This window comes from Geomonas ferrireducens (assembly GCF_004917065.1).
GTDB classification, from domain to species: Bacteria; Desulfobacterota; Desulfuromonadia; order Geobacterales; family Geobacteraceae; genus Geomonas; species Geomonas ferrireducens.
This window is the reverse complement of sequence record NZ_SSYA01000001.1, coordinates 1-113,541: the sequence shown is the minus strand read 5'-3', so window position 1 is coordinate 113,541 and position 113,541 is coordinate 1. Positions and strand designations below refer to the sequence as shown.

108 protein-coding genes and 1 tRNA gene (1 of these 109 only partly in view) are annotated in these 113,541 nt (G+C 61.5%); 78 read left to right on the top strand and 31 right to left on the bottom strand.

The window, feature by feature from the left end:
• The 15 genes from E8L22_RS00545 to E8L22_RS00475 all read left to right on the top strand — a co-directional run.
• Nucleotides 1-1,253: the 3' portion of a methyl-accepting chemotaxis protein gene (locus tag E8L22_RS00545; RefSeq protein ID WP_136523355.1), read on the top strand. It extends 952 nt beyond the left edge of the window; the window shows 1,253 of its 2,205 coding nt (coding positions 953-2,205); its start codon lies off the left edge, out of view; the stop codon is at nt 1,251-1,253.
• A gap of 170 nt (nt 1,254-1,423) precedes the next feature.
• Nucleotides 1,424-2,230 carry a tryptophan synthase subunit alpha gene (trpA, locus tag E8L22_RS00540; protein ID WP_136523354.1) on the top strand — a complete coding sequence of 269 codons (807 nt, stop codon included), beginning with the start codon at nt 1,424-1,426 and terminating at the stop codon, nt 2,228-2,230.
• A 131-nt stretch (nt 2,231-2,361) separates the two neighbouring features.
• Nucleotides 2,362-3,210 (top strand): acetyl-CoA carboxylase, carboxyltransferase subunit beta, encoded by an 849-nt coding sequence (accD, locus tag E8L22_RS00535; protein WP_136523353.1) that lies wholly within the window; start codon nt 2,362-2,364, stop codon nt 3,208-3,210.
• Nucleotides 3,211-3,323: 113 nt separating this feature from the next.
• Entirely contained in the window at nt 3,324-3,950 is a 627-nt protein-coding gene (locus E8L22_RS00530) for a LysE family translocator (protein WP_136523352.1), read from the top strand.
• Nucleotides 3,951-4,014: 64 nt separating this feature from the next.
• Nucleotides 4,015-5,289 (top strand): bifunctional folylpolyglutamate synthase/dihydrofolate synthase, encoded by a 1,275-nt coding sequence (locus E8L22_RS00525; protein WP_136523351.1) that lies wholly within the window; start codon nt 4,015-4,017, stop codon nt 5,287-5,289.
• A gap of 50 nt (nt 5,290-5,339) precedes the next feature.
• Entirely contained in the window at nt 5,340-7,394 is a 2,055-nt protein-coding gene (locus tag E8L22_RS00520; RefSeq protein WP_136523350.1) for an LPS-assembly protein LptD, read from the top strand.
• Nucleotides 7,395-7,528: 134 nt separating this feature from the next.
• Entirely contained in the window at nt 7,529-8,596 is a 1,068-nt protein-coding gene (gene rfbB, locus E8L22_RS00515) for a dTDP-glucose 4,6-dehydratase (RefSeq protein ID WP_136523349.1), read from the top strand.
• 261 nt (nt 8,597-8,857) lie between these two features.
• On the top strand, nt 8,858-9,691 hold the full coding sequence (gene rfbD, locus E8L22_RS00510; protein WP_136523348.1) for a dTDP-4-dehydrorhamnose reductase: 834 nt from the start codon (nt 8,858-8,860) through the stop codon (nt 9,689-9,691).
• A 29-nt stretch (nt 9,692-9,720) separates the two neighbouring features.
• Nucleotides 9,721-10,113 (top strand): cupin domain-containing protein, encoded by a 393-nt coding sequence (locus E8L22_RS00505; RefSeq protein WP_246044477.1) that lies wholly within the window; start codon nt 9,721-9,723, stop codon nt 10,111-10,113.
• Nucleotides 10,114-11,262, top strand: coding sequence for a Na+/H+ antiporter NhaA (locus tag E8L22_RS00500; protein ID WP_136523346.1), 1,149 nt, complete (start codon nt 10,114-10,116; stop codon nt 11,260-11,262).
• Nucleotides 11,263-11,285: 23 nt separating this feature from the next.
• Nucleotides 11,286-12,359: a mannose-1-phosphate guanylyltransferase gene (locus tag E8L22_RS00495; protein WP_136523345.1), complete on the top strand. Its 1,074-nt coding sequence runs from the start codon at nt 11,286-11,288 to the stop codon at nt 12,357-12,359.
• 178 nt (nt 12,360-12,537) lie between these two features.
• The gene (locus E8L22_RS00490; RefSeq protein ID WP_136523344.1) at nt 12,538-14,274 is read left to right on the top strand and encodes an aldehyde ferredoxin oxidoreductase family protein; all 1,737 of its coding nucleotides are present in this window, start codon (nt 12,538-12,540) and stop codon (nt 14,272-14,274) included.
• 19 nt (nt 14,275-14,293) lie between these two features.
• On the top strand, nt 14,294-15,463 hold the full coding sequence (locus E8L22_RS00485) for a class II aldolase/adducin family protein (protein WP_136523343.1): 1,170 nt from the start codon (nt 14,294-14,296) through the stop codon (nt 15,461-15,463).
• Nucleotides 15,464-15,660: 197 nt separating this feature from the next.
• Nucleotides 15,661-17,229, top strand: coding sequence for a murein biosynthesis integral membrane protein MurJ (gene murJ / locus E8L22_RS00480; RefSeq protein WP_136523342.1), 1,569 nt, complete (start codon nt 15,661-15,663; stop codon nt 17,227-17,229).
• Nucleotides 17,230-17,364: 135 nt separating this feature from the next.
• Nucleotides 17,365-17,916 (top strand): methylated-DNA--[protein]-cysteine S-methyltransferase, encoded by a 552-nt coding sequence (locus E8L22_RS00475; protein ID WP_136523341.1) that lies wholly within the window; start codon nt 17,365-17,367, stop codon nt 17,914-17,916.
• Nucleotides 17,917-18,183: 267 nt separating this feature from the next.
• Here the strand turns inward: E8L22_RS00475 and mazG are convergent, their stop codons facing one another.
• The 3 genes from mazG to tgt all read right to left on the bottom strand — a co-directional run bounded on the left by mazG (nt 18,184) and on the right by tgt (nt 20,509).
• Nucleotides 18,184-18,978: a nucleoside triphosphate pyrophosphohydrolase gene (mazG, locus tag E8L22_RS00470; protein ID WP_136523340.1), complete on the bottom strand. Its 795-nt coding sequence runs from the start codon at nt 18,976-18,978 to the stop codon at nt 18,184-18,186.
• 67 nt (nt 18,979-19,045) lie between these two features.
• Nucleotides 19,046-19,393 carry a c-type cytochrome gene (locus E8L22_RS00465; protein ID WP_136523339.1) on the bottom strand — a complete coding sequence of 116 codons (348 nt, stop codon included), beginning with the start codon at nt 19,391-19,393 and terminating at the stop codon, nt 19,046-19,048.
• 9 nt (nt 19,394-19,402) lie between these two features.
• A complete protein-coding gene (gene tgt / locus E8L22_RS00460) occupies nt 19,403-20,509 on the bottom strand; it encodes a tRNA guanosine(34) transglycosylase Tgt (protein WP_136523338.1) in 1,107 nt (368 codons plus the stop codon).
• 440 nt (nt 20,510-20,949) lie between these two features.
• On the opposite strand from tgt, the gene E8L22_RS00455 reads away from it, so the two are divergent.
• From E8L22_RS00455 to E8L22_RS00430, 6 genes are all read left to right on the top strand, one after another.
• Nucleotides 20,950-21,615 carry a succinate dehydrogenase cytochrome b subunit gene (locus E8L22_RS00455; protein WP_136523337.1) on the top strand — a complete coding sequence of 222 codons (666 nt, stop codon included), beginning with the start codon at nt 20,950-20,952 and terminating at the stop codon, nt 21,613-21,615.
• 9 nt (nt 21,616-21,624) lie between these two features.
• On the top strand, nt 21,625-23,538 hold the full coding sequence (locus E8L22_RS00450; RefSeq protein WP_135870542.1) for a fumarate reductase/succinate dehydrogenase flavoprotein subunit: 1,914 nt from the start codon (nt 21,625-21,627) through the stop codon (nt 23,536-23,538).
• Nucleotides 23,538-24,278, top strand: coding sequence for a succinate dehydrogenase/fumarate reductase iron-sulfur subunit (locus E8L22_RS00445; protein WP_136523336.1), 741 nt, complete (start codon nt 23,538-23,540; stop codon nt 24,276-24,278). The genes E8L22_RS00450 and E8L22_RS00445 overlap by 1 nt, the downstream gene beginning before the upstream one ends.
• Nucleotides 24,279-24,537: 259 nt before the next feature.
• The gene (locus E8L22_RS00440; protein WP_136523335.1) at nt 24,538-24,846 is read left to right on the top strand and encodes a hypothetical protein; all 309 of its coding nucleotides are present in this window, start codon (nt 24,538-24,540) and stop codon (nt 24,844-24,846) included.
• A 213-nt stretch (nt 24,847-25,059) separates the two neighbouring features.
• The gene (locus E8L22_RS00435; protein WP_136523334.1) at nt 25,060-26,739 is read left to right on the top strand and encodes a PAS domain-containing protein; all 1,680 of its coding nucleotides are present in this window, start codon (nt 25,060-25,062) and stop codon (nt 26,737-26,739) included.
• A 19-nt stretch (nt 26,740-26,758) separates the two neighbouring features.
• On the top strand, nt 26,759-27,496 hold the full coding sequence (locus E8L22_RS00430; RefSeq protein WP_136523333.1) for an alpha/beta hydrolase: 738 nt from the start codon (nt 26,759-26,761) through the stop codon (nt 27,494-27,496).
• An 87-nt stretch (nt 27,497-27,583) separates the two neighbouring features.
• On the opposite strand, the gene E8L22_RS00425 is transcribed toward E8L22_RS00430, so the two are convergent.
• Nucleotides 27,584-28,084: a rubrerythrin family protein gene (locus E8L22_RS00425; protein WP_136523332.1), complete on the bottom strand. Its 501-nt coding sequence runs from the start codon at nt 28,082-28,084 to the stop codon at nt 27,584-27,586.
• A 209-nt stretch (nt 28,085-28,293) separates the two neighbouring features.
• Between E8L22_RS00425 and E8L22_RS00420 the strand changes: the two genes are divergently transcribed.
• Nucleotides 28,294-28,878 (top strand): exopolysaccharide biosynthesis protein, encoded by a 585-nt coding sequence (locus tag E8L22_RS00420; RefSeq protein WP_136523331.1) that lies wholly within the window; start codon nt 28,294-28,296, stop codon nt 28,876-28,878.
• Here the strand turns inward: E8L22_RS00420 and E8L22_RS00415 are convergent.
• Both E8L22_RS00415 and E8L22_RS00410 read right to left on the bottom strand, forming a co-directional pair.
• Entirely contained in the window at nt 28,871-29,206 is a 336-nt protein-coding gene (locus E8L22_RS00415; protein WP_136523330.1) for a cupin domain-containing protein, read from the bottom strand. The genes E8L22_RS00420 and E8L22_RS00415 overlap by 8 nt on opposite strands.
• Before the next feature lie 53 nt (nt 29,207-29,259).
• Complete coding sequence (locus tag E8L22_RS00410; RefSeq protein WP_136523329.1) at nt 29,260-29,736, bottom strand: tRNA (cytidine(34)-2'-O)-methyltransferase; 477 nt, start codon at nt 29,734-29,736, stop codon at nt 29,260-29,262.
• Nucleotides 29,737-30,001: 265 nt separating this feature from the next.
• Between E8L22_RS00410 and trpB the strand changes: the two genes are divergently transcribed.
• From trpB to E8L22_RS00390, 4 genes are all read left to right on the top strand, one after another.
• Entirely contained in the window at nt 30,002-31,192 is a 1,191-nt protein-coding gene (gene trpB, locus E8L22_RS00405) for a tryptophan synthase subunit beta (RefSeq protein WP_136523328.1), read from the top strand.
• A gap of 243 nt (nt 31,193-31,435) precedes the next feature.
• Complete coding sequence (locus E8L22_RS00400) at nt 31,436-32,128, top strand: transglycosylase SLT domain-containing protein (RefSeq protein WP_136523327.1); 693 nt, start codon at nt 31,436-31,438, stop codon at nt 32,126-32,128.
• A 98-nt stretch (nt 32,129-32,226) separates the two neighbouring features.
• Nucleotides 32,227-32,721 carry an LEA type 2 family protein gene (locus tag E8L22_RS00395; protein ID WP_136523326.1) on the top strand — a complete coding sequence of 165 codons (495 nt, stop codon included), beginning with the start codon at nt 32,227-32,229 and terminating at the stop codon, nt 32,719-32,721.
• A gap of 56 nt (nt 32,722-32,777) precedes the next feature.
• Complete coding sequence (locus tag E8L22_RS00390) at nt 32,778-34,676, top strand: ABC-F family ATP-binding cassette domain-containing protein (RefSeq protein WP_136523325.1); 1,899 nt, start codon at nt 32,778-32,780, stop codon at nt 34,674-34,676.
• 136 nt (nt 34,677-34,812) lie between these two features.
• Here the strand turns inward: E8L22_RS00390 and E8L22_RS00385 are convergent, their stop codons facing one another.
• The 5 genes from E8L22_RS00385 to E8L22_RS00365 form a co-directional block, all read right to left on the bottom strand.
• Entirely contained in the window at nt 34,813-35,520 is a 708-nt protein-coding gene (locus E8L22_RS00385; protein ID WP_136523324.1) for a DnaA/Hda family protein, read from the bottom strand.
• Nucleotides 35,521-35,535: 15 nt separating this feature from the next.
• Nucleotides 35,536-36,552, bottom strand: coding sequence for a Holliday junction branch migration DNA helicase RuvB (ruvB, locus tag E8L22_RS00380; protein ID WP_136523323.1), 1,017 nt, complete (start codon nt 36,550-36,552; stop codon nt 35,536-35,538).
• Nucleotides 36,553-37,124: 572 nt separating this feature from the next.
• Nucleotides 37,125-37,727 carry a Holliday junction branch migration protein RuvA gene (ruvA, locus tag E8L22_RS00375; RefSeq protein WP_136523322.1) on the bottom strand — a complete coding sequence of 201 codons (603 nt, stop codon included), beginning with the start codon at nt 37,725-37,727 and terminating at the stop codon, nt 37,125-37,127.
• A 76-nt stretch (nt 37,728-37,803) separates the two neighbouring features.
• A complete protein-coding gene (gene ruvC / locus E8L22_RS00370) occupies nt 37,804-38,298 on the bottom strand; it encodes a crossover junction endodeoxyribonuclease RuvC (RefSeq protein WP_136523321.1) in 495 nt (164 codons plus the stop codon).
• 120 nt (nt 38,299-38,418) lie between these two features.
• A complete protein-coding gene (locus E8L22_RS00365; RefSeq protein ID WP_136523320.1) occupies nt 38,419-39,162 on the bottom strand; it encodes a YebC/PmpR family DNA-binding transcriptional regulator in 744 nt (247 codons plus the stop codon).
• A gap of 141 nt (nt 39,163-39,303) precedes the next feature.
• On the opposite strand from E8L22_RS00365, the gene E8L22_RS00360 reads away from it, so the two are divergent.
• From E8L22_RS00360 to E8L22_RS00350, 3 genes are all read left to right on the top strand, one after another.
• Nucleotides 39,304-39,669, top strand: coding sequence for a hypothetical protein (locus tag E8L22_RS00360; protein ID WP_136523319.1), 366 nt, complete (start codon nt 39,304-39,306; stop codon nt 39,667-39,669).
• 129 nt (nt 39,670-39,798) lie between these two features.
• Nucleotides 39,799-40,788, top strand: a complete 990-nt coding sequence (locus E8L22_RS00355; RefSeq protein WP_136523318.1) for an NAD(P)H-quinone oxidoreductase — start codon at nt 39,799-39,801, stop codon at nt 40,786-40,788.
• 136 nt (nt 40,789-40,924) lie between these two features.
• Nucleotides 40,925-41,536, top strand: coding sequence for a MarC family protein (locus tag E8L22_RS00350; RefSeq protein ID WP_136523317.1), 612 nt, complete (start codon nt 40,925-40,927; stop codon nt 41,534-41,536).
• 83 nt (nt 41,537-41,619) lie between these two features.
• Here the strand turns inward: E8L22_RS00350 and E8L22_RS00345 are convergent, their stop codons facing one another.
• On the bottom strand, nt 41,620-43,254 hold the full coding sequence (locus E8L22_RS00345; protein WP_136523316.1) for an ABC-F family ATP-binding cassette domain-containing protein: 1,635 nt from the start codon (nt 43,252-43,254) through the stop codon (nt 41,620-41,622).
• A gap of 241 nt (nt 43,255-43,495) precedes the next feature.
• Here E8L22_RS00345 and E8L22_RS00340 point away from each other — a divergent pair, with 241 nt between their 5' ends.
• Genes E8L22_RS00340 through E8L22_RS00325 form a run of 4 tightly spaced genes read left to right on the top strand, consistent with a single transcriptional unit; the run spans nt 43,496 to nt 46,064 of the window.
• A complete protein-coding gene (locus E8L22_RS00340) occupies nt 43,496-44,371 on the top strand; it encodes a methylenetetrahydrofolate reductase (RefSeq protein ID WP_136523315.1) in 876 nt (291 codons plus the stop codon).
• 58 nt (nt 44,372-44,429) lie between these two features.
• The gene (locus E8L22_RS00335; protein ID WP_136523314.1) at nt 44,430-45,053 is read left to right on the top strand and encodes a hypothetical protein; all 624 of its coding nucleotides are present in this window, start codon (nt 44,430-44,432) and stop codon (nt 45,051-45,053) included.
• Between the two features lie 56 nt (nt 45,054-45,109).
• A complete protein-coding gene (locus E8L22_RS00330; RefSeq protein ID WP_246044475.1) occupies nt 45,110-45,745 on the top strand; it encodes a CBS domain-containing protein in 636 nt (211 codons plus the stop codon).
• Between the two features lie 10 nt (nt 45,746-45,755).
• The gene (locus E8L22_RS00325; protein ID WP_136514657.1) at nt 45,756-46,064 is read left to right on the top strand and encodes a hypothetical protein; all 309 of its coding nucleotides are present in this window, start codon (nt 45,756-45,758) and stop codon (nt 46,062-46,064) included.
• Nucleotides 46,065-46,157: 93 nt separating this feature from the next.
• On the opposite strand, the gene E8L22_RS00320 is transcribed toward E8L22_RS00325, so the two are convergent.
• The 3 genes from E8L22_RS00320 to E8L22_RS00310 all read right to left on the bottom strand — a co-directional run bounded on the left by E8L22_RS00320 (nt 46,158) and on the right by E8L22_RS00310 (nt 50,307).
• Nucleotides 46,158-47,828, bottom strand: a complete 1,671-nt coding sequence (locus tag E8L22_RS00320) for a methyl-accepting chemotaxis protein (RefSeq protein WP_136523313.1) — start codon at nt 47,826-47,828, stop codon at nt 46,158-46,160.
• A gap of 338 nt (nt 47,829-48,166) precedes the next feature.
• Nucleotides 48,167-48,847, bottom strand: coding sequence for a response regulator (locus E8L22_RS00315; protein WP_136523312.1), 681 nt, complete (start codon nt 48,845-48,847; stop codon nt 48,167-48,169).
• A complete protein-coding gene (locus E8L22_RS00310; protein WP_136523311.1) occupies nt 48,844-50,307 on the bottom strand; it encodes an ATP-binding protein in 1,464 nt (487 codons plus the stop codon). The genes E8L22_RS00315 and E8L22_RS00310 overlap by 4 nt, the downstream gene beginning before the upstream one ends.
• Nucleotides 50,308-50,527: 220 nt before the next feature.
• Here E8L22_RS00310 and E8L22_RS00305 point away from each other — a divergent pair, with 220 nt between their 5' ends.
• The 3 genes from E8L22_RS00305 (at nt 50,528) to E8L22_RS21845 (ending at nt 53,173) form a co-directional block, all read left to right on the top strand.
• Complete coding sequence (locus E8L22_RS00305) at nt 50,528-51,127, top strand: hypothetical protein (RefSeq protein ID WP_136523310.1); 600 nt, start codon at nt 50,528-50,530, stop codon at nt 51,125-51,127.
• Between the two features lie 296 nt (nt 51,128-51,423).
• Nucleotides 51,424-52,815 (top strand): DEAD/DEAH box helicase, encoded by a 1,392-nt coding sequence (locus E8L22_RS00300; RefSeq protein WP_136523309.1) that lies wholly within the window; start codon nt 51,424-51,426, stop codon nt 52,813-52,815.
• 235 nt (nt 52,816-53,050) lie between these two features.
• Entirely contained in the window at nt 53,051-53,173 is a 123-nt protein-coding gene (locus E8L22_RS21845) for a hypothetical protein (RefSeq protein ID WP_281275028.1), read from the top strand.
• 89 nt (nt 53,174-53,262) lie between these two features.
• Here E8L22_RS21845 and E8L22_RS00295 read toward each other — a convergent pair whose 3' ends face one another.
• Complete coding sequence (locus E8L22_RS00295) at nt 53,263-54,171, bottom strand: universal stress protein (RefSeq protein WP_162604750.1); 909 nt, start codon at nt 54,169-54,171, stop codon at nt 53,263-53,265.
• A gap of 5 nt (nt 54,172-54,176) precedes the next feature.
• Nucleotides 54,177-55,460 carry an Nramp family divalent metal transporter gene (locus E8L22_RS00290; protein ID WP_136523307.1) on the bottom strand — a complete coding sequence of 428 codons (1,284 nt, stop codon included), beginning with the start codon at nt 55,458-55,460 and terminating at the stop codon, nt 54,177-54,179.
• A gap of 271 nt (nt 55,461-55,731) precedes the next feature.
• On the opposite strand from E8L22_RS00290, the gene E8L22_RS00285 reads away from it, so the two are divergent.
• Both E8L22_RS00285 and E8L22_RS00280 read left to right on the top strand, forming a co-directional pair.
• Entirely contained in the window at nt 55,732-57,342 is a 1,611-nt protein-coding gene (locus tag E8L22_RS00285) for a HEAT repeat domain-containing protein (RefSeq protein ID WP_162604749.1), read from the top strand.
• Nucleotides 57,335-58,708 (top strand): HD-GYP domain-containing protein, encoded by a 1,374-nt coding sequence (locus tag E8L22_RS00280; RefSeq protein WP_136523305.1) that lies wholly within the window; start codon nt 57,335-57,337, stop codon nt 58,706-58,708. Before E8L22_RS00285 ends, E8L22_RS00280 begins: the two co-directional genes overlap by 8 nt.
• A gap of 244 nt (nt 58,709-58,952) precedes the next feature.
• On the opposite strand, the gene E8L22_RS00275 is transcribed toward E8L22_RS00280, so the two are convergent.
• Nucleotides 58,953-59,327, bottom strand: coding sequence for a desulfoferrodoxin (locus E8L22_RS00275; protein ID WP_136523304.1), 375 nt, complete (start codon nt 59,325-59,327; stop codon nt 58,953-58,955).
• Nucleotides 59,328-59,366: 39 nt separating this feature from the next.
• The gene (locus E8L22_RS00270) at nt 59,367-60,098 is read right to left on the bottom strand and encodes a DUF4350 domain-containing protein (protein ID WP_246044473.1); all 732 of its coding nucleotides are present in this window, start codon (nt 60,096-60,098) and stop codon (nt 59,367-59,369) included.
• A 203-nt stretch (nt 60,099-60,301) separates the two neighbouring features.
• Here E8L22_RS00270 and E8L22_RS00265 point away from each other — a divergent pair, with 203 nt between their 5' ends.
• The gene (locus E8L22_RS00265) at nt 60,302-60,592 is read left to right on the top strand and encodes a Dabb family protein (RefSeq protein WP_136523302.1); all 291 of its coding nucleotides are present in this window, start codon (nt 60,302-60,304) and stop codon (nt 60,590-60,592) included.
• 31 nt (nt 60,593-60,623) lie between these two features.
• Nucleotides 60,624-61,115, top strand: a complete 492-nt coding sequence (locus tag E8L22_RS00260) for a YchJ family protein (protein ID WP_198420131.1) — start codon at nt 60,624-60,626, stop codon at nt 61,113-61,115.
• A gap of 139 nt (nt 61,116-61,254) precedes the next feature.
• Here the strand turns inward: E8L22_RS00260 and E8L22_RS00255 are convergent, their stop codons facing one another.
• Nucleotides 61,255-62,538 carry an O-acetylhomoserine aminocarboxypropyltransferase/cysteine synthase family protein gene (locus E8L22_RS00255; protein WP_136523300.1) on the bottom strand — a complete coding sequence of 428 codons (1,284 nt, stop codon included), beginning with the start codon at nt 62,536-62,538 and terminating at the stop codon, nt 61,255-61,257.
• A gap of 179 nt (nt 62,539-62,717) precedes the next feature.
• On the opposite strand from E8L22_RS00255, the gene E8L22_RS00250 reads away from it, so the two are divergent.
• From E8L22_RS00250 to E8L22_RS00215, 8 genes are all read left to right on the top strand, one after another.
• Nucleotides 62,718-63,911 (top strand): pyridoxal phosphate-dependent aminotransferase, encoded by a 1,194-nt coding sequence (locus E8L22_RS00250; protein ID WP_136523299.1) that lies wholly within the window; start codon nt 62,718-62,720, stop codon nt 63,909-63,911.
• Between the two features lie 12 nt (nt 63,912-63,923).
• Nucleotides 63,924-65,297, top strand: coding sequence for a sigma-54-dependent transcriptional regulator (locus E8L22_RS00245; RefSeq protein WP_136523298.1), 1,374 nt, complete (start codon nt 63,924-63,926; stop codon nt 65,295-65,297).
• A gap of 160 nt (nt 65,298-65,457) precedes the next feature.
• Entirely contained in the window at nt 65,458-65,697 is a 240-nt protein-coding gene (locus tag E8L22_RS00240; RefSeq protein ID WP_136523297.1) for a type II toxin-antitoxin system ParD family antitoxin, read from the top strand.
• Between the two features lie 2 nt (nt 65,698-65,699).
• On the top strand, nt 65,700-66,005 hold the full coding sequence (locus E8L22_RS00235) for a type II toxin-antitoxin system RelE/ParE family toxin (RefSeq protein ID WP_281282906.1): 306 nt from the start codon (nt 65,700-65,702) through the stop codon (nt 66,003-66,005).
• Nucleotides 66,006-66,035: 30 nt separating this feature from the next.
• Entirely contained in the window at nt 66,036-66,431 is a 396-nt protein-coding gene (locus E8L22_RS00230) for an FxsA family protein (protein WP_136523295.1), read from the top strand.
• A 112-nt stretch (nt 66,432-66,543) separates the two neighbouring features.
• The gene (locus tag E8L22_RS00225; RefSeq protein ID WP_136523294.1) at nt 66,544-67,749 is read left to right on the top strand and encodes a methionine adenosyltransferase; all 1,206 of its coding nucleotides are present in this window, start codon (nt 66,544-66,546) and stop codon (nt 67,747-67,749) included.
• 104 nt (nt 67,750-67,853) lie between these two features.
• Nucleotides 67,854-68,354 carry a chemotaxis protein CheX gene (locus E8L22_RS00220; RefSeq protein ID WP_136523293.1) on the top strand — a complete coding sequence of 167 codons (501 nt, stop codon included), beginning with the start codon at nt 67,854-67,856 and terminating at the stop codon, nt 68,352-68,354.
• Between the two features lie 394 nt (nt 68,355-68,748).
• Entirely contained in the window at nt 68,749-70,071 is a 1,323-nt protein-coding gene (locus E8L22_RS00215) for a hemolysin family protein (protein ID WP_136523292.1), read from the top strand.
• 39 nt (nt 70,072-70,110) lie between these two features.
• Here E8L22_RS00215 and E8L22_RS00210 read toward each other — a convergent pair whose 3' ends face one another.
• From E8L22_RS00210 to E8L22_RS00200, 3 genes are all read right to left on the bottom strand, one after another.
• Nucleotides 70,111-71,031: a TerC family protein gene (locus E8L22_RS00210; protein WP_136523291.1), complete on the bottom strand. Its 921-nt coding sequence runs from the start codon at nt 71,029-71,031 to the stop codon at nt 70,111-70,113.
• Nucleotides 71,032-71,043: 12 nt separating this feature from the next.
• Nucleotides 71,044-71,883 carry a zinc metalloprotease HtpX gene (gene htpX, locus E8L22_RS00205; RefSeq protein ID WP_136523290.1) on the bottom strand — a complete coding sequence of 280 codons (840 nt, stop codon included), beginning with the start codon at nt 71,881-71,883 and terminating at the stop codon, nt 71,044-71,046.
• A 251-nt stretch (nt 71,884-72,134) separates the two neighbouring features.
• On the bottom strand, nt 72,135-72,710 hold the full coding sequence (locus tag E8L22_RS00200) for an ANTAR domain-containing response regulator (RefSeq protein ID WP_136523289.1): 576 nt from the start codon (nt 72,708-72,710) through the stop codon (nt 72,135-72,137).
• A 291-nt stretch (nt 72,711-73,001) separates the two neighbouring features.
• Between E8L22_RS00200 and E8L22_RS00195 the strand changes: the two genes are divergently transcribed.
• From E8L22_RS00195 to E8L22_RS00185, 3 genes are all read left to right on the top strand, one after another.
• Nucleotides 73,002-75,716, top strand: a complete 2,715-nt coding sequence (locus tag E8L22_RS00195; protein ID WP_246044471.1) for a PAS domain S-box protein — start codon at nt 73,002-73,004, stop codon at nt 75,714-75,716.
• A gap of 23 nt (nt 75,717-75,739) precedes the next feature.
• The gene (locus E8L22_RS00190; protein WP_136523287.1) at nt 75,740-76,843 is read left to right on the top strand and encodes a hybrid sensor histidine kinase/response regulator; all 1,104 of its coding nucleotides are present in this window, start codon (nt 75,740-75,742) and stop codon (nt 76,841-76,843) included.
• An 89-nt stretch (nt 76,844-76,932) separates the two neighbouring features.
• Nucleotides 76,933-77,355, top strand: a complete 423-nt coding sequence (locus tag E8L22_RS00185; RefSeq protein ID WP_246044469.1) for a (deoxy)nucleoside triphosphate pyrophosphohydrolase — start codon at nt 76,933-76,935, stop codon at nt 77,353-77,355.
• On the opposite strand, the gene E8L22_RS00180 is transcribed toward E8L22_RS00185, so the two are convergent.
• Nucleotides 77,352-78,182: an HDOD domain-containing protein gene (locus E8L22_RS00180; RefSeq protein WP_136523286.1), complete on the bottom strand. Its 831-nt coding sequence runs from the start codon at nt 78,180-78,182 to the stop codon at nt 77,352-77,354. The two genes, E8L22_RS00185 and E8L22_RS00180, sit on opposite strands and share 4 nt — an antisense overlap.
• A 206-nt stretch (nt 78,183-78,388) precedes the next feature.
• Between E8L22_RS00180 and mnmA the strand changes: the two genes are divergently transcribed.
• Nucleotides 78,389-79,468, top strand: coding sequence for a tRNA 2-thiouridine(34) synthase MnmA (gene mnmA, locus E8L22_RS00175; RefSeq protein WP_136523285.1), 1,080 nt, complete (start codon nt 78,389-78,391; stop codon nt 79,466-79,468).
• Between the two features lie 111 nt (nt 79,469-79,579).
• On the opposite strand, the gene rdgC is transcribed toward mnmA, so the two are convergent.
• The 3 genes from rdgC to E8L22_RS00160 form a co-directional block, all read right to left on the bottom strand.
• Nucleotides 79,580-80,773, bottom strand: a complete 1,194-nt coding sequence (rdgC, locus tag E8L22_RS00170) for a recombination-associated protein RdgC (RefSeq protein ID WP_136523284.1) — start codon at nt 80,771-80,773, stop codon at nt 79,580-79,582.
• Between the two features lie 95 nt (nt 80,774-80,868).
• Complete coding sequence (locus tag E8L22_RS00165) at nt 80,869-82,146, bottom strand: multiheme c-type cytochrome (protein ID WP_246044464.1); 1,278 nt, start codon at nt 82,144-82,146, stop codon at nt 80,869-80,871.
• Entirely contained in the window at nt 82,143-83,258 is a 1,116-nt protein-coding gene (locus E8L22_RS00160; protein WP_136523283.1) for a WD40 repeat domain-containing protein, read from the bottom strand. The genes E8L22_RS00165 and E8L22_RS00160 overlap by 4 nt, the downstream gene beginning before the upstream one ends.
• Before the next feature lie 282 nt (nt 83,259-83,540).
• Between E8L22_RS00160 and E8L22_RS00155 the strand changes: the two genes are divergently transcribed.
• The 15 genes from E8L22_RS00155 (at nt 83,541) to E8L22_RS00085 (ending at nt 97,115) form a co-directional block, all read left to right on the top strand.
• The gene (locus E8L22_RS00155; RefSeq protein WP_136523282.1) at nt 83,541-83,822 is read left to right on the top strand and encodes a DUF503 domain-containing protein; all 282 of its coding nucleotides are present in this window, start codon (nt 83,541-83,543) and stop codon (nt 83,820-83,822) included.
• Nucleotides 83,823-83,902: 80 nt separating this feature from the next.
• A complete protein-coding gene (locus E8L22_RS00150; RefSeq protein WP_136523281.1) occupies nt 83,903-85,114 on the top strand; it encodes an efflux RND transporter periplasmic adaptor subunit in 1,212 nt (403 codons plus the stop codon).
• Between the two features lies 1 nt (nt 85,115).
• Complete coding sequence (locus E8L22_RS00145; RefSeq protein WP_136523280.1) at nt 85,116-85,805, top strand: ABC transporter ATP-binding protein; 690 nt, start codon at nt 85,116-85,118, stop codon at nt 85,803-85,805.
• The gene (locus tag E8L22_RS00140) at nt 85,806-86,972 is read left to right on the top strand and encodes an ABC transporter permease (protein WP_136523279.1); all 1,167 of its coding nucleotides are present in this window, start codon (nt 85,806-85,808) and stop codon (nt 86,970-86,972) included.
• A gap of 7 nt (nt 86,973-86,979) precedes the next feature.
• A complete protein-coding gene (locus tag E8L22_RS00135; RefSeq protein WP_136523278.1) occupies nt 86,980-88,137 on the top strand; it encodes an ABC transporter permease in 1,158 nt (385 codons plus the stop codon).
• Nucleotides 88,138-88,337: 200 nt separating this feature from the next.
• On the top strand, nt 88,338-89,081 hold the full coding sequence (locus E8L22_RS00130; RefSeq protein WP_136523277.1) for a hypothetical protein: 744 nt from the start codon (nt 88,338-88,340) through the stop codon (nt 89,079-89,081).
• Between the two features lie 93 nt (nt 89,082-89,174).
• A complete protein-coding gene (pheA, locus tag E8L22_RS00125) occupies nt 89,175-90,254 on the top strand; it encodes a prephenate dehydratase (protein ID WP_136523276.1) in 1,080 nt (359 codons plus the stop codon).
• A gap of 12 nt (nt 90,255-90,266) precedes the next feature.
• Entirely contained in the window at nt 90,267-91,127 is an 861-nt protein-coding gene (locus E8L22_RS00120) for a prephenate dehydrogenase (RefSeq protein WP_136523275.1), read from the top strand.
• A gap of 147 nt (nt 91,128-91,274) precedes the next feature.
• Nucleotides 91,275-92,564 (top strand): 3-phosphoshikimate 1-carboxyvinyltransferase, encoded by a 1,290-nt coding sequence (aroA, locus tag E8L22_RS00115; protein WP_136523274.1) that lies wholly within the window; start codon nt 91,275-91,277, stop codon nt 92,562-92,564.
• Complete coding sequence (cmk, locus tag E8L22_RS00110; RefSeq protein ID WP_136523273.1) at nt 92,561-93,265, top strand: (d)CMP kinase; 705 nt, start codon at nt 92,561-92,563, stop codon at nt 93,263-93,265. Before aroA ends, cmk begins: the two co-directional genes overlap by 4 nt.
• A gap of 3 nt (nt 93,266-93,268) precedes the next feature.
• The gene (gene ispH, locus E8L22_RS00105) at nt 93,269-94,120 is read left to right on the top strand and encodes a 4-hydroxy-3-methylbut-2-enyl diphosphate reductase (RefSeq protein WP_136523272.1); all 852 of its coding nucleotides are present in this window, start codon (nt 93,269-93,271) and stop codon (nt 94,118-94,120) included.
• Between the two features lie 68 nt (nt 94,121-94,188).
• A complete protein-coding gene (locus E8L22_RS00100; protein WP_136523271.1) occupies nt 94,189-95,940 on the top strand; it encodes a 30S ribosomal protein S1 in 1,752 nt (583 codons plus the stop codon).
• Nucleotides 95,941-95,994: 54 nt separating this feature from the next.
• Entirely contained in the window at nt 95,995-96,276 is a 282-nt protein-coding gene (locus tag E8L22_RS00095) for an integration host factor subunit beta (protein WP_135870610.1), read from the top strand.
• 21 nt (nt 96,277-96,297) lie between these two features.
• Nucleotides 96,298-96,384, top strand: a tRNA-Leu gene (locus tag E8L22_RS00090).
• Nucleotides 96,385-96,455: 71 nt separating this feature from the next.
• Nucleotides 96,456-97,115, top strand: coding sequence for a DUF3109 family protein (locus E8L22_RS00085; protein WP_136523270.1), 660 nt, complete (start codon nt 96,456-96,458; stop codon nt 97,113-97,115).
• Nucleotides 97,116-97,136: 21 nt separating this feature from the next.
• On the opposite strand, the gene E8L22_RS00080 is transcribed toward E8L22_RS00085, so the two are convergent.
• Entirely contained in the window at nt 97,137-98,324 is a 1,188-nt protein-coding gene (locus tag E8L22_RS00080) for a TerC family protein (protein WP_136523269.1), read from the bottom strand.
• A gap of 15 nt (nt 98,325-98,339) precedes the next feature.
• Nucleotides 98,340-98,480 (bottom strand): hypothetical protein, encoded by a 141-nt coding sequence (locus tag E8L22_RS21340; protein ID WP_162604748.1) that lies wholly within the window; start codon nt 98,478-98,480, stop codon nt 98,340-98,342.
• Between the two features lie 424 nt (nt 98,481-98,904).
• Here E8L22_RS21340 and E8L22_RS00075 point away from each other — a divergent pair, with 424 nt between their 5' ends.
• Together E8L22_RS00075 and E8L22_RS00065 are read left to right on the top strand one after the other, a co-directional pair.
• Nucleotides 98,905-99,276, top strand: a complete 372-nt coding sequence (locus tag E8L22_RS00075; protein ID WP_136523268.1) for a hypothetical protein — start codon at nt 98,905-98,907, stop codon at nt 99,274-99,276.
• 504 nt (nt 99,277-99,780) lie between these two features.
• Entirely contained in the window at nt 99,781-100,407 is a 627-nt protein-coding gene (locus tag E8L22_RS00065; protein ID WP_136523266.1) for a fibronectin type III domain-containing protein, read from the top strand.
• 71 nt (nt 100,408-100,478) lie between these two features.
• Here the strand turns inward: E8L22_RS00065 and E8L22_RS00060 are convergent, their stop codons facing one another.
• The gene (locus E8L22_RS00060; protein WP_136523265.1) at nt 100,479-100,901 is read right to left on the bottom strand and encodes a pyridoxamine 5'-phosphate oxidase family protein; all 423 of its coding nucleotides are present in this window, start codon (nt 100,899-100,901) and stop codon (nt 100,479-100,481) included.
• A 243-nt stretch (nt 100,902-101,144) separates the two neighbouring features.
• Here E8L22_RS00060 and E8L22_RS00055 point away from each other — a divergent pair, with 243 nt between their 5' ends.
• Together E8L22_RS00055 and E8L22_RS00050 are read left to right on the top strand one after the other, a co-directional pair.
• The gene (locus E8L22_RS00055) at nt 101,145-101,507 is read left to right on the top strand and encodes a hypothetical protein (protein WP_136523264.1); all 363 of its coding nucleotides are present in this window, start codon (nt 101,145-101,147) and stop codon (nt 101,505-101,507) included.
• A 15-nt stretch (nt 101,508-101,522) separates the two neighbouring features.
• Nucleotides 101,523-101,717 carry a hypothetical protein gene (locus E8L22_RS00050; protein ID WP_136523263.1) on the top strand — a complete coding sequence of 65 codons (195 nt, stop codon included), beginning with the start codon at nt 101,523-101,525 and terminating at the stop codon, nt 101,715-101,717.
• Between the two features lie 159 nt (nt 101,718-101,876).
• Here the strand turns inward: E8L22_RS00050 and E8L22_RS00045 are convergent, their stop codons facing one another.
• On the bottom strand, nt 101,877-102,311 hold the full coding sequence (locus tag E8L22_RS00045) for a BON domain-containing protein (RefSeq protein WP_136523262.1): 435 nt from the start codon (nt 102,309-102,311) through the stop codon (nt 101,877-101,879).
• 215 nt (nt 102,312-102,526) lie between these two features.
• Here E8L22_RS00045 and fusA point away from each other — a divergent pair, with 215 nt between their 5' ends.
• The 7 genes from fusA to E8L22_RS00010 all read left to right on the top strand — a co-directional run bounded on the left by fusA (nt 102,527) and on the right by E8L22_RS00010 (nt 113,242).
• Nucleotides 102,527-104,626 (top strand): elongation factor G, encoded by a 2,100-nt coding sequence (gene fusA / locus E8L22_RS00040; protein WP_246044580.1) that lies wholly within the window; start codon nt 102,527-102,529, stop codon nt 104,624-104,626.
• Nucleotides 104,627-104,764: 138 nt separating this feature from the next.
• The gene (locus E8L22_RS00035; protein ID WP_136523260.1) at nt 104,765-104,947 is read left to right on the top strand and encodes a hypothetical protein; all 183 of its coding nucleotides are present in this window, start codon (nt 104,765-104,767) and stop codon (nt 104,945-104,947) included.
• Nucleotides 104,948-105,030: 83 nt separating this feature from the next.
• The gene (locus E8L22_RS00030) at nt 105,031-105,990 is read left to right on the top strand and encodes a YbgA family protein (RefSeq protein ID WP_136523259.1); all 960 of its coding nucleotides are present in this window, start codon (nt 105,031-105,033) and stop codon (nt 105,988-105,990) included.
• Between the two features lie 189 nt (nt 105,991-106,179).
• Nucleotides 106,180-108,165, top strand: coding sequence for a heterodisulfide reductase-related iron-sulfur binding cluster (locus E8L22_RS00025; RefSeq protein ID WP_136523258.1), 1,986 nt, complete (start codon nt 106,180-106,182; stop codon nt 108,163-108,165).
• A gap of 145 nt (nt 108,166-108,310) precedes the next feature.
• Complete coding sequence (locus tag E8L22_RS00020) at nt 108,311-110,125, top strand: transporter substrate-binding domain-containing protein (protein WP_136523257.1); 1,815 nt, start codon at nt 108,311-108,313, stop codon at nt 110,123-110,125.
• Entirely contained in the window at nt 110,122-111,528 is a 1,407-nt protein-coding gene (locus tag E8L22_RS00015) for a sigma-54-dependent transcriptional regulator (protein ID WP_136523256.1), read from the top strand. The genes E8L22_RS00020 and E8L22_RS00015 overlap by 4 nt, the downstream gene beginning before the upstream one ends.
• Nucleotides 111,529-111,925: 397 nt before the next feature.
• Nucleotides 111,926-113,242: a dicarboxylate/amino acid:cation symporter gene (locus tag E8L22_RS00010; protein WP_136523255.1), complete on the top strand. Its 1,317-nt coding sequence runs from the start codon at nt 111,926-111,928 to the stop codon at nt 113,240-113,242.
• Nucleotides 113,243-113,541: the final 299 nt, after the last annotated feature.

The window sequence follows — 113,541 nt, the reverse complement described above, 5'->3', positions numbered from 1 at the left end:
CGCAGGCGGAGAGCGTCTCCAAGACCTCGGCCGCCATCGTGCAGATCAACACCTCCGTGAAAGGGGTGGGCCAGGGGGTCGATTCCCTCTCCATTTCCGCCTCGGAAAGCTCCTCCTCCATCCTCGAGATGGCCTCGAGCGTCGAGGAGGTCGTACAGAACATGGAGAACCTGGCACTCTCGGTGAACGAGGTCAGCTCCTCCATCGTCGAGATGGGCGCTTCCATCAAGCAGGTGGGTAACGGCGTGGTGAGCCTCATGGAGGTATCCACCGCGACGGCATCCTCGGTCATGGAGATGGACAGCTCCATCAAGCAGGTCGAGCGCAACGCCAACGAGACCGCGGCCATTTCCAAGGCGGTCCGCGTCGACGCGGAGACCGGCCGCGAGGCGGTTGAGGCGGTGATCAACGGCATGCAGGAGATCAAGCACGCCTCGCAGATCACGAGCGAGGTCATCGCGACCCTCTCCGAGCGCGCCACCGACATCGGCGACATCCTCTCCGTCATCGACGAGGTCGCCGAGCAGACGAACCTTTTGGCCCTGAACGCTGCCATCATCGCGGCCCAGGCGGGTGAGCACGGCAAGGGTTTCGCGGTCGTAGCCGACGAGATCAAGGAGCTTTCCGAGAGGACCTCCAGCTCCACCAGGGAGATTTCACAGGTGATCCGGGCGGTGCAGGACGAGACCCAGCGCGCGGTGGAGGCGATCGATCAGTCAGAGCGCTCCATCGCCGAAGGCGAGCTCCTCTCGCAGAAATCCGGTGAGGCGCTCACGAAGATCGTGGTGGGGGTCACCGAAGCGACCGCGCAGGTGACCGAGATCGCCCGCACCACCGTCGAGCAGGCCAAAGGGAGCCAGATGATCCGCGAGGCGATGGAACAGGTCTCCGAGATGGTGTCCCAGATCGCCAAGGCGACCCGCGAGCAGGGGCAGGGGAGCGAGCTCATCATGGCAGCCGTCGAGAACATGAAGAGCCTGACCTCCCAGGTGCTCTCCTCCACCCGCGAGCAGAACAAGGTGGGGAACCTGATCGCCCAGTCCACCGAGAGCATCACCGAGATGATCCGTCACATAAAGCGCGCCTGCGACGAGCAGTCCCGCGGCTCCGAGCAGATCGTCATGTCCGTCGAGGATATCCAGCAGGCGACCGAGGTGAACCTCGAGTCGACCCGCGTCATGGACGAGGCGGTCTACAAGCTCTTCCGCCAGACCGAGATGCTGAAGCAGGAGATGGAAGCATTCAAGATCTAGGGACGCCTTCGGCGCCCACTTTAGCCGTACCGATCAAATCCCCCTCTCCCCGAGGGGGACTTTTTTTGTTATAAGGGGAGGACTGCCGCAGCCAGGCGGAAGACCCTTTAACGCAGAACATAACCTGGAACGTCGAACGTTGAACGTCTTTCAGGTTTTAAGGAGTTGCCATGGGCAGGATTGCCGATAGATTCGCAGCACTCAAAGCAAAAGGGGAAAAGGGGCTGGTGACATTCATCACCGCCGGCGACCCGGACCTCGCCACCACCGAACAGGCGGTGCTGGAACTGGAGAAGGCCGGGGCCGACCTGATCGAGCTCGGCGTCCCGTTCTCCGATCCGATGGCGGACGGGCCGACCATCCAGCTTTCGTCGGACCGGGCCCTTGCCTCCGGGACCACGCTCCCGGGGATTCTCGAACTGGTCGCGCGCCTGCGCGTAAAAACCCAGATCCCCATCGTCCTCATGGGGTACTTCAACCCGATCTTCACCTACGGAGCCGAGCGCTTCGCCTGCGATGCCGCCAAGGCGGGTGTGGACGCGCTCCTCGTCGTTGACCTTCCCCCGGAAGAGGCGCCCGAGCTCAAGGAGCACACCGACCGTTGCGGCCTCGACCTCATCTTCCTTCTGACGCCGACCTCGGACGCCGAGCGCGTCGCGTCGGTTGCGCGCCAGGGAAGCGGCTTCATCTACTACGTCTCGGTGACCGGCGTGACCGGCGCGAGAAGTGCGGTGGCCGACACCCTCGCCGAACGCGTCACCTCTGTGCGGGACGCGCTCAGCCTGCCGCTCGTGGTCGGCTTCGGCATTTCCACGCCGGAGCAGGCCAGGCAGGTTGCGCAGGTCGCCGACGGCGTGGTGGTGGGAAGCGCCCTGGTGAAGTATTTCGAGAAATACCAGGGGGCGGAACTGTTGCGGGAACTCTCCTCCTTCGTCGGCGCTCTAAAACAAGGGGTGCGGCAATCGTCCGCAGGATAATCACGTAATTTCGGTATGTTGGCGCGCAAGGTGCACCGTTTTGTTTGACATGCATGAAGCGATCTGCTAAGAAACAGCGCTGATTTACGACTAAATAAAACAGCTGGGGACTATCCCACGAGAGGGCACATATGGCTTGGTTCAAAAGAGACAATCCGCCTAAAGCAAGAGGGCCGGAGCACAAGGTGAAGGTGCCGGAAGGGCTTTGGACGAAGTGCGTTAGCTGCGCAGAGACCATCTATACGAAGGACATCGAGAGCAACCTGAACGTCTGCCCGAAGTGCGGCCACCACTACCGCGTCTCCACGAAGAGGAGGATCGAGCTCCTCATCGACGAGGGGACCTTCGTCGAGTTCGACGCCGGTATCGTGTCGGTCGATTTCCTCGAGTTCAAGGACAGCAAGAGCTACCAGGAGCGCATCGACCAGGCCTTGGCCAAGAAAGGGAGCAAGGACGCCATCGTCTGCGGCTCGGGCAAGATCGAGGGGACCCCTGTGCAGCTGTGCGTCTTCGACTTCTCCTTCATGGGGGGCTCCATGGGGAGCGTCGTGGGCGAGAAGATCACCCGCGGCATCGAGCGCGCCCTTGCCGAGCGCACCCCCTGCATCATCGTCTCCGCCTCCGGCGGCGCCAGGATGCAGGAGAGCATCCTCTCCCTCATGCAGATGGCGAAGACCTCCGCGGCCCTTGCCAAGCTCCGTGAAGCAGGGCTTCCCTTCGTCTCCATCCTGACCGACCCGACCACCGGCGGCGTCACCGCGAGCTTCGCGATGCTGGGCGACATCAACATGGCCGAGCCGAAGGCGCTCATCGGTTTCGCAGGACCCCGCGTCATCGAGCAGACCATCCGCCAGAAGCTCCCGCAGGGCTTCCAGCGCTCCGAGTACCTGCTTGACCACGGCATGGTCGACGTCATCGTGGAGCGGAGCAAGATGAAAGCACAGCTCTCCAGCATCCTGAAGATGCTCTACAGAAACTAAAAAAGCAGGTCGAGGTCGAGGTATCAGAGAGGTTAAGGCAGAGGAGGGAAGCTCCAAACCTTAACCTTTCTCTTTTTTGAGCCTCCAAACCTCGAGCCTCGCCGGGAGTCGCCATGGTTTCCCTCACCCAGTTGGCCCTGTTCGCCGTCGCCTCCACGCTCCTCATCTTCACCCCCGGCCCCGACATCATCTACGTGATGACGCGCGGCGTTGCGCAGGGGAGAAAGGCCGGCCTCGCGGCGGCGGCAGGGTTCGCGCTCGGCAACTTCGCGCACACCTTCTTCGCCATCGTCGGCCTCTCCGCCCTGATCACCTCTTCGGCGACCGCCTTCGCCTGCGTGAGGTACGCCGGTGCCGCTTACCTGATGTACATCGGCTACAAGATGCTCCGCAGCAAGGCGTCCATCGTCGCGGAGGGGGCGGCGGGGGAACTGGCGTGCCGGGAGATCTTTCGTCAAAGCATCCTCGCCAACATCATGAACCCGAAGGTGGCGCTCTTCTTTCTCGCCTTCTTCCCTCAGTTCGTCGAGCGCTCGCGCGGCGGCGTTCCCATGCAGATGCTCGTTCTCGGCAGCACCTTCGTCATGCTGACCATGCTCGGCTTTGGCCTTGTGGCACTTCTCTCCGGGGAGATCGGGCGCTGGCTGAACCGCAGCGCGGGCGCCGGAAACCGGATCGGACAGGTGGCCGGCTGCATCCTGATGGCCCTCGGTCTGCGTCTTGCCTGGCCCGAGGCCTGAGCCCCTTCCAGACCCCGATTGATATGGACTTTTTCATGCTCTTTACCTATAATCCCGCCCTGTCATGACCTACGCGGAGACCCTCGAGCACATCTACGCCCTGGGACGCTTCGGCATCAAGCCGGGGCTCGACAGGATCGTCCCGCTTCTTGCCGCACTGGGCAATCCGCAGGACACCTTCAAGACGGTCCACGTTGTCGGCACCAACGGCAAGGGGTCGACCTCTTCCTTCCTCGCCTCCATCCTCGGCGCCGGCGGCTACAGAACCGGACTTTTCACCTCGCCGCATCTGATATCCTTCACCGAGCGCATGAAGGTGAACGGCGCTGAAATCGAGGAGGATGACGTGGCGCGGCTGGCGGCCCTGGTGCTTGCCGCCGCCCCGAAAGAGAGCACCTTCTTCGAGATCGTCACCGCTTTGGCAGCCCTCTATTTTGCCGAGAGCGGGGTGGACATCGCCATCTTCGAGGCGGGGATGGGAGGACGCCTCGACGCCACCAACGCACTCAACGGTATCCTTTGCGCCATCGCGCCGATCTCCATCGAGCACACCGATTATCTCGGCAGCACCGTCGAGGAGATCGCCGCGGAGAAGGCCGGGATCTGCAAGCCCGGCGCCCCTGTGGTGACGGCGCGCCAGCTCCCCGAGGCGCAGTTCATCATCGAGCACAACGCGGACCGTCTCGCCGCACCGCTTTACCGACAGGGTGAAGCCTTCGACGCCTTCTGGATGGACCGCTCCCTGTATTACCGGGGCGTCTCGCTCACCCTGGACGGGCTGCAATGCGGCCTTTTGGGGCGCTATCAAAGCGGCAACGCGGCCCTCGCGCTCGCCTGCGCGGAGATCCTCGGGGCGATCGGCTTTCCGATAACGCCTCAGGCGATGGCCGCCGGGGTGGCCAACGCCCGCTGGCCCGGACGGATGGAGCTCTTCGGCGACGCCCCCCGCGTGCTGCTCGACGGGGCACACAACCCGGCCGGTGCCCGGGCCCTTGCCGAGGCGCTCGATGACATCCCGCGCGGGCGTCTGTTCCTTGTCATCGGCGTGATGGCCGACAAGGAGCTTTCCGGCATCCTCTCTCCGCTTTTGCCGCTTGCCGAGCGGGTCTTCGCGGTGACGCCGGCCATCGATCGCGCTCTGCCCGCCGTGGAACTTGCCGGCTACTGTCTCGGGGCCGGGGTCGAGGCCATGGCGGCCGGAAGCGTCGGCGAAGGGGTCCAGCTTGCGAGAAACGTGGCCGCTGACGACGACCTGATCGTGGTGTGCGGTTCCCTCTTCACCGTGGGTGAGGCGAGGGGCCACCTGAAATCCGAGACCTTCGAGCCGTTCCGGGGATGAAACCGGACGGCACACTGCACGGCGGGAAGTCCCGCCCGAACCGGAGTGCGATGAAACCTGCAAGAGCCTTCTGGCTCCTAACATACCTTCTTTTCTCCGCCGGGATTGCCCGGGGCGAGATGGCCATCCCCAACAAGGAGGCGACCATCAAGGCGGACCACCTGTCGGTGGACACCCCAACCGACAGCTACCACGCCGAGGGGAACGTGCTCATCACCCAGGAGGGTGCATCCCTTCTCGCCGACAGCGTCATCTATCACAGGTTGACCGGCGATGCGGTTGCCGAGGGGAACGTCCGACTCGAGCGCGGCGGCGATACCATGAACGGCAGGAAGCTCCTTTTGGACCTGGTCACCCAGCACGGGGAGCTTTTGAGCGGCGAGCTCTTCGTGAAAAAATCCAATTTCCGCCTGCGTGCCGACCGGCTTATGAAGACCGGGGATGCCGACTACCGGGTGGAGCGGGGGACCTTCACCACCTGCGACGGCGACCGCCCGAGCTGGCATTTCGAGGCGAGCCGGGTTGATCTCACCCTGGATGAATACGCGACGGCGAAACACGCGGTATTCTACGTCGGCGACATCCCGTTGTTCTACACCCCGTACCTCGTCTTCCCGGCCAACACCGATCGGCAGTCGGGTCTTATGATACCGAAGCTCGGCTTCTCGTCGAAACGGGGCTTCTACATCGACCAGCCGTACTACTGGGCCATAAACCAGAGCCAGGAGGCGACCTTCAACCTCGACATCGAGACCTCCCGCGGCGTGGGGAGCGGCGTCGAATACCGCTACCTGCGGCCGCACGGCAGTCAGGGGTACCTGCATGCCTTCGGTATCTACGACACCAATGAGAGCGGGTTCCGCGGCGAGGTGCAGCAAAGACACCTGGAGATCCTCACGCCGGACCTGACCGTTGCCTCCACCATCCACATGATCTCGGACCGCCGCTACTACCTTGATTACGGCGAGTTTTCCGGCGAATACAACCGCCAGCTCCTCGAATCGACCGTCTCTTTCGACCGGCGCTGGGACCGCTACGGTTTGAGCGGTGACCTGCGTTATGCGCAGGACCTCGAGGCTCCCACCAACGACGCGACGCTGCAGCGCTTGCCGAGACTGAGCTTCATCGCCGCAGGGGACAAGATCGGTCCGCTTCTTTTCTCCATGGACTCGAGCGTCTCCAATTTCATCCGCGACATCGGGGCAACCGGACAGCGCCTCGTCGTGCACCCGCGGCTTTCCTACTACGCTAAGCCGGGGGACGCGCTCGACTTCTCGCTGTACGGAGGGTTCCAGCAGCGCCTGTACAACGCACGCGGCGACAGCCCCGACCCCGGGTGGCGCCAGATCGGGCAGGCCGACGGCGGGGCCACGTTGTCGCTTCCCCTGGAGAGGATCTACGACGGAACGACGCGCCACCTGCTGGTTCCCGAGCTCCAATACGCTTTCGTGGAGCGGCGCGCCGATCAGAATCTCCCCCTCTTCGACTACGACGACCGCGTCTTGGGGCAGAGCATCGCCTACCTTTCCCTATCAAACACCTTCACAAGGAAGTTCGTCAGGGAGGGGCTGCCGGACGAGTACCGCGACATCATGTACCTGAAGCTGACCCAAGGGTACCAGTTCTCGGGTGAGCGCCGCGACCTCCTCACGCTGGTCGACGAGGGGAACAAGCTAACCGACCTGATGCTTGAGAGCGTGGTCACCCCGATGCAGAACCTTTCCCTGCTCCTGGACGGGCGCTACAACATGGAGGGCAACGACCTCTCCACCGCCAACATCGGGCTCGAGTACAAGGGGGAGGGGAAGAAGGACCTGGCCCGGCTGACCTATCGCCACAGTAGGGGCGAGCTGGACTACCTGGACGCCGGTCTGGTCTTCCCGCTCGGGACCCGGTTCACCGCAGACCTGGAGGGGCGTTACTCCTTTGACAGGGGCGCCTTCCTGGGCTCCCGCTACGCCCTGGAATACCGGCAGCAGTGCTGGAGCGTGGTTCTGGCCTATTCCGACCGGGTGCGGAGTCACCAGGTGACCGGCGAGCAGCAGTTCACGGTAAACTTCTCGCTGGCCGGCCTGGGATCGCTGGGGCCGATGCGGACCATGTAGCCGATTGCCGTGGTCGCCCGGCGAAGCCGTAAGAAGTTGACATTATTCTTTTCACCGGTGTATCTAAGAGGAGCCGCTACTAAAGCCGGAACACCGCGCTAAGGACAGCGGCAGATCCTGGTCTGGAGGTTCACATGAAGGATGCATTCACCCCCACCTCACTTTTGGTTACCGGAGGAGCGGGTTTCATTGGTTCCAATTTCATCAATCACTTCATGGCCGGCAATCCCGGCTGCCGGGTCGTCAACCTCGACCTTTTGACCTATGCCGGGAACCTCAAGAACCTCACCGCGGTCGAGGCGAACCCGCAGTACCGTTTCGTGAAAGGGGACATCTGCGACGCCTCCCTGGTGGCGCGGCTTCTGGAAGAGGAGAAGATAGACGCCGTCGCGCACTTTGCCGCCGAGTCGCACGTCGACCGCTCCATCACCGGTCCTGACATATTCGTGAGGACCAACGTTCTCGGGACGCAGACCCTTCTCGAGGCGAGCCGCAAACACGCCGAGAGTCTCCCTGCGTTCCGCTTCCTGCAGGTCTCCACGGACGAGGTATACGGCAGCCTTGGTTCCGAAGGGTACTTCACGGAGGAGACTCCGCTTGCCCCCAACTCCCCGTACTCCGCCAGCAAGGCCGGGGCGGATCTCCTGGTGCGGGCGTATTTCGAGACCTTCGGTCTGCCGACCCTTAATACCCGTTGCTCCAACAACTACGGCCCCTACCATTTCCCTGAGAAGCTCATCCCGCTGATGATCCACAACATCCTGAAGCGGCGCTCTCTGCCGGTTTATGGCGACGGCCTGAACGTGCGCGACTGGCTGCACGTGAAGGACCACTCCGCGGCGATCGAGCGTGTGCTGAAGAGCGGGAAGCCGGGCGAGATCTTCAACGTAGGCGGGAACAACGAGTGGAAGAACATCGACATCGTGAAGCTCGTCTGCGATCTGATGGATGAGCGGCTCGGGCGTGCGTCCGGTGAGAGTCGCGGGCTGATCACCTTCGTGAAGGACCGCAAGGGGCATGACCGGCGTTACGCCATCGACGCCTCGAAATTGAAGCGTGACCTCGGGTGGGAGCCCGGTTACACCTTCGAGCGCGGCATCGCCGAGACCATCGACTGGTATCTGGCGAACCAGGCGTGGGTCGAGGAAGTCGCCTCCGGCGCCTACCGCGAGTACTACGAGATGCAGTACGGCCAGGCTTAACGGCTTTAACGGACGTTCAACGTTCAACGTTCAACGTTCAACGGAATGTGAACTGAGTATTGCCGCTGCATCTGTGGCGGCCGGTAAGGCACTGTCGGATTGTGTAGTGACGAAAAAGTACGGGGCGGTTTCCAAGCTGCCCGTTCTCGGCTAGAATCTAGCCTTGTTTTAATTTCCGGTGCCGCCACGGCGCCGCCGCGCGTGGCAGAGGCACTTTGTCGAACGCTGAACGCTGAACGTTGAACGTTTCCTGGAGGACAGATGATTCTGGTAGTCGGCAGCAAAGGGATGTTGGGACAGGAGCTGATGGCGCTTTACGGTGACCGCGCGCGCGGCGTCGACATCGACGACATCGACATCACCGACCTTGCCTCGGTGCAACGCGTCCTCACCACCATCAAGCCTTCCGTGGTGATTAACGCCGCAGCCTACACCGACGTGGACGGCTGCCAGGACAACGCCGAACGCGCCATGCAGGTGAACGGCGAGGGGGTGGCACACCTTGCCATGATCAGCAAGGAGATCGGCGCGAAACTCGTGCAGGTGAGCACCGACTACATCTTCGACGGCAATAAGGGTACCCCCTACCTCGAGGACGACCTGGCGTCGCCTTTGAGCGTGTACGGCGAATCGAAGCTCGCCGGCGAGATGAACGCCTGGTTCAACCCGAACCACCTGATCGTACGCACCCAGTGGCTCTACGGGCACGGCGGGAAGAACTTCGTAGAGACCATGCTTAGGCTCGCCAAGGACAAAAAGGAGATCTCCGTGGTGGACGACCAGATCGGCTCCCCGACCTGGACCGGCGACCTCGCCCTGGCCATCAAGGCCCTCCTGGAGAAGGGGTGCGAGGGGACCTACCATGCCGCCAACGCGGGATTCGTCTCCTGGAACGGTTTCGCCAAGGAGATCTTCCGCCTTGCGGGCCTTGACGTCACGGTTCTCGCCATGACCACAGAAGAGCTCGGCCGGCCGGCGCCGCGCCCTCTCTATTCAACCCTGGACTGCGGCAAGCTCTCCCGGGATACCGGCTTCACACCGCAGCCCTGGCAGGAGGCGCTCAGGCGCTATCTGGAGCTCAGGGAGGAAAAATAACCATGAAACAAGAGCAAACGGAGGCCGTCATGGAACGCGGAGAGCGTCCCTGGGGGACATACACCGTACTTGAAGAAAACGGCAGCTACAAGATAAAGCGCATCGAGGTGATGCCGGGGCAGAGGCTGTCGCTGCAGATGCACCACCACAGAAGCGAGCACTGGATCGTCGTTTCCGGGACGGCACGGGTCACCTGCGGTGAGACCGTCAAGATCATCAACATCAACGAATCCACCTTCATCCCCATCGGCTCGACGCATCGTCTGGAGAACCCGGGCGTCATCCCCCTGGTGATCATCGAGGTGCAAAGCGGCGAGTACCTGGGCGAGGACGATATCGTCCGCTTCCAGGACGACTACCACCGCGTGGATCATGAGTCCGAGGCCGACGGCGTCGGGGCCGGCGTGGAGCCTGTCGTATAGATGAAAAAGCAGCTAAGCCTGCTGCGGGAGTTCTCGGTCCCACTGGCTGCCGGCGTCATCGCCGCGCTCGCCTGGGCCAACCTCGCCCCGCAGCAGTACCACCACTTCCTGCATGACCCGCTTCTTGCGGGTCTTTCTGTTCACTTCGTCACCAACGACCTGTTCATGGCGTTTTTCTTCGGCATCGCCGCCGTCGAGATCACCCAGAGCTGTCTGCCCGGCGGTGACCTGTACCCCTTGAAGCGTGCGGTGAATCCGCTGCTTGCCACGGTAGGGGGGATACTGGGGCCGGTTGTGCTCTATCTCCTCCTCAACGCCTGGATCGGAGCACCGTCGCTCGCCCGTGGATGGGGCATCCCGACCGCAACCGATATCGCGCTTGCCTGGCTTGCGGCGCGCTTCATCTTCGGCAAAGGGCATCCGGCCATCGCATTTTTGCTTTTGCTGGCGATAGCCGACGACGCGGTGGGGCTCATCATCATCGCCCTTTTCTACGGCGATCCCCTTGCCCCCGTGCAGCCGGTTTGGCTTTTGCTTTGCGGCGCGGCGCTTGCCGTCTGCTTTTTGCTGCGCCGTTTCAAGGTGGCGAACTACTGGCCCTATCTCATTCTCGGCGGCACGCTGAGCTGGTTCGGCCTGCATCTTGCCCATCTGCACCCGGCGCTGGCGCTGACCTTGGTGGTGCCGTTTCTGCCCCATCCCCCCATGGAAAAGCGCCACATGTTCGACATCGATCCCGAGGACCTCACCCCGCTTTCCCGGTTCGAGCACGACTGGAAGCTTTTCGTCGACCTGGGGCTCTTCGTCTTCGGTCTGGTGAACGCTGGCGTGACCTTCGGAGCGGTCGGTACCGCCACCTGGCTTGTGCTCGCCTCCCTGATCGCCGGCAAGATGGTCGGCATCACCGGCTTCGGTCTTTTAGGTACTAAACTGGGCTTCCCGCTTCCCATAGGCGTCGGGGTGCGCGAACTCGTTGCGACCAGCCTCACCGCCGGCATCGGCTTCACCGTTGCCCTCTTCGTCGCCGGAGAGGCCTTCGCTGATCAAGAGCTGGCCTCATCTGCGAAGATGGGGGCGATGCTGAGTCTCTGCGCCTTTCTCCCCGCGGCCCTCGTGGCCAAGGCCGGACGCGGCAGGCGCTCATCCTGACAACGCCGTTCATGGAGGAAACCATGTACATAGTCATTCTCGCCGGTGGATCCGGGACCAGGTTCTGGCCCCTGTCCCGCAAGAGCACGCCGAAGCAGCTCATGTCGGTTTTCGGCGGCAAGTCCATGTTGCAGAGGACCGTGGAGCGGGTCCTGCCGCTTGATCCGAAGCGGATACTGGTGGTCACCAATGCCCTGCAGGCGGCGGAGACCAGGAACCAGTTGACGTACATAAAAGACGTCCCGGTCGACGTGATCGAGGAGCCGGTAGGCCGCAACACGGCGCCTGCCATCGGCCTTGCCGCCTCGATCATCGCCCGCTTCGATCCCGACGGGATCATGGCGGTGCTGCCGGCCGATCACTACATCGTTGACGAGGAGACCTTCCGGGCCACGCTTATTACCGCACGTTCCGTCGCGGTGAGCGGCGCCCTGGTGACGCTCGGGATCACGCCGACGCGCCCCGAGACCGGCTACGGCTACATCCAGGCCGCCGTCGCGGGAGGTTCCGGTGCCGCTGCCGTCGAGCGCTTCGTGGAGAAGCCCAATCTCGAGCGGGCCATGGAGTTTCTGGCGAGCGGGCGTTTCTACTGGAACAGCGGCATGTTCGTCTGGGGTGCCTGTGCCATTTTGGACGAGATCGGGCGGCACATGCCGGAGCTCGCTCAGGCGCTGGCACGGCTCACCTTCGAGTCCCACGTATGGGAGATCGCGGATCTCAAACCCCAGATTGGCGAGATCTACGGCGCCATCAAGGGTGAGTCCATCGATTTCGGGGTCATGGAGAAGGCGAAGGACGTGCAGGTGATACCGGCGTCGTTCGGCTGGAGTGATGTCGGATCCTGGAGTGCGCTCCCTGAGGTGATGGACGCCGATACCGCGGGGCACGTGGTGATCAACGCGAGCGGAGCGGTATCGGTGGGGGCCAGGGATTGTCTCGCCTATGGCGGCGGCAAGGTGGTGGCGCTCGTCGGGGTAAGCGATCTGATCGTGGTCGATACCCCGGATGCGCTTCTTGTCTGCGCGAAGGATGCCGCCCAGGACGTGAAGAAGGTGGTTGAGGAACTCGAGCGGCAGGGGAAGGTGGAACTGCTTTAGAACGTTCAACGTTCGGCGTTCAACGTTCAAGAGAGTTCCTCCTCTAATTCCAGCATCATCATGCTTCCTGAGTGTTACGACGCGACAAGATGCCGTACCGTTGCAGGCCGATGACACGGAACCGTTGTCGAACGTTGAACGCTGAACGCTGAACGCTGAACGGGTTTATGAGGTTTTTATGGGCTGGACCGGAAAGTTGCTGCACGTTGATCTTACCCGCGGTACCTGCGAGCGCAGGGAGATCCCCACTGAAATCCTTCACGCCTACCTCGGGGGACGGGGCTTGGGCGTCCGCCTCATGCGCGACTTCTTCCGCCTCGATCCTTTCGACCCGGATATGCCGATCATCTTCGCGGTCGGCCCTCTTTGCGGCACCAACTCCCCCACCGCTGCCCGCCTTGCCTGCGTCTCCCGCTCACCGCTCACCGGCACGATTTACGACTGCTCGGCCGGAGGTCGCTTCGCCTGGCGCTTAAAGGCCGCCGGCCTCGATGCTATCTTCATCACCGGTCAAAGCGCCCAACCCGCAGTTCTCGCCATCGACGGCGCACGCGCCGAACTCCTCCCCGCCGGGTCCCTTTGGGGAAAAGGGGTGAAGGAGACCGTGGCCTCTCTGAAAGAGCGCGGCTCGGTAACCGCCATCGGCCCCGCCGGCGAAAACGGTGTCCTCTACGCCAACATCATGATGGGGGAGGGGAACTCGATCGGCCGCGGCGGGCTCGGCGCCGTCATGGGGGGCAAAAGACTCAAAGCGATCACGGTGCAGGGAGAGGGGACGACGCCGGTTGCGGACCGGGAACGCTTCGACGCCGCCCGCGCCGATGTCATGCGCCTCTTCCGCGCCTCCCCAGTCATCTTCGGCGAACTAGGCATCTCCGAGTACGGCACGCCCGCACTGGTCGACCTGATGGCACAGCGTCGCATGGCCCCCACCGAGAACTTCCGCGCCACCTTTTTCGCCGACTCTGGAAACTATTCCGGCCCGGCGATAAAGAGGGAGTGCGGCGCCAAGAAAGAAGGGTGCTACGGCTGCCCGATCCAGTGCAAGAAGGCGAGCGCGCAAGGGGAGGCGCTCCCCGAGTACGAGACGGTGAACCACTTCGGCGCCCTGAACGGCATCTCGGACCTGCACGCCATCGTGAGGGCGAACTCGCTTTGCAACGAACTCGGCATGGACACCATCTCTGCGGCGGCAACGCTTTCCGCTTTCGGCGAGGCGCGGGGACGCTTCCCGGACGCATCGGAGGTAGCGAGTCTTCTCGCCGACATCGCCCACCGCAGTGGGGACGGAGAGCTCCTGAGCCTCGGTTCGCGCCGCCTTGCCGAGCATCTCGGGCACTCCGAGGTCTCCATGTCGGTTAAATCTCTTGAGCTTCCCGCCTACGACCCGCGCGGCGCCTACGGCATGGCGCTCGCTTATGTGACCTCGAACCGCGGCGGCTGTCACCTGCGCGCCTACCCCATCTCGCACGAGATCCTGAGAAAGCCGGTCCCCACCGATCGCTTCTCCTTCTCGGGCAAGGCTCGCATCATCAAGATCGCAGAGGACGTGAACGCAGCGGTCGACTCCCTCGTCGCCTGCAAGTTCGCCTTCTTCGGCGCGACGCTGGAGGAGTACGGGGAGCTGTTGACCGCGGTGACCGGCGTGGAGTACGGCCCGGAAGCGCTCAAGGCAATCGGAGAGCGCATCTACCTGACCGAGCGGTTCTACAACTGCGAGAACGGTTTTTCCCGCAAGGACGACACCCTGCCGGAGCGCTTCTTCACCGAGCCGGGGAGCGGCGGCGAAGGGATCGACGTCCCCCCCGTGGACCGGGAGCGCTTCTCGGAGGAGCTGCAGAAGTACTACCGGATCCGCGGTCTCGACGAGAACGGCGGCTTCGGCGGCCGCAACATCCTGGAGGAGCTGCCCTAACCCGGGAGCGAAGTGAGACATGCGAGACCAGATCGATAAATACACGGAAAAACTCCTAGCCGACCGTTCCGCCTGCCCCGACGGCATCGCCTTCGCCGCGCAGGACGACGTCCTCATCACGGCAGGCGCGCAGGGGCTCGCCGAACTTGCGGGCAACACGCTCTCGCGCCTGAACTCCCTGGCGCTCGTCGCCGCGCGTCCCTCGCTCCCCTTTGCCGACTTCCTCATCGCACGCGCTGATGAACAGGAGGAGTGCATCGTGCCGCAGGACACCGAGACGCGGACCTTCCTGCACGACATCCCCTTCCTGCGTCAAAAGGACCTTTCCGGCGACCCCTCCCCCGTCCTTGCCAAGCTGCTCGGCAACCGGAAAGGGGTGATCGTGGAAGGGGTGGGGATCGTGGCCGTCGGCGCCATCACCGTGGAGCAGGCCTTCATCAACTACTCCTCGGTGTTCCATTCCACCTTCGTCAAATACCTGCAGGACGTGCTGGCCGACGGCTTTAAGCTGCCGGGCGAGCGGGAGGCGTTCGAGGAATTCCGCAGCCATTGGTTGAGGCCGCTCTCGGCGACAGGACTTGATTTCGTCCCGTCATTGCCTGGGGATAAAGAAGCGATTCTTGCCGAGATCGAGCGGGTGGGGCGCTACACCGTGGAACGCGGCCTCGTCGACTCCTTCTTCGGCAACATCTCGGCCGTCGCGGGAGAGCTCATCTACATATCGCAGACCGCCGCGAGCCTCGACGAGCTGAAAGGGTGCATCGATCCGGTTCCCGCCGACAACTCCTCGACCACTGGGATCACCGCTTCCAGCGAACTTCTGGCGCACCGTAAGATCTACGAACAGACCGGTTCGCGGGTGATCCTGCACGGCCACCCGAAATTCGCCGTGGTGATGAGCATGCTGTGCGACCGGAAGAAGGAGTGCAGCATCAAGGACTGCTGGAAGGACTGCCCGCACGTGCGCGACCTGGGCGGAACGCCGGTCGTCGCCGGTGAGATCGGCGCCGGGGGGCTGGCAAAGCGCGTTCCTCCGGTGATCGGAGCGAGCGGGTCCGCCATCGTCTACGGGCACGGCGTCTTCACGCTCGGGCGCGAAGGGTTTGGCGAGGCCTTCGCCTCCATGGTCGACGTGGAGAACTTCTGCCGGGAGGAATACTTCCGGCGGGTGGAAGAAGAAATGCTTTAACGCAAAGACGCAAAGACGCGGAGACGCTAAGAAAGGCTTCAAACCTGTTCTCGTGCATCAGCGTGTGACGCAACAAGTCCGGAACGCTCAGCGTCCTCCGGATTATGCCTTTCACCCTGATTTCAGGTTTTCTTCGCGTCTTTGCGGCTCCGCGTCTTTGCGTTGAGTCTTGATGCTTTTGATTTTTTGGAGGGATTTTGTCTGAAAAGAAGAACATAGCCCGCGCCGCCGGCGTTTTGGGCGCCGCCACCATGCTGTCTCGCATCATGGGGATGGTTCGCGACATGGTGGTCTCCCGCCTGTTCGGCGCAGGCCTCTACACGGACGCCTTCTTCGCCGCGTTCCAGATCCCCAACATGCTGCGCCGCTTCTTCGCCGAAGGTGCGCTCACCTCGGCCTTCGTCCCCACCTTCTCCGAGTGGCATACCACGAAAGGTGAGGAAGAGACCCGGGCGCTCGCGAATGTCTGCTTCACCGCGCTCACCATCGTGATGGCGGCCGTCACCGTCCTCGGCATCATCTTCTCGCCGCAGCTCGTGCACCTGATGTTCCCCGGTTTCTCCGGCAACCCCGAGAAACTCTCGGTCACCATCCTGCTGAACCGCCTCATGTTCCCGTACATCTTCTTCGTGAGTCTGGTTGCGCTCTGCATGGGGATCCTGAACACGCTGCGTCACTTCTTCACCCCGGCCATTTCCACGGTGTTCCTGAACATCTCGATGATCCTCTCGGCCCTGCTGCTGCACGACCGCTTCCGGGTCCCCATCGTGGCGCTTGCCGTCGGCGTCCTCATCGGCGGAGTTTTGCAACTTACGCTGCAACTGCCCGTGCTCTACCGGATGGGGTTCCCGATCCGCCCGAACTTCAACCTGAACCACCCCGCGTTGAAACGAATCACGCTCCTCATGGGACCGTCGGTGTTCGGCGTCGGCGTCTACTACCTCAACATCACCGTCGGCTCCATCCTCGCGTCGCTGCTCCCGGAAGGTAGCGTCTCCTACCTTTATTACGCCCAGCGGCTCTTCGAGTTCCCCCAGGGGATCTTCACGGTGTCTGTGGCCCAGGCGGTGCTTCCCTCGATGAGCCGGCAGGCGGCGGTGGGGGATATGGACGCCCTCAAGGAGTCGCTCAATTACGGGGTGAGGCTTACCCTCTTCATCACCATCCCGGCCATGGTCGGGCTCATGTTCTGTGCCACCCCCATCTTCTCGCTCCTCTTCATGGGCGGGGCCTTCGACTACGCCAAGGCGCAGAAGTGCGGCGTCGCCCTGCTGTACTACTCGATCGGCCTTACCTTCGTCGCGCTCGTGCGCGTGCTGGTCCCGGCCTTCTACGCTCTGAAGGATACGAAAACACCGGTTACCTCCGCCTTTATCGCCTTCCTGCTCAACTTCCTCTTCAGCCTCCTGCTGATGGGGCCTATGCTGCACGGGGGACTTGCGCTCGCCTCTTCTCTCTCGGCACTAGGCAACATGCTGCTGCTCCTGTGGTTCTTGAGGAAAAAGATCGGGCGCTTCGGGGGGAGGGCGATCACCGTGTCCGCCCTGAAAGGGATCGCCGCTTCGGTGCCGATGGCCGTTGCGGTGTACTGGATCATGGGGCTAATCGACTGGTCCACGACCGGCAGGCGCCTCTTAAAGGGGGGCGTGCTCGGGGGAGGGGTGCTGGCGGGAATCGTGATCTTTCTTGCCGCTTCGCACCTCTTGCGTTGCGACGAGGCGCGGGACGTGGTCGCCCTGGTGAGGAAAAAGCTGCTTAGAAGATAGACCGGGGCCTGGCCGGAACCGAACGCGCAGGAACGTGCAGATTCCGCTGGAAAGAAAGGGGGACGAAATGGTATCGTCTCCCTTGTTCTTTGTGGCATGTCACGGATCTTGCGCGTTTTTTTATGGAGTCGAACTATGAAACAGGAAGCAGCAGCCACCGCCTGGAGCATTTACGAGAGCACCGCAAGTTTCGGCCTTGTCGCGGCAAGCAGGGAGGGGCTTTTGGCCCATCATCTTCCCTACGGCCTGAAGACTCGCGCCGATGCGCTTGAAGCCGCCTCCATGTCACATCCGCTGGCGAAAGAGGGGAGCGATCTGACCCGCGCAGCGGCCGTACTCCTTGAGCGCTACTTCCGCGGCGAGCAGATTGATTTCGACCTCCCACTGGACCTGACCTGCTTCACCCCTTTTCAGCAGGAGGTCTACCGGGTGGTCGCAGCGATACCGTACGGAACGGTGCAAAGCTACGGAGAGGTGGCCGGCGCCTGCGGAACACCGAGGGGGGCGCGGGCCATCGGCGGCGCCATGGCGAGGAACCGGCTGCCGATCATCATCCCCTGCCATCGAGTGGTCGGGGCGAGCGGAGTCATGACCGGATTCACCGCCCCGGGAGGGATCGACTCCAAGCGTGAGCTTCTCATGATGGAAGGGGTAAATGTCGCGGCGGGAGGGGGCGTGATTCGGTAGATTTCCTACACTTATGCACAGGATTTCCACTGTAGCTTTAAGCCTAATTAGGTGGACCTAATTTTGTTGGGGGTAATAATCCTCAAATGTATACAGAAATTTGTAAGTAGCTGTTTTTTCGTTTGAATATCAGCGTGGCCAATATTTATGCAGAACGCGGAAAGTGCTTAAAAGGCGTAGGTTTCTAAAATTGTCAACACCGTTATCCACACCTTTTCCACAAAATGTGTGGATAATTCTCTGGTCCTTCAAAAAGATTAACTAGATTCAACGTTTCTCCATTTTCTTGGCCTCTTCCCAGAGCCGGTCCATCTCCTCGAGGCTCGTGTCCTGCAGCCGTTCCCCCCTGCCGTGCAGGGTGTCCTCGATGTGGCTGAAACGCCGGGTGAAACGCTGGATGGTCTTTCTGAGGGCTTCCTCCGGGTCGATGGCGAGGAACCTCCCCAGGTTCACGATGGCGAAGAGGAGGTCGCCCAGCTCCGATTCCATCTCCTGCTGATCCCCGGCGGCCATCGCCTCCTGGAATTCGTGCAGTTCCTCCATTACCTTGGCGAAGACCTGGTCCGTGTGCTCCCAGTCGAAACCGACCCGCGCCGCCTTTTCCGTGATCTTCTGCGCCTTCATGAGCGCAGGGAGGTGCGGCGGGATGCCGGAAAGGGCCGATTTCCGCTCGTCCCCCTTTTCCCCCTTCTTGATCTTCTCCCAGTTCTCCACCTGCGCCGCGCTGCTTTCGATCACCTGGTCACCGAAGACGTGGGGGTGGCGGCGCACCAGCTTCTCGTTGATGGCGTCGAGCACCTCGTCCATGGTGAAGGCGCCGCGCTCCTCGGCGACCGCAGCGTGGAAGACCGGCTGCAGGATCAGGTCCCCCAGTTCCTCCTTCAAAAGCGCGTCGTCCTTGGCGTCGATCGCCTCGATCACCTCGTAGGACTCCTCCAGGAGGTAGCGCTTCAGGGAATCGTGGGTCTGTTCGGCGTCCCAGGGGCATCCTCCCGGTGCGCGCAGCCTGCGCATGATGGTCATGAGTCGGTCGAAGCGGTCTTGAGTGGTTTCGGTGGACATGGATGGTTCTCCGGAAGGAATTATTCCCTCCCCCGGCGGGGGAGGGCAGGGGAGGGGGAGTCTGGAACTACTTGAGCCCGCTCAGGTAGTCGACCAGCGAATCGATCTGTTTCTTCGAGAAGGTGTCGTAGGGGGGCATGGTGGTGCCGGGATAAACCTTAGCCGGCTCCCGGATCACCCGTTCCAGAAAGCGGCGGTCGCGCGCGCTCCCCACGTGAGTGAGCACGGGGCCGACCGCTCCCCCCTTGTCTCCGACCATGTGGCAGTCCCGGCAGCGCTCGTTGAAGAGTTCCTCCCCGTAAAGTTCCAGCTGTGCCGGGGACTTCTTCTGCTGCGTAGCCTGCGTCTCCTCGTGCCTGGAACAGCCGGCGGCTAGCGCGGTCGCCATAACCGCTACGAGTAGGCACCTTTTCATGGCGGCCTCCTATTTACCTTTCATGTAGGCGGCGAGGAACTGCTGCTTGTACTCGACGAAGCGGTCCTCCTCGATCGCGGTCCGGATCTCGGACATCATGTTCAGGTAGAAGTGCACGTTGTGGATGCTCGCAAGGATCGCCGAGAGCACCTCGTTCGAGGTGAACAGGTGGTGCAGGTAGGCCCTGGTGAAGTTGCGGCAGGTGTAGCAGGTGCAGTTCGGTTCGACCGGGTAGAAGTCGCGCCGGTAGTTCTTGTTCGTGAGCCTGATGCGGCCGCGGTTGGTGAAGAGGGTGGCACTCCTCGCGTAGCGTGTCGGGATGACGCAGTCGAACATGTCCACGCCGCGTTCGACGCTCTCGAGGATGTCCTCGGGAAGGCCAACGCCCATGAGGTAGCGCGGCTTGTCCTCGGGAAGATGCGGCGCCGTGTAGCCGACCACCTGCTTCAAAAGTTCGAGCCCTTCGCCGACGGAAACCCCGCCAATGGCGTAGCCGGGGAAGTCCATCTTCACGAGCGCCTTGGCGCAGCGCTTTCTGAGGTCCTCGAAGACGCTTCCCTGCACGATGCCGAAGAGGTACTGGTTCTCGCGTTTGTGCGCGTCGCGGCACTGCTTCGCCCAGCGGATGGTCTTCTCGGTGGAGCGCTCCGCGTAAGCCTTGTCGCAGGGGTAGGGGATGCACTCGTCGAAGTTCATGATGATGTCGGCGCCGAGCGCCTCCTGGATGGCGACCGCCTTGGCCGGGTCGAGGAAGATCTCCTCGCCGGTGTCCTCGTGACGGAAGAAGACACCCTCCTCGGTAATCCGTTTCTTCGGCAGGGAGAAGACCTGGAAACCGCCGGAGTCGGTGAGGATCGGGCCGTCCCAGCACATGAACTTGTGCAGCCCTCCCGCCTTCTCCACCAGTGCCTCGCCCGGGTGCAGATGCAGATGGTAGGTGTTGGAGAGGATGATCTGCGCGCCGGTCTCTTTGACCTGGGCGGGCGTCATCGCCTTCATGGCGGCGTGGGTTGCCACCGGCATGAATATAGGAGTCTGGATCTCGCCATGTGCGGTTTTTACTACGCCCCGGCGCGCGGCGGACCTTTTGTCTTTCTTCAGTAGTTTGTAAATCATGAACCTTCCATTGCTTATTGTGTTTTACTGCGGACCGTTATCCTAATTAGCAGAGAGGGGTGTAAAAAGCAACAGCAACGCCGCGTAAGCGGAATTTCAAAACATGGTTAGTGTGATTTAGAGGTGGCTAACTTGCTTGAACCATTAATTGTATGCTGTATACAAAAAACTGTTGCATTTTCGTATAACGGCATTTAATATGCGCGTCTATCAACCCGCCGATTTTTGTGCTATAGATACCATCCGCAGATGCTCATGTGAATTTAATAAAAGGAGAAAAGCTATGCAGACACTGATCCCGTGGCGAGGTCCTCCATCCCCTGAAGCGGAAGCCGCGAGTCCGCCCCGTCATCGGGTCTTCGGGACTTGTACTCCTCCGGTGTACGCAAGCATTTCCACCATCTGATTCAATAGATAAAAAGGCAAAGGGACAAAAAAACATGCGAATCTTAACTAGCTCTGTGGGAAGAAAGATCCTGATGTCCATCACGGGTCAGCTCCTGATCCTCTTCATCCTGATCCATCTGATCGGCAACTCCACCATCTTCTTCGGCCCCAACGGCATCAACGCCTATGCTGAGCACCTGCATAGCCTGCCGCCGCTCGTCTGGGCCTTCCGCCTCTTCATGGGCGCAGCCATCGCCGTTCACATCTGCTACGGCGTAATGCTGACCCTGGAGAACAAGGCTGCCAACCCCGGCGCCTACGCGGTGAAGAAAAACCTCAAGGCGAGCTTCGCCTCCGAGAACATGATCTGGACCGGTCTGCTCGTTCTGGCCTTCATCGTGTACCACCTGCTCCAATTCACCGTCCATGGCACCCCCGACGTCGTCATCGGCCTCGACTCCGCAAACCGTCCGGACGTATTCAGGATGGTCGTCACCAGCTTCGGCAACGGTCTCATCGCCCTGGCTTACGTCTTCGCCATGATCATGCTGTTCCTCCACCTTTCCCACGGCATCCCGAGCTTCCTGCAGACCATGGGTTGGAACAACGAGAAGACCATCCCGGCCTTCGGCACCGGCGGCAAGGTGATCTCTGCCGTTCTCATGCTCGCATACATCTCGATTCCTGCCGTCATCCTGGCTGGCTTATTGAAACTTTAGGGGGTTCAAGTGATACTCGACGGAAAATGTCCGAAAGGACCGATTCAGACCTCGTGGGACAGGCACCGCTTCGACCTGAAGCTGGTTAACCCCGCAAACAAGCGTAAGTACAAAGTTCTCGTTGTAGGCACCGGCCTGGCCGGTGGCGCAGCCGCGGCTACCCTGGGTGAGCTCGGCTACAACGTCGAGGCCTTCTGCTACCAGGATAGCGCGCGCCGCGCCCACTCCATCGCAGCACAGGGCGGCATCAACGCCGCGAAAAACTACCCGAACGACGGCGACAGCATCTACCGTCTTTTCTACGACACCATCAAGGGTGGCGACTTCCGCGCCCGTGAGGCTGACGTCTGGCGTCTGGCCCAGGTGTCCAACAACATCATCGACCAGTGTGTCGCCCAGGGCGTTCCGTTTGCCCGCGACTACGCAGGCTACCTGGACAACCGCTCCTTCGGCGGCGCCCAGGTCTCCCGTACCTTCTACGCCCGTGGCCAAACGGGTCAGCAGCTCCTTCTGGGCGCCTACTCGGCTCTTTCCCGCCAGGTGAAGGCCGGCACCGTGAAGCTCTTCGCCCGCACCGAGATGCTCGACCTGGTCGTGGTTGACGGCGAGGCCAAAGGCATCACGATCCGCGACCTCATCACCGGCGAGATCCGTACCCACGTGGGTGACGCCGTGGTGCTCTGCACCGGCGGTTACGTCAACGTGTTCTACCTCTCCACCAACGCGATGGGCTGCTCGGTCACCGCGAACTGGCGTGCCCACAAAAAGGGCGCCTTCTTCGCCAACCCCTGCTACACCCAGATCCACCCGACCTGCATCCCGCAGCACGGTGAGCACCAGTCCAAACTGACCCTCATGTCCGAGTCGCTCAGAAACGACGGCCGCTGCTGGGCTCCGAAGAAGAAGGGGGACAACCGTCACCCCAACGACATCCCGGAAGATGAGCGCGACTACTACCTGGAGAGGAAATACCCCTCCTTCGGTAACCTCGCTCCCCGCGACATCGCCTCGCGCGCTGCTAAAGAGCAGTGTGACGACGGGCGCGGCGTCGGCCCCGGCGGCCGCGGCGTGAACCTCGACTTCTCCGACGCGATCAAGCGCGTGGGCGAGCACACCATCCGCGAGCGCTACGGCAACCTCTTCGAGATGTACGAGAAGATCACCGACGAGAACGCGTACAAGCAGCCGATGCGCATGTACCCGGCACCGCACTACTCCATGGGCGGCCTCTGGGTCGACTACAACTGCGAGAGCAACGTACCGGGCCTCTTCGTCCTGGGTGAGGCGAACTTCTCGGTCCACGGCGCGAACCGCCTGGGCGCTTCCGCGCTCATGCAGGGCCTGGCCGACGGCTACTTCGTCATCCCCTACACCATCGCGAACTATCTGGCGAAGACCAAGCCGGGTGCCGTGAAGGCGGACCACCCCGAGTGCAAGAAGTCGGTTGAGGACGTTAAGTCCTACAACAACCGCCTGCTCAACATCAACGGCAAGAAGACCGTCTCCGAGTTCCACCGCGAGCTGGGCAAGATCATGTGGGAGAACGTCGGCATGGCGAGGAGCGAAGAGACCCTCAAAGACGCCATCAAGCGCATCCCGGCCCTGCGCGAGGAGTTCTGGAAGAACGTCAAGGTCACCGGCAAGGGCGAAGAACTGAACCAGCAGCTGGAGAACGCCGGCCGCGTGGCAGACTTCCTCGAGTTCGGCGAGCTGATGGCGAAGGACGCCCTGCACAGGAACGAGTCCTGCGGCGGTCACTTCCGCGTCGAGCACCAGATGCCCGACGGCGAGGCGAAGCGTGACGACGAGAACTACTGCTACGTTGGAGCCTGGGAGTTCAAAGGTGTCGACAAGGAGCCCGAACTGCACAAGGAGCCGTTGACGTTCGAGAACGTTCATCTGGCGGTAAGGAGTTATAAATAATGAACCTCACACTACACGTATGGCGCCAAAGTGGCCCCAATCAGCCGGGTAAGCTCGAGCAGTACGATGCCAAAAACGTAAGTCCGGATCAGTCCTTTCTCGAGATGCTCGACGAAGTGAACGAGCAGCTGATCAAGGAAGGTAAGGATCCGATCGTATTCGACCACGACTGCCGCGAAGGTATCTGCGGTATGTGCTCCCAGGTCATCAACGGCGTGCCGCACGGCGGTCAGGAGCGCACCACCGTCTGCCAGCTGCACATGAGGAACTTCAGCGACGGCGACACCATCTACATCGAGCCGTGGCGCGCTCTCGCCTTCCCGATCATCAGGGACCTGATCGTCGATAGGAGCGGCCTCGAGAAGATCATGCAGGCCGGTGGCTACACCTCCTGCCATACCGGCGGTGTTGCCGACGGTAACGCCATCCTCGTGCCCAAAGTGGATGCCGACTACGCCATGGACGCCGCCGAGTGCATCGGCTGCGGCGCTTGCGTCGCCGCCTGCCCGAACGGCTCGGCGATGCTCTACACCTCCGCCAAGGTGGCGCAGCTTGCCGCCCTGCCGCAGGGCAAGGCTGAGGCTGCACAGCGCGTCTGTGCCATGACCGACGCGATGCAGGAAGCAGGTTTCGGCAACTGCTCGAACCACTACGAGTGCCAGGCCGCCTGCCCGAAAGGGATCAACGTCAAGTTCATCGCAAGGCTGAACCGCGAGTACCAGAAGGCGTTGTTCAAGTAACAAGCAGCATACGCAGCAAACAAGGGGCGGAGGGGAAACCTTCCGCCCTTTTTATGTTCGTGGTCACGGTGAGCTTGCACGGCCCGGTCATGGCAAGGCCCTTACCCGCCTCTTTGAGCACTTTCATCCAAAACCTGTGTCTTTCCACCGAGACAACTGGACTACTGGTGGGGATAGGGTGCGGCAACGGTCTCATTGTGCTTGATTCCTGCGCCGCTTTGTCTTAATTATCCCTGGTAAGCAAAGACCGGGAGCCGCAATGGACCAGCATCTGACCTACATTTTCGCCGCCAACATCTTTCTCACCTTCATCGACGCCACCGTCGGCTACTATGCCGCACCGGCGGTCGCCCTGCTTGTCGGAACCGACGAGGAGGAGGTCGGGCGTACCGTCCTCAGTGTCCGGCGGCTTCTGTCCTGGGTCGTCACCCTGTACATGTTCTTCAACTGCCTCGCCTATTTCGACAACAAGGAATGGCTTTTGTATTTCACCACTGCAGTCCTTGCCGTGGATATCACGGCCCAACTTCTTCTTTTCCGCAAGGTGATCGGGCGCAGAGGGCGCTGAAACCGGAGGAGAAGCAAGAGGATAAGTAACTGTTGCTGTGCCTTTCTCTATGATGGTTGTTATTGCTTAATTTAACTCTTTATCAATTTGAGTTAATGTGTTAACTTTGCGGTTCGTTTGCGACATCAGCGGACGCCCGAGGCTAATATGAGCTGTAGAGCATCTTCCATCGCAAGATTGAAGGCCTGCATATGGCGTGATGGGGCAGCCAGTATGGAACTGGTTCTCTTCGGAGTACTGTGCCTGATGGCCGCCGTTGTCTCCCTTTTTGTCATAATGCCGGCTAACTACCTGCAGTCTCTCCCTCTCTCCATAAATGTGCTGCTTGCCTTTTTCGCCGTCCTTGCTCTGATTCTCTTCCGTAAATCCTGCCGGGGGCGGTGCCACCCTAAGGTGCTGTTCTATCTGCTGCTTGCCCTGCTCAACTTGGTCTGGTTTCCCAATGGAGCATCCCACGGAAGCATTCCGTTCTTCTTTTTCTGCATCGTCATGTACGTCCCCATCTTCTTCCGTGGCAGGGAACGCTGGGTATTGGTCGCCATCGCCATTACGGACATCATCGCGCTGCTCGTGCTGGAACTACGTTTCCCGGGGTGGGTGGTGCCTTTCCGATCGGACGCTGATCGGATCGCGGACCACGTGGTAGGGCTGGTGGTGACGGCCGGTGCCTGTACCACCATGCTTTGGGCCCTGCTCAGAAGGTACGATCAGGAACAAGAGCGCCTCGTGTCGGTGAACGACGAACTGCAGCGGACCCTGCTGGAGAGTGCGCTCGTGGAGAGCGCGCTGCAGCAAAACCGTGAAGTACTGAACGCCGTGATCGAGGGAACCACCGATGCGGTTTTCGTGAAGGATGTGAACGGCCGCTACCTCCTCTTTAACAAGGCGTCCACTCATATGACCGGAAAGTCGCTGACTGAGATACAGGGCAAAGACGACACGGAACTGTTCCCACCCGAAGTGGCGCAGCGGGTCATGGAGGAGGATCAAAGAGTACTGTGCAACAACGTGATCCGCGTCGTAGAACACATGCTGACGCTGCCCAACGGCGAGCGCGTTATGGTCGAGGCAACCAAAGGACCGCTACACGACAAGGAAGGAAACGTGGTCGGGGTCTTCGGGATCAGTCGCGACATCACCCAGACCCGCAGGATGGCCGAGGAACTGAGGCTGCTGAACGAGGAGTTGGAGCGGCGTGTCATCGAGCGCACCGCCCGGCTCGAGGCTGCCATGAAGGAGCAGGAAACCTTCAGCTATTCCGTATCGCACGACCTGCGCGGGCCGCTGCGCCACATCAACAGCTACACCTCCATCGTGCTTGAGGAGTACGGCTCCCACCTCCCTCCCGATGGGAAGCAGTACCTGGAGCGGGTCTGCGCCTCGACCCGCAGGATGGGAACCCTGATCGACGACCTGCTGGAACTCTCCCGCATCGGGCGCTCGGAAATAAACAAGGTGCCGGTTAACTTAAGCGAGGTCGCCCACTCCGTAGGGAGCAAGCTTCAGGATGCCGAGCCGCAGCGCCGGGTGGAGATACTGATCGAGCCGGACCTGGAGGTGCACGGTGACCGGGGGCTTTTGGAGCAGATGCTGGAAAATCTCGTCGCCAATGCCTGGAAATACTCAAGCGTGCGGGAGTTGGCCCGGATCGAGGTGGGGCGCAGCGGGGGGGGGATGAAGGATACCTTCTTCGTGCGCGACAACGGCGTTGGGTTCGACATGGCCTACCAGAACAAGCTTTTCGGAGCATTTCAGCGGTTGCATGGTTCCGAATTTGAAGGGACGGGAATCGGGCTCGCCACGGTGAAGCGGATCGTCGAGCGGCACGGTGGCAGTGTGTGGGCCCACGGGGTGGTCGACGAGGGCGCAACCGTCTATTTCTGCCTCCCCTGATCGTGTCGCGGGAGGGGTCATGCTCAGATTGCTCAAACTCCTTCTGGTCTGCCTGGTGGCGCTTGTGCTGAGCGCCATGGCCTGGCAGCGGCAGCTTCTCTACTTCCCCACCCATCATGACCGGAACAACGGTCTCATCCCGTGGCGCGATAAGGGCGAGCTCCTCGGGTTTTATCGTCCGGCCGCGACCCCGGGCAACGTCTGGCTCATGACCCACGGCAACGGTGGCCAGGCAAGCGACCGAGCTTACGCCATCCCCTCCTTTTCCCGCACGGATGCGGTCTACATCCTGGAGTATCCGGGGTACGGCCTGCGTCAGGGCACCCCTTCCAAAGAGAGCATCAACGAGGCGGCCAAAGAGGCCTACCTGCTTTTGCGGCAGCAGTATCCCGATAGACCGGTCTGCGTGGTGGGAGAATCCCTCGGCAGCGGCCCGGCTTCCTTTCTCGCCACGGCGACGCCGCCACCCGATAAAATCGTCCTCATTGCGCCTTTTGACAAGCTGCACAGGGTAGGGCAGTACCACTACCGGTTTCTCCCGGTACGCCTGCTTCTGGCGGACGACTGGGACAACGTGAAGTCGCTCCAGGGATACCAGGGAAAGGTGGAGATCTTCGGCGCGAAGAACGACGAGGTCATCCCGGCGCGGTTCGCAAGGACCCTGGCTAAGAGCAGGCCGGGAACGGTTTTTCAAGAGATACCCGGGGGGCATAACGACTGGGCGACACCTGGGCGGGTCAGCATCAGGAATCCCTGACGGGCAAGGGAAAGGAAGATCGTCTCGGTAGGGGCGTTTGTGTGAAAAAGAAAGGGCGCAGCCGATGCCGGCCGCGCCCTCGTCGCGTTATGCGATCCTGGAGAACTTTTCCTTAGGCACCAGGCAGATGGCGCACTTGTCTGGCGCCTCGTCGTACACCGTGTTGCCGCAGACTTCGCAGACATAGATCGGGCGGTCCGCCAGATCGACACCGTTTTGCACGGCGCCCAGCGCCTGCTGGTACAGGTCGTGGTGTATCTCCTCTACGGCGAGGGCGAACTTGAAGGAGTTCTCCGCCGCGCGATCTCCTTCTTTTCTTGCCTGCTCGAGAAACGGCGGGTACATCTGCTGGAACTCGAAACCTTCCCCTTCGATGGCTTCCTTGAGATTTTCCACCGTCCCCTTGATCCCACCCATCGCCCGCAGGTGCGCGTGGGCATGCACCGTCTCGGCATGTGCCGCGGCACGGAACAGTTTCGCTACCTGCGGCAGCCCCTCCGCCTCGGCTTTCGCAGCAAAGGCAAGGTATTTACGGTTTGCCTGACTCTCCCCGGCGAACGCCTCGGCAAGATTCTCCTTAGTCGACATCTCTTCCTCCCTGTTATGAAAATGTGCTGTTTGAATATAGACAGAGATCTTCCACAGTCAAGGAACGGAAACATTATATTTATCTGATATGTATACGGTTTTTGACAGGATGGGGGCTGGTGGAGGTTCTTGACATTGGTCGCATCCAATGTAATCTGCGAAAGGCTGTATAAGGGGGCGCTTTGACGGCGGCATGAGAGAGGCTCCGCATGGCGAGAGAGATCAACAACCTTCAGGATATGCTGGACCGCATCAACCAGTCGGCCGACGACGAGGGACGCGTCTCCTTGGGGCAGATAGTGGAGTCGGTGGGGGATCGATCCTTCGGACCTTTGCTGCTCATGGTGGGGGTAATCGCAGCCTCCCCGATCAGCGGCATGCCGGGCGTGCCTACCACGATGGGGATCTTCATCTTGCTGATCGCAGGGCAGCTCTTTTTTCGCAGGGAACACTTCTGGCTACCGAAATGGGTTCTGCGGCGCTCGCTGGCCAAGGAGAAGGTGCACACGGCGGTGCAGTGGTTGCGTCCCTCAGCCCGTTTCATCGACCGCTGGCTGAGGCCGCGCATGTCCGCGCTGATCCAGGGTGGGAGCACCTACCTCATCTCGTTTGTCTGTGCAGTCATAGCCGTCGTCATGCCGATGATGGAGTTGGTCCCTTTCTCCGCCCACGGCGCCGGGCTGGCCCTCACAGCTTTCGGCCTGGCGCTCATTTCTCGCGATGGTCTGCTGGCCCTCATCGCCTTTGCCGTGACCGCCGTGAGTTTCGGCGTGGTTATCTACCAGTTCAACTGACGCCGCCCGGAAGGTACTCCTTGCGCACGGGTGAGAACACCTCGATCGCCACCGAGTCTTCGAGGATCTCGGCGCGATGCTCGGCCCCTCCCGCAATGCACCAGCTATCCCCCGGCTGCACCTCGTGCGGAACACCGGCTATGGTCAGTCTGATCTGTCCGCTCACGAGGTATCCCGTCTGCTCGTGCGGGTGGCTGTGCATCGGCAGCAGGGCTCCCCTTCCAAGCAGGAACTCGACCATCAGCGTCTTTTCGCCGTGCACCAGCGTCTTCTGCATGATCCCCGGCAGGACTTCTTGATAACCTTCACCGCGCTTCTTTTCGAACATCCGTCTCTCCTTTTCAGATTGCACCTCCTCCCGGGCCCGGCGGGGGAGGGGAGCTACGCCCCTTGCAGCGCTCCGGTCTGTCGCAGCGCCTCGTAAAGCACGATCCCCGCCGAGGTGGAGAGGTTCAGGCTGCGCACCTTGCCGATGATCGGGATCCTGACCGCCGTATCCGGGTTGGCCGCGATGAGTTCTTCGGGAAGCCCTTTGGTCTCCTTGCCGAAGACGATGAAATCGCCCGGGAGGAAGGAAAACTCGACGTAGCTCTTGTCCGCCTTCTTGCTGGTATAGACGAAGCGCCCCTCGGGGAAGGAGGCCGTCAGGGCTTCCAGGTTGTCCCAGTAACGGATGTCCACCTCGCTCCAGTAGTCGAGCCCGGCTCGCTTCAGGTAGCGGTCGTCCGTGGAGAAGCCCAGTTTCCCCACCAGGTGCAGGATGGTTCCGGTTGCGCCGCAAAGCCTCGCTATGTTTCCCGTATTGGGTGGTATCTCGGGTTCGACCAGCACTATGTGAAACGGTTTCTGCAACGCCATCGGTCACCTCTATTAGGATTAATCAGCAGGGTAAAAAACAGGGCTCTGTCAGAGCGAAAAAACGTCCTCAGAGGAGCGTTTTTTACCATGGAAAATGAGCTCGAGAAACAGTGTTTATATGTAGCCCAAAGCCTAAAATAAGGCAAAGAGAAACGCTTAAAAGTGAGTAACGGCGGGGGGTTGTCTGTGGGTGTCGGTCTGTAAGCTTGCAATTTATCGACAAATAGTCTATTATGTCCCCCTTATACACCGACTGGAGGCAACCTTGGACACGCCTGACCACACTGGACACTTCGGCCGTTTCGGCGGCAGATACGTCTCCGAAACGCTCATGCCGGCCTTGCTCGAACTCGAGAAGGCGTACAACCATTTTCGCAACGAAAAGGGGTTTCAGGATGAGTTCGCCTACTACATGCGTCAGTATGTCGGGCGTCCGAATCCTCTCTACCTGGCCGAAAAGCTGACCGCGAAGATGGGCGGAGCGAAGATATATCTGAAGCGCGAAGACCTCAATCACACCGGCGCGCACAAGGTGAACAACACCATCGGCCAAGGCCTTCTCGCCAAGCGGATGGGGAAGAAGAAGGTGATCGCGGAGACAGGCGCCGGCCAGCACGGCGTGGCGACGGCGACCGTTGCGGCCCTTTTCGGCATGGAGTGCGAGGTCTTCATGGGTGAAGAGGACATCCGCCGCCAGTCGTTGAACGTGTTCCGCATGAAGCTTCTGGGCGCCAAGGTGACCCCGGTGAGCTCCGGCACCGCGACCCTCAAGGACGCCATGAACGAGGCGATGCGCCAGTGGGTGACCTACGTGGAGGATACCTTCTACATCATCGGCACCGTCGCGGGACCCCATCCCTATCCGGTCATGGTGCGCGACTTCCAGTCCATCATCGGCCGAGAGGCGCGCGAGCAGCACCTGGAGGCCGAAGGTCGGCTTCCCGACTACCTGATCGCCGCCGTGGGCGGGGGGAGTAACGCCATCGGGCTCTTCCACCCCTTCGTCAACGATGCAAGCGTGCAGATGATCGGCGTCGAGGCCGCGGGTTACGGCATCGAAAGCGGCAAGCATGCCGCTCCGCTCTCCGCCGGCAGCGTCGGCGTGCTGCACGGCAACAAGACGTACCTTTTGCAGGACCAGTACGGACAGATCGCCCACGCCCATTCCATTTCCGCCGGACTGGACTACCCGGGGGTCGGCCCTGAGCACTCTTACCTCAAGGAGATCGGCCGGGCGAGCTACGTCTCGGTCACCGATGATGAGGCACTGGAGGCGTTCCAGGTACTAACACGCGAGGAGGGGATCATCCCCGCCCTGGAGTCTTCCCACGCCGTGGCTCACGCACTGCGTCTGGCTCCGACACTTTCTACCAACGAGAGCATCGTCGTCTGTCTGTCGGGCAGGGGCGATAAGGACATCCATACCGTGGCTGATGTTATGGGGGTACAGCTTTAACATATTAAAATTTGAGGCTTTAGTGGGGGAGGGCCGCACTGGCGGGCCTCCCTTCTTATTTCAACTGATTGCAAAATATTAATGCGAGACTTGCAATGTAGTCGGAATTGATTACACTAGAACACCTCTGGTTGGCGATGAGCCAATGCGATTCTAGAGAAAGGAGATGATTGGCGCGGGCTTCACTACCGACATTTAGTATCACTACCTAAAGCCGGCAAAAGCCATATCACAAAATCGATCATGAAAAGAAAAATTGTAGTGCTGGTCGCGGTGCTTCTGATGACGGCATCGTGCGATCAGTCCCACCTGCAACAGGCGCAGGTTCCGGTGACTCCGTCGGTGTCTGAGTCGGACCGGGCGCTGTTGACCTGGGCCGAGGGGAGCGAGAAACAGGGAGATGAAAAGGCTCCCTCTGCTCCTACGACCGTGCAGATGGACCTCCCGAAACAGACCGAATTGGACGGGAGGAAGAAGCTGGTTCCCGCAATCTACGCCACCTTTGCCCGCAGGACGACCCCTGCAAGGGCCAAGTGGCTAGCGGAAATTTGCTATGAGAAGACGGAGGGAACCATTTTCACGCCGCTGGATTTGGCCGAGATAGCTCTGGCGGAAACCGGCGGGCACAAGCTCTCATCGAGAGCGGTATCATCCAAGGGTGCCCTTGGGGTGTGGCAGTTGATGCCGGAACGGGCCGAGAGCCACGGCTTCACGCCGCAGGACATGTGGGACGACGAGAAGTGCGCTGAGGCGGCCGTGAAGGAGCTTTACGAGAAGCTCGACATGGCCAGTGGGAACAAGGCACGTGCGAAAAGGCTCTACTGTGGAACGGGGCCGGCTGCCAGAGCCTATGACAAGATCCGCAAGCGCTTCCGCACGGAGATACTGCGGGAGATGCAAAGGGGCATGCTGATGCAGGTTGCCAGCAACCGATAGTCCTTTTGCTGTTTGAGCAGACGTTGTGCTATAGTGGGCGGGTTCCTTTCGGGACCCGCCCGCTTTGTTTTCACCAATCCCTTTTCCAGGAGTCAGTTTTGAAGAAACTTGCTTTGCTGCTGTTGCTGTTAGTCGTTCTTTCAGGGTGCAATACGCTGGTCAAGACGCCGGTAGTCATGATGCAGGACCTGAGTGTGGTTTCGGTTGATCCGGCCGGGGCCGGCATGGAGGTGTACCTGAGAGTGAAAAACCCGAACAACTTCGATCTGAAGCTCTACGGGTACAGTTATGACCTGAAGGTGATGGCGCTGCCGCTCGTGAAGGGGGGCGCACGCGAGGAGGTCAACTTCCCGGCCAACGAGGAAACGGACGTCCGCATCCCGATCCGCATAGCCTACGCCGACCTTCTGGAGATCCTGAAACGCAAGCCCGATCCGGACAAGATACCCTACCAACTGGCCGCCGGCCTCGACCTCGAGACCCCGCTCGGGCAGATGTCCGTCCCGGTGAAGCACACCGGCACCTACGCCATTCCGAAGCAGTACCGTCCGGCAGCCATCTTCGGCAAAATCGCCGACTTCTTCAGATTCTAGTATCTGATTAGCATCGCACGTGGGGCTACGGTCTTGCCCCTGCAGCCGGAGTTTTTATGAACGTTGTTGATATCACCGGGCTCTCCAAGAGCTTCGGTTCGCGGGTCCTTTTGGACGACGTGACCTTCGCCATCGGCGAGGACGAGCGGGTCGGGCTGATCGGCGCGAACGGCGCCGGCAAATCGACGCTCCTTACCATCCTCGCCGGACTGGAGGACCGCGACGGCGGCTCCATCGCCATGAAGCGCGGCGCCTCGGTAGGCTACCTGAGCCAGGAACCGGTTCTTGACGAGAAGGCCACCGTCGCCTCGGAGATAGAGAGCGGCCTCACCGCGATCCGTGCCGCCATGGCGAGCTTCAACGAGCTCTCGGAGAAGATGGCGGCGAATCCCCCCGACATGGATCGCCTCCTGGCGCGCCAGGGTGAACTCTCCGTCTGGATCGAGCATCATGGCGGCTGGAACACCGACCACCGCGTTCTCGAGATGATGACCCATTTGCAGCTACCCGACCCGCACCAGGTCATCGGCACCCTGTCCGGCGGCACCAAGCGCCGCGTTGCCCTGGCGAAACTTCTGCTGCAGGCCCCGGAACTTTTGCTTCTCGACGAGCCGACCAACCACCTGGACGCTGACACCACCCAGTGGCTGCAGGATCACCTGAAGGCCTACCCCGGCGCCGTAATGCTGATCACCCACGACCGGTACTTCCTCGACGAAGTGGTGACGCGCATGCTCGAGCTCGAGCGGGGGGGGATGATCTCCTATCCTGGCGGCTACACGAACTACCTGATCCAGAGGGAAGAGCGGCTCATGAACGAGGCGACACGCCGTTCGCGTCTTTTGAACCTTTTGCGTATCGAAACCGACTGGATCCGGCGCGGCCCCCCGGCGCGCTCCACGAAACAGAAGGCGCGTATCGACCGTTACCACGCCCTCGAGGATAGCCTCTCGGGACCGGCGCGCCGCGATCTGAAAATCGGCTTCAACACCGAGGAGGGGCTTGGTGGCACCATTCTGGAACTGGACGGGGTGAGCAAGGGGTTCGGCGCAAGAAAGCTCGTGAACCGGCTCTCCTTCGGCATGAAGCGTGGCGACCGGGTCGGGGTGATCGGCCCCAACGGCTGCGGCAAGACGACCCTGATCCGGATGATCATGGGGGAGGAAGAGCCGGACCAGGGAAAGGTCGTAGTCGGCAAGAAAACGCGCATCTCCTACTTCGACCAGCTGCGCGAGGTGCTCGACCCGAACCAGACCATCTACGACTTCTTCGGCGAGGGAGACTACGTCACCACGGCCAACGGCGAGAAGCGGCACAAGATCGGCTACCTCGAGGACTTCCTCTTTTCCCCAGAGGATAGAAGGCGCCCGGTCGGAAGCCTCTCCGGCGGTGAAAAGAGCCGCCTCATCCTGGCGCGGCTCATGCTGCAGGACTCGAACCTCCTGGTGCTCGACGAGCCGACCAACGACCTGGACATCCCGACCCTGCAGCTGCTCGATGCTTCCATCTCGTCCTTTCCCGGCTGTGTACTGATGGTCACGCACGACCGTTTCTTCCTGGACAAGGTGGCGACCGGAGTGCTTGCCTTCGAGGGGGAGGGGGAGGTGACCTTCTACGAGGGGAACTACGCGAACTACCGGGAGCGCCGGGAAGCGAATCGGCAGGCGGCCTCGGCGCTGCGCGTCGAGAAGAAGGAAGCCCAAGCGGTGAGGGTGGAGAAGCCGAAGAAGGGGCTCACCTATGCCGAGCGGATCGAGCTCGAGAAACTTGAGGTGAGCATCGCCACGCTGGAAAAGGAGTTCGCCGATGTGGAAGCGCTCCTCGGTGATCCTTCACGCTATGGCTCCGTTGAGGGGGGCATAGCCACCATCACCGCTGACTACGGCAGGCTCGAGGCGGAACTCGCCAAGGCTTTCGAGCGGTGGGAGGAGCTGGAAACGAAGAAAGGCAATTGACAACGGATGATTGACGATTGACAGCTGATACCTGCCCGGTCGATGACGCCGGGCTTGAAATGACAAAGGCTTCTGGAGATGTGATCTCTTCAGAAGCCTTAGTTTATTGATGCCTGGCGATCGTTCGGATGTGAGGTCAGCCGTTCTTGAAGATTTCCTTCGCGAGCCTCAGGCTCACCTTTCTCTTGGTGGCGATGGCGGTGCGGTTGATGGTCTCCAGCGCGTAGACCAGCGAGGGGATGTCGCGCCTCACCTTTAAAAGCATCTCGTCGATCACGTCGTCCGGCAGGGCCATCTGCCGGTCCTCGGCGAGCTTTTTCAGGATCATGCGTCTTGAATCGTCGTCGGAGACGTCCATGCGGGCGACGAGACCCCACAACAGGCGGCTGGTCAGGTGCCCGTCCAGGTTGGGAAGCTCCTTCGGCGGGGTGAGTCCGGAGATGACGATCTTTTTCCCGGCGCTATAGAAGGCGTTGAAGAGTTCCCAAAGCTCGACGCGAACCTCCTGGTTGTCGGGCAAAAGGTTCAAGTCGTCAAGGATGAGCGCATTGGCGCCGGCGAAGTGCTCGGCGAGCGGCGAGGGGCCTTCGTTGCGGAAGTCGCCGCGGTAGAGGGAAGCTGCGTCACGGAAGGAGAAGTATCTCCCGTCCAGGGCGACGGCAAGCGCGGTCAGAAGGTGGGTTTTCCCCGACCCCTCTGGACCGTAGACGTAGAGGAGGTTTTCCGCGTCGCTGCCCGAGGCGAGCCTTTGGGCGAACTGGTAGGCGGTCCTGTTGCCGCTGCAGACGACGAAGTTTTCAAATCCGAAGCGCGGGACGACGGGGAAATCGAAGATAAGCTGCATAGAACTCAATTCCCTCTAAAACAACTTGCCCTGCGGCGGCTCAGGTGCCACCCTGCCGAAGTGGCTGTAGGCGGCGGCGGTCGCGACGCGCCCCCTCGGGGTGCGGTTCAGGAATCCGTTCTGGATGAGAAACGGCTCGTACACGTCCTCGATGGTGTCGCTCTCCTCGCTGATGGCGGCCGAGATGGTGTCGAGCCCCACCGGCCCCCCGCCGAACTTGTCGATGATGGTCAGAAGGATGGCGCGGTCCATGTAGTCGAACCCCATGTCGTCGATCTCGAGAAGTGCCAGGGCCTGGTCCGCCACCTCGCGCGTGATCACGCCGTCGGCGCGCACCTGGGCGAAGTCGCGCACGCGGCGCAGAAGGCGGTTCGCGATCCTTGGGGTGCCCCGGCTCCTGCGTGCTAGCTCCATGGCGCCCTCCGGCGCGATCTCCATGCCGAAGATGCGCGCGGAACGGGTGATGATGAAGGCGAGTTCCTCGTGGGTGTAGAACTCCAGGCGTGAGATTACGCCGAAGCGGTCTCTAAGCGGTGAGGAGAGAAGCCCGGCACGTGTGGTGGCGCCCACCAGGGTGAACTTCGGGAGATCGAGCTTGATGGTGCGGGCGCTCGGCCCCTGCCCGATGATGATGTCGAGCTGGAAGTCTTCCATGGCGGGGTAGAGGATCTCCTCGACCACATGGGAGAGACGGTGGATCTCGTCGATGAAGAGGACGTCGTGCGGTTCCAGGTTGGTGAGGATGGCGGCGAGGTCTCCGGGGCGCTCGATCACCGGGCCCGAAGTTGACTTTATGTTCACCCCCATCTCGCAGGCGATGATGTTGGCGAGGGTGGTCTTGCCCAGTCCCGGCGGGCCGTAAAGAAGTACGTGGTCCAGCGCCTCGCCCCTGCCGCGCGCGGCGTCGATGAAGAGCCCGAGGTTCCCTTTCGCCTTTTCCTGCCCTACATAATCGGCCAGCGCACGGGGGCGCAGCGATGCCTCGAGGAGGTCTTCTTCGGTTCTCTCGGCGCTGATAAAGCGGGTGGTCATACCTCTCCTTCTTGCGGCTTTTGCCGCCTCTTAGCAGGGTGCCAAGGTATAACAGTTGGCGGTAAAGGTCAAGGGGGATGCCCGGTTACGTGGTGGAGGCAGAGCCGCCAAAACCGGTGGGGGAAGTTGCGCCTTTTCGTTTGGGGCTGGGGGCGTGACGCAGTTGGATTGGGAGGCAAGATTACACGGTTCGAACGGAATCACGCTATTCCACGTCAAAACTTCACTATTCCGGATGGGAATTGCACTGTTCCCGCTGGGAATTGCACTGTCCCGCATGGAAACTTCACTGTCCTGGACGGAAACTTCACTGTCCCGGACGGAAACTTCAATGTTCCGGCTGGAAACTTCAATGTTCCGGCTGGAAACTTCAATGTTCCGGCTGGAAACTTCAATGTTCCGGATGGAAACTCACTGTTCCGGACGGAAATTGCACTGTTCTGGATGGAAATTGCACTGTCCGGATGGGGATTGCACGGTTCTGGCCGGAATCTGACCTCTTTCCAGTCCGATGGCACTATTGGGAACGGATTAATTCCTCTCGTTGCCACGGATTCCGAACGAGACGCCTGCTATTTCATAAGGATTTTCAAGGCCTGCTTGAGGAGCGATTCGACGGTTACACCGTCTTCCGAGACTTTCAGCTCTGCGAGCGCCTTTTGAACGACGGATTCCTTGTAGCCGAGGTTGATCAGCGCGGAGAGAACGTCCTCGCGCACCTCCTGCTTCGCGGGAAGAGCGGCTCCCCCCGGCGCCGGATGTGCCATTCCGAGCTTCTTCATCTTTTCCTTTAGTTCCAGCACCAGGCGCTCCGCAGTTTTCTTTCCGATGCCGGGGATCGCCGAGAGCCGCGCGAGGTTGCCGTTCACCAGCGAGTCGGCAAGTTCGGCAGGCTCGCTGTTGGAGAGGATGCCGTTGGCGAGTTTGGGACCCACACCCGAGACCCCGATCAGGAGCTGGAAGAGTTCCTTCTCCTGGAGCGTGCGGAAGCCGTACAGGTTGATGGCGTCCTCCTTCACCGAGGTGTGGATCTGCAGCGTCGCAGCACCTCCCTCGGCGGGAAGGGCGTAGTAGGTGGAGAAGGGGATGAAGACGTGGTAGCCGACGCCGTTGACGTCCAGGATGACGTAATCGGGGGCCTTGTAGGCGATCTTGCCGGTCAGAAGGGCGATCATGGAAACCTCAATTGACAATTGGCAATGGACAATTGACAACGTGATGCTGCAGAGCGCGGCGTCTGCAGGTTGTTTTTTACCTCAGGCTTTTCAGCAGGGCGCCGATGCCGGCGGAGTGGGCGTGGCAGATGGCGACGGCCAGGGCGTCGGAGGCGTCTTCCTGGGCGATTTCCGGGAGGTTCAAAAGCGCCTTGATCATCTGCTGTACCTGCGCCTTTTCGGCACGCCCCGTTCCCACCACCGCCTGTTTCACCTGCATGGCGGTGTACTCGTGCACCGGGAGCCCCACGTTCACCGCGGCGACGATGGCCGCACCGCGTGCCTGACCGAGCTTCAGCGCGCTCATGGCGTTCTTCGCGAGAAAGACGTCTTCCACCGCCACCACTTCCGGCTGGTACTCGGCGATGATGGCGGAGAGCCCGGAGAAGATCTTCTCCAGCCGCTGCGGGAAGTCCTTCGCCTTGTCGGTGAAGATGGCACCGTTATCGATGTGTAGCAGGCGGTTGCCCTGCTTTGAGATGAGGCCGTAGCCGGTCTTGCGCGAGCCTGGGTCTATGCCGAGGATGATCATGGGAACCCGAAACGGACAGGATGCGGTCCGCTTGCCTTTGACGTTGAGAAAACAAAAACGCGGCGGGCGGAATTCTTCCGCGCCACCGCGCTCTTAGTACCACAAAACAACACGCCTTTGCTACATCATCTTTTCCATGTCTTCGGCGGAGATGTCGAAGTTGGCGTAGACGTTCTGGACGTCGTCGTTGTCCTCGAGACGGTCCATGAGCTTCAGCATGTTCTCTGCGTTCTTGCCGTCGAGCTTCACCATGGTCTGCGGGATCATGGTGATCTCTGCGGACTCCGCTTTGAAGCCGGCCGCTTCGAGTGCGGTCTTAACCTGGTGGAACGCGGTCGGGTCGGTCAGCACTTCGTACTGTTCTTCTTCATCCGTCACGTCGTCGGCGCCCGCCTCGATCGATGCCTCGAAGAGCTTGTCGAAGTCGGTGGCCTTGGAGAAGACCAGGAGCCCCTTCTTGTCGAAGAGCCAGGAGACGCAGCCGGCCTCACCCATGTTGCCGTTGCATTTGGAGAAGGTGCTGCGCACGTCGGAGACGGTGCGGTTGCGGTTGTCGGTCATGACCTCGACGAGCACCGCGGTGCCGCCCGGACCGTAACCTTCGTAGGTGGTCTCCTCGTAGTTGACCCCTTCCAGCCCCCCCGCACCCTTCTTGATGGCGCGCTCGACGTTGTCCTTAGGCATGTTCTCGGCCTTGGCCTTATCGATAGCAGTTCTCAGGCGCGGGTTCCCATCCGGGTCGCCACCGCCGAGTTTTGCGGCAACGGTGATTTCCTTGATCAGCTTGGTGAAAATTTTGCCGCGCTTGGCATCGGCGGCGCCTTTCTTGTGCTTGATGGTACTCCACTTATTATGGCCTGACATGGCTGCTTCCTTTCGATCGGTTGGTGATTGAAACGCCAGATACTATCATGCTCAAAATGCTGTTGTAAAGTGGGAAAATGACGGTTAAACTGTCTTGCCGAATTGATCTGGATAGGATTTCCATCCTGATAGGGAGAAAACATGAACAGGTACTGTCAGCCAATGAAAACTTTCCTGCCTATGCTTTTGCTGCTTTGCCTGGTTCTGACGGCCGGTTGTGCGAGGGTTGTCTTCACCGGCGATGGGCCACCCATCCTGTCGGAGGAAGAGGTGACGCGCCCCTACCAGAAGGTTGGGACCATAGAGGTGCACAGGACGCGGGACTTCACCGCCGAAGCCCTGACTCCGGCCGACTACAACTGGGCCTACGACGCCCTGCGTGCCGAGGCCGGCAAGATCGGAGCCGACGCCGTCATCAGCCCGGAGGTGAAGGTGGAGACGGAAACCTTCATCATCTTCCCGAGAAGCGAGATGACCGCGCGGGGAACCGCCATCAAATTCCGCTGATTTATTTCCTCCGCCTGAGAAAAATCCGTTGATTATCGGCGCCTGTTTTTGAGATAGTGTGTCGCCGTATACACTATCGCGGTCGGCGCGCCGGCTGCCATGAATTCAACACATACAGGAGGATGGCCAATGAAAGCGGTACTGATGGAAGGCTTTGGCGGGGTCGAGGTGCTCAAGGTAGGCGAGATGGAGAAACCGGCGCCCAAGGAAAACGAGGTGCTGGTGAAGGTCTACGCGACCTCCATCAACCGTCCCGACTTGGTGCAGCGCGAAGGGAAGTATCCTCCCCCGCCGGGCGATTCCGAGATCCTCGGCCTCGAGGTTGCCGGCGTGATCGAGGCGCTCGGCTCGGGCGTCACCGGCTGGAAGGTGGGTGACCGGGTGGTGTCGCTGGTAGGTGGCGGCGGCTACGCCGAGTACGCCGTGGCTTACGCGAACCACCTGATGGCGATTCCCGATACGGTCAGCTTCGAGGAAGCCGCCTGCATCTGCGAGTCCTACATCACCGCGTTTTTGAACGTCTTCATGATCGGCGGGCTGCAGGACGGCGAGACCGCGCTTTTGCACGGTGGCGGCGGCGGGGTGAACACCGCAGCGATCCAGCTCTGCAAGGCGCTCGCCCCCAACTCCAAGCTGATCGTCACCGCTTCCCCTGAGAAGATCGAACGCGTTAAGGAGCTCGGCGCGGACCTCGTGATCAACTTCCGCGAGAACCCGGATTTCACCGAGATCGTGAAGGAGTTCACCAGCAAGAAGGGGGTCGACGTGATCCTCGACCATGTCGGCGCCAAGTACCTCGGGCCCAACATGAACTCCCTGGGGTACAAGGGGAGGCTCGTCATCATCGGCGTCATCTCCGGCATCAAGGCGGAGCTGAACCTCGCCCTCATGATGGTGAAGCGCCAGCAGATCATCGGCAGCGTGCTCCGCTCCCGTCCCGTCTCCGAGAAGGGGGAGATCGCGACCGAGTTTGTGCGTCGCGCCATGCCGAAGTTCGCCGACCGCACCATCGTCCCGATCATCGAGAAGGTGTTCCCGATCGAAGAGGTGGTCGCCGCACACCGCATGATGGAAGAAGACAAACACTTCGGCAAGATCGTGCTGAAGGTAGCGCAATAGCGGAAACCTCCCCCTGACGGGGGGAGCTTGCAGGTGTCTGTAGGGGCGAATAATCATTCGCCCCTACAACTTTGGGCACCTCGACTGCTCCCTCTGTATGGATGGAGGTCCTACAAAAAAGGAGAGCAGTTTCAGGATGGAAGCTTATTCGGATTTTTTCTTCACCGTGTGGATCAGGTTCTTCTTCCTGCTGACTCCCTTCTTCGTCCTCTCCACCTTCCTTGCCATGACCCCCGAGCTCACCGCAAGGGAACGGCGCGCCACCGCGTTCCGGGTGACCCTCGCGGTCCTCGTTGCCTGCTTCGTCCTCTACTCCTTCGGGAACACGCTCTTCTCCCTCTTCGGCATCACGCTCGACTCCTTCCGGATCGGTGCGGGGAGCCTTCTTTTCCTCTCCGCGGTGCACATGGTGCACGGTGACGACAGCGCACCTACAAGCGAGAAGCGCGACGCCATCTCCGTGGTACCTCTTGCGATCCCGGTGACCGTCGGGCCGGGGACCACCGGCGCGCTCCTCGTCATGGGTGCGGAGGTGCAGCACAACTGGCAGGTCTTCGTGGGGCTTGCCGCACTCGCCATGGCGGTTCTGTGCGTCGGCATCCTGCTCGTGTGCGCCTCCTCCATCGAGCACATAGTCGGCAAGAAGGGGATCACCATACTGAGCAAGCTGACCGGTCTCTTCGTCGCCGCGCTCGCCGCCCAGATCGTCTTCACCGGGGTCAGGAACTTCCTGAAAGTGGGCGCGTAAAAGCTTTCCGCTTTCAGAATAAAAAAAGGGGGCTTCCGTAACCGGAAGCCCCCTTCGTTTTTCCTGCTTCTACTGCCTGACGACTACAGGCTGAGTTCGGCGTGGCCGTTGCACAGCCTCTCGCGCTCGGCGAGGACGTCGGCGTCCTCGAGGTAGTCGTCGAAGTTCATGTCGCGGTCGATGATGCCGCCCGGCGTGATCTCGATGATCCGGTTCGCCACGGTGGAGACGAACTCGTGGTCGTGGGAGGAGAAGAGCACCACCTCGGTGTAGGAGATGAGGCCGTTGTTCAGGGCCGTGATGGACTCAAGGTCCAGATGGTTTGTCGGCTCGTCAAGAATCAGCGCGTTCGCGCCAGCGAGCATCATCCTGGAGAGCATGCAGCGGACTCGCTCGCCGCCGGAGAGGACGCTGGTCTTCTTGGTCGCCTCATCGCCGGAGAAGAGCATCCTGCCCAAAAAGCCGCGCGCGAAGCTCTCGCCCTCGGTCGGCGGGGAGTACTGCCCCAGCCACTCGATCAGGTTCAGGTCTCCCTTGAAGTAGTCGCCGTTCTCCTTCGGGAAGTACGCGTTGGTTATGGTGATGCCCCAGCGGTAGGTACCCTCGTCCGGCTCCAATTCGCCCGCGAGGATCTGGAACAGGGTGCTCTTCGCGAGCGAATTGCTCCCCACGAAGGCGATCTTGTCGTTCTTCCTGACGATCAGGTCCAGGTCCTTGAAGAGTTGCACCCCGTCCACCGTCTTGGAAAGCCCCTTCACCTCGAGGATGATGTCGCCGCAGGGGCGCTCCGGCTTGAAGACCACGTACGGGTACTTGCGGGAGGATACCGGCATGTCCTCGATGGTGAGTTTCTCCAGAAGCTTCTTCCTGGAGGTCGCCTGCTTCGCCTTCGATGCGTTGGACGAGAAGCGCTGGATGAACTCCTTCAGTTCGGCGGCCTTGTCCTGGACCTTCTTGCTCTCGTCCTGGCGCTGCTTCAGGTTCAGTTGGCTCGCCTGGTACCAGAAGTCGTAGTTCCCGACGTAAACCTGGATGCGGCTGAAGTCGATGTCGGCTATGTGGGTGCAGACCTGGTTCAAGAAGTGTCGGTCGTGGGATACGACGATCACGGTATTCTGGAAGCGGTACAGGAAGTCTTCAAGCCATGCGATCGATTTCAGGTCCAGGTGGTTGGTAGGCTCGTCCAGAAGGAGCACGTCCGGGTTCCCGAAAAGGGCCTGGGCCAAAAGCACGCGTACCTTGTCACCCGCTTCCAACTCCTTCATCAGCTTGCCGCGCAACTCCTCGGGGATGCCGAGGCCGTTTAAGAGTACTGCGGCCTCGCTCTCCGCCTCGTAGCCGTTCATCTCGGCGAACTCGGCCTCCAGTTCGGCGGAACGGATGCCGTCCTCCTCGCTGAACTCCGGCTTCGAATAGATCGCCTCGCGCTCGGCCATCACCTCATAGAGTTTCTTGTGCCCCATGATGACGGTGTTGAACACGGTGTGCTCGTCGTAGGCGAACTGGTCCTGCTTCAGGACCGCGAGCCTACCCTTGCCGATCGAGATCTCCCCCTTGTCCGGGTCGATGTCGCCCGCGAGGATTTTGAGGAAGGTCGACTTCCCCGCGCCGTTGGCGCCGATGAGCCCGTAACAGTTGCCCGGGGTGAACTTTATGTTTACATCCTTGAAGAGCACCCTCTTGCCGTAGGAGAGGGTGACGTTTGATGCGCTGATCATGCGGTGCTCCTTCTGCGAAAAATGAAAAAACCACAGGGTTGCCTGTGGTCGCCAATCGTACACTTATAGCATCCCTTTCGCTCGCGGGGCAACGTATTTTTTGCCTCTGTGACACGGCACACTGTAGTCGATTTCCTTATAAAAAAATGCTAAAGTCCACTTCGTCCCTGTCGAGGAGACAAAGACGTCTGTCACAAGCGCCGTGATGCCCTGTGGCGGACGGACCAGCTACGGAGATGGCATGAAGATAGTCGAAAAGATGGACCGCCTGCAAAAGCAGTTCATCTCCCTTGAATTCTTTCCACCAAAAGACAAGAACGAATGGCCCGCCTTCTTCGCGGTGGCGGACCGCCTGGCGCAGTTGCAGCCGCTCTTCGCCTCGGTCACCTACGGTGCCGGCGGGAGCACCAAGGGGGACACCCTCGAGATCGTGAGCCGGCTGAGAAACGAGCACGGCCTCGACACCATGGCGCATCTCACCTGCATCGGCGCCTACCGCGGCGATCTGCAGCTCTTCCTGGACCGGCTGGTCGAGACCGGGGTCGACAACGTCCTCGCCCTCAGGGGCGATCTTCCGCAGGATGCCCCGCCGGAATTTTCCGCCTGCCGCACCCTCCTGCATGCCTCCGACCTCGCCGCCTTCATCAAGGAGTGCCACCCTGACATGGGGATAGGCGTTGCGGGGTACCCCGAGGTGCACCCGGAGGCGGTGGATGCCGAGCACGACCTTTCGTACCTGAAGCTCAAGCTGGACCAGGGGGGGGACTTCGCCATCACCCAGCTCTTCTTCGACAACGATAACTACTTCGATTTCGTCGCCAAGGCCCGTTCCATCGGCGTTGACAAGCCTATCATTCCCGGTATCATCCCGGTGGTGAGCCTCAAGGTGATCCAGCGCATCATCTCGCTTTGCGGGGCGACACTCCCAGCGGCGTACCTCGCCGAGCTCGAGGAGGCCGATCGCCAGGGCGGGGCGGCCGCGGTGCAGAAGGTTGGTGTCGCGCATGCGCGCAAACAGGCCGAGGAGCTTCTGGCCGCTGGGGTCCCTGGGGTGCACATCTACACGTTGAACCGCGATCAGGTCGTGCTTGATCTGGTCGACGGGCTGTTACCGTAGGAGTGTGATGCAATTTTCCATGTGATGGCGGCCGAGATGGCCGTTGTTGGGAGGGAAGATGAATAAGAACGTACTACTGCCACTTCTGCTGTTCGTAGCCATTTGCCTTTCCTGTACATTTCCATCACGACTTCTCGCCGATTACTACAGGTACACCGATAGCCGCGGTATCGTTCACATGACAAACCGCCTCGAGTCGGTCCCCGCCAAATTTCGCGCATCCATGAGGGTGATACGCGAAGAGCCGAAAAAGGAGGCCGCCGGCCAAGCGGCCCCAGCTCTCGACTCTGGCAGCGTGAGCGTGTCGGCGCCGCAGGAGGCGTCGGAGCAGAAGCATGGGCTTTTCGCCCAGTTAGCCTCGCGGCATGTGTGGATCAAACCGCTTGCCATCGTCGCGGCGATAACACTGCTGTTTGTTGCTGTCGTGAAGCTGGCCTCCTGGCTCTCCTCTCCCATGCTCTCAAGGGTCATCTACATCTCCTTTTTCGCGGGCGTCATGGTGTTCCTTTACAAGAGTTACGTGACTTACCTGGTCGACGGGAGCATGAAGCTCAAGGACCGGGCGGTGATCATGATGAAGAAAGCTTCCAACCGCGAGGTTCCCGAGGGGGGTGGGGCGGTCCCTGAGGGGGCCTCACTGCCGTCCGCCGTACCGTCTTCGGAAAACATGAATCGGCAATGAAGCCGGCTGCAGCACAATACATCTAGGAGGGTGCCACAATGCTAGTACGAGACAGGATGACAAAAAACCCGATAACCATCATTCCGGACATCTCGGTGACCGAAGGGCTGCGTCTGATGGGGGAAAAGAAGATCCGGCGCCTCCCCGTAGTAGACCGTTCCGGCCGACTGGTCGGGATCGTATCGGACCGCGATCTGCTGCAAGCCTCCCCCTCACCGGCGACCTCGCTCGCCATATGGGAGATCCACGACCTGCTTGCCAAGCTAACCGTAGAGAAGTGCATGGCAAAGGACGTGATCACCGTTTCCGAGGACACCCCGCTGGAGGAGGCCGCGCGCATCATGGTGGACAGCAGGATTGGCGGCCTGCCGGTGGTCACCGACGGCAAGCTCGTCGGCATCATCACCGAGTCCGATCTCTTCAACATCCTTCTCGAGCTTTTGGGGGGACGCCGTAAGGGCGTACGCATCACCGTTGCCACCACCGGCGCGAAGGGAACCCTGGCCGACGTCGCGAAGACCATCTACGAGGCGGGCGGGGACATCGTGGGGCTCGGCTTCAGCGAGGTCGACGGCAACACGAGCGACACCTGGGTGAACACCTTCAAGGTTCAGGGGGTTCCCAAGGAGAAGCTGGTTGAGGCGATCCGTCCGCACGTAAGGGAAATCATGGACGTGCGCGAAACTTCGTAGCGGGGGTATCATGCACCTGATCCAAATCCTTCTGCCGCTTTACGACAACGAGGGACAGCCGTTCACCCAGGACGAGTTCCTCAAGGTACGCGACGAGCTGTCCGAGCGTTTCGGCGGCATCACCACCTACATGCGCTCGCCGGCGCGCGGGCTCTGGAAGGAGACCAAGGATACCACGGTCCATGACGACATCGTCATATACGAGGTGATGACCGAGACGCTGGACCGGGCCTGGTGGACGAAGTACAGAAAGCAACTGACTGCAGCGTTCCGTCAGGCGCTTTTGATAGTGAGGGTGAGCGAGGTGGAGCTTCTCTAACTGTCGGAGTGGAGAAAACATAAAAAGCCGGGTGCCGAGGCGACCTAGATGGTCACCGGGCACCCGGCTTTTTTCATTGCTCCTGCAGCCTTTCTAGAATCTCTCGAACTCCTCGTCCATGTTGAGGTCTGCACCGACCGCTTTGCCCAGGTGCGCGCCGGCCTGGGGCCCGCTCTTTGCTGCGGTCATCGTCTTGACAGGTTGTTTTTGCGCGGCTTTGGCCGCTTTGGCGGCGCCGCCTCTCCCCCTGCCGGTTTCGCCTATGTTGAAGAAGGCTATGGTCGACTGCAGCTGCTCCGCCTGCGAGGCGAGTTCCTCCGCGGTCGAGGACATCTCTTCGGAGGCGCTGGCGTTTTGCTGGATGACCTGGTCGAGTTGCTGGATCGCCTTGTTGATCTGCTCGGCACCGGTATCCTGCTCGCGGCTGGCGGCGCTGATTTCCTGGACCAGCTCGGCGGTCTTCTGGATGTCGGGCACCATCTTGGCGAGAAGTTCGCCTGCGCGTTCGGCGATGTTCACGCTGTTGGCGGATAATTCCGAGATCTCCCCTGCCGCCTTCTGGCTCCGCTCGGCGAGCTTTCTCACCTCGCTTGCCACCACCGCGAACCCCTTGCCGTGCTCGCCGGCGCGGGCCGCCTCGATGGCGGCGTTGAGCGCGAGGAGGTTGGTCTGACGCGCGATCTCCTCGATGATGTTTATCTTGCTGGCAATCTCCTTCATGGCGTGCACCGTTTCCAGGACCGCCTTGCCCCCTTCTTTCGCGTCTTCCGCGGACTTCACCGCGATCTTCTCGGTCTGGATCGCGTTGTCGGCGTTTTGCCGGATGTTTGAGGTCATCTGTTCCATGCTGGAAGAGGCTTCCTCGGCTGCCGCCGCCTGCTCGCTGGCACCCTGCGACATCTCCTCGGAACTGGAGGATAGCTCCTGGCTTCCCTGCGCCACGTAATCGGTGGCAGCCTTCACCTCGGTAACCACCTCTCTCAGTTTGTTGAGCATTGATTTCATCGAGGCCAGCAACTGGCCGGTCTCGTCCTTGGCGGTCTGCCCGATTTCGATGGTCAAGTCGCCGTCGGCGAGACTGTTCGCGGTATCGACCCCGACCTGGAGCGGCTTCCTGATGCTGGCCGTGACCAGCAGCGTCAAGCCGACGGCAATCAGCACGGCAACGATGGAAATGGTGATCAGCAGGAAGACCACGCGCTGGGTCGCCTTCTGGACCACAATCTTCTCCTGCTCCATGATCTTGGTTGACTCCTGGGCCATGACGATGGCGGTACTCTCCATCTTGTGGGTTATATCCTTGAAGGTGGCAGCAGCGTTGTTGGCCTCTGTGGCACTCTTCACTTTTCCATCCTGTATGGCGGCGGCCAATTTTGCGAAGTCGGCCCGGTAGGTCGTGAAGTTTTCCTTGATGATCTTCACCTGTTCAACGTCTTCCTTGCTGCGTACCACCTTCTCGAGGTCGGCGATGCGGTCGGCACCCTTGCCCGCCTCCTCATTCCACTTGGCGTAGTACTCTTCCACCTTCTTTGCGTCGGCGATGTTCAGGAATACGTCCTTTTCATACCGCCTCATCCCCACGATGTTGGCCCTGGCCCTGGCGGAGTGCTCGGCGATCTTGGCTTCACCGTCGAGGACGCTGACCATGGTGTTTTCACCGTCTTTGACCCCCCAGTAACCGGTGCCGGCGACCCCGACCAGCAGCAAGACGACGAGCCCGAAACTCAGCAGCAACCTTGTCCCGATTTTCATGTTTTTTAGCATTTCTATTCCCCCCCCTTAGGCACAACGCCTATCTCTAACGTCTTAGTTAGTTGACGTATCGACTACGGCGGCTCATGTGATATGGTCCAATCGGAAGATTTCTTTTCGAAAATCCCCGCGGACTGTACTTGGCATGGCCAAGATCTATGTCCATTTTCCCGCGTACTAATGGGGGTATCGGTGGTGATGGGATTTTCTTAAGTAAAGATTTGAGATTTGAGGAAGATGTGGTCAGCTGTGACCATCCGTGCCGACACGGCTTGCGGGAAAGCGGTGTCGGAAGGCGGCCACTGGGGGAGAGAAGGGGGCTTTTAGTGATGCGGGCGGCCCCCCCCGCGTTAATTGTGGCTTGGGGGCTCGTACTTATACCCGGCACCGTAGATGGAATGGATCAGCTCCTCTTCCGGGGCCACGGCGGCGATCTTCTTGCGCAGCTTCTTGATGTGGCTGTCGATGGTGCGGTCGCTCACGATGCGCTGGTCCGAATAGATCCGGTCCATGAGCTGGGTGCGCGAGTAGATGCGCCCAGGGTTCAGGTAGAGAAAGTGCAAGAGCTTGAATTCGACCACGGTCAGGTCGAGGTCGTGCCCCTTCCACTGTGCCGAGTAGCGCTCGGGGTCGAGGGTGAGGCCGCCTGCCGCGGGGGCGGGATGGTCGCCGCTTCTGCGCAGCACCGTCTTCACACGGGCCACTACCTCACGGGGGCTGAAGGGCTTGCAGATGTAGTCGTCCGCCCCGAGCTCGAGGCCGAGCAGCCGGTCGATTTCCTCCACCCGGGCGGTGAGCATGATGATGGGGAGCTGTGAGAAGGTGCGGATCTCCTTGCAGATCTCCAGGCCGTCCCGCCCCGGAAGCATCAGGTCCAGCAGTATGAGGTCTGGCTGCCTTTCCTTCACCCGCGGCACCACGTCGGTGCCGTTGGGGATCCATACCGTTTCGAAGCCGGACTGCCTGAGGTAATCCGCCAGAAGGCTCGCGAGCTTCTCCTCGTCCTCGACGATCATGATGGTCTGTGTCATGTCACGTTCCCCGCAAGCGGCAGTTCTACCCGCACCAGGATTCCGCCGGTGGGGGAGGGGAGCGCCGCTATGGTCCCCTCGTGTGCTTCGACGATGTTCTTGCAGATGGCCAGGCCCAGGCCCGCTCCACCCAAGGATCGGTTCCGGGAGTTTTCCACCCGGTAAAGGCGTTCGAAAAGCCGCTCCAGATCGCTCGGCGGCACGCCCGGCGCGCTGTCGGCGAACTCGATCACGGCGAAGGCATCACGACGCGTAAGTCGCACCGACAGCTCACCTCCGGCGTCGGTGTACTTGAGCGAGTTCTCCAAAAGGTTCGTGAAGAGCTGGTTGAGCCGCACCGGGTCGGCGAAGACGGGGAACTCGCCGGCCGGAAGTTCCGGAAAGAGAGCGACACCCTTGTTCTTGAATTCCTGGGCGAAGGGGTCCAGGGCATCCTCCAGGAGTTCGGTGAGGTCCAGCATCTCCTTTCGGTAGTTAAGCGCGCCGATGTCGGACATGGATATCTGGTACAGGTCCTCGACCAGCCGGTTCAAGTGCATCACCTCGGCGTGCAGCGAGCGCATGGAGTCGGGACCCATGGGGCGCACGCCGTCCTGCAGCGCCTCGATCTCGCCCCGCAGGATGGAAAGGGGGGTGCGCAGCTCGTGGGAGATATCGGCCAGGTAGCGCCTGCGCGCCCGCTCGTTGTTTTCCAGGGCGAGGGCAAGCGTGTTGAAATCGCGCGCGAGCTGCCCCAATTCGTCCTGTGACCACACCGGAACCCTCGTGCCGAACTCGCCGGAGGCAAGGCGGTGCATGGAGGCGGCCAGGCGCTTGATCGGCTCCACCAGGCGGTTTGAGAGCGGCAGGGAGAGCGCCGCGGAGACCAGGAGCATGATGACGGCGACGAGCCCCATGGTGAGCTTTTGCTGCTTCACGAAGAGGAGCTGGTAGGTGTCGGTCAGCCGCTGCCTCGGGCGGAGCGCCACGTAACCTACCAGGTCGCCGCCGCTGGTGAGTTTCCTCATCTGTGCGCTGTCCAGGTTGCCGGGGGTGCCGATGACGACCCCTTTGTCGGCATCGAGCAGCACCACGCGCGCCTCGAAACGGTAGGCGAAACGCTGCGGCATGTGCCGTCCCTGGCCGCTCAGGTTGGAGAAGGCCAGGTCGCGCCGACCCATTCTGCGCTGCACGTTCTCCGTTTCACCGCTTTCGCGCCCCTCGCGCCCTTCGCGGGTCGATGCAAGCAGCTCCGGCCACACCTCGGGGTTCCCGCGCAGAAACTCCCAACTCCCATTGCTGTCGTAGGAGCGCTCCAAGATGTGCGCCAGCCGCTGCAGGCGGTCCTTCTCCATGGTGTTGACGTAGGCGAGAAAGCCGCGCCCGACGCTCCACTGCATGATGAGGAACATACTGATTACGACGACGCCGGTCGCGGCCAGTATGGCGCAAAACAGTCTGTATTTGATCTTTATCTTCATGACGATCCACCGTTAAAGTCGTTACACAATTTGTTATTAACACAGTTGTCATGATTCTTCCATTGCATCTTTAGCCGCTCAGGAAATTCCATATTTGCTCCACAATTGTTCCTCATTGTGCTGTTAGCTTTGTTCTCAAAGATAGAGATAGCGAACAGTCGCATTGACACTCTGGAACGATCACGAAACGAAAGACGGCCTAGGCCGCAAGGAGGAAATCATGAAAAGGTTCATCGCACTCGCAGTTCTTTTCGTGCTCGCCGGGGCTGCTACGGCACAGGCGAGATTTGACGTCAGCGTGAATGTCGGGGTACCTGTGGCGGTCACCCCGGTACCGGTGGCACCCCCTCAGGTTGTGTATCCGGCACCCGCTCCGGTAGCCTACCCGGTGCCCGCCGTCCCGGTGGCCTATGCCGAACCGCCAAGCTTCATCTTCTCGCCGGCCCTCGGCTTCTACGTCTCCGTCGGGCTCCCCTACGATGTGGTGTACGTCGACAACTGCTACTACCAGTACCGTGACGGCAGATGGTACACGGCGGCCAGCTACCGCGGGCCCTGGACCTACACGTCCTACCGCAGGCTCCCTTACGGGCTGAGCCGTCACCGCTACGAACAGATCCGCTACTACCGCGACTACGAATACCGCGCTTATCTGCACGACCGGGACCACTACCGCGGCAACTGGTACCGCCCGGTAGCGGAAAGGCGCGACGGTCGCTGGGGCGAACGCAGGGATTACTACCGTGACGGCTACCAGCACCGCGATGACCGCAGGGACGATCGGCACGACGACCGCAGGGATTATCGCGAACGCCACTGATTTTCCGTCCGGATCTCCTCTCCCTGCGGGCCTTCGCCCACCCTAGGGCTTCGGTCCGCAGGCTGGAGAGGGGCAGGAGGGGGGAAAGCCTGGCTCTCGCGCCGGACATCCCCCTCTATGTGCCTACTCCGGAAGCTGCGAAAGCCGAATATCGAAAAATCGCACTATTAGATAAATTTGAGCCGTCTTTTCTCCTGTTTCGTGTTATAGTCACCACTCTAATGAGTCACGACCCCATGGGCTTTATAGGCTTCTGGGGTTTTTTGTGGCGCGACAACCAAGAAACAGGAGTAGTAGTGGATTTCAAACAGTTCAATTTTCACCCCAAGGTCCAGGCAGGCGTCGAGACCGTGGGGTATCTCACCCCGACACCCATCCAGTTGCAGGCAATCCCTACGGTCATGGCCGGACAGGACGTCCTGGGCCTCGCCCAGACCGGCACCGGCAAGACAGCCGCCTTCGGCCTTCCCATGCTGCACCGTCTGGTCGACGGTGAGCGCGGCCGGTTGCGCGGCCTCGTGCTTGCCCCGACCCGCGAGCTCGCCGAGCAGATCAACGAATCGCTCATCGCCTTGGCGCAGCAGACCCGGCTGAAAAGCATCACTGTCTACGGCGGGGTAAACATCAACACCCAGATAAAGAGACTGAAGGAAGGGGCCGATATCGTGGTCGCCTGTCCCGGCCGCCTTTTGGATCACATCTCCCAAGGGACGATCGACCTCTCGAAGATCGAGGTGCTTGTGCTGGACGAGGCGGACCAGATGTTCGACATGGGCTTTCTCCCCGACGTGAGGAAGATCCTGAGGGCGCTTCCCAACAAGCGGCAGAACCTCATGTTCTCGGCCACCATGCCCGACGACATCCGCGTTCTCGCCCACGAGATCCTGCACCGCCCGAAAACGATCCAGGTGAGCCGCATCGCACCCGCGGCCACGGTCTCGCACGCGCTTTACCCGGTGGGACAGCACCTGAAGACCCCGCTTCTCTTCGAGCTTTTGAAGCATTCCGACACGGAGAGCGTGCTCATCTTCACCAAGACCAAGTACCGTGCGAAAAGGCTGGGCGAGCAGCTCGAGAAAAGCGGCTACAAGGCGACCAGCCTGCAGGGGAACCTCTCCCAGAACCGCAGGCAGGCGGCCCTGGACGGTTTCAGGGACGGCACCTACCAGATCATGGTGGCGACCGATATCGCCGCCCGCGGTATCGACGTCTCCCAGATCTCGCACGTCATCAACTACGACATCCCGGACACCCCGGAGGCGTACACGCACCGGATCGGCCGCACCGGCCGCGCCGCGAAGACCGGCGACGCCTTCACCATGGTGACCGGTGAAGACGAGGCGATGGTGCGCAGCATCGAGCGGGTGCTTGGCGCGAAGATCGAGCGGCGCCGGGTGGAGGGCTTCGATTACACCGTCCCGGCACCGAAGAAAGACGTGGAGTTCGCACGTCCCCCCCGTGAGCCGCAGCGCAGGAAGGAGGCCAAACCCGCCGGAAAGCCCGCCGAAGCGAAGGGAGCGGCCCCTGCCAAACCCTCCCAAGGCAACAGGAGCGCCGGTTCCGGCCGTCCCGCCGGTCGAGGCGGCGACGAAAGGCGTGGCCCCGGTGCGCCGGGCGCCAACGGCGCGGCCCCGAAGCCGGCACGCCCCGGCGGCCGCCCCGGAAACCGTCCCCGCCGCAGCAACTAGCGAACTAGCGCCTTTCGCCCCCTGCTCCCGGTAGGTGAGCGCGGCGTTACAGCGGGTACAGTTTCAGCAACTGACAAAAGAGGGGGAAAGGCAGGCGCCTTTCCCCCTTTTGCTTTCGGTGCCGTCATGACCCTGCAGGCCAGTCTAATAGGCAGTTGTCGCTACTTTCTTTTATTCAGATTTGATAAAATATATAGATAAAGAAAGCAGTTACGGCAGATAAAGGAGGAACGCCATGTTTGAATCCAGATGCCCGAAATGCAACGGCAAAGGTAAAATCATGACCGCTTCCCGCCAGACAGGATACGACCCGGTGGAAGTTCCCTGCACCATGTGCAAAGGGAGCGGGAAGAAATAGAAAAGCATCACAGTAGAGCGTCAAAAAAAGGGGAGGAACCTCAAACGGTTCCTCCCCTTCTTCGTGTTTAGGGGTGTATCAGAGCGCGCTCAGGACGCCTCGCTGATCGGCACCAGCAGAAGAGGGCAACGGCTGCGGCTGCAGATGGCGTGGGCGACGCTTCCGGTCCAGAAGGCCTTCATGCCGGTCTTGCCGTGGGTCGCCAGCACCATCAGGTCGATCTTCGCCTCGGTAGCGGCCAGCGCGATGGTTTCCGCCGGATCGCCTCTTAAGACATGCGAGGAGGTGCGTATCCCGGCGTCGGTCAGTTCCCGTGCCAGAAGGTCCAGGTGTTCGGACGCGTCGCGCACCTCCAGTTCCAGCATGCGCGAGGCGGTCGAGGGGAGGGTCCGGGCCGAGACCTTCTCCTCGGGGGGAAGCGATTCGTAGGTCGGGATCACCGTGGCTATGTGCAGTTCGGAAGAGCAGGCAAGGGCCACGGCACGCACCACGGGAAGCCCCTTTTCGTGCTCCGGATCGGTGTCGAGCGGTACCAGTATCTGCCGGCAGGCGAAGGGGGGAGGCTCCCCCTGCTCGTCGGGATGGGTGATGAGTACCGGCAGGGTCCCCCCCGCGATGACCTTCTGGGCGATGCTGCCGAACAGGAGGTGGAAGGCCTTGCCCCGCCCGTGGGAGCACATCACTACCAGGTCGTGCCCCAGTTCCGCGGCGTGCGCGATGATGCTCTGGGAGACCAGCTCCGTCTCGGTCTCGTGCACGTGACACTCGACCTGGTGTACCCCCTGGAACCAGCGCTGCACCACCTCCTCAAGGTAGCGCCGTGCCTCCTCGAAGCTGGTCAGGTGCTTCTGGCCGTGCACCTGGCTCGGGGCGTCCTTCTCCACGACGTGGAACAACGTCACCTGGGCCGCGAACTTGTCGGCTATGTAGCGCGCGGCGGGAAGCGCGGCCTCGGCCAGTTTGGAACCATCCATCGGTACTAGAATGTGCTTGAACATGACGGTCATCCTGTGAAGGTTGTGTAGAGCAGGTACATGTTGAGCGCCACGATGACGGCGGCAGCGAAGCCGGCGAACATCGTGGTGGTGCGCCGGTTGACGAGGTCACCCATGATGTCGGCGCGGCGGGTGAACATGACCAGCGGGACTATGGCGAAGGGGAGGCCGAAGCTTAGCACCACCTGGCTTATGACGAGGGTGCGGGTGGGATCGAACCCCATGGCGATGACGAAGAGCGAGGGGGCCATGGTGATGATGCGCCTGATCCAGAGCGGGATGTGACGCTGTATGAAACCCTGCATGATCACCTGACCAGCACTCGTGCCGACGCTGCTCGAGGAGAGCCCGGAGAAAAGCAGGGATATGCCGAAGATGAACTTGGCCGCCGGGCCCAAAAGCGGCTCCAGGGTGCGGTACGCCTCCTCGATGGTCGCAACCGAGGTCTTGCCGGTGGCGTAGAAGGTGGCCGCCGCCATGATGAGCATGGACATGTTGACGAAGCTCGCGATCCCCATGGCGATCACCACGTCCATGATCTCGTAGCGGTACAGGGTGCGCAGTTTCTTCCTGTCCTTCACGACGATCCTTCCCTGCATGAGCGAGGAGTGCAAAAAGATCGCGTGCGGCATCACCGTCGCACCGATGATACCGGTGGCGAGGAGGACGCTTTCGCTGCCGCTGAACCTCGGACGCACGACGTGCGCGGCGATGTCGGCCCAGTCCGGCCGCACGATGAAGATTTCCGCCACGTAGCAAAGGGCGATCACCGCGACCATGGCGGAGATCACCGCCTCAAGCGGCCTGAAGCCGAAGCGCTCCATACCGAGGATGCCGATGGTGGTGAGCGCGGTCAGCAGGGCGCCGGCCATAAGCGGAATGCCGAACAAAAGCTGGAAGCCAAGCGCCGCCCCCATGAATTCGGCGAGGTCCGTGGCCATGGCTACCGCCTCCATGATGAGCCACATGCCGAGGGAAACCGCCTTCGGGAAGTGAAGGCGGCAGTGTTCGGCGAGGTTGTGACCGGTGGCGAGCCCGAGCTTCGCCGAGAGGGTCTGAATGAGCATGGCGATCAGGTTGCTCGCAATGATCACCCACAAAAGGAGGTAGCCGAACTGGGCGCCCCCTTGGATGTTGGTGGCGAAGTTGCCGGGGTCTACGTAGGCGACGCTGGCGATGAAGGCTGGACCAAGGAAAGGGAGGACGCGGGTGAGGCGAGACCCGCGCGGCTGGCGCGAGAGCGCATCGAGGGCGGACTGGACGGTCTTTGAATCTAGGTTGTTCTTTGGCACTAAGTCCTCACTGCTTGGCTTGTCTGGCTGAACGTCCAGCTAATTCTAGCTGCGGGAGGCTCAAGTTCAATAGTTATGCCTCTCTTTACCGTCCCGAAGCTGCTTTTTTTCCCTGGAAAGGATGGCAACTGCTCGCAAGGGCCTTGCAAAGCGAGGCAGGCGACGCCCTGTGCCAACGGAGCGACCGCTGAAATTGTTTGATAATTATCATTACCTCGGCTAGAATCGGGCGTCCGCCTCCTCTTAACGGGAATGGGAAATGCCGGAAGACATGAAAAACATAGCTGATGACAGCGAGCGGCTCGCCCCGGCATGTCAAAAAGCGCTGGGCGATACCTCAAAGGCATTGAAGGCCTTTGCCTTCTATCCGGAAAACCATCCCCTGCGCCGGCAGATCTTCGACTCCGCCTATCAATCCATGGCCGCCCTCGCCTCAATGGGCCGCATCTCCCTCATAGTGCAGCGCGGCGGCTTCGCCCTCGCCGGCAGCCAGAGCGTCATCGAAGCTAACCCGATGACCAAGGCGCTCGCCCAGGAACTCTTCGCTCGCGAACTGCAGCGCATCACCATCCACCCGGAACTGTCACTCGCCGACTTCTCGGCCCTGCTCTCCATTCTCGCGGTCGCCCCACAGAAGATCGCCGAGGAGGGGGGGGTGGGCGAGATGCTTGCCAAGGCGGGTGTCGCGACCGTCACGGTGAACCAGATCGACGTCACCGCCGTCTTCACCAAAAAGACCGCGGGACAGCCCGAACTGGATGCCCCCGAAGAAGGGGCGGCCGGCGACGAGGAGCGTGAGCCGGAGCCCGAGCCGGAGCCGGAAACGGTGGCAGCGCAGAGCGGTACGGCGCCGCAGGGCGAGCCGGGGATCGACCAGATCCTTGCCGCGCTGGCGGCCGAAAAGGACGAGTCCCGCTACCGGCAGCTTACGCGCCTTTTGCTGAAGAAGGCGCTCCCCCTGAAGCTCGAGGGGAACTTCGACCGGCTCTACGTGGTCTTTCTGCGCCTGATACCGCAGCTATCCGATCCCGCGCGCAGCGCCGCCTGCCGTGATGCGGCGCAGGAGGTCTTGGAGCAGCTCTGTCTAGGCGAGATGGCCGAGCACCTGCTGGACCACCTGGAGGACGTCGATTTCCCGCAGAAAGAGGAGATCTGCCGCATCCTGAAGCTAGGCGGCGGGGCCGTGGCGGAGGCGATTGCCCGGCGCCTGGCGGCTACCGGCAGCAGAGCCTCACGTAAAGCCCTCGGCACTGCCCTCGTGCGCATGGGGACCGCGGCCCAGCCGAAGGTGCTGCCGCTTTTAAAGGACGGCAGGATCGCGGTGGTGCAGATGGCCGTAGCCATACTGGGCGAGATCGGCACGAGGGATGCGGTCCGGGCGCTCACCGTGACGCTCCAGCATCCGGACCAGCGCGTGCGCATGGAAAGCATCCGGTCCCTAGCGCGCATAGGCGGCATGGAGGCAACCGGCGTTGTCCTCTCGCTCATCCAGGCGGAGGACGAGGCCGCCGCGGTCCAGGCGATCACCTGGCTCGGCAATTGCCGCAACCACGCGGCCCTCGAGCCGCTGCTGCAGCTCGTGGCGCGCCGCGATCTGATGGGGAAACTGCAGGTGCTTAAGAAGGAGGCGCTGCGGGCCGTCGGGCGCATCGGAGACCGGCGGGCGCTCGACCCGCTGTTCCGGCTCGTGCGCAGGCGCCATCTGATCGCTCCCGCGCGCCGCCTTGAGCAGAAGTTGTCCGCCATCGAGGCGATAGCAGCGCTTGGCGGGGAGCAGGCCCGGGCGTTTCTGCAGGAAATCTCGGCAGGCGGCGGCGAACTTGCGCGCCCCGCCCAAGTGGTGCTGGAAGCGATGCAGCATAGAGGCGACGAGCATGAGTGAGATCAACAAACAAGACGTGCAGCGGGCGGCGATGCTCTTGACCGCCTCGATCAAGTCGGTGCTGCTCTACCCCCTGGCACACCCCGCGGTGCGCCAGCCCCTGCAGGAGCTGGTCGGCCTCCTGACCGGCATGATGGGTGAGAAGCACGAGCTGCACCTCGGGGTGGTTGAGGGGACCTTCTTCATAGAGGGGTGCCTCTTGGTGACCCCGAACGCCGCCGTCACCGAACTGGTGGAGCGTCTGACCCAGAAAGAGATCGACGCCTGCACCGTCTTTTCCGGCGTGACCCCGGACGACCTCTTCGGATTCGCCGCGGCCCTTGCCGCCCGCAACAGCAGTGCCGATACCATCCCCGCCGAGCTGGAGGGAAAGGGGATCGTCAACATCCGGCTGGGTATAGAAGACGTGGTGGCGGGCGAGGGGGGCGAAAAGGGGGAGGCGCTGGTACCTGCCGCCATCTACCGGGACGCCCTCAAAGCGGTGCGCGACACCATGCGCGAGATCGACAACGGCAGGATCCCGAGCGGCGACTGGATCAACGGCGTGGTGGAAAACATGGTCCAGGTGACCATGGAAGAGCCGACCACCCTCCTGGGGCTCGCCATGATCAAGGACTACGACAACTACACCTTCAGCCACTCGGTGAACGTCGGCATCCTGGCGCTCACCCTCGCCGCGTTCCTGGGGCTCGAGAAGGAAGCGCTGCACGAGGTGAACACCGCCGGGCTTTTGCACGACATCGGCAAGACCCGGATCGACAAGACCATCCTGAACAGCCCGGGTAGACTCTCCGACGACGAATTCAAGCAGATGAAGCGGCACACCGAGGAGGGGGCGGAGATCGTTCGCCAGATGAAGAACATCCCGCCGCAGGTGGCCGAGGCGGTGCTCGGGCACCACATAAGGCACGACCGCACCGGGTACCCGGAGTGGGCGAGGGAGATCCCCTTCGGGCTCTACACCGAGATCGTCTCCGTCGCGGACTGCTACGACGCCATCACCACGCTGCGCACCTACCAGAGGCCGACCCTTCCCAAGGAGGCGATGGAGATCATGCGGCGCCTGTCAGGAACCTCGCTGAACGGGGAACTCGTGCAGCAGTTCGAGGCGATGATGGGGGAATACCCGGTGGGGAGCCTCGTGCGTCTCGACACGAACGAGATCGCCCTGGTGCTGAGGCCCCACCCGATGGAGAGCGTGGAGCCTGCGGTGAAGGTGCTTATCGGGGCGCACGGGGAGACCCTGGAGACGCCGCGCCTTGTGAGCCTCGCCGAGGAAAACGGCAGGCGCTACGCGAGCATCGTCGCCCCGGTCGACCCGCTTCTGAAAAACGTCTCGCTGGCGCAGCATCTCCTCGCCGCTTAACCGCTCCGCAGGCGGGGACAAGAGAAGTTCCTGCGAGGATTTTTGGTGAAGTTGCCGCTACAGGTGTAACGCGGAGTACAGCTGCCACGAAGCACTGTGCGGGCCAAATGTTCCCCCCTTTGCGAAGGGGGGACAGGGGGGATTTGCCGTTAGGTGAAATTTGCTTTTACCCGGACAGACAAAAAGAAAGGGGGGACGGCTTAAAGCCGTCCCCCCTTTTGCATGCGTGGATGCGGGAGCTTGCCTAGGCGGCCCAGTGGCCGTGCAGGTTGCAGTACTCGCGGGCTTTCACGTCGGTAGCGGTGACCTGGAAGGTCGCCTCCGGCGCCTGACCCGGCTGTAACTGGGCGCGGTGGATCTTGCCATCGGCGATCAACTCGATCCACTCGATGTAGTGGGCGCTCTCCATCGGGTGCGGCACGCTGCCGACCTTGACGGTGATGGTCCCCTCGCCGCGCTCGATGACCGGTACGTGCTTCTCCTTGGCGGCGTCGACCGTATTCTCTTTCTGCAGGGCCATCTCCTCGCCGCAGCAGACCAGTTGGCCGCCGCCCGGGTGGAACACCTCGACTATGTTGCCGCACATCTCACACTTGTAGATTTCCAAAGCCTGTGCCATTGAATCCCTCCTGTCGGTTTGCTTGATGAGTATACAGCGCTACTTGAGCCAGGCGGCCAAGTTTGCTGCGAGAGTCTTGTTGTTCCCTTCGAGGAACTTGTTCTGGAAGATGGCGTCGTCGCCGAAGACGAGGAAGCTACCCTTGCCGAGGTCGCCGGCAACGGCAACGCCGATGCTTGCGGTTTCATCCTTGGTCTGCACCTTGTCCTGGTTCAGGTCGATCCAGGCGCTGGGGCCGGTGGAAGCGATGACCCGGGCGCTTTCGGTGCGGTTGATGACGCCCCAGACACCGTAAAGGCTGAAGTCGCTCAATCCGGTGAGGACCGGGTGCGCCTCGAGGCGGTTCACCTTGAACTTGAGGGGATCCCCGTCGATGACGTTCTCATGCTCCAGGATGACGCCGTTCGTGTACGCCACGTCGAGCCGGTCCAGGATCGACCTGAGCGGCGGGGCGATGTGGAGCATCACCACCAGTTTGCCGCCGTTTTGCAGGAACCTCGCCACCGCCTCGACCTCGCTCGGAAGCAGCGGCGTGAAAGCGCCCGAGATAACCAGAGCTCCGGCACCCGAGAGGGTCGCGTCGGTGAAGGGCTGGTCGATCACCGCGGTCTGGAGCCCGGCACCCTGGAACACCTCGGCGAGACCGGAGAGTTGCAAGGGGCCCTTGTCCCCGATCTGGAAGCGTTCACCGTGGGCGTTGTCGAAAAGGACCTTCTGGGCCGCCTCCCCGTTGGAAGCGAAGACGAGGCAGGCCAGTACAAGTATACTCATGAATTTCAAAGCGCCAGTCATTTAATCCTCCATTGCATAAAATTTTAAATAAGACCTTTTCGATCCTGTTGGTCCTTATATCAGCATTGTTTTCGCCGTGCAACCTTTTTTTTGCGCCATCGTCCACCATCGTTGACAGGGGGGCGGGCGCCGATGTATTAACAGATGTCCTTGTGACGCCACTATCTTATTGGGGGATGACGATGATCGTGCATATAGTGCTGTTCAAGCTGAAAGAGGCGACCGCAGAGAACGTGGAGAAGGCAAAGATGCGCCTGCTCAGCATGGAGGGGAAGGTAGAGATGCTTCGCCACCTTGAAGTCGGTGTCGACCTGATCCGTTCCGAGCGTTCCGCCGACGTCGCCCTTTATACAAAGTTCGACTCCCTGGAGGACCTGCAGGCCTACCAGGTGCACCCGTATCACGCCAACGAGGTCGCCGCCTACATGAAGAGCGTCTGCTCTTCCGTGGTAGCCGCCGACTACGAGATCTAACGGGAACTATAAACAACAAGAGGAGGAGTAACTGATGGAGCTTTGTGCCTGTGGCAGCGCCCTGGCTTACGCCGAATGCTGCCGCCCCATCATCAAGGGTGAGCGTGCAGCCGAGACGGCCGAGGCGTTGATGCGTGCGCGCTACGCCGCGTACGTCAACGTGGAGACCGATTTCATTTTCGAGAGCACCCACCCGAAGCACCGCGAAGGGTATGACGCCGACGGAACCCGCGAGTGGGCTGAGAAGTCCGAATGGGTGGGGCTGGAGATCGTCGCCACCAAGGACGGCGGCAAGGATGATACGACCGGTGAGGTCGAGTTCATCGCGCGCTGGAAGGAGCAGGGGCAGGACCGTGTGCACCACGAGCGTGCCCTGTTCAAGAAGGAGAAGCAGGGTTGGCTCTTCACCGACGGCAAACCGGTGACCCAGCAGCCGATCATGAGGACCTCTCCTAAGATCGGGCGCAACGATCCGTGCAGCTGCGGCAGCGGAATGAAGTACAAGAAGTGCTGCGGCAAGTAACCCGGCCGTGTTAAAGCAAAAGGGGCGAGTGGAAATCCACTCGCCCCTTTCTTTTTGGGGATTTTTTCGCTGCTGCCGCCGCCCCGGCGTCCCCCCCTTTGCGAAGGGGGGGCAGGGGGGATTTGTTTTTCAGCCTATCTTACTTTTGGCTGGCTAAAAGCGCCTGGTTCACGTCCTCGATCAGGTCGTCGATGTGCTCGATCCCTACCGAGAGCCTGATCAGGTCCGGCGAGACGCCGGAAGCGATCTGCTGCTCCTCGGAGAGCTGGCGGTGCGTCGTGCTCGCCGGGTGCAAAACGCAGCTCCTCGCATCCCCTACGTGCACCACGAGCGCAACTAACTGGCAGCTCTCCATGAACTTCTTGCCAGCCGCGGCGCCACCCTTGATGCCGAAGGTAAGCACGCCGCTCGCCCCCTTGGGGAGGTACTTCTTGGCACGCTCGTGGCTCTTGTGGCTTTCAAGCCCGGGGTAGTTCACCCACGAGACCGCCTCGTGCTTTTCGAGGTATTTCGCCATGGCGAGCGCGTTCTCGGAGTGGCGCTGCATCCGAAGCGGGAGCGTCTCGAGCCCCAGGTTGAACAAAAAGGCATTCATCGGGGCGGGGCAGGGGCCCAGATCGCGCATGAGCTGCACGCGCGCCTTGACGATGTAGGCGAGCTTGCCGAAGGTCTCCAGGTACTTGAGGCCATGGTAGCTCTCGTCGGGCTCCGTCATCTCGGGGTACTTGCCGCACCCCCAGTCGAAGTTGCCGCTGTCGATGATCACCCCGCCGACGCTGGTCGCGTGCCCGTCGATGTACTTGGTGGCCGAATGGACAATGATGTCGGCGCCGTGCTCGAAGGGACGGCAGAGGTAGGGTGTCGGGAAGGTGTTGTCGATGATGAGCGGTACCTGCATCTTCTTCGCGATGCGGGAGAACTTGTCGAAATCAAGGATGTTGAGCCCGGGGTTGCCGATGGTTTCACCGAACAGGCAGCGGGTCTCGGGGCGAAAGGCCGCACAGATGGTCGCCTCGTCGGCCTCCGGGTCCACGAAGGTCACCTCGATCCCCATTTTCGGGAAGGTGTTGGCGAAGAGCGAGTAGGTGCCGCCGTACAGGGTGCTGGCGGCGACCACATGCTGACCGGCTTGGCAGATGTTCATCACCGCCATGGTCGAGGCCGCCTGGCCGCTCGAGGTCGCCATCGCTGCGACGCCCCCCTCCATGGCCGCGATCTTCACCTCGAAACCTTCCGCGGTCGGGTTCGATAGCCGGGTGTAGAAGTGTCCCCCCACCTCGAGGTCGAACAGCTTCGCCACGTGCTCCGCGCTGGAAAACTTGTAGGTGGTGCTCTGGTAGATGGGCAGGATGCGCGGGTCACCGTCCTTCGGGGTGAATCCCTCCTGGATCGCCTGGGTCTCGATGCGCCAATGCTTCTTCATTGTTCCCTCCTTCTAGGTTCTGATGACAAGGCAAGGCGCGTATCATAGCAGATTGTCCGGGCGAATGCAGGGAAATATTAAAATGGTGCTTCGGTAGGGTGATCGCCGGGGGGGAATACGCCTTGCCCCGGTTTACGTAATGTGTTAATAAAACTGAACACCAAACCAAGGAGGGTAGCATGCCTGTTGCCGACAAGATAGCCGGTTTCATTGCGAAATCGTCGTGGATCAGGAAGATGTTCGAGGAAGGGGAGAAGCTCAGAAAGGAATTCGGCGCCGACCAGGTGTACGACTTCACCCTGGGGAACCCCGACGTCGAGCCCCCCGCGGCGTTCCAGGACGAGTTCGCAAAACTCGCCAAGGACCCGGTTCCGGGCATGCACCGTTACATGAACAACGCCGGGTATCAGGAGACCAGAGACGCCGTGGCCCGCATGTTGGCCGCGGCAAGCGAGCTCCCGGTCCAAGGCAGCCAGGTGGTGATGACCTGCGGTGCCGGCGGCGCGCTCAACGTGGTGCTGAAGACGATCCTCAACCAGGGGGACGAGGTGATCCTCCTGACGCCGTTCTTCGTCGAGTACCGCTTCTACATCGACAACCACGGCGGCGTCCCGGTCGAGGTCTGGACCGACCGCGAGACCTTCCAGCTCGATGTCCCGGCCATCGCCGCCGCGGTCACCCATAAGACCCGCGCCATAATCATCTGCTCCCCGAACAACCCGACCGGCGTCATCTACCCGGCGGAAAGCCTCAAGGCCCTGGGCGACATGGTGGCGGCAAAGGAGAAGGAGCTTAACCGGCAGATCCTGGTCATCTCCGACGAACCGTACGCCCGCATCGCCTACGACGGCAAGAACGTCCCGAACATCTTCCGTTACGTGCAGAACTCGGTCATCGTCACTTCGCACTCCAAGGACCTCGCCCTTCCCGGCGAGCGCATAGGCTACTTAGCTGCGAGCCCGAACATGAAGAACGTGGAGCAGTTCATGGAGGGGGCGGTCTTCTCCAACCGCGTGCTCGGCTTCGTGAACGCGCCCGCCCTCATGCAGCGCCTGGTGGCGGGGCTGCAGCACGTCTCCGTGGACATCGACGCCTACCGCGTGAAGCGCGACCTCCTCTACGATTCGCTCACCGCCATGGGCTTCTCCATGGTTAAGCCCGACGGTGCCTTCTACCTCTTCCCGAAGTCGCCCCTGGCCGATGACGTCGAGTTCGTCAAGATGGCCCAGAAGCACCGCATCCTCCTCGTCCCCGGGGCGGGCTTCGGCGCACCGGGCTTTTTCCGCATCGCCTACTGCGTGGACAAGGGGATGATCGAGAGGAGCCTCCCCGCCTGGAGGAACCTCGCCCGCGAAGCGGGGCTTTCCGGCTAGCAAGGGAGCGTAATGACCGACACCATTCTGATAGTGGACGACGAGGAGGGAATCCGCTCCTCGCTCGCCGGGATCCTCGAGGACGAAGGGTACCGCACCGTGTGCGCCGCGGACGGCGTCGAGGCGCTCGCCATGTGCAACAAGGAGCTCCCGGGGCTCGTGCTCCTCGACATCTGGATGCCCAGGATGGACGGCATCGAGACGCTCAAGCGCCTGAAGGAGCTGCATCCGGGGCTGAACGTCATCATGATGAGCGGTCACGGCACCATCGAGACCGCGGTCAAGTCCACGAAACTCGGTGCCTACGATTTCATCGAGAAGCCGCTCTCCCTGGAGAAGGTGGTGGTCACGGTGGAAAACGCCCTCGCCATGACGCGCCTGAAGGAAGAGAACGCGGCGCTTCGGGGCCAGGTGCAGCAGGGACACGAGATGATCGGAACCTCGGCCCCCATGCAGCAACTGGCCGACCAGATCCGCTTGGTCGCCCCCACCAACGCCTCGGTCCTCATCACCGGCGAGAACGGCACCGGCAAGGAGCTCGTGGCCCGCTCGGTGCACTATCACAGCCAGCGCCGCGACAAGCCCTTCATCGAGATAAACTGCGCCGCCATCCCAGAGGAACTCATCGAGAGCGAGCTCTTCGGTCACGAGCGGGGCGCCTTTACCGGTGCCGTCGCGCAGAAGAAGGGGAAGTTTGACCTGGCCGACGGCGGGACCCTTTTCCTGGACGAGATCGGCGACATGTCGCTCAAGACCCAGGCGAAGGTGCTGCGCATCCTGCAGGAGAAGAAGTTCGAAAGGGTAGGGGGGACGCGGACCATGGAGGTCGACGTCCGCATCGTGGCCGCCACCAACAAGCTCCTCGAGGAGGAGATCAAAAACGGCACCTTCCGCGAGGACCTCTACTACCGCCTCAACGTGGTCCCCTTCAAAGTGCCCCCCCTGCGCGAGCGTCGCGAGGACATCCCGCTCCTGGCCGGCTACTTTCTGGAGGCGTTCTGCGATCAGGAGGGGAGGGAGAGAAAGCGCATCGTCCCCGAGGCGATGGATGCACTCAAGCGCTACGACTGGCCCGGTAACGTCCGGGAGTTGAAGAACATCGTCGAGCGCCTGGTGATCATGACCCCCGGCGGCACCATTACGCTGAACCACCTCCCCGACTACCTGAACACCGCGGCCGAGCGCGAGGCGGGCGCGGGGAAACTCGACAGCGTGCTGGAGCTTTCCAGTTTAAGGGAGGCGCGCGAGGAGTTCGAGCGCGAGTTCATCATCCAGAAGCTCGAGGAGAACGACTGGAACGTCTCCAAGACCGCCGAAGCGATCGAACTGGAGCGGAGCAACCTGCACAGAAAGATCAAGAGCTACGGCATCGACATGAAGAAATAGAAGCCGTCAGTACCGTATCCGAAATCTTGCGCCGTGACTTTCCCTGGTCACGGCGCTTTTTTTTTCAAAGACGGTCAACAATTGTCGGCACTGAGAGCGGAGCTGGAGATGGTTGAGCGGTACCAAAAAATAATATATAGTGTGCGGGGGAGGACAGGTTATGGCTAAGAACACCAGCATAACGCTCGGAGAGCACTTCGAAGATTTCATCAACGAGCAGATCCGTGAAGGTAACTTCAGTTCGGTAAGTGAAACCGTCCGCGCGGGATTGCGCCTTCTTGAGGAAAACGACGTGAAGCTCAAACTCCTGCGCAAGGCACTGCAGGAAGGCGAGGCGAGTGAAAGGGTGGCATGTTCACTTGACCAGCTCCTTGCCGAGTTGAATGCGGAAGAGGCCTAATCGTGGCAGGCAGATATTTCCTGAGGCAAAAGGCAAAGGAAGACCTCATGGAGATAGGCCGATACACGTCTAAGACATGGGGGCGAAAGCAAAGAGACGCCTACCTGGCGGCGTTATACAAGTGCTTTGAGAAGCTGGCCGCTGGTGGGCTGCACGTGCAGGACTGCTCACATATTTTGCCCGAATATAAGCGGTATCACTGCCAACGGCATCTGATCTTTTTTAAGGACACCGTCGACGGAGACGTTGATATCATCCGTGTCTTGCACCAAGCGATGCATGTCAAGGATCGCCTTCTCGGCCGCTGAGTACAAAGCTGCAAAGAAAAAAGGGGAGCCATGTTCTTCAGACTATTTCTCATCTTCCTCATCGTCCCGGTCATCGAGATCTACCTCATCATAAAGGTGGGGCAGGTCATCGGCGGCGTCGCCACCGTCTCGATCCTCCTTGCCATGAGCCTTCTGGGCGCCTGGCTCATACGCCACCAGGGAGGGCGGGTGCTCGGCCAGATCCGCGACGAGCTGGCCCAGGGGCGGCTTCCCGCGGCGCAGCTTTTAGACGGCGCCCTTATCTTCATCGGCGGCGTGCTCCTCACCACGCCCGGCTTTTTCACCGACTTTCTCGGCATCTTCTTCCTCATCCCCGCTACCAGGCGCGTCATCAAGATGTGGCTCGGTCTCTGGCTGCAGGCGAAAATTGCCCGCGGCGGCTTCGTGGTGCGCCGGCACTTCTGATCCATCCCCCTTCTTCACCCCGTCTTTCCCATTAATTGCACCCCCTCCTTTTTCCGCTACTATTCTTCAATTGCCCGGACTGCCGCGCCGTCCGGGGTGAAAGGAGGAGCCGATGCTGGTCGTTGAGGAGTTTCGCGGCACTAAAGTTACCGAGCAGCGGGTCGAAATGGTGGAGCGCAAGGGGACCGGGCACCCGGACCAGATCTGCGACTGCATCATGGACGCCATCTCGGTCGCCCTTTCCCAGGCCTACCTCGCCGAGTTCGGCGTCATCCTGCACCACAACATCGACAAGGGGCTCCTCGCGGCCGGGCGCGTCGAGAAGCGTTTTGGCGGCGGTGAGGTGCTGGAGCCCATGGAACTCACCATCGGCGACCGCGCTACCTTTACGGTTGCCGGCAGGGAGATCCCGGTACGCGACATCGCCCTCGATGCGGCTAAAGGGTGGATCAGGGGGAACCTGCGCCACGTCGACCCGGAACGGCACCTGGCCTACCGCTTCAAGCTCGCCCCCGGCTCCCAAGAGCTGACCGACATCTTCGCACGCCCCGGAGCGGTGAGGGGGGCGAACGACACCTCCGCCGCGGTAGGCTACTATCCCTTGAGCCCCACCGAGTGCGCCGTCCTTTCCCTGGAACGGGAGCTGAACGGCGAGCGCTTCAAGCACCTCTTCCCGGAGACCGGCGAGGACGTGAAGGTGATGGGGCTTCGCTACGGTGACGAACTGGAGCTGACCGTCGCGATGCCCCTGCTCGCGGCAAAGGTGAACTCCGAGCGGGAATACTTCGAGAGGAAAGAGGCCGTCGCGGCAGAGATGCGGTGCTTTTTGGAGGCGACCTGTACCGGCTTCGCCCGGGTGCGGGTCTACTACAACACCCTGGATCAGGCGGGGCGGGGACTTGGGGGCGTCTACCTCTCGCTTCTCGGTACCTCGGCCGAGGACGCGGATTCCGGACAGGTCGGGCGCGGCAACCGGGTGAACGGCGTCATCCCGATCGGGCGTCCCATCGGCACCGAGGCCGCGGCCGGTAAGAACCCGGTAAGCCACGTCGGCAAGATCTACAACCTCCTGTCGCACAAGATGGCCCGCTCCATCTGCAAGTCGGTCCCCGGGGTGCAGGGTGCGAACGTCATGCTCCTGAGCAGGATCGGCGCGCCGGTGGACGAGCCGCAGATGGCCGACGCCCAACTCGTCATGGAGCCGGGGGGGGAGGTCGCCCAGGTTGAAGAGGCGGTGCGGGAGGTCATGCGGCGTGAGTTCGCCTCGATTAACGACTTCTGTCTCGCCCTTGCCAGGGGAGAGTACCGGGTCTGCTGAAAAGTTTCTAAAGTCGCAGTGATTACTGCCGAATACACCTGTGTACTGTTTTGCCGGCTGATGAGCCGATATGGTAGTTCAACTCGGAAGCGAGGAGGATGGAAATGGGGCTTGATGCCGCGGTCTTGAGCGATGCCAATACCACCGAAGAAGCGGTCCGGAAGACCATAGCCGATATAACCCGCGGGGTGTTCTCCACGATGGTCATGCTCGACGTGGTAGACGAACCCCCTCTGGACGAGCCGGTGCTCAACTTCCACGAGACGGTCACCAGTATGGTCGGCCTCGCCGGGAGCCATACCGGGATCCTCGCAATACACTGCCCGAAGCGGCTGGCGCTCCAGGTCACCTCGAACATGCTCGGAATGGATATCACCGAGGTGGATGACGATGTGAACGACGCCATGGGAGAGATCGCCAACATGGTCGGCGGGGACGTGAAGCACATCTTCTCCCCCGGCGGGGCGGACATCAACCTCTCCATCCCAACCGTCATCTACGGCAACGACTACGCCCTTGAGAGCGTCTCCAGTGCCGAGTCCCTCGTGATGCCCTTCATCTGCGGCGACGATCGTTTCCTGCTTTCCTTCAAGATCGGCAAGTAGCCCCCCCCTTTAGCGGCCACCCAAGCGGTGGCCGCCGCACCTCCGCTCGGTTCCCTCAAGACAAATCCCCCTGTCCCCCCTTCGCGAACCGCGCTACGGGGGGCAGGCTCCCCCTTCGCTAACTGCGCTACGGGGGGCAGGCTCCTCATTCGCAAAGGGGGGAGCGCGAGGTCACCTGCGACGCTTCGTGGACTGCTCTGTTCTTCTTTCGGGGAATTTTCCTATAACCCTTGAAAGGGCGATGCCCCCTCCGCATCCCCGTCCAGACGACCGCTTCTGCCGTCCAACCACTACAAAAGGTTGACAAGGTGCCGGTTAGCGTTGAAAATGAGCACCTGTTGAGATTAGCAAGCCAGGGCACCTTCTTGGCGAGCCATGAACTACCGGAGGGTAATTGGACACCGTCTTCGTCGAACTGCTGGTCATAGCCGTCCTCATACTGCTGAACGGATTTTTCTCCTGCGCTGAATTCGCCATCGTCTCCATAAGAAAAAGCCGCGTTGCGCAACTGGTCTCCATGGGGAACCAGCGCGCCGCACTGATCGAGTCGCTGCAAAAGGACCCGCACCGACTGCTCGCCATCGTGCAGATCGGCGTCACCGTCGTCGGCTCGACCGCTTCCGCGGTGGGCGGTGTCATCGCGGTCGATTACATCCGTCCCGTGTTTCTCATGTCCCCCTTCGCGATGGTCAGAAACGCCGCTGAGCCGCTCTCCATCGGCCTGGTGGTAAGCGCCATCTCCTACCTCTCCCTCATCCTCGGGGAACTGGTCCCGAAGACCATCGGGCTTCAGTACGCGGAACAGGTGGCGCTGCGCGTGGCGCAACCGATCAACCTCCTCGCCCGCGTAGCCGGCGTCCTGGTCTCGGTGCTCAGCTTCTCCACCAAGGCGACGCTTGCCCTGTTCGGGCTGAAGAGCGAGGGGGAGGCCTTCGTCACCCGGGAGGAGGTGCAGCATATCGTCGCCGAGGGACACGAGAGCGGCATCTTCAGCGAAACCGAGCACACCTTCATCGACAACCTCTTCGATTTCACACACACCGCCGTGCGGGAGGTCATGGTGCCGCGTACCCGCATCGTCGCCTTCGACCTGAACCAGTCCAACGAGGAGATCCTGAACGGGGTGCTGGACAACATGTACTCGCGCTACCCGGTCTACCTAGGGAGCATCGAGGAGACGGTGGGGTTCATCCACGGCAAGGACCTCCTGGGGCGCATGGTGCGCGAGCCGGACTTCGACATCCGCTCCATCGTCCGTCCCCCCGTCTTCGTTCCGGAAGGAAAGAAGGTGAGCGACCTTCTAAAGGAGATGCAGAAGACCCGCGTGCATATGGCGTTCGTGGTGGACGAGTACGGCAGTATCAGCGGCATCGTCACCACCGAGGATCTGCTCGAGGAGCTGGTTGGGGAGATCGAGGACGAGCATGATGTCGGGGAGCCTAGCCGGGTGCAGGTGATGGCGGACGGGAGCTATCTGGTCGATGCCTTCATCTCGGTCTCCGATCTGGAGGACCTGCTGGAGATCGACCTGGGTGAGGACCTTCCCTACGACACCCTGGCCGGGCTCATCCTGGACCGGATCGGTCGTTTCCCCGAACAGGGGGAGAAAGTGGCGTTCGGCGAGTATCTGCTCACCTGCGAGGAAGTGACCCGGACCGGTATCACCCAGGTCCGGATCGTGAAGCGGGAGGAGGAGAAAGTAACAGAACCGGAGTGATGCCGCGCCCGGCGGCGACCTCACGAGGTCCGGTCACCTTTACCTGTGCTGCTTTTTGGTCAGGAGCACCGACGTCAGGATGGAGATGGTGAGGGCGCCGATGATGACGCCGAGGGAGAGCACGAGCGGGATCTCCACCACGTTGGAAAGGAGCATCTTCGCGCCGACGAAGGCGAGGATGACCGACACTCCCAGTTTGAGATGGGTGAACATCTCCATGACGTGGGCCAGCAGATAGTAGAGCGAGCGCAGCCCCATGATGGCGAAGATGTTGGAGCTGTACACGATGAAGGGGTCGTGGGTGACCGCGAGCACCGCCGGAATGGAGTCCACCGCGAAGATCACGTCGCTTGATTCCACCACGACCAGGGTCAGGAAGAGCGGGGTGGCGGCCCAGATGCCGCGCCTTTTTATGAAGAAGCGGTCGCCCCGCGCCCTCTTGGTGATGGGAACGAAGCGCCGGACCAAGCGTACCATCGGGTTGTTCTCCGGGTGCACCTCCTCGTCGCCGCCGAAGGCCATTTTGAACCCGGTGTAGATCAGGACGACGCCGAAGACGTACACCATCCAGTGGAAGCGCTCGATCAGTCCGATCCCCACCATGATGAAGATGCCGCGCATCACCAGGGCGCCTATGATCCCCCACTTCAGTATCTTGGGCTGCAGCGCCCGCGGGACCTTGAAGTAGGAGAAGATCATGATGAAGACGAAGAGGTTGTCGACGGAGAGCGATTCCTCGATGATGTAACCGGTGAAGAACTCCAGAGCCTTTGCCGATCCAAGGACGTACCACACCCCGGCGTTGAAGAGCATGGCGAGCCCGATCCAGACCACGGTCCAGGTGAGCGCCTCCCTAAACTTGATCTCATGGCTCTTCCGGTTGAAGACGAAGAGGTCCAGAACGAACATCACCGTCATGATCACCGCGAAGGCGATCCACATCATCTCATTGTTTGTCAAAACTCCCCCCGGTTAACGTTCCATCTGTTCAAGCCGCGCGATCCGCTCCTCCATGGGAGGGTGCGTGGAAAAAAGCCTCATAAGGGCACCGGCGCTCAGCGGGTTCACGATGAACATGTGCGCCGTTGCGGGGCGCGCCTCCTGCATCGGCAAGACGTGCGAGGCCTGGTCCAGCTTCCTGAGCGCGTTGGCGAGGGCGCGCGGCCTGCCGCAAAGCCTGGCACCGCTCTCGTCCGCCAGGTACTCGCGGCTTCTCGACACCGCCAACTGGATCAGCATGGCGGCGATGGGGGCTATGATGGCGAGTGCCAGGCCGCCCCATCCCCCTCCCTCGTCATCGTCACTGCGGGAGCCGAAGATGGCGGCCCACTGCACCATGTTCGCCAGCATGGAGATGGCGCCGGCTATGGTCGCGGCTATGGTGGATATGAGGATGTCGCGGTTTGCCACGTGGCTTAGTTCGTGCGCCATCACCCCCTCCAGTTCCTCCGGGGTGAGGATGCGCAGGATCCCCTCGGTCGCGGCCACCGCCGCATGTTCGGGGTTTCGCCCGGTGGCGAAGGCGTTGGGGGATTCGGACGGGATGATGTAGACCTTGGGCATGGGAAGCCCCCCCTGCAGCGCCAGTCGGCGCACCATGCCGTAGAAGGCGGGGTTCTCGCTTTCGGTGATCTCCTGCGCTCCGTACATGCGCAGCACGATCTTGTCGGAGAACCAGTAGGAGAAGAGGTTCATCACGCACGCCATGAAGAAGGCGAGGTACATGCCGCCCCGGCCGCCGATGGCGCTTCCCAGGGCTACCATGATCAGCGTGAGCGTGGTGAGCAGGACTGCGGTCTTGAATCTGTTCATGACGTTACCTCCTGAGCCTCGTGGACTGGTCAAATAAAAAGACCTTTACCCAGGCGCTTGAAGCACTGGATAAAGGTCTTGCCTGCCGACAGGATTGTCATGCCCCATGTCCGGGCCTTTTGGCCGTCTTGACGAACACGGGTCGGTTGCGGTTCAACCGTTGGCTACTCCCCTTTACCTTGGTGAAATATAGGTAATGGTCGGCCGGGTGTCAACCGTTTCTTTTCCCACGCCGCGCCGGGGAAACGGCTTCAGCCGGCGATGCTTTCGGTGAGGAGAATGGCGTCGGCCAGCTGGCGCATGGAAATCCTCCGGTCCATGGCGAGCCTCTGCATCCGGCGGAACGCCTCCGCCTCGGAGAGCTTGTCCCGCTCCATGAGGCGCCCCTTCGCCTTCTCGATCACCTTCCTGCTCTCGATGCTCTCCTTTAGAGAAGATACCTCCTCCTTCAAACGCTCCACGCGCCGCGCCGCCGCGATGGAGAGGACGAGCGCCGCCACCAGCTCGTCTTCGCGCACCGGCTTCGCGAGGATGGTGGATACCGTCGCTTCACCCCAGGTCTGCACCTCCTCCACCTCGCTGCTCTCCGCGATCATGATGATCGGCAGGCTAAGCTTTTCCCAAAGCCGTTTCGCCACGCTTTTGATCTCTTGGTCTGCGGCGAGGTATTCGATGACGGCCACCTCTGGATGGTTGGACAGCGTCTCGTTCAACAGCTCTCCCGGGCTCCCCGGTGCTATTATTTCAGCAAAACCTCGATCCCTGAGCCTCTTTTTTAGGCTGACCAGGAGTTCCTCGTCGCGCATGTACAGGACCGCTTTTCCCATGTGTTTCACCCCCTTACGACGATTGACACCGCCTTGAAATGACAGGACGACAGGTAAAGAGCACAGAGCGTTCCAAAAACGACAGCATCGGTGCCGTACCACTGTAAAAAAAAAACGCGGATGTCGTGAGCCGTTGCACCATGAAACCGATCCCTTCTCCGCTAATTTCATTAATGTTTTTCGGCGCGGCGCCGATAAGGTCCTCGTCGCGTCAACAACGTCGCAATTCCGGTGCAAAGGTCACCCATGCCCTCTGGTTACAGGTCACTTCAGTGTATCAGCAGAAATACCATGCTCCTGGCGATCTGCGCCTTGCTGCTGCTCCTCCTGTACGTCGCGGCGCTGCGCCCCCAGGCATGGTCGGTGAGTGCGGTGGCGATGCTGTTTGTGGCGGGCATTCACCTCCTGCGCCTTAAGTGGCGCCGGCAGGCCGAGGACGAATTGCGCCGCAGCGAAGAACAGCTCCGCATCTCGCAGCGCATAGCACAGATCGGAAGCTGGGACTGGGACATGGCAAGCGGGAGGCTGGACTGCTCCGAAGAGCTCTGCCGGATCTTCGCCGTCCCCTTCGAGAAGGCGCCCGCGAGTTACCGGGCCTTTCTCGCGCTGCTGCCGGAGACTGGGCGCGAGACGGTGGCCATCGCGGTCGAAAAGGCGCTGAACGGCGGGGATTCCTTCGCCGTGGAGTACGCCCTGCTCCGGCCGGGAGGGGGAGAGCGCATCCTCGAGGAGGTCGGCGAGGTTTTCCGTGATACCTCCGGGACGCCGCTTAGGGTCGTCAGCGTGGTGCACGACGTGACCGAGCGCAAGGAGGCGGAAAGCGCGCTCTTCTTCGAAAAGCGCTACCGCGGCCTGATCGAGAACCTGCCGCAGCGCATCTTCCTCAAGGACTGCAACCTCGTCTATCTCTCCTGCAACTCCAGCTTCGCGCGTGAACTGGGCTTGCAGCCGGCCGAGGTCTTCGGCAAGACCGACTACGATATCGTCGCCCCCCCCCTCGCCAAAAAGCGGCAGGAGGAGGACGCCAGGGTGATGCAGGAAGGGTGCGCCGTGGAGCACGACGAGCTGCGCGAGAAGGACGGCACCTGGGTCAGCAAGTCCCTCACACCGCTTAAGGACGATCGCGGGCGGGTTTACGGCCTTCTGGGGGTTCTTACCGACATCACCTTCAGGAAAAAGGCCGAGGAACAGCTGAAGGAGAGCGAGGAGCGCTTCCGCAACACCTTCGAGCAGGCCGCGGTCGGCATCTGCCATATCGCCCTCTCCGACATCCTGATCAGGATCAACAGCCGCTTCTGCGACATCCTGGGGTACGGCCAGGACGAACTGATGGGATGGACCCTCGAGCAGACCATCCATCCGGAAGACCGCACCGCCGAGCAGAGCCACCTCTCGCGGCTCATAAACCGGGAGATCGACAACTACAGCATAGAGATCCGGCAGATCCGAAAAGACGGCTCGCTCGTATGGGTCAACCTGACCAAGTCGCTCGTCTGCGCCCCGGGAGGGGAGCCCAAGTACCTGATCGGCGTGGTCGAGGACGTGACCGCAAAGCGCGAGGCGCTGGAGCTGCGCCGCGAGCGCGACCTGGTGCAGGCGGCAAGCCGCGCCAAGAGCGAATTCCTCGCCAACATGGGGCACGAGATCCGCACCCCGATGAACGCCGTCATGGGGCTGAGCCGCCTGGCCCTGAAGACCGAGCTTACCCCGAAGCAGCGTGACTACCTGGAGAAGATCTGCTCGTCGAGCCGGACCCTTTTGAACATCATCAACGACATCCTCGACTTCTCGAAGATCGAGGCGGGGAAGGTCGAGCTGGAAAAGACCGAACTGAGCCTTCATGAGGTGCTGGGAAACATCTCCGACATGCACCACCTGAAGGCGCAGGAGAAGGGGATCGAGTTCAGGGTGCGTCTCGCCCCCGAGCTCCCCAAAAAGCTCATGGGGGACCCGCTGCGCCTTACCCAGGTGCTGAACAACCTGATCGGCAACGCCCTCAAGTTCACCCAGCGCGGCGAAGTGGTGCTCGCTGTGAAGCCGGTCGGCCATGATGAGGGGGAGGTCGCCGTGGAGTTCAGCGTCCAGGACACCGGCATCGGCATCACCCCCGAACAGATGGAGCGCATCTTCACCCCGTTCACCCAGGCGGACAGCTCCACCACGCGGCGCTTCGGCGGTACGGGGCTTGGCCTCTCCATCAGCCGGCAGCTGGTCGAGCTCATGGGGAGCGAGCTCAAGGTGCATAGCGTTCCCGGCGCCGGAAGCAGCTTCTTCTTCACGGTCGGCTTCGCCCTTCCACCCGCCGGCAAGGCCGTGGTAGAGAGCAAAGAGGTACAGTTGCGCAGCATGCGCCTGCTCTTCGTCGACGGCGACGCCGCTTCGGTCGAGGGGGTCGGTGAGATGCTGCATGGGATGCCGATGGAGCTCTGCTCCGTTGCCGACGTGGCGGAGGCGCTCGATGCGCTCGAGGACGACACGGCGCATCCTTTCGACCTGGTGGTAGTCGACGGCGCCACTGCGGGCGTCGGCGGGGTGGAAAAGCTCTGCCGCAGTATCGGCAGCCGGTACCACGGTCGCATTCCGGTAATCGTTGCCGCAGCCGCGGAGCAGTTGGAAGAGGTGCAGCAGGCCGGGGACGAGTGGGGGGTGAGTGCGGTGTACGCAGCTCCGGTGCGTCCCTCGCTCATGGTGGACGGCATGATCCGGGCGCTCTCCCGCGCGGCGGAGCAACCGCAGGCACGGGCGACCGCTGCGGGCGCGGCAAGGGCGGTGAAGACCGCATCCGAAGGCGCTTTCGAACCGCAGCGCTTCACCGCGGAGAAGGGGAAGCTGGAGCGGCTTTTGGCCCGCAACAGCCTTGATGCCAAGCGGCAGTTCGAGAAATTCTGCGCCCAGGTCCCCCGCGGCGAATACACCAACGAGTTGCAGGCGTTGCAGGCCTGCATGGAAAAACTCGATTTCAGAAAGGCGCGGCAACTGCTCGCCATATTCCCGGCGCCCCAGTAAGCGCCCCGAGCGAGGGAGAATACATGAAACGCCAGACGGTCATGATCGTCGACGATACACCTGCCAACATCGAGATCCTGAGCGAGAGCCTGGGGGATGACTACGAGCTTTTCTTCGCGACCAGCGGAGCCGACGCCCTGGAACTCATCCGTGCGGACAAGCCGGACCTGATCCTGCTCGACATCATGATGCCCGGGATGGACGGCTTCGAGCTCTGCACCATCCTGAAAAGCGACCCCGCCACGCGCGACATCCCGATCATCTTCGTCACCGCCATGATCGAGGAGGAACAGGAGATCAAGGGGCTCGAGCTGGGCGCCATCGACTACCTCACCAAGCCGATCAGCCCGCACATCGTGAGGGCGCGGGTCAAGAACCACCTGGAGCTCAAGCGCTACCGCGACCTCCTGGAGACCCTGGCGAGTGCCGCCGATCGGGCCAAAAAAGAGTTCCTGCGCAGCGTAAGCCACGAACTGCGCACGCCGCTCACCCCGATCATCGGGATGACCGACCTCGTGCTGAACAGCGAGGAGGATGACAACAAGCGCAAGTACTTGGAGATGGTCCAGAAATCGGCCCTGCGGCTTCTGGGGATCGTGGAGGACCTCATCGAGACCAGCAGGCTGGAAGGGGAGGGGGGAGCCCCGGAGAACGCGCCGTTCCAGTTGAAGCCATTCCTGGACACGGTTGCCATGGAAGCGCGCGCCTTGGCGCAGGCGAAGGGGCTGCAGTGTGCCATCCTTCTCGACCCGGCGCTGCCGGCCGCCGTGGTGAGCGACCAGGTGATGCTGCACAAGGTGCTCTGCATGCTGCTCGGCAACGCGGTCAAGTTCACCGCCGAGGGAGGGGTGGGGCTGGAGGTGCGCGTTCAGGAGACGGCCGGGATCCCGATGCTGCAGTTCTCGGTCTCCGACACCGGCGTCGGCATCGATCCCGCGGATCTCGAACGCATCTTCAGCGACTTCACCCAGTCCGACGGCTCGATCACCCGTTCCTTCCCCGGGCTGGGGCTCGGGCTCACCCTCGCGCGCCGCATGACCGAGCTCATGGACGGCAGCATCTGGGCCGAGAACGCGCCCGAGGGAGGCTCCGTTTTCCAACTGCAGATCCCGCTGGTGCTCCCGTAACCGCGTCCGCTTCCTGAGCGCCCCGTGCTGCCAATATTCGCTTGACCTGTTATCTACGGTCGCGTACGTTCTTGCACGAGGTGATTGAAATGAACATGGTTTCCGCCGGTGCTGCGCATACAAGAAAGCACGTCCACGTCGCCTGCGCCGTGATCGAGCGGGACGGGCTGGTCCTGTCGGCCCGGCGCAGCGCATCAATGAACCTGCCGCTTAGGTGGGAGTTTCCGGGTGGGAAGATCGAGCCCGGGGAAGGACGGGAGGAATGCCTAAAGCGTGAACTGGTGGAGGAAATGGGTGTGGAGATCGCCGTCGAGCGCCCGCTCACGCCGGTCACCCACAGCTATCCCGCCTTCGATGTGACGCTCTACCCCTACATCTGCAGCATCGTATCCGGTGAAATCACCCTGCATGAACATTCGGCGATGACCTGGCTTCCTCCGGCACGGATGCTGGAGCTCGACTGGGCCGACGCCGACCTCCCCATCATCCTGGAGTATCAGGGGCTTTTCTAGAGAACCAGCTCCTGGGAGTCCTCGAGAACGTCCAGCAGGTCGTCCATCTCTTCCTGGGTGAGCTGCAGGATCGCCGCCTCGGTCTGCTCGGCGAGATCGAGGTCGGCATCCCGCACCAGCCCGATCCCTTTCATCCGGCATGCCGTGTTAACGAGCCGTACCACGGTCAGTACGATGTCCTGGGTGTCGAAGTTCTCATCGTGGTGATTGGCGACCACGTTGTAATAGACCTTCGGCATGTTCCAGTGCTCCATGAGCCGGCATCCCTGCTCTATGTGCAGCTCCTCGAAGATCTCCAGCAACAGGTCCTCTTCCAGCGCCGCCTGTGCCACACCCATCTGGTTCAGCCGCTCCAGCGACTTCAAAAGGTACAGCTTGCCGATGTCGTGAAGAAGCCCCGCCATGTACGCCTGGTCGGCGTGCTGCGGGTATCCCGCCCGGCGCATGAGCCAGCGGCTCCCCAGGGCGCAGGCGTGGCTGTGCAGCCAAAGCGACTGCATGAACCCGTTGATGATGCGGTTATCCGAGGCGTGGAGGCTCGCCTGGGAGGCCGCCATGGCGAGGTTCGTTATCTCCTGCGCCCCCAACCTCACCGTAGCCTCCTTCACCGTCTCGGCGCGTACCCGCCCGATGTACAGCGGGGAGTTCGCCATCTTGAGGATCTGGCCGGCGAGCGACTGGTCCTCGTTGACCAGGTCCGTCACCTGGCCCATCGTGAAGTCCGTCGTTTGCAAAAGGTGGACGAGCCTCAGCGCGATGGGGTGGAATACGGGAAGGTCGATCGGCTGGTTACCCAGCAGACGCCTGATGGTGAGGGAGAGGGGCATGGTGATTCTCCTTGAACGGTTTACGGGCCGGCGGCCAGTGTAGTTCAGAAAAGAAGGTGATACCAGTACAAATCGGCATCCGGCGCTCAAACTTGAGTACGCAACGCAGCATTCCCGTCGAGGGGTGGGCAGGCGAAAAAGTGTTGCCTTACGAAGGCGATTCGGTCAAGTATGGATGCGCAGCTAATCAGGAACACGGAGCAGATATGTCGGCAGATTATAAAGGCAGGAAGATAGCCGTCGCCATGAGCGGCGGGGTGGATTCATCGACGGTCGCCGCCCTTTTGAAAGAGCAGGGTGCGGAGGTGATCGGCATCAACATGAAGCTGTTTCGGCGCGAGGGGGAGGACCCGCAGGCAAAGGGGGACGCCCAGGTGGTCGCCGAGTACCTCGGGATAGAGTTTCACCAGGTGCATCTGGAAGAGGAGTTCGGGCGCCTCATCATGGACGATTTCCGCACCCAGTACCAGGCGGGGGAGACGCCGAACCCCTGCGTGCGCTGCAACCGCTACGTGAAGTTCGGCCTTCTCCTGGACAAGGCGCTCGAGCTCGGCGCCGATTACCTCGCCACCGGCCACTACGTGCGTACCGGTTGCGACGAGGAGGGGACCTACCACCTGCTTAAGGCGCATTACCTCGCGAAGGACCAGTCCTACTTTCTGTACACGCTCACCCAGCGGCAGCTCTCACACGTCATCTTTCCGCTCGGGGAAATGCCCAGCAAGGATGAGGTGCGACGGCTTGCCGGGGGCTTCGGCATCCCCGTGGCCCAGAAAAGCGACAGCCAGGAGATCTGCTTCGTCCCCGGCGACGACTATGTGGCGTTTCTGGAGCAGGGGGGACGTGTTGCCGGCAAAAAGGGGGACATCGTCCACGTGAACGGGACCGTGCTCGGGCGTCATAGCGGCACGCACCGCTACACCATCGGGCAGCGAAGGGGGCTCGGTATCGCCTGGAAGGAACCGCTCTACGTCGTGGCCATCGACGCGGTCGGGGGGAAGGTGGTGGTGGGGGAGGTGGGTATCCTCTACGCCTCCGGGCTCGTTGCCTGCGAGCTGAACTGGGTCGTTCCGGTGCATGGGGAAGAGGTGCGGACCACCTGCAAGATCAGGTATCGCCAGCAGCCGATCGAGTGCAGCGTGAGGCTTCTGGGGGAAGGGCGCGGCGAGGTCCGCTTCGCGGAGCCGCAGAAGTCGGTCACCCCTGGACAGTCCGTGGTCTTTTACCAGGGGGACGAGCTGGTGGGGGGCGGCCGCATCGTCCGCGCCCTCGGCACGGAGGAGTAGCCCCCTCGCATCAAAGCAACAGCCTCAAAGCAAAGGGCGCAGAGGCGGCTCCCGGATTTCGGTCCGGGGAGCCGTCCCTGCGCCCTTATTTTTTTGCCAACCTTTTCTCTTTTATTCCAGCGGCCTGTTGCAGAAGCTGCAAACGTTCAGCCACTTCTGGATCGCCTCGGCCTGCTCCGCCCACTGGTTTCCAAGCCTCAGTTCAAGGAAGGCCGCGAAGACGGAGTCGAAGAGCTGGTTCCCCTTCTCCAGAAGGAGCATCCTCTCGAAGAACACCGCCTCGCGCTCCATCGCCTCGTCCACCGTGCTGTCCTTCTCGAGCTTCACCGCAGGGGACTTGAAGGAGGCGAAGTGGAAGAGCTCACCCTTGAGCGTCAGCTTGTAGTGGTCGTCGCCGCTCTCCATATGGAGGGTCGCCTCGGTGATCTGCTTCTTGTTGAGAAGCGCGCTTCTCACCTCATTGAAATGGTCCTGGGGACCCGCCACGGTGATCTTCTGGGCCCCGTTCTCCCCCGACCCCAGGAGCACGACGCGGTCGTCGAGATAGGCGACGAAACCTTCCTTGGCGAGGAGCACCCCCGGCTGGTTCACGGTGTACTCGGAGGACTCGTTCATGGTCTGGTACATGAGCCAGAGCATGAAGTCGGCGCCTAACCACTGGTTTTCCTTGATGAGCTCCAGGTAGTTGTCGCCCCCCGCCTTGTTCGCCTGCTGCAGGAGCGCCTTGTACTCATCGTCTAGTACGCTCTCGGCGCGGGCGTACGGGTGAAACGCGGAGACCCTGAGCCCCTCGAAGGTCTTCTTGAACTGCTCCTCGAAGAGCTCGATCACCTTGGGCGAAAGCGAGCTGAAGGTGAGGATGCCGCTCTTCGTGTCCCAGACCGCGTCATAGGTCGCCGGGGTGGGGAGGGTCTGGGATAGGAGCATGCCGCGCACCGCCTCCTTCAGGTCCTCCCGCTTCTGCTTGGGCACCTTGGTCATGCCCGGGTTTTCCGCCAGGAATTCCTCCTGCGCTTTTTCAAGGTGTGCCTTCAGCACCGCGGAAGGAACGGAGCGCTTGTCGCGGCGCAGGGTGAACATGAAGTAGTGCTCGCGGCAGCAGGCCGCGGGGGAATCGAAGTCGGAGACCCTGGGGTCGTCCAGGTGCGCCCAGCCGACCGAGATCTCCTCGCTCCCCTGGTCAATCGGGTTGAACCGGTTCGCCGCCAACTGCTTGGTGACGAAGTCGTGGAGGTCCTGCTGTTGCGGGATCTCACCCTGAACCTTGAAGTGACAGACGCTTACTGTGTTGGCGAGAATGCCCATCGATGTTTCTCCTTCGGTTTTACGTTTCTTCTCCGCGTGAGCGGGAGAGCATGGATACACCTTTTGCCCCCGAGGGGCAAGTTAAAAACGGGGCGTCACTTCATCTGCTCGAGCACTTTTCCCTTCTCTTTGGCGTACTCCTCGGCGCTCAGCGCCCCTCTGTCGAACTTGTTCTTGAGCGCCTTCAGCTCGTCCTCCGCGCCCGCCTGGGGCTTCACGCCTGCACCTTTCTGGCCCCGCTCCTTCAAGCGGCTCGCCTCGCTCTTGATGTCGACTAAGTCCATCTTAAGTTCGGCATTGCCGTACCAGTGGGTGTATGAGGGGTTCTGATGGTAGGCTCCCTTCACGGTGCGGGCGTAGTCGTACTTCTTCATCTTGAAGAAGAGCCGCTCGATGTGGGAGGTGTCCTCGTAGAGCATCTGGCTGTCGGTCACGAGGCGCGGACCGCTCAACGGGTGCTGCGGTCGGTTTTCCGGCATGGGATCGAGGAGCCCCCGATCATTCAGGTCCCAGATGATGTGCTCCGCCTCCTTCAGGATGGCGAGGCTTTGGGTGCGCACGAGGTCGCCGCGCTCGAGCTCGCGTTTGGCGAAGGCGGGTGCGTGGCAGGCGCTGCAGATGTTCACCATCTCCTTGCGCGCCGGTTCCGCCTTGGCGGCGGGATAGGGGACGCCGCCCGAGTTCATGGTGATGCCGATGGAGACGTTGTGGGTCCCCTTGGGCATGTGGCAGGTCTGGCAGTCCGGACCCGCCTTAGCGCCTGCACTTACGTTCAGCGTGCCGTGCAGCGAGGTCTGCCACATCTCCCACTGCGGGTGGTCCGGCCCCATGTGGCACTTGGCACAGGAGTTTGGATCGCGCACGATCTTCAGGTCGGTCATGTGCTTTGAGTGGCAGGAATCGCAGGCGTCCTCGACGCTGTGGCAGTAGTTGCAGCCGATCTCTCCCATCTCCGGGGACTGCTTCAAAAAGCGGGCGCACTGCACGTCCGAGCGCGGCATTTCGTCGCCCGGCTGGTGGCAGAAGCGGCATTCGTCCTTCTTGCGGTCGGGAAGCCCCCTGGTGCATCCCCACCCGGAGTGGAGCCCCATGCCGTGCCTGCTTAAGCGATGCTCCTCGTACGCCTTCTTGTGACAGGGGGCGCAGACCTTCATGCCGACCTTCGCCTCGCCCCTCACGATCTTGTCGTGGTCGCTGCCGTGGCACTTCTCGCACCCGACACCGGCCTTGGCGTGTGCGCTTCCCTGCCACTGGGCCACCGCGGCCGGAGTCTTCTCGGTGTGGCAGGGGATGCATGGTTCGGCGGCGCTGGATACGCGGGGCGCGATGAGTGCAGCGAGGATGGTCGCCGTCAGGACTGCTCGGATCATCATTTACTCTCCTTCTTAAGCTGTTTCCGGTACTCCGTGTCGGTGATGAGCCCCTGGCTGCGCAGGGCGCGCAGTTTGAGCGTCCGTTCCAGGTCGCCTGCGAGGGGAGCGGGCTGCTCGTCCTTCAGTCCGGAGACGAGGTACAGCCGCTCCTTGTACATGATGAGCGCGCCCGTCCCGTCCGGCAGGAAGACCCCTGCGGCGTCGGGTGGGAAGGTTGCGATTTCCTTGTTTTTATGGAAGAGGTGCCCCCCAAGGAGGAGATAGGCTCCCGAAGGGGAGAGGGCGGGCGCGGCCCCGGAGGCGTTCCAGGTCTCCACGTCTTTTCCGGCGGGGAGCGAGATGCGGCGCCCCGGCGAGCCGCCGAGGACGAGCGACTCCCCGTCGGGGGCGTAAGCTACCTTGCCGGCTCCCAACTGCGCCTCGGCGATGCTGCCGCCGGTGCCCGTCGAAAGGTTCTGGACGTTCACCTTGAGGTACGGGTTGAAAAGCGGCGGGTCTTTCACCGTGGTGTAAGCGATCTCGTCGCGGTACGGCGAGAGTGCCACGATCATCTGGTTGTAAAGCAGCGCCTCGGGCAGACGCGCCACCTTGGGGCGGAGCGTCACATCGCCCAGAAGGGTGATCTCAGGCTTTCCGGCGCCGTCCCAGCGGTAAAGACGCGACGCCATCTGGGTTCCGAAGCTGAACTTCTTGACCACGAGGGCGCCCGCCAGGAGCTCCTTATCCGAGCGCCAGACGAGCGAGGTGACCCGCCCATCGACACGCGTCTCCCCCACGCTGTTCCCGGTGCTGTCCAGGATGCGCAGGACGGTGCTCTCACCGGGAGCTATGGCCACAGCCACCCGGTCCCCCGAAGGCGAGAAGCTAAGGAGCTTGGCCGCGGAACCAGCGGCGGCCTTTTCCACCCCCTGCAGGTCGAAAAGGCGGATCGAGCCGCGGTCGACGCAGGCGACCGCACCTTTCGCGCCGGCATCAAATGGTGACCCGGCGTCGCAGCGGGCGAGTGCCTGCACCCGGAACCCTTCCGGCAGCTGTGCCGGCAGGGTGGTGGCGCAGCCGGTAAAAGAGCCCATGGCGATTACGAGCAGCAGGGCTGACAGAGCTTTCTTCATGAGTACCTCCGTTCGGCGAGGCGCCAGTGTACTCGTTTTATCCGCCCAAAACAACACGCAAAGGCTGCGCAGAAAGGGTGTGCGTGTATACTGGATTACCGCGTGCAGCCGCCACCCGCGCCGCTGCCGGGCTCGCCTTGCAGAGAAAATAGAGTCCACGAAGAGCCGCATGTGCCCTGACGTCCCCCCCTTTGCGAAGGGGGGACAGGGGGGATTTAGCCTCGGTCCGACCGCGTACCCAACCCGGAGTTTCCTCCATTAACCCGGAAAAGGAGCAACCCGATGCACGTAGCCCTGCTGCAAATGAGACTTCTCCTCACCAGCCGCACCCTGAAGGAGAAGCGCGCCATCGTGAAGAGCGTGCTGTCGCGGTCGCGTAACCGCTTCAACGTCGCCTGCTCCGAGAGTGCGCTGCACGACCAGCCCGCCGACGCGGAACTTTGCTTCGTCACCGTGGCGGCAAGCCCGATGCGCGCGAGGCAACTGCTGCAGGAACTGGAATCCTGGCTCGTTTCGGAGCGCCCGGATGTGGAGATAACCGATGTCCAGCTCGAGGAGCTCTAGGAAAATTGCGGACTTCCCCGCTGCCTTAAAATGTGTTAGCTTCCGCTTTTATTGAATCCGCTTTATCGGGGTGACCGGGCATGGCGCAAGACGACCTGAACAGACTGACCATCGACAAGAAACGCTATACTCCCGGCGGCGCCAGAACCCGGCGCCCGCGCCTCGTCGCAGCCGTGGTGCTCATCGCCCTTCTCCTGGGACTTTGGACCTTTATTTCCAGGCGCAGCGTCGAGATTGAGGTTGCCACCGTTTCCCTCATCTACCCTTCCCAGACATTTTCCCTTTTGAACGCAAGCGGCTACGTCGTGGCACAGCGAAAGGCCGCCGTCGCCTCCAAGGCGACCGGGCGCCTCGAATGGCTCGGCGTGGAGGAGGGGAGCGTGGTGCGTGCGGGACAGCTGATCGCCCGCCTGGAGAACCGGGACGTTGCCGCGGTGAAGGGGGAGGCCTCGGCTGCCGTCTCCGCGGCGCAGGACAACCTGGAGCAGGCCGGGGTGGAACAAAAGGACGCCGCCCGGGCGCTTTCCCGCGCAAAAGAACTGGTGGGGCAGGGGATCATCGCCCAGGCCGATTACGACACCGCCGAAGCCCGCTATCAGCGCGCCGTGGCCGCCGTGGCGGCGGCCCGCGCCAACGTGAGGCAGGCGCAAAGCGCCCTCAAGGGGGCGGATGCTTCCCTTGACTACACCCTGATCCGCGCCCCCTTCGACGGCGTTGTCCTCACCAAGAACGCCGACGTCGGCGACATCGTTTCCCCCCTTGCCGCCGCTGCCAACGCGAAGGCCGCCGTGGTCACCATGGCCGACATGGGCTCGCTGCAGGTGGAGGCCGACGTCTCCGAGGCGAACCTCGCCAGGGTGAAGGTGGGACAGCCGTGCGAGATCCTTCTCGACGCCCTTCCCGACGTCCGTTTCCGCGGCGCCCTCTACACCATCGTCCCGACCGCGGACCGCAGCAAGGGGAGCGTCATGGTCAAGGTCCGCTTCCTGGACAAGGACCCGCGCATCCTCCCGGAGATGAGCGCCAAGGTCGCCTTTTTGGAGCGCGAACTGCGGCAGGGTGAGGGGACGCCGCGCGTGGGTCTCCCTCCCGCGGCCGTCGTGCACCGCGACGACAAGGATTACGTCTTCAAGGTGGTGAAGGACCGGGCGCAGCTCACCCCCGTTACCCTGGGTGGAAAACTGGGCGACCTGGTGCAGGTCGATTCCGGAGTGAAAGCGGGTGACCGCATCGCCACGAAGCCCCTGGACAAGCTGCGCGACGGCAGCCGCGTGAAGACGGCGGAAAAGTAGCATGGCGCAAACGACCGAGCCCATCGTAAGGATCAGGAACCTCTCCAAGTCCTACCGCCGCGGCACCCAGATCATCCCGGTCCTCTCCGGCATCAGCTTCGATATCGCGAGGGGCGAATTCGTCGCCCTCATGGGGCCCTCCGGCTCCGGCAAGAGCACCCTTTTGAACCTGGTCGCGGGGATCGACAGTGCCGACGAGGGGGAGATCGAGATCGGCGGCGTGGAGATCACCCGCCTTGGAGAGAGCGATCTTGCCCGCTGGCGCGCCGTCAGCGTCGGCTTCATCTTCCAGTTCTACAACCTTATCCCCGTCCTGACCGCCTTCGAGAACGTGGAACTCCCCCTTTTGCTCACCCACCTGAACCGGCGCGAACGCCGTGAGCACGTGGAGGCGGTGCTGAACGTGGTGGGGCTTGCCGACCGGATGGACCACTACCCCTCCCAGCTCTCCGGCGGACAGCAGCAGCGCGTCGCCATCGCCCGCGCCATCGTCACCGACCCGGAGATCCTCGTGGCCGACGAGCCGACCGGTGACCTCGACCGCGCCTCCGCGGAAGAGATCCTCCAGCTCATGGACCGCCTGGTACACGAGTTCGGCAAGACCGTCATCATGGTGACCCACGATCCCCGCGCCGCCGAGAAGGCCCATCTCGTGCGGCACCTGGAGAAGGGCGAGCTGAGCGTGACCTAGATGGGCATTCCCTACTCCTACAGCTTCCGAAACCTATGGACCCGGCGGCTCACAACGGTCCTCACCGCGAGCGGCATGGGGCTCGTCGTCTTCGTCTTCGCCGCGACGCTGATGCTCACCGAGGGGTTGCAAAAGACCCTGGTGCAGACCGGCTCGCCGGACAACGTCATGCTTTTGCGGAAGTCTTCCAACTCCGAGGTGCAAAGCGCGGTGGAACGGGACCAGGCGGCGCTTCTGGAGAGCCAGCCTGAGGTCGCCGTGGGGGAGGACGGCGAGCCGCTTCTCGCGAAGGAGCTGGTGGTTCTCATCAACCTGAAGAAACGGGTGACCGACACGCCGTCCAACGTCATCATCAGGGGAATCACACCCGCTTCCCTCAAGCTGCGGCCGGCGGTCCATCTGAAGGAGGGGCGCATGCCGAGGGCCGGCTCCGCTGAGGTGGTGACCGGGGAGAGCGTGGCGCGCCGCTTCAAAGGGTGCGGACTTGGCGAGACGCTTCGTTTTGCCATGCGTGACTGGCGCGTCGTGGGGGTGTTCGATGCCGGGGCGACCGGCTTCTCCTCGGAGATCTGGGGCGATCGCGACCAGATGATGCAGGCCTTCAGGCGGCCGGTGTACTCGTCGATCATCTTCAGGCTGCGCGACACCACCTCTTTCGACGCCTACAAGGCGCGCGTGGAGGGGGACCCGCGCCTCACCGTAGAGGCGAAGCGGGAGACCCGGTACTACCTGGACCAGTCCGAGGCGATGGCGAAGTTTCTGCGCATCCTCGGGATGGTGCTCACCGTGGTTTTCTCCATCGGTGCGGTGATCGGCGCGACCATCACCATGTACGCCGCGGTTGCCAACCGGGTGACCGAGATCGGCACCCTGAGGGCGCTCGGCTTCCAGAGAAAGAGCATCCTCTCCGCCTTCATCATTGAATCGCTTCTTTTGGGAGTGTGCGGCGGCCTTCTCGGCATCTTCGCGGCCTCGTTCATGCAGCTCATCACCATCTCGACCATGAACTGGGCCTCGTTCTCCGAGCTCGCCTTTTCCTTCACGCTCACCTTCGGCATCGTCTGGAAGTCGCTTCTCTTTTCCGCCGTCATGGGGCTCGTGGGAGGTGTGCTCCCGGCTTTCCGGGCCTCGCGCATGAAGATAGTGGAGGCGCTTCGGGCCACATGAGGTTTCGATGTTCATCCTGAAATACATCCTCCGGAATCTTTTCCGACACAGGCTCCGCTCCGTGCTCACCGTCGTCGGAGTGGCGGTGGCGGTGCTCGCCTACGGCCTCTTGACGACCCTCGTCGGGCTTTGGTACTCAGGCGCCGAGCATGCCTCGGACACGAGGCTCATCACCCGCAATGCCATCTCGCTCGTCTTCCCGCTCCCCATCTCCTACCTGGAGAGGATCCGCGGCGTGCCCGGGGTCACCACGGCCTCCTACGGAAACTGGTTCGGGGCCTATTACAAGGAGCAGAAGAACTTCTTCGCCAACTACGCCATCGAACCGCGCAGCTACTTAGAGCTCTACCCTGAGTTCATCCTCCCTCCCAAGGAGAAAAACGACTTTCTCCTCGACCGCAAGGGGTGCATCGTCGGGGAGCGCCTGGCCCGGACCTACGGCTGGAAGGTGGGGGACCTGATCACCCTGAAAGGGACCATCTACCCGGGCGACTGGGAGTTCGTGCTGCGCGGCATTTACCACGGCAAGGAGAAGGCGACCGAGGAGCGCATCTTCCTTTTCCACTGGACCTACCTGAACGAGACCATGCGTCGCACCGTGCCCAGGCGCGCCGACCAGGTGGGCTATTTCGTTGTCGGCGTGAAGAACCCCGGGCTTGCCCCCGATGTGGCGCTCGCCGTGGACTCCATGTTCAAGAATTCCCTGGCCGAGACCCTGACCGAGACGGAGAAGGCCTTCCATATGAGCTTCGTCTCGATGACCGAGGCGATCATGGTCGCGATCCAGATCGTCTCGTACATGGTGATCGCCATCATCATGGTGGTCGCGGCCAACACCATGGCCATGACGGCACGCGAACGGATCGGCGAGTACGCGACCCTGAAAACGCTGGGGTTCAAAGGGGGGCACCTGGCCGGGCTCATCTTCGGGGAATCGGTCGCCATATCCCTTCTGGGCGGGCTCCTGGGCGTTGCCTTGACCTTCCCGGCCGCACACTGGATCGAGAGCGAGCTCGCCCAGTACTTTCCCTACTTCACCGTCTCCCCGCAGACCCTGCTCTTCGAGGTTTTGGCGGCGCTCTCGGTAGGTGTCGTCTCCGGTATCTTCCCCACCTGGCGCGGCGCCACCATCCGCATCGCCGACGGCCTCAAGCGCATCGGGTGAAAGGCTCTAACGCAAAGACGCCAAGCCGCGAAGGCGCAAAGAGGAAACCAAACTCTTGTATTTTCGATGAAAACCCAGTATAAGACCCCCCTGCCTTTGGTTTTGAACCATTACTCGGTTTGCTTTGCGTCTTTGCGGCTCTGCGCCTTTGCGTTAGAGCCTCTCGCCTTGACGCCTTTTATTTCTTCAGGAGGCTCCCTTTGAGATTTTTCCGCATGCCTAAGGACCGCATCGTCTTGCTTTTGCTCGTGGTGTCCCTCGTCCTGTACCTAGCGGATTACTTCGCGTTCGGCCGCCTGCAGGAGATCGGCTTCGGGTTCATGTCCAACGTCGCTTTCCTGCCGGTCTACGTCCTCTTCGTCACCCTGATGATCGAGCGGGTGCTGAAGGAGCGCGAACGCGAGGCGATGATCAAGAAGCTCAATATGGTGATCGGCATCTTTTTCAGCGAGGTGGGTACGCCGCTTCTGAAGGATCTGCAGGCCTTCTATCAGGACGGGGAGGAGCTCTCCAGGAATCTCAGGGTCAACGTGCGCTGGAAGAATGATGATTACCGCTCCGCCCGTCTTTTCCTCGACACGCACGACGTCCGTCCCGACTCCCGCGTCGGCGACCTCGCCGCTTTGAAGAGCTTTCTCGCCGAGAAGAAGGGGGTGATGCTGTCCCTCATGGAAAACCCGAACCTCCTCGAGCACGATTCCTTCACCGACCTGCTCTGGGCCGTTTTCCACCTGATCGAGGAACTCCAGGCGCGCCATTCGCTCTTGGGCCTGCCGGCAAGCGATATGGACCACCTAAGCGGCGACATGAAACGCGCCCATACCTACCTTCTCATCGAGTGGCTCTCCTACATGGCGCACCTGCAGAAGGACTACCCATACCTCTTCTCGCTGGCGGTCCGCATGAACCCGATGAACCCCGAGGCGCGTGCCGAGGTCTCATAGTAAACAGAAAAAAGTTGCATCTTTGCGGCGGGTATCTTATAAGTATCAGCTCCGCAAAGTGCCACCATCCCTCCTGAAAGGCGACCCAAGGCTTTGAAAGAAAAGCAGACTCTGTCAAAACTCCGTCAGGACATAGATGCGGTTGACGACCACATCCTGGAACTTCTGAACGAGCGGGCAAGGCTCGTGATGCAGGTCGGCGCGGTGAAGACCGAGAACCGCAGCGACTTCCACGTCCCCAGCCGCGAGAGGGAGATCTACGACCGGCTTACCGCGGAGAACCCGGGACCCTTCCCGTCTGAGGCGGTCCGCGACGTGTTCCGCGAGATCATCTCCGCCTCGCTTGCCTTGGAGAAGCCGCTCAAGGTCGCCTTCCTGGGGCCCAGCGCCACCTTCAGCCACCTGGCCTCCATGCAGCATTTCGGACTCTCCGCCTCGCTTTCGCCGGAGCGCTCCATCCCAGCCGTCTTCGAGGCGGTCGAGAAGGGTGAGGCGTATTACGGCGTGGTCCCGGTGGAGAACACCACCGAGGGGATGATCTCGCACACGCTCGACATGTTCATGGAGAGCGAGCTGAAGATCAACGCGGAGGTGCTCCTCGAGGTTTCCCACTTCCTGCTCTCCCGCACCGGGCGTTTCGAGGACATCAAGAAGGTCTATTCGCACCCGCAGCCCTTGGCCCAGTGCCGCAAGTGGCTCGCCGAGAACCTCCCCAACGTGCCGCTCGTGGATGTCGCCTCGACGACACTCGCGGCGCAGATCGTCGCCGAGGATTACACCGCTGCGGCCATTGCCAGCGAGTACGCCTCGTCGATCTACAACCTGAAGATCGTCAAGGCGCGCATCGAGGACCAGGTGAACAACTTCACCCGGTTCCTGGTCATCGGACGGAAGATGGCCGAGCGTTGCGGCGACGACAAGACCTCGCTCATGTTCTCGGTCCGCGACGAGGCCGGCATCCTGCACCGCATGCTGGAGCCGTTCGCCAAGCGCAACATAAACCTCTCCAAGATCGAATCGCGACCGCTTAAGAGGAAGGCGTGGGAGTACATCTTCTACCTTGACCTCACCGGGCACATCGACGACCCGGAAGTGGCCGAGGCGGTGAAAGAACTCTCCACCTGCTGCCAATTCGTGAAGGTGCTGGGCTCCTACCCACGAGCACGCCAATGAGGGAGTCCTAGCATGGTCTACTTCAAGAAGATGGCCGTGATCGGCGTCGGTCTGATCGGCGGTTCGCTCGCGCGTGTCCTGCGTGAGAAGAAGGCCGTGGGTGAGGTCGTCGGCATCGGCCGCGGCGAGGCGAACCTGAAGCGCGGCGTCGAGCTGGGCGTTTTGGACAGTTACACCACCGATGCGAAAAAAGGAGTCGAAGGGGCCGATCTGGTCTTTGTTGCGACACCGGTTTGCAGTATTCCGCAGGTGGTGGCTGAGATCGCGCCGCATCTCTCAAAAGGATGCATCGTGACCGACGGCGGGAGCGTGAAAGAGTACGTGGTTGCGGCATGCGAGCCGCTCATGCCGGAAGGAACCTGGTTCGTCGGCGGGCATCCCATAGCCGGTACCGAACACTCCGGTGTAGAGGCGTCCTTCTCCACTTTGTACCAGGGGAGGCGGTGCATCGTCACCCCGACCGGGAACACCGATCCGGCCGCACTGGAGAAGGTGGTCGAGCTCTGGAAGGTGGCCGGGTCAAACGTGCCGCTTATGGATCCGGTGCAGCACGACTTGGTGGTGGCGGCGATATCGCATCTTCCCCACATGGTCGCCTACTCGCTGGTCAATGCCGTTGACGGTTACGACCGGTTCGGCGGCGATCTGCTCTCCTTTTCCGCCGGCGGGTTCAGGGATTTCACGCGGATTGCCTCGTCCGATCCGGTGATGTGGCGTGATATCGCGCTCACCAACAAGGATGCGATTCTGGAGATGATGGATTTCTTCTCCGGGTATCTGGAAAAGCTGCGCGGCTTGGTTGCCGCCGAAGATGCCGAAGGGCTGCGGGCTTTCTTCCTGAACTCCAAGCAAAAGCGGGACGCGATTCTGTAACAGCAGCAGTCAGCAGCCAGCAGCCAGCAGCCGCCGTCCGACCAGTCCGACCAGTCCGACCAGTCCGACCAGTCCGACCAGTCCGACCAGTCCGACCAGTCCGACCAGTCCGACAAAAAATTGTGAAAGCTCGCACCGAGGTGCTTCATGCAAAGCTATACCGTTGAACCCGCCACCGGCATCCGCGGCGAAATCCGTGTCCCCGGGGACAAGTCCATTTCGCACCGCTCCATCATGTTCGGCTCCATCGCCAGCGGGATCACCCGGGTTTCCGGCTTCCTGCGCGGCGAGGACGCCTTGGCTACCCTGGAGGCGTTTCGCGCCATGGGGGTGCAAATCGACGATGACGGCGAGACGGTCACCATCCACGGCAAAGGTCTGCACGGCCTGGAAGAGCCGGGCGACGTGCTGGATTGCGGCAACTCCGGCACCTCCATGCGCCTTCTTACCGGCCTTCTTGCCGGCCAGAATTTCTTCTCGGTTCTCTCCGGCGACAAGTACCTGCGCGCCCGCCCGATGAAGCGCGTGGTGGGCCCCTTGAGCCGGATGGGCGCCCGCATCAGCGGACGCGCCGGCGGTGAAAAGGCGCCTCTCGCCATCCAGGGGGGAAAGCTGACCGGCATCGAGTACGACTCCCCGGTTTCCAGCGCCCAGGTGAAGTCGGCCATCATGCTCGCAGGGCTGTACGCGGACGGCGAGACCGTGGTGCGCGAACCGCACCTCTCCCGTGACCACTCGGAACGCATGCTGCGCGCCTTCGGCGCCAGGGTCGAGACTTTCCCCGGGGGCGTGCGGGTCTTCGGCGGCCCCGAGCTTACCGGACGCGATATCGTGGTCCCCGGGGACATCTCCTCGGCAGCCTTCTTCATGGTGGCGGCGCTCATCGTACCGGGCTCCGAGCTCCTGATCCGCGGCGTCGGCGTCAACCCGACCCGCACCGGCATCCTCGACATCCTGAAGGGGATGGGGGGAGATATCGAGCTCCTGAACGAGCGCGAGGAGTCCGGTGAACCTGTGGCGGACCTCCTGGTGCGCTCCTCGAAGCTGAAGGCGATGGAGATCTCCGGTGAGGTGGTGCCGCGCGCCATCGACGAGTTCCCCTCCATCTGCGTCGCGGCAGCGCTCGCCGAAGGGACCACCGTCGTGCGGGACGCCTCCGAACTTAGGGTGAAGGAAACCGACCGCATCGCCGCCATGGCGGACAACCTAAGACGCGCCGGGGTTACCGTGACGGAGACGCCGGACGGCATGGAAATAACCGGCGTCGCCTCGCTGAAGGGGTGTGCGGCGGACAGCTTCGGCGACCACAGGATAGCCATGTCCATGACGGTGGCAGGTCTTACCGCAAAAGGGAACACCACGATCTCCGACGTCGAGTGCATCGCCACATCCTTCCCCGGCTTCCGCGAACTCCTTGAGGGGGTAGTAAGGCGTTGAGCGACACAGTAAGAGAAAACGGAGTAATCGTAGCGATAGATGGCCCCTCCGGGGCCGGGAAGAGCAGCCTCACGAAGCTCTTGGCAAGGCGGCTCGGATACATTCACATAGACACCGGCGCCATGTTCCGCGCCGTGGCACTGATGGCCAAGCGGGCGGGAATCGCCGCGGACGACGACGCGGGACTTGCCGAGCTCTGCCGAACCCTTGAGATTACCTTCGTGCGGGACGGCGAGGGGTGCCGCGTCCTTGCGAACGGCGAGGACGTCTCCAGGGAGATCCGCACCGAGGAGATCGGCCTTTTGACCTCTGCCGTATCGGCCAGAAAGCCGGTGCGCGCGGCGCTTTTGACCATGCAGCGTGCCATGGGTGCCAAGGGGGGAGTGATCCTCGAAGGGCGCGACATCGGCACGGTGGTCTTCCCTGACGCCGAGGTGAAGTTCTTCCTCTCCGCCAGCGCCGAAGAGCGCGGCAGGCGCCGCTACCTGGAGCTTGCCGCTCGAGGCGACAGCGCCACCCTCGAAGAGACCATCGCCAAGGTGATCCAGCGCGACCGGCAGGACGAGGGGCGCGAACACGCGCCGCTCAAGCAGGCAGCCGACGCACTCCCCATCGATTCGACCAGCCTCTCCATCGATGAGGTGCTCGCGGTCATGGAGAGGGCAGTGCGCGAACGCATTGCCAAAGGGGAGAAGGGGTAAAGCATGGAAGTCATACTCGCAAAACACGCAGGGTTCTGCTTCGGGGTCAAAAGGGCGACGCACCTGGCCTTCGACGCAGCCGACCGCGGCGGTGACACCTACACCTTGGGTCCCATCATCCATTCGCCGCAGGTCGTGCAGCGGCTCGAAGAGATGGGGGTCAAGTCGGTGGAGAGCGTCGAGGAGGTCAAAAACGGCGGCACCATCATCATCCGCTCCCACGGCGTCGCCTCGAGCGAGCTTGAGGCTGCGGTGCAGGCGGAACTCGAGGTGGTAGACGCAACCTGCCCGTTCGTCAAGAAGGCCCAGGAGCACGTGGCGACCCTTTCCAAGGAGGGGTACGACGTGATCGTCGTGGGTGACGCCGTGCACCCCGAGGTGCAGGGGATCGTATCCTATGCGACGGGGCGGGTATACGTGGTCAGTTCCGGCAAGGAAGTAGACCGGCTGCCGCGCATGGCCAAGATGGGGGTGGTGGCGCAAACGACCCAGTCCTTCGAACACCTGAATGACGTCGTCGCCTCCTGCCTGGAGCGCGGGGGGGAAACCCGCGTCTACAACACCATTTGCGATGCCACGGCGGTGCGCCAGTACGAGACCAAGAAGCTTGCCGGAGAGGTCGATTGCATGATCGTCATCGGCGGTTTCAACAGCGCCAACACGAAACGCTTGGCCCAGATCTGCCGGGAGCTCCTGCCGCGCACGCACCATATCGAGACCGCCGGGCAGATCGATCCGGCCTGGTTCGAGGGGGTGAGTCGCGTGGGGGTCACGGCGGGCGCTTCGACGCCGAAGTGGTTGATCGATGAGGTGATAGCTCGCATTTCGGCTATAGATGAAGATAAAATAGGTTGATATTTTTGGCCGATGTGCTAGATTAGCTCGATTTTATACGGAGATTACACGAGGGGGTACAGTTTTCGATGGGTGAAGAAAAACGCAGCTTCAAGAAAAAAGATATGCCGATTAGGCGGTTACACGATAATGACGAGGAGCTGGACCAGGCCGAAGGTGGCGAGTTTGCCGACCTTTTCCAGGACAGCCTGAGGCAGCCGCAGAGCGGCGAAGTGGTCAAGGCCGTCGTGGTCCAGATCGAGCAGGACGTGGTGCTGGTCGATGTCGGCTACAAGTCCGAGGGTGCCATCCGCATTGCCGAGTTCATCGACGAGAACGGCGACCTGACCGTCAAGGTCGGCGACGAGGTGAACGTCTACTTCGAGCGCGGTGAGAACATCCGCGGCCACATGGTCCTTTCCAAGAAGAAGGCCGATTCCCAGGTCGCCTGGGAGACCATCGCCGCAGCCGGCGAGGGTGGCGTAATCGAAGGGAAGATCACCGGCAAGGTGAAAGGCGGCATGACCGTAGACGTCGGCGTCGAGGCGTTCCTCCCGGCATCGCAGGTTGACCTGCGTCCCGGCGGCAACATGGACCGCTTCATCGGCCAGACCTACCAGTTCCGCATCCTCAAGCTGAACAGAAAGCGCGGCAACCTCGTGCTTTCCCGCCGCGTCCTTCTCGAGGAGGAGCGCGACAAGGCAAGGACCGAAACCCTCGCGACCCTGAAAGAAGGCGACATCGTGAACGGCCAGGTGAAGAACATCGCCGAGTACGGTGCGTTCGTCGACCTGGGCGGCGTTGACGGTCTCCTCCACGTCACCGACATGTCCTGGGGCAGGCTTGGCCACCCCTCCGAGATGGTGAAGGTGGGCGACACCCTGAAGGTGATGGTCCTCAAGTACGACCGCGAGAAAGGGAAAATCTCCCTGGGCCTCAAGCAGACCGTGCCCGATCCGTGGCTCAACGTGGGCGATCGTTACAGGGAAGGCGAGCGCGTCAGCGGCAAGGTCGTGAGCCTCACCGACTACGGCGCATTCATCTCCCTCGAGGACGGCATCGAAGGCCTGGTGCACGTCTCCGAGATGTCCTGGACCCGCCGTGTACGTCATCCGTCCGAAATCCTCAAGGTAGGTGAGGACGTCGAGGCAGTGATCCTCGGGGTCGATCCGGGCAACCGCAGGATCTCCCTGGGCATCAAGCAGACCGAAGTGAACCCTTGGACCGTGATCGGGGAGCGTTACCCGGTCGGTACCAAGATCGAAGGCCAGATCAAGAACATCACCGACTTCGGTGTCTTCATCGGCATCGAAGACGGCATCGACGGCCTGGTCCACGTCTCCGACATCTCCTGGACCCGCCGCGTGAAGCACCCGGGCGAGCTCTTCTCCAAAGGGCAGACCGTTCAGGCCGTCGTTCTCAACATCGACGTCGAGAACGAGCGTCTCTCCCTCGGCATCAAGCAGCTGGTTCCGGATCCGTGGGAAGAGATCCCCAGGAAGTACAAGCCGGGCTCCAAGGTCAACGGCAAGGTGACCTCCGTGACCGACTTCGGCATCTTCGTCGAGATCGAGGAAGGGATCGAAGGTCTGATCCATGTCTCCGAGATCTCCTACGAGAAAGTCGCTTCCCCGAAAGACTTCGCCAACGTAGGCGATGAGCTCGAGGCGGCCGTCCTGAACGTGGACATGGTCGAGAAGAAGATCGCCCTCTCCATCAAGGCGCTGCAGACCGCGATGGAGAAAGCCGAGATGGCCTCCTACATGGGCAGCCAGGGCGAGGCAACCTCCAGCTTCGGCGATCTCCTCAAGGAGAAGCTGAAGAAGAGCACTGAAGAATAGACCAGTCACTTCGCCGACTGAGTAATCTAATAGTTTTTTGACTGAGGTGTTTAAATGACAAAGAGCGAACTGATCGACAAACTGGTGGAAGTGCGTGGTGCCCTCACCCGCAAAGATTCCGAAGCAGTAGTCTCCATGGTATTCGACGCCATGAGCGAGGCCCTCACCAAGGGCGACAAGGTGGAGATCCGTGGCTTTGGCAGCTTCACCATCCGTGACCGCGAGCCGCGCGAGGCCAGAAACCCGAAGAGCGGCGAGATCGTCAGCATTCCGAGCAAGAAAACCCCGTTTTTCAAGACCGGGAAGGACCTGCGCGAGCGCGTGAACAACATCTAGCAGCAAGTTGAACGGGAATCGGCCCGGATGGCGGAATTGGTAGACGCAAGGGACTTAAAATCCCTCGTTCGCAAGGACGTGCCGGTTCGACCCCGGCTCCGGGCACCACGCATACCCGAAAATTGAACACGAAGAGGGGCCGCTGAAAGCGGCCCCTCTTTTTTTCAGTGCTGTCCCCGATGGTGACGACAGCCTTAGCCCAGGTGATGGAAGAAACGCTCATGGAAAAAGGTGCGCAGATGATGGTCAAGGGGTGCGATCCGGCCGGATGCCAGGCCCTTTGCTGCTACGACGGGGTCTACCTCCTGCCCGGGGAGGCTGAGATGATCCGCGCCGTGGTGCAGAGATACCCAGAGCACTTCCGGAGTCTCCCCGCCGATTTCATCGTGAGCGGTGCATGGCCTGATGGGACCGAGGGGGTAAAGACTGCGACGCGCCCGTTCGCCTTTTCGATAGACGGTTTTCCCCCCCATTTCAACAAAACCAAGTGCGTTTTCGCCACCTCGGATCACATGTGCCTGCTGCAGGCGCTGGCCGTTGAACTTGGCGTCCACAAGTGGACCTTCAAGCCGACCGCCTGCTGGCTCTTCCCGCTTACCATACAGGAGGGAGAACTGGCTCCCCCTCCCATGCCCGGCGAACCCGATCCTGACTACGTCGATGCTTCCTACCCAGGCTACGTCACCTTCGTTCCCTGCGGCAAATTCACTCCGGATGGAGAACCATGGCAGGAGGCATTCGCCGAGGAGATAGCTTTCTTCGAGACGGTCGATCAGCTCCCGCTCTGGGCCAACCGCGGGCTCTCCCTGGAGGAGATCATCGAGCGCGCAAAGCCGTAGTTCTCTTTCTCCCCACTTGCCTCAGCCGCCATGCGCGTCCGTCCCGCGCGTTTTCCAGATCGAGTATGCAAACCCGCCTGCAAGCAGCCCCAACGTGATCGCCAGCGACCACGATGCCGGGAACTTTTCCCATCCCATCAGATTGGAGATGAACACCTTGGAGCCGATGAAGATGAGGACCAGGGACAGCGCGTACTTGAGGTAGGCAAAGCGCGCCATCATCGCTGCCAGGGCGAAGTAAAGGGCACGCAGCCCCAGTATAGCGAAGATGTTGGAGGTGTAGACGATGTAAGGATCGGTGGTGATGGCAAATATCGCCGGAACGCTGTCTACGGCGAAGATCACGTCGGCGATCTCGATCATGAGCAGGGTGAGGAACAACGGCGTGAAATGGGTGCCCACCTTTCCTGACCTGGTATCGGGAAGGCGCACGCTGAAATCCTGACCTTCGATGGCATCGGTCACGCGCAGATGCCGTCGAAGCCACATGAGCAAGGGGTTTCCCGCCAGATCCGTTTCTTCCTGGTGTGTCAGAAAGGCAATCTTCCCCCCGAGCAAGGCAGTCGCCGCGGTGAGCAGGTAGACCGAAGCCTGGACCGCGACCCCTTCGCCGCTTTTCGCCATGCCGACATAGGCGGCGAACCCGAGGGCGGTGCAAACCACTGCCCAGGCCATGGCGGCAGCGTGACGAGCGCCGCGGAACGACTCAAGCACCGACTGCGCTCCCTCGGTCAGCACCAGCAGCTTGTATCCGGTCAGCAGCAGAAACAGCGCAAAGATGTAAAGCACCCACCCGAACTGGGAGACGAGGGTGGCCCCAAGCGCGATCATGATGGCGCGCAGGATGATGACCCCGAGGATGCCCCAAAAGAGCACCCGATGCTGGTATTTCCGTGGAACGGCGAAGAAGGAGAAGATCATGGCGATGACGAAGATATTGTCCATCGCCAGCGATTTCTCGACGACGAAACCGGTCAGGTACTCCAGTGCCGGCTCCCTTCCCATCTCGAACCAGATCCATCCGCCGAAGGCGAGAGCGATGGTGATGTAGAACGAGGAGAGCAGCAGACTCTCCTTCACGCCGATCTCATGCTGGTCCTTGTGCAGCACTCCCAGGTCGAGTACGAGCAGCACGATAACCACAGCAACAAAGACAAGCCACATCCAGATCGGCTTACCCAAGAATATCGTCGCAAGAAGTAGTTCCATGGCATGTCACCCCAATTAAGAATTGCGGCTGCGCCGGTCATCTTTGACCGGTACCGGGACGGGGACCGGCGGCAGAACGACGGGCAACAACGAGTCCAGCCACTCACGGATGCGATCCCCTATCTTCGTAACTGTTTCCTTCATCGACCTCTTCATTTTTACTCCTCCGTCGGCATTTATCTGCCGTGGCATAAAAAAAAAGACCTTTACCCGGGCATGTGCCTGGATAAAGGTCTTGTTGGCGTTCTGCTGCTCCGGGTCCCAGGCCTTAGGCCGTATTGACGAGAACCGGATCGGTCTTTTCCGGTGACCGATAACTACTCCCCTTTATTTACTGCCAATGTAATAAGGACCGTTTGCCGTGTCAACGGAAATCGGTTCCCGACGCAGCAACATGCCCCCGCATACCGGCACCGTTAGAGTGCAACCTGTTTCACCTAGGCAACGACTCTTTGCACCACCTCGATCCGTTGTAATGCGGTAAGTGTGCGTTACCACGTGTTCAGGGGGAAGCTGTCCCGTTGGCACGTCTTATGTAGAAAGGAGGTGCAGTCGCAAAAAACATCAAAGGAGAACCATCATGAAGAGAACAATGGCCATTTATGCAGTGACAGCGCTTACCCTGCTTTCCTTTGCCTCCCAGGGCATAGCTCGCGGTGGGATGGGAGGTGGCTCCGGCCACGGTTCCGGCATGGGCTCCGGGCACGGTACCGGCATGGGGTCCGGCGCAGGTTCCGGGACGGGTACAGGTGCCGGGATGGGCACAGGCGCGGCGATGGCTGGCACCCATCTCGGAACCAGCGCCTCCGCGTCGATGACCGGCCAGGCCATGTCGGCCACGGCGACTACGAAGCAGTCGACTATGCAGCAGTCCATGAAGGATAGGGCTCTGGCACATGCCGCCATGCACCAGCCTGCGGCACCGACTTCTTCCACACCCGGCAGCTTATAGCGTCGGCCACAGCCCAGGCACCTTTACAGCCCTGCCCCTTACGGGGACAGGGCTTTTTTGTCAGCACGACCAGATCGCAGAAGGTCTCCGCAGTGTGCAAGAGGTCTCCGCAGTGTGCAAGAGGTCTTCCGCAGTGCGCAAGAGGTCTTCCGCAGTGTGCGAGAGGTCTCTCGCAGTGTGCAAGAGGTCTTCCACAGTGTGCAAGAGGTCTCTCGCAGTGTGCAAGAGGTCTTCCGCAGTGCGCAAGAGGTCTCTCGCAGTGCGCAAGAGGTCTCTCGCAGTGTGCAAGAGGTCTTCCGCAGTGTGCAAGAGCTCTCCCGCAGTGTGCAAGAGCTCTCCCGCAGTGTGCAAGAGCTCTCCCGCAGTGTGCAAGAGCTCTCCCCAAGCCCAGCATGTCGGGGGAAGGGGGCGCGCCTTTGGTTGAATTACGGTTGCCAACTCGCCCCAGCTGAGTATACTCCCTTCCAGATGTATTAAAAAAAACCAATTCAAACGGGAGGCGACATGCAAATACCAACTGCGTACCGGAGGATGAACGCCGTCGCTCTGATTAATGAGCTAGGTTCGGTAGCTGCTGCGATGGAAAGTAACGCCGCTTTCAAAAACGGAATACCTCAAGGCGTGCCAAGTGCAGCCGAGCTACTGACCACCAGAGAGAGGCTCAAGTACACCCATGAAGGGGCATTGACACATGATTCGAACAAGATCCAGGAACGCAAGTCGGCTGAGGCTGAAGCTGTGAAAAAATTGGACTCGGTGGCGGCATACTATAACCTCGCCGCCGTGAGCGATCCGGGTGTAGTTCAGTACACAGGCTTCACGCCAAATGCTCCGCGTAAGGGGGACCCTATCCTGTTGATGCCGCAAGGGGTCGCCATATATCAGGGGCCTGTTTCCGGCAGTGCCGCTATCACGGTGAATCCGCTCCCGGGGGTAATACTGTGGGAACTGAAGGTGGGGGAAGGGGACCTTTCCGTTGAAAGCAACTGGCGCCCTCACGTTTTCAACGCTGGTGAAACCATGGTGGTCCACGGCTTGACCGTCGACCGGGAACACGGCTTTCGCGTCAGGGGACACAACCGCTCCGGCGCGGGGCCGTGGTCGCCGCCGGTCACCTTCTTCCCGAAATAGGACGAAGCAATAAAAAAAGGCGTCTCCCCTTGGGGAGACGCCTTCCTCTTTGAGAAGGGTGTGCTCAGCGCTTAGAGCTGGATGTACTCCTTGGGTTCGGTGTTGGTCGACATGGTCCATACGGTGGCGTTCCCTTTTTTCAAGACGTACACGGCCAACTGTTCGTAACCCACTTTTTCCACCCACGGCCTCAGGAACTCCCGCTTAGCCACGATTTCTTTCTTGAGATCCAGGTCCTCGAGCGCTTCTACGGTCCCTGCGATCCTCACCTGGATCAGGTTCTCAAATATGCCGTTGCTGAAACAGAGCTCGACCCTCGGGTTCTTGTTCAACTGACGGTAAAGATCCTTGATCTTGCCGGTATTAAAAACGATGCCGTTTTCATCGGCCCGGTAGAGCAGCATCCCCCTTACATGCGGAATGTCGCCGTCGACGGTGGCCATGTGGAAAATAGGATTCGAGTTCAGAAACATCAGTATTTCATTTCTAGTCATGGGGCACTCCTTTACGGGCGGTGATCATCGCCGGTGGCTGAGATACGGGATATTATACAACAATCCCGTTATCTGCAAGAATGATCAGATGAGTAACGGCAGGTCCTTTCTTTCACCTACAAAAACCGACGGTAGGGCATGGTGAGAAGGCTACTGTTCGGTACAATTTAAAGCAGCAATGCTTCCTGCAAGCGTACTGATGCCATAGCTCGCAAACGCATCATGACAGGAGGACGAGCAGCCATGAAAACGTTGGTTTTTCTGATCGTGCTGTTTATTACGGCGTTTCCGGCCTACGCCATCGATAAAGACAAAGTTTCCCACTTCGCAGGGGGGGGCGTGTTGGGCCTCACCGCTGATACAATTATCTATCACACGAAGGACTGGGAGCAGCCGCAGCGCATGGTCATTTCCGGGGGACTCGCTTTCATCCCCGGTTTTGCCATAGAGGTGGTCGATGAATTCAGCGGAACGCACTTCAGTTGGTATGACCTTTTGGCTGATGGACTGGGGTCTGCGACCGGGGTGGTGGCTGGGGAGCTGATAAACGGCAAGCTGTGGATTTCCGCGTCGCCCCGCCGGGTCAGTCTGACGGGGCATTGGTGATCCGGAGGCTGGATTATGAAAGAAGAGAAGCGCGCCGACCCGGCGGAGCGTTGGGTGGCGACCTTTACCTGGGAAGATCGGCTCATCGCGCGATTCTTCCCGCGTTTTTTTAAAAAGTACGCTCCAGAGGAGGTGCAGCAGCAATGGGCGGCAATCCTGGCCCGTAAGCAGCAGCGCCGGTCTGGGCAGGATGGTGACCCCGATACGTAAGGAGCGTTCCACTCCTATTGCGGCTTGGGGTAGGCCACTACACCCGCAGGTTGGGGCTTTACCCACCCCGGCCCCCTCCCGCCTTCAAGGACCTTAGCGCCGCGACGCGCAGGTCCGTCAAGCGGGAGGGGGATGAGGAGGACTACGGTTCGCCTGCGGCTACTTCTCCGTCTGTTCCTTTTTCTCCTTGTCTTCCTTTTTTCCCTTCTTGGTTTTGGCGGGGGCAATCTCGATTTCGTTGGTTATCTTACCCTTCCCAACAACCTCTTCCGCTGCCTTCTCAACCGCTTTCTTTTCGTCTGCGTTCTTCACAGGGCCTTTCAATGTCACGTGACCATCTTTGGTGATGATCTTCACGTTGTGCGCCTTTATCGAAAGGGACTTGTCCTTTACCACGCTGCGCCGAATTTCCCTGGTTATCTCGCGGTCAGTCTTGTTCTCTTTCTGCTGCTCGGCGGTTACTCCCTTTTCGGCGTTCTTTTGGGTGTTGTCCGCTTTGCTTGTGCTTTGTTGGGCAGCATGGATCTTGACCGGGGCGCTCAGTGCGACGGCAGCCGACAGGCTCACTGCTAGCATCATGCTCATCTTTTTCATGCTTTGACTTCCTCCTTGGGTGTGATGTAAGAGATGCTCTTTTGTTTGGTTGGAAAAATTTAATATAAAATGCCGAAATGTCAACGCTAGTGCGAGGAACGTGCAATGAGCCCGGAGCGAGGAGTGGCAGAGACGACGTTTTGACTTCTGTGTCTGGTCCGATATCATTGAACTTTTCGAAGGTGACGAGAAAAACCAGCAAAAGGAGAAGCACCATTACCGCGAGCGACGTTTCCCACATACGCAATATCGGCATCATCTCCCATATCGACGCGGGCAAGACCACCGTCACCGAGCGCATCCTCTTCTACAGCGGCGAGACGCACAAGATGGGGGAGGTGCACGACGGCCAGGCGGTCATGGACTGGATGCCTCAGGAACAGGAGCGCGGCATCACCATCACCGCCAGCGCAACCTCTTGCCGCTGGGGCGAGCACCGCATCAACCTGATCGATACGCCCGGGCACATCGACTTCACCATCGAGGTGGAGCGGAGCGTCCGTGTCCTGGACGGCGCAGTGGCGATCTTCAGTGCCGTGGAAGGGGTGCAGCCGCAAAGTGAACTGGTATGGCGCCAGGCGGATCGCTACCGGGTGCCGAGGGTCTGCCTTATCAACAAGATGGACCGGCTCGGTGCGGATCACGAGCAGGTGCTGCGCCAGATGGAGCAACGTCTTGCGGCGAGGCCGATGCTCTTGCAGCTTCCCGTCGGCACCGAGGGGGGCTTTAGCGGCGTCATCGACGTGATTGAAGAGGACATGATCGTTTTCTCTGAGACCGACCTCGGACGGACGGTAGAGCGTAAGCCTGTCCCTTTACAGCACGAGGAAACCCTCCGAAACGCCCGCATGGCCGTCACCGAGGCCGCCGCGGACTTCGACGATCAGGTCATGTCGGACTTTCTCGAGGGACGCGCGGTAGAGAGTGAACGCCTGAAGGTCGCGCTGCGTCGCGGAACCATATCCTGCCGTATCTTCCCCGTGCTGCTCGGATCGGCCTTGCGCAACAAAGGGGTGCAGCCGGTACTGGACGCGGTTTGCCTCTACCTCCCGTCACCGCTTGACCTCCCGGCGATGATAGGGCGGCACCCCGGAAGCGGAGAGGCGGAAAGCTTCAGTTGCGACGCGGACCTGCCGCTGCGCGCCCTGGCCTTCAAGGTGATGGCGGAAGAGGGGCGGCGGCTTACCTATGTGCGCATCTACAGCGGCAGGATGAAGCAGGGCGCGAGCGTGCTGAACCCCGGGCGCGGCGCGGGCGAGCGCATCAGGCACCTCTTCAGGATGCACGCCCATCGCAGGGAGGAGGTTCCCGAGGCCGTGGCGGGGGACATCGTCGCGGTGACCGGATGCCAGACGACCCTTACCGGCGACACCCTCTGCGCTCCCGAGCATCCACTGCTTCTCGAGGGGGTAGCCGTGCCCGAGCCGGTGGTGTCGGTGGCGGTGGAAGCGAAAGGGGCTGAGGACCGCGGGAACCTTCTCGGTACGCTGGATTACTTCCAGTGGGAAGACCCGACCTTCAGGGTGCACGAGGACAAAGAGACAGGGCAGACTATCCTGACCGGGATGGGGGAACTGCACCTGGAGATCATCGTCGACCGGCTGCGCCGCGAGTACGGTGTTCAGGTGAAAACGGGGCGCCCGCGCGTGGTGTACCGTGAGGCCATGCGGCGCGAGGTGGTGCGCCGTGAGGTCTTCCAGACCATCGCCGAGCGTCGTCCCGAGCAGGCGGAGCTTCTCCTGCGCCTGACGCCCACGTCGCGCGGTTCCGGGGTCCGCATCATCCTGCCCACCCCGGTCGCACCGATCACCCCCGAGCTGCTCGCGGCGGTCGAGCAGGGGATCATGGAGGCGTGCCATGGAGGGTGCCTCACCGGCTATGCCATGACCGATCTCGAGGTGCAGGTCGTGGAAGTTCCCGTCGAGCCGGGTGTCGCCCCTAGCGAGCCTGCTTTAAGAGGGGCGGCGCAGCGGGGAGTTGTGCTGGCGGCCCGGGAGGGGGAGCCGATGCTTCTCGAGCCGATCATGAAGCTGGAACTGGAGACTCCTGCCGATTACCTTGGAAAGGTGCTGGGAGGGCTGCAGCAGAAAAGGGGGAAGGTGGAAGGGCTGGACCGGCGGGGCGAGGTCGAAGTCGTGCGGGCGAGCGTCCCCTTGGCGGAGATGTTCGGTTACATGACGGAGCTGCGCAGTGCGACCAAGGGGAGAGGGAGCTACACCATGGAGTTCCAGGGCTTCGACGAGGCGCCTGCGGAGGTGCAGGAACGTTTCGGCCTGGCGGGAAAGGGAAGGTCCGGCGGGACGACGTCCGGCTGATGACACTATTTTTGCGGCTGTCGTGTTTTTCGCACCCCTCCTGTAAGTGGTTTGTCGATAAATCAGCTGGTTACGGTTTTGGCCGGGTATTTGCTCCTATGGGTCTGTTTCTTCATCCTGTCGCAAAAGGAGCAAGACGTGCTTTCATCGTTCCAGTCCTACCCAACCCACCGCGAGAACTCGCTGAAGCAGCAGCAGATGCTCCATCGCTCCGTCCCCTCCGTTCCGAAGCACGACTCAAGAGTGCCGCAGCCCCCAAGGCAGGTGCGGCTCTACGTCGGAGAGGGGATCTTCGCGCAGCCGTCTCCCCCTATGGTCTGAAACGCGAGATTTTGAGCTGGCGCAATACCAATCTTTCTGCCAGAATCCGCCTAAAGCCGTTACTTTGACGTGAGGTCTTCCCCATGACGCAAACGAGTGCGGCGCCCATAAAGATCGGGGTGAGCTCCTGCCTGCTAGGCGAGAAGGTACGCTATGATGGCGGTCACAAGCACGACCGCTACCTGACCGACGTGCTCGGACGTTTCTTCGCCTTCGTTCCTGTCTGCCCTGAGGTCGAGTCGGGCATGAGCGTGCCGCGCGAGGCGATGCGCCTGGAGGGAGACCCCGAGCATCCGCGCCTCATCACCCACAAGACCCGCATAGACAAAACCGGCCAGATGCTTGCCTTCTGCCGCGATAAGGTCGCGGCCCTTGCCCGGGAGGAACTGTGCGGGTTCGTCTTCAAAAAGGGGTCCCCCTCTTCGGGGCTCTTCCGTGTCAAGGTGTACCGTGACGGCATGCCGGCCAGAAGCGGCAGCGGCCTCTTCGCGCAGGCGATGGTAAGGCGGTTTCCGCACCTCCCGATGGAGGAAGAGGGGAGGCTGAACGATCCGGTGCTGCGTGAGAACTTCATCGAGCGCGTCTTCAGCTGCAGGCGCTGGAAGGATTTTCTCGCCGGCAACCCCGATCTTGGCGGCCTCGTCGATTTCCACACCCGACACAAGCTCCTCGTTATGTCCCACTCGACGCAGCACTACCGGGAGATGGGGGCGCTGGTGGCGCATGGTCGGGAGATCGCGCTTCCCGAACTCCTCGAGCGCTACGAGGAGCTCTTCATGACCGCCCTGGAGCTGCACGCCACGGTAAAGAAGCAGACCAACGTGCTGATGCACGTGATGGGCTATTTCAAGAAGGAACTCTCCGGGGAAGAGAAGCAGGAGCTTCTAGGCGTCATCGGCGACTATCACGACGGCCTCGTACCGCTCGTTGTTCCCATCACCCTGCTGCGGCACTATGTCGCCAAATACCGGCAGGAGTATCTGGCAAAGCAGGTCTACCTCGCCCCCCATCCCGCAGAGCTCATGCTGCGCAACCACGCCTAATTCAAAAGGAACGGAGGACAGCTCGCCCAAGCGTCCCCCCCTTTGCGAAGGGTGTATAGACCGGGGACATGGGGGATTTGCCCTGGTCAGTCCGCCTAAAGAGGGGGACTGGTCTTCACTGCATAATTTCCTGTCCCTCGCGTCCCGCTTCGGTTATAGTTTCCCAATTCCGCACCTCGGGGGGACTCAATGGAAGCGACGCGCGAGATCTACTGGAACGTCAACCACGGCCTCATCTGGGTCATGTACCTCTTCGCGTTCCTGGCCGTAGGCGCCTGCGGTTTCGGATTCTGGAAGCGGCTCCCCATGTACCGGCAGGCAAAGCCGCTGGAGCGCCTCGATCGTCTTGCGCTGCGCATAAAACTCATGCTGCAGGGGGCCCTGACCCAGGCCAAGGTGCTCCGGGTGCCTGAGCCGGGAACGCTGCATGCCTTTTTCTTCTGGGGCTTTTTGCTGCTGTTCATCGGCACCCTACTCATCATGCTGCAGGTGGATTTCACCGTTCCCCTCTTCGACCTCACCTTTCTCAAGGGTACCTTCTACAAGACCTACTCCATAACTCTCGATATCGCTGGGATGGTCGCGATCCTCATGCTGGCGGGGCTCTTCGTGCGCCGCTTCTTCGTGAAGCCCGAGGGGCTCGTGACCAAGCGGGACGACTACCTGGCCCATGCCCTCCTCTTCACCATCCTCGTGTCCGGCTTCGTCATCGAGGCGCTGCGCATGGCGGCTACCGAGGTGACCGTGAACCCGGAGCTTGCCCGCTTCTCCCCCGGTGGCCTCCTGCTCACGCCGCTTTTTACCGGCTGGGACCTCGGGAGGATCTCCCTGGCGCACAAGGTGCTCTGGTGGGGGCACTTCTTTCTTGCCATGGGGTTCATCATCGCCATCCCCGGCACGAAGCTTAGGCACCTCTTCACCGACCCTGCGAACTACCTATTCACCGACCTGCGCCCGAAGGGGAGCATCGCGACCATCGATCTCGAGGACGAGAGCGCGGAGCAGTTCGGCGCCGCCAAGGCGACCGATCTCGCCTGGAAGGACGTCTACGACGCAGACGCCTGCACCCTGTGCAAGCGCTGCCAGGATCGCTGTCCCGCCTGGACCACCGGAAAGCCGCTCTCGCCGATGCGGGTGGTGCAGCAGGTCGGGGAGATGGCGCTCAACGACCCGCAGGGGGATCTCTGCCGCTGCGTGACCGAAGAGGTGCTCTGGGACTGCACCACCTGCCGGGCCTGCCAGGAGATCTGTCCGGTCGACATCGAGCACGTGAACAAGATCCTCGAGATGCGCAGAAACCTGGCTCTCATGGAAGGGAAGTTTCCCGGCGACGAGGTGCGCGGTGCCATCGCCAACTACGAGGTGAACGGCAACCCCTTCGGGCTCGGGTGGGCCGAGCGTGGCGCGTGGGCGGAGGGGGTCGACGTTGTGACCCTGGAAAGCGGCGAGCCCTTCGACGTCATGTACTTCGTCGGCTGTTACGCCTCCTTCGACCGCAGAAACCAGGAGGTGGCGCGTGCCTTCGCGAGGATCTGCTCCGCCGCCGGGGTGAGGCTCGGCATCCTGGGCAAGGAGGAGAAGTGTTGCGGCGAGCCCCCGAGGAAGCTGGGGAACGAGTACCTCTACCAGACCATGGCGCGGGAGAACATAGAGAGGATCAAGGGGTACGGCGTCAAGCGAATCGTCACCACCTGCCCGCACTGCTTCAACACGCTCGCCCGCGATTACAAGGAGCTGGACTTCGACCTTCCCGTGCAGCACTACACCGTCTTCGTGGCCGAGCTGATCGAACAGGGGCGCCTGCAGCTCACGAAGGGGGAGAGCTTCGACTGCACCTATCATGATTCCTGCTACGTCGGGCGCTACGCCGACATCTTCGAGCCGCCGCGCGAGATCATAGAGAGGCTCGGCGGGAACATCACCGAGATGGACAGAAACCGCATGGAGAGTTTTTGCTGCGGCGGGGGAGGGGGACGCATCCTCGCCGAGGAGCGGGTCGGGACCCGGGTGAACGTGGCGCGCGTGCAGATGGCCGGGGAGACCCGTGCGCCGATGCTCGTATCGAACTGCCCCTTCTGCCTCACCATGTTCGAGGACGGCATCAAGACCGGCGGGTACGAGGGGGATATGGCTGCTAAGGACCTCGCGGAGCTCGTGGCGCAGCGGCTTGCCTAGCCCTCTCCCGAAGGGAGAGGGGGGATGGAAAGACTTTTTATAATGAGCTTCATTGACTTGTGCGCCTTGCGCGTGCGATAGTGGGACGGGCTCTCCCGCTGCCGACCCGAGGGGGAGCGCCGCACCAACGCACAAGGATGGAACAGTGGTTCACGACGCCTGCACAGGCACAAGAAAGTCCTTCGACAAGAAGTTCAGGATCCGCATCTTCCATCCCGTAGCCGGTCTTATCTTCCTCACCTTCCTGCTCTTCACCCACGCGGCCCTCGCCGCTTCCGGGGGGCTCCTCCCCGACCAGCCGGTCCACTTCGACCCCGCTTCGACCATCGTGGTGGGGGGAGACCGTGCCTACCCACCCTACGAGTTCATCGACAAGGACGGCAACCCCGCCGGTTACAACGTCGACCTGACCCGCGCCATCGCCGAGGTGATGGGGATGAAGGTCGTGTTCCGTTTCGGCAACTGGTCCGAGGTGCGCGCCGGACTTCAGGACGGCCACATCGACATCCTGCAGGGGCTTTCCTACTCGGCGCAGCGCCTGCAATCGGTCGACTTCTCTCCGCCGCACACCATCGTGCACCACGCCATCTTCGCAAGACGCGATACGAAACCTGTGCGGGGGCTCGAGGAGCTGCGCGGCAAGAAGGTGCTGGTCTTTCAGGACGGCATCATGCACGAGCGCCTGAAGCAGTTGGGCTTCGCGAAGGATCTGGTGCTCACCCCCACCCCCGCCGAGGCGATGCGGCTTTTAGCCTCCGGTCAATGCGACTACGCGGTTGTGGCGCAGTTGCCGGGGATGTACCTGATCCGCGAGCTGCACCTGACCAACGTGGTGCCGGTGGCGAAGGCCGTGGTGAGCGAGCAGTACTGCTACGCGGTGAACCGCGGCAACCGGGAACTGCTCACACGCTTCAACGAGGGGCTTGCCATCGTCATCAAAACCGGGCAGTACGCCGAGATCTACAACCGCTGGCTCGGCGTGAACGATCCTCCGAGGGTGACACGGGAGCTTGCCATCAGGTACGGCGCGATGATCCTCGTGCCGCTTCTCGTGATCCTGGCGGTCACAGCACTCTGGTCGAAGACCCTCCACAAGCGGGTTGCCGAGCGCACGACCGCTCTCGCCCAGGAGGTGGCCGAGCGCAACAAGGCGCTGGATGAGTTGAAACGCCACCAGGACAAGCTGATCCAGGCGGACAAGATGGCTTCCCTCGGCACGCTCGTTTCCGGCGTCGCCCACGAGATCAACAACCCCAACGGCCTGTTGCTCCTCGACATCCCGGTGCTGAAAAGGGTGCACGACGACGCGGGTGAGATCCTGGAGACCCATTTCCAGGAGCACGGCGACTTCATGCTGGGGGGCGTTCCATATTCGGAGATGCGCGAGGAGATCCCGCGCATCCTGGACGAGATGCAGGACGGCGCCCAGCGCATCAAGCGCATCGTCAACGACCTTAAGGACTTCGCCCGCAAGGACATGGGGCAGAAGACGCTCATCGACTTGGACGCGGTGGTGCGAACGGCGCTGCGCCTCGTCGACCCCACCATCCGCTCCTCGACGAACCATCTCCAGTCCGCGCTGCACGGCTCGCTTCCAAGCGTGCTCGGCAACGCCCAGCGCCTGGAGCAGGTCATCGTCAATCTCGTGCTGAACGCCTGCCAGGCGCTCCCGGACCGGGAGTGCGGCGTGTTCATCGGCACTAGCTATCAGCAGGACGAAGGGGTGGTCCGGCTCCAGGTCACCGACCAGGGGGTGGGGGTGGCGGAGGAGCATCTGCCGTACCTCATGGACCCCTTCTTCACCACCAAAAGGGACAGCGGCGGAACCGGCCTCGGGCTCTCGGTTTCCGCGGGGATCGTGGAGGAACACGGCGGCGCGCTGCAGTTTTCTTCCGCTGCCGGCTCCGGCACCACCGTCATCCTCTCGCTCCCCGTCCCCAACAGGAGTAAGGAAGCATGAAAAAGACCCTCTTCCCCGCCTTCAGCATCCTACTGGTCGACGACGAGCCGGCCTGGCTCAAGTCCTTCTCGCTCACGCTCAAAAGCTGCGCCGGGATCAACAACATCGTGACCTGCCAGGAGAGCCGCGAGGTGATGGGGCTCCTCGACCAGGGAGGGATCGGCCTCGTGCTCCTGGACCTCACCATGCCGCAGCTTGCCGGCGAGACGCTCTTGCAGCAGATCGGCGAGCGGCACCCGGGGATCATGACCATCATCGTGAGCGGCATGAACCAGCTTGAGACCGCGGTGCGCTGCATGAAGCTTGGCGCCTTCGACTACATCGTGAAAACCGATGAGGAGGACCGGCTGGTCGGCGGGGTAATGCGCGCCATCCGGATACTGGAGCTGCAGCAGGAGTTCCGCACCATGTCGGACCGCATGCTGTCGAGGCAACTGCAGCATCCGGAGGCCTTCACCGACATCGTGACCGGGGACCCGCGCATGCAGGACCTCTTCAACTACGTCGAGGCCGTTTCGCCAAGCCACCAGCCCCTTCTGATCACAGGGGAGAGCGGCGTCGGCAAGGAGCTTATCGCGAGGGCCGTACATACGCTGAGCGGCTGTTCCGGGCCGCTTGTTGCCGTCAACGTAGCGGGGCTTGATGACACGGTGTTTGCCGATACCCTTTTCGGGCACGTCCGCGGCGCCTATACCGGTGCCGATCAGGCGCGCCCTGGGATGATCGAGCAGGCGGGTAACGGCACGCTGTTTCTGGACGAGATCGGCGACCTGAGCATCGCGTCGCAGGTGAAGCTTTTGCGCCTGCTGCAGGAGGGTGAGTACTTCCCGCTGGGAGGGGACCGGCCCAAGCGGATGAACGCCCGCATCATCGTGGCAACGCACCGCGACTTGGCGGCGCGGGAGGCGGCCGGAGAGTTCCGGCGCGACCTTTACTACCGCCTCTGCACCCATAAGATCCACATACCCCCCTTGCGTGACCGGGTCGGTGACATACCTTTGCTCCTGGAGTATCTTTTGGCCGAAGCGGCGAAATCGCTGGGGAAAAAGAAGCCGACCCCGCCAAAGGAGCTGGCCCAGATCCTCGCCACCTACAGCTTCCCCGGAAACGTGAGGGAGCTGCGCGGCATGGTGTACAACGCGGTGAGCCTGCACAAGGAGCGTATCCTTTCCATGGACAGCTTCCTTAAAGCCATCGGGCAGAGCCGCAGCGATGAACCGCTGCCGGCGCAGGGGCAAAACCCCTTTGCCGTTTTCGAACGCCTTCCCACTTTTGCCGAGGCGGCGGAACTGCTCGTGGAGGAGGCGATATCCCGGGCCAACGGCGTACAGGCCATTGCGGCGCGCCTTCTCGGCATCTCGGCACCCGCACTCAACAAGCGTATCAAGATGTCACGTAAGTAGCCAGACACAGAAGAAAGTAGCTCGCCGCGCCCTTCGGGGCGCGATTTTTTTCACCGTTTTTTTCCCCCAGCACACCCTCCAGTACCCTCCAACGCGCTTCGCAACTGGCAATGGTGTTAACCATGGTTAAGACCTTAACCAGGGTTAAGTGCCGCATCTCACCGAAACACCACAGTTTTCTCAATTGCAATAGTAAAGGTGTTTTCTTTGGTTAACACCTTTGATGGTGCCTCTCGCGCTTAAAACGTTATTTTTGTATTCAATTTCGGTATCTTACATTCGTATACACACCTTGGTATTCGTCTTGCTGATATGAAGTGTCAAACGATGTTCCGGCGAAAAGAGCTGCAGATTCCATGAGCGGTTTTGCAATAGAAACATTTTCAAAGGAGAGACCATGAAAGCGAAGAAGTTTTACCAGGTTCTGTACTTCCAGGTATTGATGGCGATATCGATCGGGGTGGCCCTCGGCTACTACCTGCCCGATACCGGGGCGGAGATGAAGCCGCTTGGGGACGGTTTCATCAAGATGATCAAGATGATCATCACGCCCGTGATCTTCTGTACCGTGGTGACCGGCATCGCCGGCATGGACGACATGAAAAAGGTCGGGCGCGTAGGCGGCAAGGCCCTTTTGTACTTCGAACTCGTCTCCACCGTGGCCCTCGGCATCGGTCTCCTCGTCATCAATATGATCCAGCCCGGCGTCGGCATGAACGCGGACGTCACCAAGCTCGACACCAAGGGGCTCGCCACCTATACCGCCACCGCCGCCAAGTCGCACAGCTTCGCCGACTTCGCCCTGGGCATTATCCCGAACAGCGTCGTGGACGCCTTCGCGAAGGGTGAGATCCTCCAGGTGCTCTTCTTCGCCATCTTCTTCGGTATCGCCCTCTCCGCGCTCGGCGAGAAGGGAAAGCCGATCTACAAGTTCATCGATGACGTCTCCCACGCACTCTTCGGCGTCGTCAACCTGATCATGAAGTTCGCCCCCATCGGCGCCTTCGGGGCCATGGCCTTCACCATCGGCAAGTTCGGTCTCGGCTCCCTCGCGAAACTCGGCATGCTGATGGGCAGCTTCTACCTCACCTGTCTCCTCTTCATCTTCGTGGTGCTCGGCACCATCGGCAAGATCTGCGGATTCAACATCTTCAAGTTCATCGCCTACATCAAGGAAGAGCTCCTGGTCGTGCTGGGGACTTCGTCTTCCGAGTCGGCGCTGCCGCGCATGATGGCGAAGCTCGAGAATCTCGGCTGCACCAAGTCCGTGGTCGGTCTCGTCATCCCGACCGGTTACTCCTTCAACCTTGACGGCACCTCGATCTACCTGACCATGGCGGCGATCTTCGTGGCCCAGGCGACCAACACCCCGCTCACCATGACCCAGACCATCACCATCCTCGGCGTGCTGATGCTCACCTCCAAGGGTGCGGCCGGCGTCACCGGCAGCGGCTTCGTCACCCTCGCCGCGACCTTCGCCGCGATCCCGACCATACCGGTCGCAGGTCTTGCCCTCATCCTCGGCATCGACCGCTTCATGTCCGAGGCGCGCGCGCTCACGAACCTGGTCGGCAACGGCGTCGCCACCATCGTGGTCTCCCGCTGGGAGAAGGAACTCGACGTGGATCGCATGAGGCGCGTGCTGAACCACGAGGAGCTCGACGTTCCGGAGCTTGGGCTCATGGAGCCGGAGCTCGAGCCGGAAGAGGCGTAGAAACGTGTGCGGGCGGCCTGTTGGGCCGCCCGCCTTTTTTGGGCTCCCGAGAGGGAGCCTTTCGAAGAGGGCGAGCACGCTGTTGCTGCTGCCCTCTTTTTTTAAACAAAATTCCAGTAACAATGGGAGGAACGCCTAGTGAGTAAGAAGCTGTCAGCCCTGGACTACCATTCCGGCGGCAGGAAGGGAAAGATCGAAGTCATCGCCACCAAGCCGTGCCAGACCGCGGCGGACCTGTCGCTCGCCTACTCTCCGGGGGTCGCCGAGCCCTGCCTTGCCATCCAGCAGAATCCGGACGA

Bases quoted from the DNA above. Each gene is read 5' to 3' on its own strand.
- E8L22_RS00410 (WP_136523329.1), bottom strand. From the start codon at position 29,736: ATGGCGTTGCAGAAACCGTTTCACATAGTGCTGGTCGAACCCGAGATA.
- E8L22_RS00230 (WP_136523295.1), top strand. From the start codon at position 66,036: ATGTTCTTCAGACTATTTCTCATCTTCCTCATCGTCCCGGTCATCGAG.
- E8L22_RS00095 (WP_135870610.1), top strand. From the start codon at position 95,995: ATGACAAAGAGCGAACTGATCGACAAACTGGTGGAAGTGCGTGGTGCC.
- E8L22_RS00390 (WP_136523325.1), top strand. From the start codon at position 32,778: ATGAACGTTGTTGATATCACCGGGCTCTCCAAGAGCTTCGGTTCGCGG.
- ruvA (WP_136523322.1), bottom strand. From the start codon at position 37,727: ATGATCGCCCTTCTGACCGGCAAGATCGCCTACAAGGCCCCCGATTAC.
- E8L22_RS00050 (WP_136523263.1), top strand. From the start codon at position 101,523: ATGAAAGAAGAGAAGCGCGCCGACCCGGCGGAGCGTTGGGTGGCGACC.
- mnmA (WP_136523285.1), top strand. From the start codon at position 78,389: ATGTCGGCAGATTATAAAGGCAGGAAGATAGCCGTCGCCATGAGCGGC.
- ruvB (WP_136523323.1), bottom strand. From the start codon at position 36,552: ATGACCACCCGCTTTATCAGCGCCGAGAGAACCGAAGAAGACCTCCTC.
- E8L22_RS00465 (WP_136523339.1), bottom strand. From the start codon at position 19,393: ATGAAAAGGTGCCTACTCGTAGCGGTTATGGCGACCGCGCTAGCCGCC.
- E8L22_RS00155 (WP_136523282.1), top strand. From the start codon at position 83,541: ATGCACGTAGCCCTGCTGCAAATGAGACTTCTCCTCACCAGCCGCACC.
- E8L22_RS00160 (WP_136523283.1), bottom strand. From the start codon at position 83,258: ATGAAGAAAGCTCTGTCAGCCCTGCTGCTCGTAATCGCCATGGGCTCT.
- E8L22_RS00240 (WP_136523297.1), top strand. From the start codon at position 65,458: ATGGCTAAGAACACCAGCATAACGCTCGGAGAGCACTTCGAAGATTTC.
- E8L22_RS00030 (WP_136523259.1), top strand. From the start codon at position 105,031: ATGACGCAAACGAGTGCGGCGCCCATAAAGATCGGGGTGAGCTCCTGC.
- E8L22_RS00180 (WP_136523286.1), bottom strand. From the start codon at position 78,182: ATGCCCCTCTCCCTCACCATCAGGCGTCTGCTGGGTAACCAGCCGATC.
- E8L22_RS00255 (WP_136523300.1), bottom strand. From the start codon at position 62,538: ATGAAGAAGCATTGGCGCATCGAGACCCAGGCGATCCAGGAGGGATTC.
- E8L22_RS00440 (WP_136523335.1), top strand. From the start codon at position 24,538: ATGGACCAGCATCTGACCTACATTTTCGCCGCCAACATCTTTCTCACC.
- E8L22_RS00025 (WP_136523258.1), top strand. From the start codon at position 106,180: ATGGAAGCGACGCGCGAGATCTACTGGAACGTCAACCACGGCCTCATC.
- E8L22_RS00330 (WP_246044475.1), top strand. From the start codon at position 45,110: ATGACAAAAAACCCGATAACCATCATTCCGGACATCTCGGTGACCGAA.
- E8L22_RS00485 (WP_136523343.1), top strand. From the start codon at position 14,294: ATGCGAGACCAGATCGATAAATACACGGAAAAACTCCTAGCCGACCGT.
- E8L22_RS00165 (WP_246044464.1), bottom strand. From the start codon at position 82,146: ATGATGATCCGAGCAGTCCTGACGGCGACCATCCTCGCTGCACTCATC.
- E8L22_RS00075 (WP_136523268.1), top strand. From the start codon at position 98,905: ATGAAGAGAACAATGGCCATTTATGCAGTGACAGCGCTTACCCTGCTT.
- rfbD (WP_136523348.1), top strand. From the start codon at position 8,858: ATGATTCTGGTAGTCGGCAGCAAAGGGATGTTGGGACAGGAGCTGATG.
- rdgC (WP_136523284.1), bottom strand. From the start codon at position 80,773: ATGGGCATTCTCGCCAACACAGTAAGCGTCTGTCACTTCAAGGTTCAG.
- E8L22_RS00455 (WP_136523337.1), top strand. From the start codon at position 20,950: ATGCGAATCTTAACTAGCTCTGTGGGAAGAAAGATCCTGATGTCCATC.
- E8L22_RS00420 (WP_136523331.1), top strand. From the start codon at position 28,294: ATGGCGAGAGAGATCAACAACCTTCAGGATATGCTGGACCGCATCAAC.
- E8L22_RS00345 (WP_136523316.1), bottom strand. From the start codon at position 43,254: ATGATCAGCGCATCAAACGTCACCCTCTCCTACGGCAAGAGGGTGCTC.
- E8L22_RS00120 (WP_136523275.1), top strand. From the start codon at position 90,267: ATGGTCTACTTCAAGAAGATGGCCGTGATCGGCGTCGGTCTGATCGGC.
- E8L22_RS00085 (WP_136523270.1), top strand. From the start codon at position 96,456: ATGGTGACGACAGCCTTAGCCCAGGTGATGGAAGAAACGCTCATGGAA.
- trpA (WP_136523354.1), top strand. From the start codon at position 1,424: ATGGGCAGGATTGCCGATAGATTCGCAGCACTCAAAGCAAAAGGGGAA.
- E8L22_RS00100 (WP_136523271.1), top strand. From the start codon at position 94,189: ATGGGTGAAGAAAAACGCAGCTTCAAGAAAAAAGATATGCCGATTAGG.
- E8L22_RS21845 (WP_281275028.1), top strand. From the start codon at position 53,051: ATGTTTGAATCCAGATGCCCGAAATGCAACGGCAAAGGTAAAATCATG.
- E8L22_RS00435 (WP_136523334.1), top strand. From the start codon at position 25,060: ATGGAACTGGTTCTCTTCGGAGTACTGTGCCTGATGGCCGCCGTTGTC.
- E8L22_RS00045 (WP_136523262.1), bottom strand. From the start codon at position 102,311: ATGAAAAAGATGAGCATGATGCTAGCAGTGAGCCTGTCGGCTGCCGTC.
- E8L22_RS00080 (WP_136523269.1), bottom strand. From the start codon at position 98,324: ATGGAACTACTTCTTGCGACGATATTCTTGGGTAAGCCGATCTGGATG.
- E8L22_RS00270 (WP_246044473.1), bottom strand. From the start codon at position 60,098: ATGAGTATACTTGTACTGGCCTGCCTCGTCTTCGCTTCCAACGGGGAG.
- aroA (WP_136523274.1), top strand. From the start codon at position 91,275: ATGCAAAGCTATACCGTTGAACCCGCCACCGGCATCCGCGGCGAAATC.
- E8L22_RS00430 (WP_136523333.1), top strand. From the start codon at position 26,759: ATGCTCAGATTGCTCAAACTCCTTCTGGTCTGCCTGGTGGCGCTTGTG.
- E8L22_RS00010 (WP_136523255.1), top strand. From the start codon at position 111,926: ATGAAAGCGAAGAAGTTTTACCAGGTTCTGTACTTCCAGGTATTGATG.
- E8L22_RS00245 (WP_136523298.1), top strand. From the start codon at position 63,924: ATGACCGACACCATTCTGATAGTGGACGACGAGGAGGGAATCCGCTCC.
- E8L22_RS00350 (WP_136523317.1), top strand. From the start codon at position 40,925: ATGGAAGCTTATTCGGATTTTTTCTTCACCGTGTGGATCAGGTTCTTC.
- E8L22_RS00220 (WP_136523293.1), top strand. From the start codon at position 67,854: ATGGGGCTTGATGCCGCGGTCTTGAGCGATGCCAATACCACCGAAGAA.
- E8L22_RS00015 (WP_136523256.1), top strand. From the start codon at position 110,122: ATGAAAAAGACCCTCTTCCCCGCCTTCAGCATCCTACTGGTCGACGAC.
- E8L22_RS00490 (WP_136523344.1), top strand. From the start codon at position 12,538: ATGGGCTGGACCGGAAAGTTGCTGCACGTTGATCTTACCCGCGGTACC.
- E8L22_RS00385 (WP_136523324.1), bottom strand. From the start codon at position 35,520: ATGCAGCTTATCTTCGATTTCCCCGTCGTCCCGCGCTTCGGATTTGAA.
- rfbB (WP_136523349.1), top strand. From the start codon at position 7,529: ATGAAGGATGCATTCACCCCCACCTCACTTTTGGTTACCGGAGGAGCG.
- E8L22_RS00265 (WP_136523302.1), top strand. From the start codon at position 60,302: ATGATCGTGCATATAGTGCTGTTCAAGCTGAAAGAGGCGACCGCAGAG.
- E8L22_RS00445 (WP_136523336.1), top strand. From the start codon at position 23,538: ATGAACCTCACACTACACGTATGGCGCCAAAGTGGCCCCAATCAGCCG.
- E8L22_RS00325 (WP_136514657.1), top strand. From the start codon at position 45,756: ATGCACCTGATCCAAATCCTTCTGCCGCTTTACGACAACGAGGGACAG.
- E8L22_RS00305 (WP_136523310.1), top strand. From the start codon at position 50,528: ATGAAAAGGTTCATCGCACTCGCAGTTCTTTTCGTGCTCGCCGGGGCT.
- E8L22_RS00335 (WP_136523314.1), top strand. From the start codon at position 44,430: ATGAATAAGAACGTACTACTGCCACTTCTGCTGTTCGTAGCCATTTGC.
- E8L22_RS00310 (WP_136523311.1), bottom strand. From the start codon at position 50,307: ATGAAGATAAAGATCAAATACAGACTGTTTTGCGCCATACTGGCCGCG.
- E8L22_RS00355 (WP_136523318.1), top strand. From the start codon at position 39,799: ATGAAAGCGGTACTGATGGAAGGCTTTGGCGGGGTCGAGGTGCTCAAG.
- E8L22_RS00250 (WP_136523299.1), top strand. From the start codon at position 62,718: ATGCCTGTTGCCGACAAGATAGCCGGTTTCATTGCGAAATCGTCGTGG.
- E8L22_RS00400 (WP_136523327.1), top strand. From the start codon at position 31,436: ATGAAAAGAAAAATTGTAGTGCTGGTCGCGGTGCTTCTGATGACGGCA.
- E8L22_RS00145 (WP_136523280.1), top strand. From the start codon at position 85,116: ATGGCGCAAACGACCGAGCCCATCGTAAGGATCAGGAACCTCTCCAAG.
- E8L22_RS00060 (WP_136523265.1), bottom strand. From the start codon at position 100,901: ATGACTAGAAATGAAATACTGATGTTTCTGAACTCGAATCCTATTTTC.
- E8L22_RS00275 (WP_136523304.1), bottom strand. From the start codon at position 59,327: ATGGCACAGGCTTTGGAAATCTACAAGTGTGAGATGTGCGGCAACATA.
- E8L22_RS00495 (WP_136523345.1), top strand. From the start codon at position 11,286: ATGTACATAGTCATTCTCGCCGGTGGATCCGGGACCAGGTTCTGGCCC.
- htpX (WP_136523290.1), bottom strand. From the start codon at position 71,883: ATGAACAGATTCAAGACCGCAGTCCTGCTCACCACGCTCACGCTGATC.
- E8L22_RS00425 (WP_136523332.1), bottom strand. From the start codon at position 28,084: ATGTCGACTAAGGAGAATCTTGCCGAGGCGTTCGCCGGGGAGAGTCAG.
- E8L22_RS00520 (WP_136523350.1), top strand. From the start codon at position 5,340: ATGAAACCTGCAAGAGCCTTCTGGCTCCTAACATACCTTCTTTTCTCC.
- E8L22_RS00200 (WP_136523289.1), bottom strand. From the start codon at position 72,710: ATGGGAAAAGCGGTCCTGTACATGCGCGACGAGGAACTCCTGGTCAGC.
- E8L22_RS00320 (WP_136523313.1), bottom strand. From the start codon at position 47,828: ATGCTAAAAAACATGAAAATCGGGACAAGGTTGCTGCTGAGTTTCGGG.
- E8L22_RS00195 (WP_246044471.1), top strand. From the start codon at position 73,002: ATGCTCCTGGCGATCTGCGCCTTGCTGCTGCTCCTCCTGTACGTCGCG.
- E8L22_RS00500 (WP_136523346.1), top strand. From the start codon at position 10,114: ATGAAAAAGCAGCTAAGCCTGCTGCGGGAGTTCTCGGTCCCACTGGCT.
- ruvC (WP_136523321.1), bottom strand. From the start codon at position 38,298: ATGATCATCCTCGGCATAGACCCAGGCTCGCGCAAGACCGGCTACGGC.
- mazG (WP_136523340.1), bottom strand. From the start codon at position 18,978: ATGTCCACCGAAACCACTCAAGACCGCTTCGACCGACTCATGACCATC.
- accD (WP_136523353.1), top strand. From the start codon at position 2,362: ATGGCTTGGTTCAAAAGAGACAATCCGCCTAAAGCAAGAGGGCCGGAG.
- E8L22_RS00360 (WP_136523319.1), top strand. From the start codon at position 39,304: ATGAACAGGTACTGTCAGCCAATGAAAACTTTCCTGCCTATGCTTTTG.
- E8L22_RS00280 (WP_136523305.1), top strand. From the start codon at position 57,335: ATGAGTGAGATCAACAAACAAGACGTGCAGCGGGCGGCGATGCTCTTG.
- E8L22_RS00365 (WP_136523320.1), bottom strand. From the start codon at position 39,162: ATGTCAGGCCATAATAAGTGGAGTACCATCAAGCACAAGAAAGGCGCC.
- E8L22_RS00185 (WP_246044469.1), top strand. From the start codon at position 76,933: ATGAACATGGTTTCCGCCGGTGCTGCGCATACAAGAAAGCACGTCCAC.
- E8L22_RS00150 (WP_136523281.1), top strand. From the start codon at position 83,903: ATGGCGCAAGACGACCTGAACAGACTGACCATCGACAAGAAACGCTAT.
- E8L22_RS00065 (WP_136523266.1), top strand. From the start codon at position 99,781: ATGCAAATACCAACTGCGTACCGGAGGATGAACGCCGTCGCTCTGATT.
- E8L22_RS00285 (WP_162604749.1), top strand. From the start codon at position 55,732: ATGAAAAACATAGCTGATGACAGCGAGCGGCTCGCCCCGGCATGTCAA.
- E8L22_RS00140 (WP_136523279.1), top strand. From the start codon at position 85,806: ATGGGCATTCCCTACTCCTACAGCTTCCGAAACCTATGGACCCGGCGG.
- tgt (WP_136523338.1), bottom strand. From the start codon at position 20,509: ATGATTTACAAACTACTGAAGAAAGACAAAAGGTCCGCCGCGCGCCGG.
- E8L22_RS00225 (WP_136523294.1), top strand. From the start codon at position 66,544: ATGCTGGTCGTTGAGGAGTTTCGCGGCACTAAAGTTACCGAGCAGCGG.
- E8L22_RS00055 (WP_136523264.1), top strand. From the start codon at position 101,145: ATGAAAACGTTGGTTTTTCTGATCGTGCTGTTTATTACGGCGTTTCCG.
- E8L22_RS00340 (WP_136523315.1), top strand. From the start codon at position 43,496: ATGAAGATAGTCGAAAAGATGGACCGCCTGCAAAAGCAGTTCATCTCC.
- E8L22_RS00315 (WP_136523312.1), bottom strand. From the start codon at position 48,847: ATGACACAGACCATCATGATCGTCGAGGACGAGGAGAAGCTCGCGAGC.
- E8L22_RS00525 (WP_136523351.1), top strand. From the start codon at position 4,015: ATGACCTACGCGGAGACCCTCGAGCACATCTACGCCCTGGGACGCTTC.
- E8L22_RS00475 (WP_136523341.1), top strand. From the start codon at position 17,365: ATGAAACAGGAAGCAGCAGCCACCGCCTGGAGCATTTACGAGAGCACC.
- E8L22_RS00530 (WP_136523352.1), top strand. From the start codon at position 3,324: ATGGTTTCCCTCACCCAGTTGGCCCTGTTCGCCGTCGCCTCCACGCTC.
- E8L22_RS00415 (WP_136523330.1), bottom strand. From the start codon at position 29,206: ATGTTCGAAAAGAAGCGCGGTGAAGGTTATCAAGAAGTCCTGCCGGGG.
- E8L22_RS00505 (WP_246044477.1), top strand. From the start codon at position 9,721: ATGGAACGCGGAGAGCGTCCCTGGGGGACATACACCGTACTTGAAGAA.
- E8L22_RS00190 (WP_136523287.1), top strand. From the start codon at position 75,740: ATGAAACGCCAGACGGTCATGATCGTCGACGATACACCTGCCAACATC.
- E8L22_RS00135 (WP_136523278.1), top strand. From the start codon at position 86,980: ATGTTCATCCTGAAATACATCCTCCGGAATCTTTTCCGACACAGGCTC.
- E8L22_RS21340 (WP_162604748.1), bottom strand. From the start codon at position 98,480: ATGAAGAGGTCGATGAAGGAAACAGTTACGAAGATAGGGGATCGCATC.
- ispH (WP_136523272.1), top strand. From the start codon at position 93,269: ATGGAAGTCATACTCGCAAAACACGCAGGGTTCTGCTTCGGGGTCAAA.
- E8L22_RS00295 (WP_162604750.1), bottom strand. From the start codon at position 54,171: ATGTTCAAGCACATTCTAGTACCGATGGATGGTTCCAAACTGGCCGAG.